We start from the raw sequence: 114,449 nt of genomic DNA, 5'->3' as shown, positions 1-114,449 counted from the left end.
AGCGCCAGGTCGTGCGAGACCAGGATCAGCGCGAACCCCAGCTCCTCGCGCAGCCGCAGCAGCAGCTCCATCACCTGGGCCTGCACGGTGACGTCCAGGGCGGTCGTCGGCTCGTCGGCGACGATCAGCCGCGGCTCACGGGAGAGCGCCATGGCGATGAGCACGCGCTGGCGCTGCCCGCCGGACAGCTCGTGCGGATAGCTGCGCAGGGTGCGCTCGGGGTCCAGGCCGACCAGCTCCATGAGCTCGCCCGGACTGCGCCGGCCCCCGCGCCGGACGAGCTGTTTCAGCTGCGCGCGGATGGTCATCGCCGGGTTCAGCGAGGACAGGGCGTCCTGGTAGACCATCGCCATCTCGTGGCCGAGCAGCCGCCGCCTGGACCGCATCGGCTCGGCGAGCAGGTCCCGCTGCCGGAACCGCACCTGGCCGCCGATGCGCGCGTCCCTCGGCTGCAGTCCCATGACGGTGAGCGCGGTCAGCGACTTCCCGCAGCCCGACTCGCCCACCAGGCCGAGCACTTCACCGGGGTACACCTCGAAGCCGACTCCGGCGACGATGTCCACGCCCCGGTGCCGCTCCGGGAAGCCGATGGTGAGGTTCTCCACGGCGAGCACCGGCTGCCCGCTCCGGTCGGGCAGCGGCCGGGCCCGGGACCGCAGCCGCCGCGCGGCCTCGGTCAGTCCGGGCAGCTGGAGCACCTCACCGGGCTCCGCCTTCTCCAACCGGTCCTGGGCGGCTTCCGTTTCGCGGGCGGCCGGTGCCGCCCACGCGTCGGACACGCCCTCGGAGAGGATGTTCAGCGACAGCACGGTCAGCAGGATCAGCAGCCCGGGGAAGACGGTCGCCCACCAGCCGCCGGTCAGCACCATGTTCTTGCCGTCGGCGATGACACTGCCCCAGGACGGGTCCGGGGGCCGCACCCCGGCGCCGATGAAGGACAGCGACGCCTCGAACACGATCGCCTCGGCGACCTGGACCGTGCAGAACACCAGCACCGGGGCGGCGCAGTTCACCGCCACGTGCCGGGCCACGATGTGGGGCGTACGGGCGCCGATCACCCGTTCCGCGGTGACGTAGTCCTCGCCGTACTGGTCGAGGACGTTGGCCCGCACCACCCGCGCCACCGGCGGTGTGAACAGGAAGGCGATGGCGCAGATCAGCACGCCGATCCCCCCGCCGAAGACCGCGACCAGCACGGCCGCGAGCGCGATCCCCGGGAACGCCATCACCACGTCCAGGCAGCGCATCAGCGTCTCGTCGACCGCCTTGCGGGAGGTGGCGGCCACCGCCCCGGCGACGGCCCCCACGACCAGCGCGAGCGCCGTCGCTCCCAGCCCGATCGCCAGCGACCACCGGGCGCCGTACATCAGCCGGCTCAGGATGTCCCGGCCGAGGCTGTCCTGCCCGAGCCAGTGCGCGGCGGACGGATGCCCGCTACCGCCGGCCGGGTCCTGCTGGTCCAGCGGATCGTCGGGGGCGAGCAGCGGGGCGAGTACGGCGACGAGGACGACGAGGACCAGGAAGCAGACGGCGGCCTTCGACAGCAGCGGCAGCCGGCGCCAGCCCCGCAGCCGCACGCCACCGGGCCGGGAGAGCCGCTCGGCAAGACTCGCACGCGTGACCATCAGCCCTCCCTCAGACGTGGGTTGACCAGCAGATACAGGATGTCGATGACGAGATTGACGACGACGAACCCGGTGGCGGTCGTCAGCACCACCCCCTGCACCACCGCCGGGTCGCCGTTCTGCACGGCGTCGATCATCAGCTTGCCCATGCCCGGCAGCGAGAAGATCGTCTCGATGACGACGGCTCCGCCGAGGAGGTAACCGACCCGCAGTCCGAGCACGGTCAGCGGATTGACCAGGGCGTTGCGCAGGACGTTGCGCCCGACGACGACCCGCGGTGGCAGCCCGCTCCCGATCGCGGTCCGCACGTAGTCCTTGTCCAGTTCCTCCACCACCGACGTCCGTACGATCCTCGTCAGCTGGGCGGCGACCGGCAGGGAGAGGGCGAAGGCGGGCAGCGCCATGGTCTTCAGCCAGCCGGTGACCGAGTCGGCCGGGTTGATGTAGCCGCCGGTCGGGAACCAGCCCCGGTCCACCGCCAGGTACTGGATCATCAGCAGCGCCAGCCAGAAGCCGGGCGCGGCCACCCCGACCAGCGAGACCACCCGGATGACCTGGTCCGGGATCCGGTCCCGGTACACGGCCGCGGTGACGCCACCCGCCAGCGCCAGCACCACCGCGAGGCCGAGGCCGAGGAAGGTCAGCTGGAGGGTGAGCGGCAGCGCGGTGGTGACCTGGTCGACCACCGGTGCCCGGGTCAGGGCACTGGTGCCGAGGTCGCCGTGGAGCAGATCGCCGACGAAGTGGACGTACCGGACGGGGAGCGGATCGAGCAGGCCGTTTCGTTCGCGGAAGTCGTGCAGCTGCTGCGGGGTCGGGTTGGCGCCCTGGAAGAACGCGGACGCGGGATCGACGTCCGAGAACCGCATCACCAGGAACACGAACAGCACGATCCCCAGCATCAGCGGCACGAGCAGCGCGATACGGCGGAGCAGGATCCGTACGACGGCCGTCATACCGTCAGACCCACTTGGCCTGGAGGAGATTGATGCCGGGGTAGGGCTGCGCCCTTATGCCCGTGAGCTTCCGGGGATCCCAGGCGGTCATCAGCTCGTTGTGGACGACCGGGTACAGCACGGCCTGCTCGGCGACGACGTCGATGTAGTCCTGGATGATCGCCTTCTTCTTCTCCGGATCCGGCTCCCGGGTCGCCCGGTCCATGTCCTTGAAGAGCTGCTTGGCGACGGGGTCGCCGGCCCACCGGGTGTACCCCATCCACAGGTTCTGCGGCCCGTAGTTGTAGTGCATGATCAGGTCGGCGTCGAGCCCGAACTGATTGGGATTGGAAGCAGCGGCGACGACCTGGTAGTCCTGCTTCTGGTCCATCTTGGTGAACACGGCCGTGGTCTCCTGCGGCGCCAGCGTCGTCTCCACGCCGATCGCGTCCCAGGAGGACTTGACGGTCGGCAGACAGTCCACGATCCAACTGACGTTCACGGCAAGGATGTTCACTTTGAGGTTGCCGACCCCGGCGGCTCGCAGCAGGGCCTTCGCCTTCTCGGGGTCGTAGTCGTAGACGGTCCTGGCCCGCCGGTAGGAGGGGTTGCCCTCGTTCAGGAACGAGGAGGCGGGCTTCCCGTGCCCCCTGAGGGCGACCTGCACCATCTTCTCGGTGTCGATGGCGTAGTGCAGCGCCTGCCGCACCCGCACGTCGTCGAAGGGCTTGTGCTGGGTGTTGAACATCAGGAACAGGTTGTTCATCCCGGCGCCGCCGGCGACCTTGAGCCCGCCCTGCTCCAGCCGCGCGATGTTGGCGTACGGGATGTTGTCGGCGATCTGCGCCCCGGCGTCGGCGCCGGAGATCTTCGCGACGCGGGGAGCGGCATCGACGATGGTCAGCCAGTTCATCCGTTTGAAGGCGGGCGGGCGCGGCCCGTTGTAGCCGGCGTACGCCTCGAACGTGGTGTTGGACTTCGGATGGTGCGCGGTCTGCCGGTACGGCCCCGAGCCGACGGCCAGCCCCTTGACGGCGTCGTCCCAGGCGCGGGGCCTGGAGAAGACGTGCTTCGGCATGATCTTGGCGAGGGTGAGCCGGGAAAGACCGTCGGGGAAGGGGAACTTGAGCACGAGCTCGACGGTGCGCGAGTCGACTTTGCGGGCGCGGCCCAGCCAGCTTGCGAAGAAGCCCTTGGCGAGGGTCGGGGTCTTCGGGTCGAGGATCCGGTCGAAGACGAACACGACGTCGTCGGCGGTGACGGGCTTGCCGTCGTGGAAGGTCGCGCCGGAGCGGAGGGTGAACCGCCAGGTGGTGGCGTTGGCGTCTCCGGGTACCTCGGTGGCGAGTGCCGGATACGGCACCCGGGTGATCGGATCGGTGTCCAGCAGCCCCTCGTAGACATGGTTGTTGGCGGCCATGCAGAACGCCGACGCCGTCTGCGTCGGATCCCAGCTGCCGTCGTTGCCGTAGCCGATCACGGCGGTGAGCGTCCGGTCCTTGCCGCTGCCGCCGCTCCCGGTGTCGTTGGTGGACTCCGGTCCGGCGGAGCAGCCCGCCAGCACGGGCGGCAGAACGGCGGCCGCGCCCAGCGCGCCGGTGTACTTGAGGAACGACCGGCGGCGCGGTGCCGGTACGTCGGGGTTCACGTCGTCGCGCACGGGTCCTCCAGCAAGTCGTCGGGGGAGGGAGGGGAGGAGGGGTGGGAGATACGACGTCCTACGTCCTACGTCCGGTCGGTAGCGCGACCATAGGAGGGGGCGTGGGGGCGGTCAAGACGGCGCACACGAATGGGCTAGCTGCCAGAGGTCGGCACCAGTGGCGACGCGGCGGGCGGTTTGTCCGCTGCCTTGCGAGAGCCGTCGGCCATGGCCAACACCCCTGAGCCGGCCCGCAGTTGCAGGGCGCGGACGCCGGCCGAGTGGAGTGGCAGAGAGTCACCTGTGGTGTGCGAAGAGTGAAAACTGGCAAGAGAGGGGAGCGGATGGCCGGAACCGAAGAGGCGGAGGAGACCTTGAAGGAATTGCGGTCGGCTCTCGAACGGCGGCTTGCGAGGGCCATGGCGGCGGGGTTCTCGCGGTGAGGCCCCCCGCGCTCCCGGCCGGCAGTCATGCCGTGGACACCCGTACCGGGCGGGTCGGGATCGTCATGGGGCACGTGGGCCCGTACCTTCAGCTCAGACCTTACGGCGGAGGCAGGGAGTGGGACGCCGACCCCTCGGCCGTGCGGCCCGCCACCGCCGCCGAGCGGCTGAGCGCGGCGACCGCCTGTGCCGACGCCCGCAGCCGTGGGGAGGTCCCCTAGCCGGCCACGACCAGGTTGCCCTCGGGGGTCAGACGGGCCAGGTCTCCGGTGCGGTGGAAGCCGTCGGCGGTGAACGCGCGGGCGTCGAGGTCGGGGGAGCGGTAGTAGCCGCGCACGGTGTACGGGCCCCGGACGAGGAGTTCGCCGGTCTCGCCCTCGGGGGCGTCGATGCGGATCTCGTCGGCAGGGGAGAGCGGACGGCCCTGGGTGGTGAGGACCACCTCCCGTGGGTCGTCCGGGCGGGTGGCGGTGAGCGGCCCCTCCGCCCTGCCGTACACCCGCTGGAGCCGGCAGCCGAAACCGGGCTCGATCCGGGCGGCGAGGGTCTGGTCGAGGTGGGCACCGCCGATCTGCGTCACCCGCAGCGAGTCCAGGTCGGCCTTGGTGTCGTCCAGGGCGTCCAGCCAGAGGGCGGCGGCGCCGGGCGACAGCGAGGTGACCGTCACCCGTTCCTGTGCGATCGCGCGGAAGGCCGCGGCCGGCGCCGGGTCGTCGAGCAGGACCACGGTGCCGCCCACCGCCAGCGTGCCGAGGACGCCGGGGCAGCCGAGGGTGAGGGCGAAGTCCGCGGGCGGCACCGCCAGATAGACGTCCTCGGGCCCTAGGGCGAGTGGTTCGGCGGCGGCGCGGAGCTGGCAGGCGTAGTCGTCGTGGGTGCGGGCGACGAGCTTCGGCGGTGTCGTCGTATCGCCCGACGGCAGGAGGAACGCCACGTGGGAGGCGTCCAGGCGGCGGTCCGGCAGGGGGGCCTCGTCCACCGTGTGCAGCGGGAAGGCGAGGGCCCCGCCCGGCAGCATCGAGAAGCCGCCCGTCTGCTCGCCGGGCGGGGCGAGGCTGAAGATGCGGCGCAGCGATGTCGAGCGGGCGGAGATCCGGGCGGCCATCGCCGCGTGGCCGACGCCGTGGTGCACGGTCGGACCGGCGTAACCGACGGCCTCGGTCGCGGCGACCAGGTGGGCGATCTCCGTCTCCCGGTGGGCCGGCGGCGAGAGCACGGGGATCGCCCCGGCCCGCATCAGCGCGAACACCGTGACGACGAACTCCGGGGTGTGCGGCAGCTGCACCACGACCCGCTTGCCGGGCTCGACACCGCGCAGCCGCAGACCGGCTGCCATCCGGCTCACCCGGCGGTCCAGCTGGAAGTACGTCAGCCGGGTCGTGCCGTGCACGAGCGCGGTGCGCGGGCCGTGCTCGCGCGCCCGGTCGTGCAGCAGCTCGGGCAGGGGGCGGCCCTGCCAGTGGCCGGCGCGGCGGTAGGCGAGGGCGGTGTCCTCGGGCCAGGGAGTGAAGCCGTCGAGCGGCACGGGCTGCACCTTCTTCCACATTTCGCGTCGCGTTCACTGCCTGCCTTCAACATATTGTTTAAGGTGCTCTGCGGGGGAGCGCTTGGGCGAGAATGGTGCGCATGAGTCTGTTCCGCGACGACGGCATCGTGCTGCGCACCCAGAAGCTGGGCGAGGCGGACCGGATCATCACGCTGCTCACGCGCGGTCACGGGCGGGTGCGGGCCGTGGCCCGGGGAGTGCGGCGGACCAAGTCGAAGTTCGGGGCCCGGCTGGAGCCCTTCTCCCACGTCGACGTGCAGTTCTTCGCGCGCGGGAGCGAACTGGTCGGGCGGGGGCTGCCCCTGTGCACGCAGAGTGAGACCATCGCGCCGTACGGTGGCGGGATCGTCACCGACTACGCGCGGTACACCGCCGGGACGGCGATGCTGGAGACCGCCGAGCGGTTCACCGACCACGAGGGGGAGCCCGCGGTGCAGCAGTATCTGCTGCTCGTCGGTGCCCTGCGGACGCTGGCCCGGGGCGAGCACGCACCCCACCTCGTCCTCGACGCCTTCCTGCTCCGCTCCCTCGCCGTCAACGGCTACGCCCCGAGTTTCAGTGACTGCGCGAAGTGCGGGATGCCCGGTCCGAACCGGTTCTTCTCCGTGGCCTCCGGTGGTTCCGTCTGCGCCGACTGCCGGGTGCCCGGCAGCGTCGTACCGTCGCCGCAGACCCTGCTGCTCCTCGGGGCGCTGCTTACGGGAGACTGGGAGACGGCGGACGCGTGCGAGGCGCGGTACGTCCGGGAGGGCAGCGGGCTGGTGTCCGCCTACCTGCACTGGCATCTGGAGCGCGGGCTGCGTTCGCTCAGGTACGTCGAGAAGTAACGCTCGGATACGTCGAGAAGCAAGAGGGAGACGAGAAGCACATGGTCGTACGCGGGATCCTGGGGCGCCAGCGGCGCGAGTACAAGGCGCCGGAGCCGCACCCGTCCGGCGCCCGCGCGCCCAAGCTCCCCGGCGAGCTGGTCCCGAACCACGTGGCCATCGTCATGGACGGCAACGGGCGGTGGGCCAAGGAGCGCGGGCTGCCCCGGACGGAGGGGCACAAGGTCGGGGCCGAGCGGGTGCTGGACGTGCTCCAGGGCTCGATCGAGATCGGTGTGCGCAACATCTCCCTCTACGCCTTCTCCACCGAGAACTGGAAGCGTTCCCCCGACGAGGTCCGCTTCCTGATGAACTTCAACCGCGACTTCATCCGCAAGACGCGGGACCAGCTCGACGATCTCGGGATCCGGGTGCGCTGGGTGGGCCGTATGCCCAGGCTGTGGAAGTCGGTCGCCAAGGAACTGCAGGTCGCCCAGGAGCAGACCAAGGGCAACGATCTCCTCACCCTGTACTTCTGCATGAACTACGGCGGGCGCGCCGAACTCGCCGACGCGGCGAAGGCGCTGGCCGAGGACGTCGCGGCGGGGCGGCTCGACCCGTCGAAGGTCAGCGAGAAGACCATCCAGAAGTACCTGTACTACCCCGACATGCCGGACGTGGACCTCTTCCTGCGGCCCAGCGGGGAGCAGCGCACCTCCAACTACCTGCTCTGGCAGAGCGCGTACGCCGAGATGGTCTTCCAGGACGTGCTGTGGCCCGACTTCGACCGCCGTGACCTGTGGCGGGCCTGCGTCGAATTCGCCTCCCGCGACCGGCGGTTCGGCGGCGCCGTCCCGAACGAGGAACTCCTCGCCATGGAGGCCGCGATGAAGGGCGAGTCCACTTCGTAGCCACCGGCGGTTCACGCGGGCCGCCGAGGATGGAGGACTTATGAGACGTCTCACGCCCGTTCTCGCCCTCGGCGCCCTGCTGCTCACCGCGCTGCCCGCGCACGCCGCCGACGACCCCCCGCACCGCGAGAGTTACGGCACCAAGGCGCCGTACGAGCCCGGGCAGAACCCGCGCGCCTACCAGCAGCCCCCGGCCGGATACACCGCAGTCTTCACCGAGAACGCCTCCCGGCACGGCTCCCGTGCGGCGACCGGCAGCGAGGACGGCGACCTGGTCCTCGGACTGTGGGACAGGGCGCAGGCCGAGGACCAGCTCACCGGCCGGGGAGAGGAGTTCGGGCCGACGGTGCGGGCACTGACGGCCGCCATGGAGAAGGTCGGCTACGGCAACCTCAGCGAGCGCGGCCGGCAGGAGATGCGGGACACCGCGACGCGGACGGAGCAACGGCTGCCCACGCTGTTCGCGAAGATCGCCGACGAGGGCGAGAAGATCGACGTGGTCAGCTCCGGGCAGGGGCGGGCCGTGGACAGCGCGGGCGAGTACACCGGCGCCCTCGCCGCCGCCGACCCCGCGCTGAAGCCGCTGATCGCTCCCACCCGCACCGACAAGGACCTGCTGTACTTCCACAAGGCGGCGGGCGGTGCCGCGTACCGCGACTACATCGCGAACGACCAGCGCCTCAAGGACACGCTGAACGCGATCACCGACCAGCCCAGGACGCAGGAGGCCGCGCACAGTGTGCTGCGCAGGATCTTCAAGCAACCCTTCGTCGACGGGATCAGCGACCAGGTGGGCGCCGCGCAGGCGATCTACAACCTGTACGCAATTGCACCGGCCATGACCGAGGAGAGCCCCGACCCCGACGGCAGTGGCTGGGGCATGGACCGCTACATCTCGCGCTCGGACGCGGCCTGGTTCGGCTACCTCTCCGACGCCGAGGACTTCTACGAGAAGGGCCCCGGCTTCTCCGGCAGCGACATCACCTACAAGATGGCCGGCGTCCTCCTGGACGACTTCTTCCGGCAGGTCGAGGCCAAGCGCGCCGGCACCAGCGACCTCGGCGCCGAGCTGCGCTTCACCCACGCCGAGGAGATCATCCCCCTCGCCGCGCTGATGGGCCTGCCGGGCAGCACCAGGCCGGCGACGCCGGGGGAGCCGTACACCTACGCCGACAACCCCTGGCGGGGCGCGTCGGTGGCGCCTCTGGGTGCCAACGTCCAGTGGGACGTGTACGAGAAGGACGGCCGTTACCTCGTCCGCATGCTGTACAACGAGCGGGAGACGCCGTTCAAGGCGGGCTGCCGTCCGATCACCGAGCACAGTGCCTTCTACGACCTGGACGAACTCGAGCGGTGCTTCGGGCGGGCATGAGCGCGGGCGCCGCATGATCGGCTTCTGTACGATCCCGCTTCATGGTCATGGACATGGGGCGGGATGCGGTGCAGGACGTCGTGGAACTGACATACCGGCCGGAGGTGGCGGACTTCACCTCGGCGCTGCGGGCGCGGCTGCGGGTGAGCCGGCAGGGGTGGATCTACCGGTGGATGCCCTTCGTGATGGGGTGCGGCGCCCTCGTGGAGATCGTGTCGCTCGTGCGCGGGGACAAGCACTTCTCGCCCGGCATGCTGGCGTCCATGGTCGTGGCCACCACTGCGCTGGCCTTGTCTCCGTGGTTGCAGGCCCGCGCCTTCCAGCGGCTGGCCGAACAGCGGGGCGTGTTCCGGGCGATGGTCACCGAGAGCGGCGTGTCCGTGGCGACCGACCACACCACGGGGTCGGTCGCCTGGGCCGCACAGCCCCGATACCGGGAGACAGCGCGCGTGTTCGTCCTGTTCAGCGCCGACAAGAACGCCACCACGTTCACGACGCTGCCCAAGAGAGGCTTGGCCGACCCGGCGGACGCAGACCGGCTGAGGGCGATCCTGGACCGCCACCTCAGCCGCGTGTAGCAACGTCAGCCGCTCTGCGCCGCGCAGTCCGCACACGTACCGAAGATCTCCACCGTGTGAGCCACGTTCACATACCCGTGCTCCGCCGCGATCGCCTCGGCCCACTTCTCCACCGCCGGGCCCTCCACCTCCACCGCCTTGCCGCAGGTACGGCACACGAGGTGGTGATGGTGTTCGCCGGTGCTGCAGCGGCGGTAGACGGACTCGCCGTCGGACGTGCGCAGGACGTCGACCTCGCCGGCGTCGGCGAGGGACTGGAGGGTGCGATAGACCGTGGTCAGGCCGACCGAGTCGCCCTTGTGCTTGAGCATGTCGTGCAGGTCCTGAGCACTGCGGAACTCGTCGACCTCGTTCAGGGCCGCCGCCACGGCTGCCCGCTGTCGGGTCGCGCGGCCCTTCACGGGCGGTCCAGCGGTCGTCACCGTTGTCTCCTCACGTCTCGCTTCTGCCCGGGCGGCCATTGTGCCAGCCCGGGCTGTCGGCGGTCAGACGATGATCTCGTCCCCGGCCTCTCTCGTGGCCGGAAGCGTGCACTCCGCCGGATCCCCGGCGGGCTGTGCGGCGGCCGCCGCGCGGGCGCGTCGGCGGGCCAGTGGCGCGGCCAGGACCGTCAGCGCGACGAACGCGGCGATGGTCAGCAGGACGATCGTCGCGCCGGGCGGCACGTCCTGGTAGTAGGAGGTGATCGTGCCGCTGACGGTCACGGCCACCCCGATCGCGACGGCGATCACGAACGTGGCGCTGAAGCTGCGGCTGAGCTGCTGCGCCGCCGCCACCGGCACCACCATCAGCGCGGACACCAGCAGCAGCCCCACCACGCGCATGGCGACCGTGACCGTGACCGCGGCCGTGACGGCCGTGAGGAGGTTCAGCGCGCGCACCGGCAGGCCCGTGACCCGCGCGAACTCCTCGTCCTGGCTGACCGCGAACAACTGGCGGCGCAGGCCGAGGGTGACCAGCACGACGAACGCGGCCAGCAGACAGATCGACAGGACGTCCGACTGCGACACCGTGGACAGCGAGCCGAACAGGTACGTCGTCAGGTTCGCGTTGGATCCCGTCGGCGCGAGGTTGATCAACATCACGCCGCCGGCCATACCGCCGTAGAAGAGCATGGCGAGGGCGATGTCGCCGCGCGTCCTGCCGTACCAGCGGATGAGCTCCATGAGGACCGCGCCGAGCACCGAGACGGCGGTCGCCATCCACACCGGGGAGGTGGACAGGAGGAAGCCGAGGCCGACGCCCGTCATCGCCACGTGTCCGATGCCGTCGCCCATCAGGGCCTGGCGGCGCTGGACCAGGTAGATGCCGACCGCGGGCGCGGTGATGCCGACCAGGACGGCGGCGAGCAGCGCGCGTTGCATGAAGGCGTAGTTCAGGAGGTCCATCAGCTCAGCAGTCCCGTCCGCAGAGGTTCGGTGCCCGCCGGCGCGTGCGGGTGTACGTGGTCGTGGCCGGGCAGCGCGTGCTGGCCCACGGCCTGCGGGGGCGGGCCGTCGTGGAGGACACAGCCGTCCCTGAGTACGACCGCCCGGTCGATCAGCGGCTCCAGGGGGCCCAGTTCGTGCAGGACGAGCAGGACCGTCGTACCGGAGTCGACCTGCTGCTTCAGCGTGCGGGCGAGCACCTCCTGGCTGGCCAGGTCGACGCCGGCCATCGGCTCGTCCATGATCAGCAGTTCGGGCTCGGCGACGAGGGCGCGGGCGATCAGGACGCGCTGGTGCTGGCCGCCGGACAGGGCGTTCACCGAGTCCTTGGCGCGGTCGGCCATCCCGACCAGCTCCAGGGCCCGGTGCACGGCTTCCCGGTCGGCCCTGCGGAAGACGCCGAAGCGGGTGCGGGAGAGCCGGCCGGACGACACGATCTCGGTCACCGTCGCGGGCACGCCGCCGACGGCGGTCGTCCGCTGCGGTACGTAACCCACGCGCGCCCAGTCGCGGAAGGCGCGGCGCGGGGTGCCGAACAGCTCGATCGCGCCGCCGCTGACCGGGACCTGGCCGATGATCGTGCGGATGGCCGTGGACTTGCCGGAGCCGTTGGCGCCGAGCAGCGCGACGACCTCGCCGCGGTGGACGGTGAGGTCGATGCCCCGGAGCACGGGGCGCGCGCCGAGTTCGGCGGTGACCGCGCGCAGGGATATGACGGGGTGGCTGGTCATCTCGTGTCCCCTCACTTCGAGCCGAGGGCCTGCTGGAGCGCCTTGAGGTTGGCTTCCTGGACGGAGAAGTAGTCCCGGCCGCGGGACTTGGCGGTGATGCCCTCGATCGGGTCGAGGACGTCCGTCCTCAGGCCGGCGTCGCTCGCGATGGTCTTCGCGGTCCGGTCGCTGACGAGCGTCTCGTAGAAGACGGTGGTGACGCCGTCGGCCCCGGCCATCGTCTCCAGGTCCTTCACGCGTGCGGCGCTGGGCTCGGACTCGGGGTCGAGGCCGTTGATGGCCTCCTCGGTCAGGCCGTAGCGCTCGGCGAGGTAGCCGAAGGCGGCGTGGGTGGTGATGAAGACCTTGGTCTTCGTGTGCGCGAGGCCGTGCTTGAACTGCTGGTCCAGGTCGGTCAGCTGCCTGACCAGGGCCGTGGTGTTCTTCCGGTAGTCGGCGGCGTGCCTGGGGTCGGCCTTCTCGAAGGCCTTGCCGACGCCCTGGGCGACCTGGGCGTAGCGCACCGGGTCGAGCCAGATGTGCGGGTCCTTGGCCGAGGACTCCTCGTTCTCGTGGGTGTCGTGCGCGGCCGCGTGGCCGCCGACCTCGTTGCCGTGCTGTTCCAGCGTGGTCAGGGAGGCCGCGTCGATCTTCGTGCCGACCGGGGACTGGGCCACCGCGTCGTCGACGGAGGGCTGGAGGTTCTTCAGGTACAGGACGGCGTCGGAGTCCTGGAGGGAGGCGATCTGCCGGGGGCTGAGCTCCAGGTCGTGCGGCTCCTGGCCGGGGGAGGTGAGACTGGTGACGTGGACGTGGCTCCCGCCGATCCGCTCGGCGAGGAAGGCCATGGGGTAGAAGGACGCGACGACGTCGAATCTGCCGGTGTTCGCCGCCTCCGCCTTGTCGCCGGAGCAGGCCGTGAGGGTGCCGAGGCCGAGGGCGGTCGCGGCGGTGATCGCGGCGGCGGGTATGAGGCGTCGTCGTACGTTCATGACAGTCATTTTCAACAAACATGGAAACCGTTGTCAACAAACGCCGGTAAGGGCCCGGTGAGAGGCCGGGGGACGGGCTTGGGGAGGGGGCCGATTTGGTCCGGGGGGAGCCTGCGCCGGTAACCTGAATCATTCGCTGGAAGCATCTCGCTTCAACGCCCGTCGTCGTAATGAAGAGAGCACCGTGGCCGCCGACAAGATCGACACCATCGTCAGCCTGAGCAAGCGCCGTGGCTTCGTTTTCCCGTGCAGTGAGATCTACGGCGGACAGCGTGCCGCCTGGGACTACGGACCGCTGGGTGTCGAGCTCAAGGAGAACATCAAGCGCCAGTGGTGGCGCTACATGGTGACGTCGCGCGAGGACGTGGTCGGTATCGACTCGTCCGTCATCCTGGCCTCCGAGGTCTGGGTCGCCTCCGGCCACGTCGCCACCTTCACGGATCCGCTGACCGAGTGCACCGCGTGTCACAAGCGGTTCCGCGCCGACCACCTGGAAGAGGCGTACGAGGAGAAGAAGGGCCACGCCCCGGCGAACGGCCTGGCCGACATCAACTGCCCGAACTGCGGCAACAAGGGCCAGTTCACCGAGCCCAAGCAGTTCTCGGGTCTGCTGTCGACGCACCTCGGCCCGACGCAGGACTCCGGCTCCGTCGCCTACCTGCGCCCCGAGACGGCCCAGGGCATCTTCACCAACTTCGCCCAGGTGCAGACCACCTCGCGCCGCAAGCCGCCGTTCGGCATCGCCCAGATGGGCAAGTCCTTCCGCAACGAGATCACGCCCGGCAACTTCATCTTCCGCACCCGCGAGTTCGAGCAGATGGAGATGGAGTTCTTCGTCAAGCCGGGCGAGGACGAGAAGTGGCAGGAGTACTGGATGGAGCAGCGCTGGAACTGGTACACCGGCCTGGGCCTGCGTGAGGAGAACATGCGCTGGTACGAGCACCCGAAGGAGAAGCTCTCCCACTACTCCAAGCGCACCGCCGACATCGAGTACCGCTTCCAGTTCGGCGGCAGCGAGTGGGGCGAGCTGGAGGGTGTCGCCAACCGGACCGACTACGACCTCGGCGCCCACTCCAAGGCCTCCGGCCAGGACCTCTCCTACTTCGACCAGGAGGCCGGCGAGCGCTGGACGCCGTACGTCATCGAGCCCGCGGCGGGTGTCGGCCGGACCATGCTGGCCTTCCTGCTCGACGCCTACGTCGAGGACGAGGCACCGAACGCCAAGGGCAAGATGGAGAAGCGGACCGTGCTGCGCCTCGACCACCGGCTCGCCCCGGTGAAGGTGGCGGTGCTGCCGCTGTCCCGCAACCCCGAGCTGTCGCCGAAGGCCAAGGGTCTCGCCCAGGCGCTGCGGCAGAACTGGAACATCGAGTTCGACGACGCCGGCGCGATCGGCCGCCGGTACCGCCGCCAGGACGAGATCGGTACGCCGTACTGCGTGACCGTCGACTTCGACACGCTCGAGGACAACGCGGTGACGGTCCGGGAGCGCGACTCGATGAAGCAGGAGCGGGTGTCTCTCGACCAGATCGAGGGGTACCTGGCCGGCCGCCTGCTGGGCTGCTGACGCAACTCCGGCCTTTTCCGCCCGCCCACCCGCCGGACTCGTCCGGCGGGTGGGCGGGCGTCTTTCGGCTACAGGTCCAGGTCCACGTACAGCGCCGCGTGATCGGATGCCTCGTCGGTCTTCGCCGTCACGCTGCCGAAGTGGTTCGGGTGCGCGAAGATGCCCCGGGTCTCCAGGCCCACCTTCTGCACCTTCGACCACAGAGCCGGCGGAAGCAGGATGTAGTCGAGCTTGTCCCGCTTGTCGTGGCAGGTGCCATGTGTGCCGGGATCACCCTGGTAGGAGGGATGGCTCATCACATCGCGCAGTTCGGGTGTGCTGCCCAGCAGCACCCCGACGGGCTTGCTGTCCGGGGAGTCGTTGAGGTCTCCGGCGACCACGACGTTCGGGGTGCGCTTCTGGGCGGCCCGGTAGATCTCCGCGACCCGTTCCGCCTGGGCCAGGCGCAGCTCGGGATCGTCGTTGAACTTGCTCTTGAGGTGGTTGCCGAGGATCACCAGCGTCTCCCCGTTGCCGAGCTGGATCTCGTACTCGGGGCAGTCGCGGCTGAACAGATGCTTCGTCGGGTCCGCCGGGTCGGGGTCGAAGAGGTGCGGCCGGACGGAAACGATCGGGAAGCGACTGAGGATCCCGATGTCGATGCCCCGCGGGTCGTTGCCGTCGATCAGCATGTTGAAGGGGTACGGCTGTCCGCCCAGCCCCAGGACGTGCGCGTTGAAGCGCTCCAGGGTGAGCCGGTCCTCGACCTCGGGCACCAGCAGGACGTCGGCGTCGACCTCTCTGATCACTCGCCCGGTGTTGCTGACCGCGGTCATGTCCAGGTCGGCCTGGCCGAGCTCGGCCCAGCCGGCCCACGCGCCGCGGCCGGCGGCGCGGATGATGAGCTGGGTCGGCTGTGACCCCGGCGGAGGCGTGTCGAAGAGCCCGCTGTTCTTCCCGGGGCGGTTCTGGTTGACGTAGATCGGCGGGGGGTTGTCCGGGTCGCTGCTGTACGCCCGGTGCTTCAGGACGAGCGCCGAGATCTCCTGCTTGTCCGCCTCGGTGTACGTCTCCTTGTCCAGGAGAGTGACCAGCCGGTCGAAGTCGTCGAGGACCTGCTTGCGCTCGGCCGCGTCCGAGAGGCGGAAGACGGATGGGCGGCGGAAGAGGTTCTCGGTGTTGAAGGTGGCGATACGGACGGCCATGGCGAGCCTCCCTCGGGCGGCGCTGGAGCACCGCACGGCCGGCGGCAGGCGCCGCCGAAGTGACTGCTCGCCGACAATCTCCATTCTCCGAGGGGCGGCGAACCGTGTCCACCGGAGCCGATGCTGCCACCGTGCCGCACGTGCCGGCCACCGCCATCGGACTCGCCGCCCTGCTCAACGGCCCTGCAGCGCCTTGACGTTGTCGCCGAAGGTCCAGTTCTTCGATCCGTCCCAGTTGATCGACCAGGTCATCAGGCCCTTGAGGGAGGTGCCGTAGTGGTTCCAGGCCTGGGCGACGAGGGACGGTGACATGTAGCCGCCGCCCGCGCCGGGCTGGGCGGGCAGACCCGGGACCTGCTTGTCGTACGGCACCTTGATCGTGGTGCCCTGGACCACCAGTCCCCTGTTCAGGCAGTCGGTCTGGGCGGTGAAGCCCGCGACCGTGCCGGCCTCGTAGGAGTCGCCGGAGCAGCCGTACATGCTGCCGTTGTAGTACTGCATGTTCAGCCACCACAGCCGGCCGTTGTCGGCGTACTTCTTGATGATCGGCAGGTAGGCGCCCCAGATGGAGCCGTAGGCGATGCTGCCGCCGGTGACGTACGCGGTCTCGGGGGCCATCGTCAGGCCGAAGTTCGACGGCATCTGCGCGAGGACGCCGTCGATGATGCGGATCAAGTTGGCCTGGGACGTGGACAGTTGGCTGATGTTGCCGCTGTTCGTCAGGCCGGTCTCGATGTCGATGTCGATGCCGTCGAAGTCGTACTTCTTCAGGATCGGGACGATCGTCGCGACGAAACGGTCGGCCACGGCGGTCGAGTTCAGGTCGATGCCGGCCGCCGCGCCGCCGATGGACAGCAGGATCGTCTGGCCCGACGCCTTCGCCGCGCACATCTGCGCGGGCGTCGCCACCTTCACGCCGGTGTCCATGCCGTCCTCCCACAGGGCCGTGCCGTCGGAGCGGATGACCGGGAAGGCCGCGTCGATCACGTTGTAACCGTGCGCGGGGATGCGGGAGTCGGTGACCGGGGTCCAGCCGAAGGGCGGGTGGACGCCGTTGGCGGAGCCGTCCCAGTTCTCCCAGTACCCCTGGAGCACCTTCCCGGCCGGCCGGGACCTCACCGCGCAGGTGTCGGCGGCGGAGGCGGTGGGGGCGGTGGCGATTCCCAGAGGGATGAGGACGGCCGTGGTGAGCGCGGTGGCGAGCAGACGTCTGATCATGCGAGGCCTCCCGGTGGGGGTGCGGTGAGGTGTCGTAGACATGACAGTGCTCTGGTCCAGACCTCTCGTCAATAGGTCTGGACCAATCGGCGCCGCCGGATCGCCTCGAATGACAAAGTTGGAATGACAGATATTGAAATCTGTCAGCTGTCATGCCACAGTGGAGCCATGACGAAGCGAACCCGAACCCTCGGAACCACCGGCCCCCTGACCTCCCCCCTCGGCCTCGGCTGCATGGGCATGTCCGCGCTCTACGGCGACGCCGACCGCGCGGAGTCCGTCGCGACCGTCCATGCCGCCCTGGAAGCGGGCGTCACCCTGCTGGACACCGGCGACTTCTACGCCATGGGGCACAACGAGATGCTGATCGGCGAGGCCCTGCGCACCGCCCCGGCCGCCCTCCGCGAGCAGGCGCTGACCAGCGTGAAGTTCGGCGCCCTGCGCGACCCGGACGGCAATTGGAGCGGCTACGACGGCCGCCCCGCCGCCGTGAAGAACTTCGCCGCCTACTCCCTGCAGCGCCTCGGCGTCGACCACATCGACGTCTACCGGATCGCCCGCCTCGACCCGGACGTGCCGATCGAGGAGACCGTCGGCGCCATCGCCGAACTGATCGAGAAGGGGTACGTCCGGCACGTCGGCCTGAGCGAGGTCGGCGCCGAGACCGTCCGCCGGGCCGCCGCCACCGCCCCCATCGCCGACCTGCAGATCGAGTACTCGCTGATCAGCCGGGGCATCGAGCAGGAGATTCTGCCCACCACCCGCGAACTGGGCATCGGCATCACGGCGTACGGCGTGCTCTCCCGCGGCCTGATCTCCGGCCACTTCTCCCGCGACCGGCAACTGGCCGCGAACGACTTCCGTGCCCACTCGCCCCGCTTCCAGGGCGAGAACCTCCAGCACAACCTGAACCTGGTCGAGGCCCTGCGCAAGATCGCCGAGCACAAGGGCGTCACGGTCGCGCAGATCGCCATCGCCTGGGTGCTCTCGCGCGGGGAGGACATCGTGCCGCTGGTCGGCGCCCGCACCCGTGAGCGGCTCGGCGAGTCGCTGGGCGCGCTGGACGTCACCCTGGAGGCGGCCGACCTGGCGGCGATCGAGGAGGCCGTACCGGCGGACGCGGCGGCCGGCGACCGTTACCCGACCGCGCAGATGGCACACCTCGACAGCGAGCGCTGACCGTGGCTCCGGGTACGGTCTAGGGCATGGCACCGCCCACCGAGACCCTGACCGCCGAGCGCATCCTCGAAGCGACCGAGGAGGTGCTGCGCCGCCACGGCCCGGCCAAGGCCACCGTGGTCGACGTGGCGCGCGCGCTCGGCGTCAGCCACGGCAGTGTCTACCGGCACTTCCGCACCAAGGCGGCACTGCGCGAGGCCGTCACCAAGCGCTGGCTGGACCGGACGTCGGAGAAACTGGCCGTCATCGTCACGGCGGACGGCACTCCCGGCGAGCGGCTGCGGGCCTGGCTCGCGGCGCTGTTCGAGACCAAGCGGCACAAGGCGGGCGACGACCCCGAACTCTTCGCCACCTACACGGTGCTGACCGAAGAGAACGGCACGGCGGTCGGCGAGCACATCGCCGACCTGACCGCACAGCTGACCCGGATCATCGCGGACGGGGCCGGGTCGGGCACCTTCCCGGTGCCCGACCCGGCCGCCGCGGCCCGAGCCGTCTTCCAGGCCACCGGCCGCTTCCACGACCCCTGCTACGCCCGGGAGTGGAAGGCTCCCGGAGTCGACGAGGAGTTCACGGCCGTCGTGGACCTGCTGGTACGGGGTCTCAGCTCACCGTCACGGTGACCGGCGCGGAGTGGAGGGTGCCGGACCTGGTCGCCACCCGCACCTGCTCGGTGCCCTTGTTGGTGAAGGTGCGCTTGATCGCGTAGGTGCCGTTCCTGTTGACGACCCCCGTGGTCTGGAGCGTGGTCCAGGCGCCGTTGTGCATGTGCTGCAGCACCAGCAGGGTGCCGGCCTTGGCGCCTCTGATCCGACCGGTGAACACCACGGTGTTCCCGACCTTGACGACCCGGCGGCTGGCCGCGACGGTGATCGCGCCCATCGCGTTCGGCGTGCGCGACGGCCTCATGCTCGGCCTGGTGGTCGGCATGCCGGTGCGGGTCATGGAGGGCCTCGTGCTCGGCATACCGGTGCGGGTCATGCTCGGCCTGGTGGTCGGCATGCCACTACGGGTCATCGAGGGGGAGGTGGTCGGCATGCCGGTGCCGGGCGTCGACGGCGTGGTGGTCGGCATGCCGGTGCGGGGCGTCGAGGGCGTGGGAGTGGGAGTCGGCGTGCTGGTCGCGGCGAGTGCTCCGGTCGTACCGCCGGAGAACAGCGCCACGGAGAGAACCCCGGCGCCCAGCGCGCGGCCGTAGCGGTGATGGCGGAGTACGGAGGTCATGTTCATCTCCTGTCGCTCGATCGGACGTCTCCCAGGCTGACCCGACTTCGCTGCGTCGGCCACTCGGGACGCTGTGTAACTGTCCATCCGATCGGATGAGAGCGCAGGTCAGTGCGGATGTCCGGGTCCTTTTCGGACCCGCGCGCTCAACGGGAGGGCTGCCGGTCCGCCGCCGGATCGACCGTCGCCTGATGGGCCTCGGCCAGATGCTCCTCCGCCTTCAGCCACGGCAGGAACTGGGCGCCTCTGCGCCAGCCGCACGTGTCGCATCTGATCGTGCGCTGCACCCCCGTGCGCTGCACGCGCACGACGTGCTCCCGGCCGTGCTGGTCCCAGCGGCTGACCTTGCTCGTGCTGTTGCCCTGCGGCATGACGCCTCACGTCTCCTCGACTCCTGTGGCACACCCCGGCCGGGACAGGAGTGTGCAGCAAGACGAACATCAACAGGGGGAGCTTCACATGGAGTTGTCCAAGCCGTGGCCGGAGCCGCCCCGGCTCAGCCGACCTCGCGCGGCAGCCGCAGGCTGAGCAACCCGGTCAGCACGACCCCTGCCAACTGCACCAGCAGCGTGGTGACCAGCGCGTCCCGCATGCCCAGGCGCGGCACGAGGGTGAGGAACAGGGTGCCGAGCGTGGCCACGCCGAGGGCGAGCGCGGACTGCTGGGTGGTGACCATCACACCGCTGCCGACACCGGCCCGGGCGGGCGGCACCTCGGACATCACGATCCGGAAGACGTTGGGCAGTTGGAGCGCCTGCCCGGCACCGGCCACGGCGGCGCCCGGCAGCAGCGAACCGAAGTCCAGGTGCGGCCAGTCCCGCCAGGCGGCCAGCACGAGCAGCAGCACGCCCACGCCCTGGACCAGCGAGCCCGCGGTGACGACCCGGGTGCCGTGACGGGCCGTCAGCCTGGGCCCGGCGAGGGAGACGAACAGGAACACCACGGCCATCGGCGCGAGCGCGAGCCCGGCCGAGACCGGACCGAGCCCGGCGCCCTGCTGCAGCGCCAGCGCGATGACGAACATGAACCCGCTGAAGCCGACGGAGAACGGCAGGATCAGGATCAGACCGCGCCGCAGCGAGGCCAGCGCCAGCAGACTCGGCGGCACCAGCGGGGTCCGCCCCGACCGGTCGGCCCGCCGCTCCACGGCCCAGAAGGCGCCGGTGGCGAACGGGAACGCGGCCAGCGACAGCCACGTCCACAGCGGCCAGCCCGCTGCCCGGCCCTCGGTGAGCGGGGCGAGCAGCGTCAGCAGGGACACCGCGAGCAGGACCGTGCCGGGCCCGTCGACGGGCTCGGGGTGCTGCGACCGGGTCTCGGGCACGACCCGCACGGCGAGCAGCAGGCCGAGGGCGACCACGGGCACGTTGACGAGGAACACCGCGCGCCAGCCGGTCCCGGCGACATCGGCGGCGACGAGCACCCCGCCGAGTATCTGCCCGGCGACCATGGACAGTCCGGCGGTCGCGCCGTACAGGCTCATGGCCCTGGCGCGGCGCGCGCCGCGGGTGGTGGCCTGGATGGTGGCGAGCACCTGCGGCAGCATCGCGGCGGCCGAGGCGCCCTGCGCGATCCGCGCCGCGACCAGGCTCCAGGCGTCCGGCGCCAGTCCGCAGGCCAGCGAGGTCAGGCCGAACGCGGCCATGCCGCCGAGGAACAGCCGGCGCCGGCCGAACAGGTCTCCGAGCCGCCCGCCGAGCACCAGCAGCACGGCGTACGCGACGCCGTACCCGGCCACCACCAGCTCCAGCACGGCCTCGCTCGCGGCGAGGTCGGTGCCGATGGTGGGCAGGGCGACGTTGACGATGAAGAAATCGACGAGCGGCAGCGCCGCGGCCAGCAGTACGGTGAACAGCCCCGGCCCGCCGAGTGCGGGTGGTGCGGCCGTCGTTCGGACAGCCGGGGTGATGACGGTTTCACTCATGACCCCGAGCCTGCGCCACCGCGCAGACTGGTACCAGAGTGTCCTGATCCTGGTAGAACGAGTACCTGGCAACAGGATGACGATCGGGGCACCCTGGAACCATGACGACCATGGCCTCGGACCGGCAGACCGCCCCGCAACCGACCGCGCGGGGCTCGGAGATCCGGCGGCACGAGCTGGCCGCGTTCCTGCGCAGCCGCCGTGAGCGCATCAGCCCCGAGCAGGTGGGCCTGCCCCGCGGGGCCCGGCGCCGTACGCCCGGACTGCGCCGGGAGGAGGTCGCCCAGCTCTCCGCGGTCGGCGTCACCTGGTACACCTGGTTGGAACAGGCCCGCGACATCCAGGTCTCCGTGCAGGTCCTGGACGCCCTGGCCCGCACCCTGATGCTGGACGCCAGTGAACGCGCCCACCTCTTCCAGCTGGCCGGCGCCACCGATCCGACCCCCGCCGCGAGCTGCCCGAGCGTGACCCCGGCCCTGCGTCAGATGCTGCGCCAGCTGGAGCCGATCCCGGCCTGCATCCAGAACAGCCGGTACGACATCCTCGCCTACAACCGCACCTACAGCCGCCTGCTCTGCGACCTGGACGCGATCCCGGCGGAGGACCGCAACTGCATGCTCCTCGTGTACACGAACAAGGACTGGCAGGCGGCGGTCGTCCACCTTCAGGAGACCCAGCGGCTGATGGCCGCCCGGCTGCGCGCGTCCCTGGCCGGCCATCTCGGCGAGCCGGCCTGGAAGATGCTCCTGAAGCGCCTGGAGGCGCAGTCCCCGGAGTTCCGCGAGAACTGGCGGCGTTACGAGGTCGTCGGCACCCGCTCCAAGACCAAGGAGTTCCTCAACGCCCACGTGGGCCGGCTCAAGCTGGAGCACACGGACCTGTGGCTGGGCCCGGAGCAGGGCGCCCGCATGGTGACGTACGCCCCGGCCGACGACGAGAGCCGCGAGCGTCTGGAGAGGCTGTACGACCTCGCCCGCGCCGCCACCGCGAGCGCCTGAGAAGGCCGGGGGAGGGGGACCTCCGCCTGGGCGAGGGCGGACGCTAGCCGCGCCCCGACGCTCCCACGGTCTGGCGGATCTCCCCGGACTCCAGGGTCTCGGCGGCGCGCTCCGCGGTGCGGTGGGCCCAGCGGCCGCTGGTGAGGAGGCCCAGGAGGAGGACGGCCAGGCCGCAGGCGGTGAGGATCCCCCAGCCGGGCCGGGCCGCGTGGACGAAGGCCTGCTTCATGGGTGACGACCCGATCCCGGAGGCCAGGACCGCGCCGACCACCGCGACGCCGAGCGTCTGGCCCAGCTGCCGGCTCGTGGAGGCGACCGCGGCGGCGACCCCGGCCTGGGCGCGCGGCATGCCGGAGACGGCCGTGTTGGTGATCGGCGCGTTCACGAAGCCGAAGCCGATGCCGAACAGGATGTAGCCGGCGAGCAGGGTGGCGTTCGACGTCTCCGCCTCGAAGGCCGCGAAGAGGACGCCGCTCGCCGTCATCGCCGTACCGGCGATCAGCAGGGGCAGACGGGGACCGCGGCTGCCCACCAGGCGGCCGGACAGCGGCGCGCACAGGAAGGTCGGCGCGGCCATCGGGAGCATCCACAGGCCCGCGTGCAGGGCGTCGAGACCGCGGACGTTCTGCAGGTAGAGCGTGGAGAGGAACAGGAAGCCGCCGAGCGCCGCGAACGCGCTGATCGCGATCACCGTGGCGCCGCTGAACGGAGCCGAGCGGAAGAAGCGCAGGTCGATGAGGGGTTCGGCGCGCCGGGGCTCGAACCGGAGGAGGCCCAGCAGGGCCGCGAGGGCGATCGCCATGAACGGGGCCACCGCGGCCGCGCCCGAGTCCGGCGCCTCGATGATGCCGTACGTCAGCGAGCCGAACAGGGCGATGACCAGGAGCTGCCCGACCGGGTCGGGGCGGCGGGCCTTCGGTGCGCGGGACTCGGGGACGAAACGGAGGGTGAGCAGGAGGGCCGCGAGGCCGACCGGCAGGTTGATCCAGAAGATCGAGCGCCAGCTCACCGACTGGACCAGCAGGCCGCCGACCAGCGGACCCGCCGCCATGGATATGCCGACCACCGCGCCCCAGACGCCGATCGCGCGGGCCCGTTCACGGGCGTCGGTGAAGGTGTTGGTGATGATCGACATGGCGACCGGGTTGAGCATCGAGCCGCCGACCGCCTGCACCATCCGGAAGACCACCAGCAGGGACAGGTTCGGGGCGAGCGAGCACAGCAGCGAGCCGACGGAGAAGACCACCAGGCCCGCCATGAAGACCCGCTTGCGGCCGATCCGGTCGGCCGTCGAGCCCGCGAGCATCAGCAGCGAGGCGAGCACCAGCGTGTAGGCGTCGATCGTCCACTGCAGTCCGGAGGTGGTGGCGTGCAGATCGCGCTGCATGGACGGCAGCGCCACGTTCAGCACGGTGTTGTCCAGGCTCACGATCAGCAGGCTCATACAGCAGATCGCGAGCACGAGGAGACGGCGGCGAGGGCTCAACTCGGGCATGGAAGGAATCGTACGCCCATTTCGATAGTGCGTCTAACTAATAGTGTGCCTAATTGATGTGCGCTACACGATCATTGTGGTCCGGTTGCCCGAGCTGTCGGCCGAGTGAGGGACAATGGGTGCTTGCCCTGTGCTGTACGTCCGTACCGGAGTCGTCTGATGCCCCACCCGCTCTCCATTGGCCCGCACGCCGTGACCCCGCCCGTCGTGCTCGCACCCATGGCGGGCATCACCAACGCGCCGTTCCGCACCCTGTGCAGGGAGTTCAGCGGCGGCAAGGGGCTGTTCGTCAGCGAGATGATCACGACCCGGGCGCTGGTCGAGCGCAACGAGAAGACCATGCAGCTGATCAGGTTCGACGCGAGCGAGCAGCCGCGTTCGATCCAGCTGTACGGCGTCGACCCGGCCACCGTCGGCAAGGCCGTCCGCATGATCGCGGAGGAGGACCTGGCCGACCACATCGACCTGAACTTCGGCTGCCCGGTCCCCAAGGTGACCCGCAAGGGCGGCGGCTCGGCCCTGCCGTACAAGCGGAACCTGCTGCGGGCGATCCTCCGGGAGGCCGTGAGCGGTGCCGGCGACCTCCCGGTCACCATGAAGATGCGCAAGGGCATCGACGACGACCACATCACCTTCCTCGACGCCGGCCGCATCGCCGTCGAGGAGGGCGTCACGGCGATCGCCCTGCACGGCCGTACGGCCGCCCAGCACTACGGCGGCACCGCCGACTGGGACGCCATCGCCCGGCTGAAGGAGCACGTCCCGGAGATCCCCGTGCTCGGCAACGGCGACATCTGGTCGGCCGAGGACGCGCTGCGGATGGTGCGGGAGACCGGCTGCGACGGGGTCGTCGTCGGGCGCGGGTGCCTGGGGCGGCCGTGGCTGTTCGCGGACCTGGTGGCCGCGTTCGAGGGGCGCCTGGACGCCCGTGCCGGAGGCACTGATGGATGCGGTGCCCGGCCGTCGCTGCGTGAGGTGGCCGATGTCATGGTCCGGCACGCGACCCTGCTCGGGGAGTGGGCCGGCGACGAGTCCAAGGGCGTGGTCGACTTCCGCAAGCACGTCGCCTGGTACCTGAAGGGCTTCGCGGTCGGCTCCGAGATGCGGGGGCGGCTCGCGATCACCTCCTCGCTGGCCGAGCTGCGCAGCGGGCTGGACGAGCTCGACCTCGACCAGCCGTGGCCGGCCGGCGCGGACGGACCGCGCGGCCGTACGTCCGGCAACAACCGGGTGGTGCTGCCGGACGGCTGGCTGAAGGACCCGTACGACTGCGCGGGGGTCAGCGAGGACGCGGAGCTGGACACCTCCGGCGGCTGAGCGGCCTCCAGGGTCTCGTCAGCCCTTCTTCGGATGCGGCGTCGAACCGTACGCCGCCAGGAAGCGGTCGCGGAACGCGCTCATCTTCCACACCGGGGCGTTGTGCGCGGGACGCAGGCCGTCCGTCCAGCCCCAGCCGGCGATCTTGTCCAGCACCTTCGGGTCCTTGGCGACGATCGAGACCGGCACGTCACGGCTGGCGTGGTTGCCGCTGACCCGGGCGATGGGCTGGTGGTCGCCGAGGAAGACCAGCACGGTGTCCTTGCTGCCGTAGCGCTCAAGCCACTCGGTCAGCGCCGTCACCGAGTACTGGATCGTCTTGCCGTACTCCTGGCGGGACTTGGTGGTGTCGGCGATGACGTCGGCCGGGTTGTTTCCCGCCGCCTGGATCCCCTTGAAGACCGAGCCGTCGCCCAGCTGGTCCCAGCCGACCATCCTCGGGATCGGCGCCCACGGCTGATGGCTGGAGGTGAGGATCAGCAGCGACATCCGCGCCTTGCCGTCGGCGGGCTTCTTGCTGTGCACCCGGTCCTGGTACTGCTGCAGCGCGTACTGGTCGGGCATGGTCGACCAGCTGAACTTCGGGCCCTTGTAGCCGAGTTCGAAGGCGTTGTAGACCTTGTCGAGGCCGTACCACTTCTGCTCCGGCCACGCCTTCTGCACGCCCGGCATCACGCCGACCGTGTCGAACGCGCCGGTCTTCCTGAACGCCTCGGTCAGGCTGAGGTGGTCGCTGGCCATGACCGTGCGGTACCGCTGCTGGTTGCTGATCCACAGGCCCGACATGGTGGTGGAGTGGCCGAGCCAGCTGCTGCCGCCGTAGGTCGCCGAGGTCAGCCAGCCGCTCTTGGCGTGGAAACCGGCCTTGGCCAGCGCCTTGGTACGGGCGTCGAGCGTCGCGTCCACGCCGGGCGCCATGATCGGGTCCTCGACCGCGCTGCGGCCGTAGCTCTCGATGAACGTGAAGATCATGTCCTTGCCGCGCAGGTCCGGGACCAGCTGGCTGCCCGGGGTGTTCCCGAACGCGTCCACCTTGGCGACCTTCCGGAACTCCGCCTCGTCCTTGAGCGTGGCCGAGATCATGTGGACCTGGTTCTTCAGCGCGGTGGCGGTGTTGTCGGAGGCGAGCGGCACGCCGGACATCTGCAGGCCCAGGGAGGAGCAGGTGATCCAGGCGACCCCGGCGACCAGCGTGCCCCGGGTCGCGATGCCGGTGTGCCGGGCGAGCAGATTGCTCAGCCGGACCATGGACAGCGCCAGCAGCACGAAGAGGAGCAGGACGGCGGCGATCACCCCGGCCACGGCCACGAGGGTCTCCGTGCGGCCGAGGGAGTCCTCCAGGTACGACTCCGCGTCGCCGAACAGGCTCCAGTCGAGGACCACGTTGAAGGGCCGGCCCAGGTACTGGTTGAAGCCCATGTCGAGCATGTTCACCACGGTCATCGCGGCCAGCGCGACCCCGGACACGGCGGCCAGCACCACGCGCGGCCGGCGCGGCAGCGCGATCATCACCGCCGCGCCGATCACGGCCTCCGCCGGTATCCGCAGGAACTTGGAAGGCCCCAGCCGCACCACGGAGTTCGGCATCACCAGTGCGGCGACGACGATCGCGGCGGCGAGCACGGTGACGGTGACGGACAGCGCCCGAGCGCCGGCCGGATGCTCCGCCCGCCACCTTCCCGCCCACGCGGACCAAGCGGTCCGGGGACGCCGCAGCCAGCCGGTCCACGGCCGCCGTGAGGGCTGCGGGCCGGGTATGGGCTCCGGCGACTCCTCCGGCTCGGCCGCTTCGGCTTCTGCTGCGGCTGATTCGCGCGTGCTCATGTCCTGGGACAACCCGGCGTCCTTCCGTACGAGACCCGATCTGCCGTCCCGTACGGTCATCGGCCGACCCCTGTTCAGGGGCACTGAGCAAACACCGGGCAAATACAGCGCCCCGAAGACAACGGCGACGGGCCCCTATGCACCCCCGACCGCTGTCAACAGTGCGAGCGGCACCGCGGCCGACCTGGACTCCCGCACACAGGCATGCGGATACGGCACCGGCTCCGGATGCGTGTCCCTCCCGTACCCGGCCAGGACCTCCGGCAGCCGGTGCCCGGCGACGGTCGCCGCGTCCACCAGCGCATGCGCCACCGCACGCGCCTCGTCATGCAGCCCGTACCGCGCAAGACCCAACGTGATCAGCGCGTTGTCGTGCGGCCACACGGAACCCCGGTGATAGGACAGCGGATGGTACGCCGACTGCCCGGAGGCCAGCGTCCGCACACCCCACCCGGAGAAGAAGTCCGGCTCCAGCAGCCGCCGGCCCACCACCTCGCCGTACTCCTTGTCCAGCAGCCCGGACCACAGCAGATGCCCGGCGTCGGACGCGAGCGCGTCGACCTGGCGGCCCTCGCCGTCCAGCGCGAGCGCCGGGAAGGACTGATCCCGCATCCAGAAGTCCCGCTGGAACCGGTCCCGCAGGTCGGCGGCGGCCTGTTCCAGCAGGGCGGCGTACGTCTCGTCGCCCCACGCCGTCCGCGCCAGCCATGCCGTGCGGCGCAGCGCGTCGTACGCGTAGCCCTGCGCGCCCGCCGCCATCACCGCGCCGGTGGGCCGGGTGCCGTCGGCACAGCAGATCGCGCCGGGGGAGTCCTTCCAGTTCTGGTTGGCGAGGCCGCCCTCGTCGGCGCGGTAGACGAGGTAGCCGCGCGAGGTCAGGCCGCCGTGGTCCAGCATCCAGCCGACGGCGGCACGTGCGTGCGGTTCCAGGCGCCGGGCCGGGCCGGTGTCCCCGGTCTGCTCGACGTACGCGCCGAGCAGGATCAGGAACAGCGGGGTCGCGTCGACCGAGCCGTAGTACCGCCCGAACGGCACCTGCCCGAAGTGGGCCAGCTCGCCGTGCCGTACCTCGTGCACGATCTTGCCGGGCTGGGCGAGCGGGGACGGGCCGCTGCCGGTGGCCTGGGTCGCGGCGAGTGCGGGCAGCGTGGCGGCGGCCAGCTCCGGGCGGTACGGCAGCGCGAACAGGGAGGTGAGCAGGGCGTCCCGGGCGAGGAGGGTGAGGAACCAGGGGGCGCCGCCGGCCGGGACGCGCGCTTCCTCGCCGTCGGGCCCGCGCGCCGGCACCTGGAGCGCGGCCAGGTCGGCGAGGCCCCGCGCGCAGGCCGCCGCCAGTTCCGGCCAGCCGGTCGGGAAGGCCACGCCCTCCACGAAATCCGCTTCCAGCGCGCGGAGTTGTTCGCGCACGGACGCCGGGTCGCGGGGCACGCGCAGGGCACGCTTCTCGCCGTGCGGGCGGGCCATCACCCGGAGCACCAGCTCGGTCGTGCCGTGCGGCGCCAGGTCCAGGGTCCACACCAGACGGCGGGCGCCCGTGCCGGTCTCCTCCACGGCGTCGGGGACCGGGTCGGCGGTGATGGTCGTACGGGACTGCCACTCGGCGCGCCGGTAGGTGAACTCGATGCCGTCGTCGAGGACCTCGCGGGAGCGTACGGCGCCGGGCTTGGCGTAGGTGCGGTGGTCGGAGCGGAGTTCGAACTGGTCGGTGAAGTCGGCGTCGGCGGTGATGGCGAGCCGGACGGTGGTCGGCACCGGGCGGTTGCTGGTCACCCGCAGCGATTCGACGAACGAACTGTCGCCGACGGCCTGTTGGCGGAAGAGGGTGTGCGCCGGAGGCTCCTGCCGGCCGCCGCGCGGGACCAGCACACAGCGGGTCGCGTCACCGTCGGTGACCGGGGTGAGCACCTCGGGCACGGCGCCGTCGACGGTGAGCTGCCAGCGGCTGAGGTGCCGGGCGTCCCGTACGAACAAACCGTCCGGGGAGCCGCTGCCCCTGACCCCGCTGATGTCGCCCCGGTCGCCCACGGCGGCGAACGTCGCCCCGTGCACGAGCAGATGATGCCGGTCCGTCATCGCCGGTCCCCTCCTTCGTCACTTCTGTCGAACGTGTCGGTGGCCGCCTCGGACACGCCCTCGCGGGCGCCCTTGAGAAGGTCTTTGTGCAGCTCGTGGTGCAGGTCCAGGGCGAGGGCGGCGGTCCAGCCGAAGCCGGTCGCGCCGCAGGCCTCGCCGGTGCGGGGGTCGACGTACTCCGCGAAACCGGTGGCTTCGGCGAGCTGCAGCACGGCCGCGCGCAGCGCGTCGGCCCGCTCCCGCTCGCCGTGCACCCGCAGCCCCCGCTCCAGCAGCCAGCCGATGTTGAACCAGGCCGGGCCGCGCCAGTACCGGTGCGGATCGAAGGCCTCGCCGAGCAGGTCGTAACTGGGCACGAGCCGGCTTTGCCCACCGAGCCCGAAGTGCGGCCCGCACATCGTGCGCACGAGCGCGGCGACGACGTGCCGGGGCAGCCCGGGCAACACAAGCGGCACCAGCCCGGACACACTCCGCTCCCGGATCAACCCGGAACGCTCCTGCCGGCGAACCGGGGCGGGAGCGCCTTGTTGGTGAGCTGCGCCGGGGGCGCCCTGCGCGGGGGCCGGGCCGGGGCCGCCCTGTTGGTGGTCCGGGCCAGAGATGCGCTGTCCGTCGGTCGGGCCGGTGGCGCCCTGTTCGTGGGGCGGTCCGCAGGGGGCTGCCGCAGTGGCGGTGCCTTGGTCGTGGGCGGGGCTGGACACACCCGGCGTGGGGCTCTGGCCGGCGGGGATCGGTTGCAGGACCGGGCTGGAGGCGTCCGGCGCGGGGGTTCGCCCGGTATCGCGCGGTGCGGGGCTTTGGCGGGCGGGGACCGGCTCGTTGGCCGGGCTGGAGGGGTGAGGTTCGCGGATCTGGCCGGGGGTGCCTCGGTGGTGGACCGGGCTGGAGGCGTCCGGCGCGGGGATTCGCCCGGAGGCGCCCGGTGCCGGGGGCCGGTCGGTCGGGGCCGGTGCTGGGGTCCCGTCGGGTGGGGCCGGTGCCGAGGTCGGGTCGGGCGGGCCCGGTGCCATGGTTCGCCCGGAGGCGCCCGGTGCCGGGGGCCGGTCGGTCGGGGCCGGTGCTGGGGTTCGGGCGGTGGTGTCCCGGGTGCGGATCGGTTCGTCGGCGTGCAGGTCCCGGCACAGGAACATCCCCGATGCCGGGTCCCAGAGCCGCTCGACCAGTACCTGGGTCAGCCGTTCGGCGCGTGCGTGCCGGGCGGTGCCGGGCGCGCCCAGCTCCTCGGCAATCCGGGCCAGCGCGTGTTCGGAGGCGATGAGCAGGGCGTTGAACGCCGGGTCCTCCACGGCGAATCCGCCGCCGCCGTTCCTCCCGACCGTCCCGTCCCTGTACCCGGCGTCCCGGTAGTCGGCGGCCAGCCGTACGTACCGTCCGTAGTCCAGATCCGTCGGCCGGTCCTCGGGCGCCCCGTGGGCGAGGTCGGCGCGGCGGAAGGAGCGGGTCGGCGCGGGGGTGATCCGGGCGAGCGGGACGTCCCAGCAGGGGCTGTTGTCCATACCCTGCTCCCAGGGGTGGACCACGGACACCAGCCCCGCGCCGCCCAGGTCCCGGCGGTGCAGCAGATAGCGGTGCCAGGCGGCCAGCCGCGGGTACATCCGGGCCAGGAAGCCGCGGGCGCGCGACAGTGCGGGGTCGGCGCGGTGCACCAGCCAGGCCGCGAGCGCGTGTACCGGTGGCTGCACGATCCCCGACGTCTGTACGGTGCGCGGGGCGCCCGCCGCGCGACCGGCGGTGGAGGAGCGCCAGAAGTCGGGGCTGGGGAAGTAGGCGTCGAGGGGTACGGAGGGGTTGAAGACGATGTGCGGGACACGCCCGTCGGTCCACTGCGCGGCCAGCAGTGTCTCCAGCTCGGTCTGGGCCCGCAGTGGCGACACGTGCCGCAGACCGATCGCGATGAACGCCGAGTCCCAGGACCACTGGTGCGGATACAGGCTCCGGGAGGGGACCGTCGAGGCGCCCGTCCAGTTCGCGTCGAGCACCTCGGCCGCTCTGCCCCGCAGCGACGTGCCCGGGGCCGGCGGATCGCACGCCGTCTCGTACGCCGCGGGCTCCGCGGGACGGACGGTGAGCTGCGTGCTGCTGCGATCCACTCGGGGCTCCCCGAAGACGAAGACGCCCGGTCGGTCCGACCGGGTTTGGCGTTGACCGTCGTAGAGTTACGTCTATTTAACACGCAAAACTCAATATGTAATGCAGGCTTGGGAAACACAAGGGGGTGCGCATGACCGAACATCCGGGAAGAATCGGGAAGGCCGGCAGTCCGGCGGGCGCCGGAGAACTGCTCGAACTCGTCCGCAGCGGACGGGCGGTGACACGTGGTGCGCTCCAGCAGGCGACCGGACTGTCCCGCGCGACCGTCGGCCAGCGCCTGGAGCGCCTCTTCCGCGCCGGCTGGCTGCGCGAGGGCGCGGGCGGCCCGGTCGGCTCGCCGCTCGGCGGACGCCCCTCCATCACCCTGGAGTTCGACGACTCCCACGCCGTCGTCCTCGCCGCCGACCTGGACACCCGGCACGCCCGCGCGGCCGTCCTGTCGCTGACCGGCGAGATCCTCGCGGAGCACTCGGGAACGCTCGTGATCGGCGACGGCCCGGAGGCCGTACTGCCCGAACTGGCCCGCTGGTTCGGCGAGTTGCTGGAGAAGACCGGGCGCCGGACGGCGGAGGTCTGCGGCATCGGTGTCGCCGTGCCCGGCCCGGTGGACCCCGGGACCGGCCGCGTGGTGCAGCCGCCGATGATGCCGGGCTGGGACGGCTACGACACAACGGGCCGCCTCTCCCGCGCCTTCACCGAGCACACCGGCGTGGGAGCGGTCCCGGTCCTCGTGGACAACGATGCCAACCTCATGGCGTACGGCGAACAGCGCGCCGGACACCCCGACTGCGCGGCCTTCGTACTGGTCAAGGTGTCCACGGGCATCGGCGCCGGGGTGGTCGTGGACGGCTCGATCTACCGGGGGATCGACGGCGGCGCCGGCGACATCGGGCACATCCGGGTCGGCGCGGACGCGCTGTGCCGCTGCGGTTCGCACGGCTGTCTCGCGGCCGTCGCGAGCGGGGGCGCCGTGGCCCGGCGGCTGGCCGAGAGCGGGGTGCCTGCCGCCTCCGGCGCGGACGTGCGGGATCTGCTGGCCGCCGGGCATCCCCAGGCGGCGGCGCTGGCCCGGGAGGCCGGGCGGCGGGTCGGCGACGTACTGGCGACGGTGGTGACCCTGTTGAACCCCGGGGTGCTGATGATCGCGGGCGATCTGGCCGGGACCCCCTTCCTCACCGGCGTCCGGGAACTCCTCTACCAGCGGGCGCTGCCGCGCTCCACGGCCCACCTCGAGGTCGTGACCTCCCGGCTGGGGGAGCGGGCCGCGCTCATAGGAGCGGGAGCGCTGGTCGTGGAACACCTCTACGCGCCGGAGCGGGCCGAGGAGCGACTGCGGGCGCTGGGCGTCTGACCTGGGCGTGTGACGTGGGTGTTTCCGGGTACCGGGAAGCGGTCCGCATGGTGAAATCCGGCGGGCTGTGGCAGCGTGATTCTCGCCACCCTTGATAAGGGTTGCGCTCAGATGAGCGGATCATGAGCGACTGCACTTCTCCAAAGGGTGGCACTGGGTGCCACCCTTTGATCGTTCACGGACCGAAATCAGACGTGCGGGATACCCGCTCATGTGAGCGAAAAACCCGCTCTCCGGAGGTGTATGTGTTCAAGAAGTGAAGGCATTTGCCGGTGCTGGCTTGCCAAGCCTTGACTTTCGATCCGCTGGCGGACGGGTGGTTACGGGCTCATGACGCACAAGTAGACGTACCCATGCGCCTTCGATCTGGGTATGTTCCTCGCCGTCAGGGCAGCCACCGTGGCCTCAAGGAGTCGAGACCCGTGTCGGAAAACACAGAACCCCACGTAGTGAAGTTCGTTTACGACTTCACCGAGGGCAACAAGGACCTCAAGGACCTCCTCGGCGGCAAGGGTGCCAACCTCGCCGAGATGACCAACCTCGGCCTGCCGGTCCCTCCCGGCTTCACCATCACCACCGAGGCCTGCAAGGTCTACCTGGAGAGCGGCGAGGAGCCCGCGGCACTGCGTGACGAGGTGAGTGCGCACCTCGACGCCCTCGAGTCCCGCATGGGCAAGAAGCTCGGCCAGCCCGACAACCCCCTCCTCGTGTCCGTCCGCTCCGGCGCCAAGTTCTCCATGCCCGGCATGATGGACACGGTCCTCAACATCGGCCTCTCCGACAAGTCGGTGCAGGGCCTGGCCAAGCAGGCCGGCGACGACCGGTTCGCCTGGGACTCCTACCGCCGCCTGATCCAGATGTTCGGCAAGACCGTCCTCGGCGTCGACGGCGACCTCTTCGAGGAGGCCCTCGAGGCGGCCAAGGAGGCCAAGAAGGTCACGGTCGACACCGACCTGGAGGCCGCCGACCTGAAGAAGCTGGTCACCAAGTTCAAGAAGATCGTCAAGGCGGAGGCCGGCCGGGACTTCCCGCAGGACCCGCGCGAGCAGATGGACCTCGCCATCAAGGCGGTCTTCGACTCGTGGAACGGCGACCGGGCCAAGCTGTACCGCCGCCAGGAGCGCATCCCGCACGACCTCGGCACGGCCGTCAACGTCTGCTCGATGGTCTTCGGCAACCTGGGCCCCGACTCCGGCACGGGCGTCGCCTTCACCCGTGACCCCGCCTCCGGCCACCAGGGCGTCTACGGCGACTACCTGCAGAACGCCCAGGGCGAGGACGTCGTCGCCGGCATCCGCAACACGGTCCCGCTCGCCGAGCTGGAGTCGATCGACAAGAAGTCGTACGACCAGCTCATGCAGATCATGGAGACGCTGGAGAACCACTACAAGGACCTGTGCGACATCGAGTTCACGATCGAGCGCGGTCAGCTGTGGATGCTCCAGACCCGCGTGGGCAAGCGCACCGCGGGCGCCGCCTTCCGCATCGCGACCCAGCTGGTCGACCAGGGCCTGATCGACGAGACGGAGGCGCTGCAGCGCGTCACCGGCGCCCAGCTGGCCCAGCTGATGTTCCCGCGCTTCGACGAGCAGGCGAAGGTCGACAAGGTGGCGCGCGGCATCGCCGCATCTCCTGGCGCCGCCGTGGGCCGGGCGGTCTTCGACTCCTACACGGCCGTCAAGTGGTCCCGCTCGGGCGAGAAGGTCATCCTGGTCCGCCGCGAGACGAACCCGGACGACCTGGACGGCATGATCGCGGCCGAGGGCATCCTGACGTCGCGCGGCGGCAAGACGTCCCACGCGGCCGTGGTCGCCCGGGGCATGGGCAAGACCTGTGTGTGCGGCGCGGAGGAGCTGGAGGTCGACACCAAGCGCCGCAGGATGACGGTCCCCGGCGGCCACGTCGTCGAGGAAGGCGACGTGATCTCCATCGACGGCTCGTCGGGCAAGGTCTACCTGGGTGAGGTCCCGGTGGTCCCGTCCCCCGTGGTGGAGTACTTCGAGGGCCGGATGCACCCGGGTGCGGACGACGCGGACGAGCTGGTCGAGGCGGTCCACCGCATGATGGCGTTCGCCGACCGCAAGCGCCGCCTGCGCGTGCGCGCCAACGCCGACAACGCCGAGGACGCGCTGCGCGCCCGTCGCTTCGGCGCCCAGGGCATCGGTCTGTGCCGCACGGAGCACATGTTCCTCGGCGAGCGCCGCGAGATGGTCGAGAAGCTGATCCTCGCGGACACCGAGAGCGAGCGCGAGGCGGCCCTGACGGAGCTGCTCCCCCTCCAGAAGAAGGACTTCGTCGAGCTCTTCGAGGCGATGGACGGCCTCCCCGTGACGATCCGTCTCCTGGACCCGCCGCTGCACGAGTTCCTCCCCGACATCACCGAGTTGTCGGTCCGCGTGGCCCTGGCCGAGTCCCGCCAGGAGCCGCACGAGAACGAGCTCCGCCTGCTCCAGGCGGTGCACCGCCTGCACGAGCAGAACCCGATGCTGGGCCTGCGCGGCGTGCGCCTGGGCCTCGTCATCCCGGGCCTGTTCACCATGCAGGTCCGCGCGATCGCCGAGGCGGCCGCGTCCCGCAAGTCGGCGAAGGGCGACCCGCGCGCGGAGATCATGATCCCGCTCGTCGGCACGGTGCAGGAGCTGGAGATCGTCCGCGAGGAGGCCGACAAGGTCATCGCGGAGGTCGAGGCGGCGACGGGTACGCAGCTGAAGCTGGCGATCGGCACGATGATCGAACTTCCCCGAGCCGCCCTCACGGCGGGCCAGATCGCCGAGGCGGCGGAGTTCTTCTCCTTCGGCACGAACGACCTGACGCAGACGGTGTGGGGCTTCAGCCGTGACGACGTCGAGGCCTCCTTCTTCACGGCGTACCTGGAGAAGGGCATCTTCGGCGTCAGCCCGTTCGAGACGATCGACAAGGACGGCGTCGGCTCCCTGGTGAAGTCGGCGGCGGAGGCGGGCCGGCGTACCCGCCCCGACCTCAAGCTGGGCGTCTGCGGCGAGCACGGCGGCGACCCCGAGTCCGTCCACTTCTTCCACGAGGTCGGCCTGGACTACGTCTCCTGCTCCCCCTTCCGCATCCCGGTGGCCCGCCTCGAGGCAGGCCGCGCGGCAACCCAGTCGGAGGGCAGCGACCACCGCTAGGCCCACAAACCCCGGAGCCGCCACCGGTCCCCGACCCTCACCGATCGGCGGCGGCTCCGGCGCACGAAGAGACGGCGGCACCCTGTGCGGGGGTGCCGCCTCTCTGCGCATCACCGGACCACCTGCAGGGCGCTGCGTGGGTGCGACCGGGAGCCGGCTGTCTGCGCCCACTCGCACAGGGGATCAGACCGGTGGCCGAGGACCTGCGTTCCGGCATCCGCCCCACGCACACGCCGGCGGTGATGCTCACGAAGTGGCGCTTCGGAAGAGAAGTACTTCCGGCCTGTGAACTCACGCCACGGTGCTCCTGTCTCCCGGCCCCGGTCGCCTGTCAGCTGCCGCCTGGGTTGCCCCTCGGGGAAGGGCCCTCCCTCTGGTTGTTGTCAGTGGACATTCCACTCTTGACTGCCATGTACTTTGCATCGCAAAGTTAGTCTCCAGCGGGCGGCCTTCTGGCGGTCCGCTCAGGAGCGCTGCCAAAGCGCCGGCCACAGGGGGACAGATGGGAACATCCGCACCGAGCAGCGCGGAATCGGAGTCGAAGGCGGCCGCGGCCGCCTTGTTGGCTGCCACGGAAGGCCTCCGGGCGAGGACCCGCACGCTGACCAACGGGGCATGGACTCCCCTCCTTGGCTTCGGGCTCCTTGCCCTGGCGGCCGTTCCGGTAGCCCGGTACGCCTTCAACTTCGGAGCCCACGGGCGCGACATCGGGTCCTATCCGGCCTTTGCCTACGCCGAGCTGACCGGCCTGTGCGTCGTCCACGAACCGGGAACCCCCTGTCTGAAGGGAGAGTTCGACGGAGCCGTCCTGCGCTTCGCCGCATGGGGCGTGTGGTTCGCGCTCCTCCCGCTTGCATGGTTCGTCTTCGCCCGCTGGTACCGCCTGCGTGGCGAGGCGCGGGGCGTCGTCCCCCGGCGCGGCATGTGGGTCCGCGTGACCGCCGCAGCCACCACTGTGATCACGACAGCTCTGGTGGCGTTGCTGTTCGGCAAGGACCAGCCGTGGGAGGCTGTGCTGCTGGAGAACAGCTACGCCTCCCCGTGGTACCTGGTCGGCATCGGACTCCTCGCCCTCGGCATTGCGGAACGCAGTTGGATCGCCGCGGCGGCCGGCACCGCTCACGCCCTGCTGCTCACGGGGTACCTGGGAGCCTCCTGGGGCAGTGGATGGCTTCCCTGGCAGCACCCCGCCCACCCTGGCTGGGCCGACGGACCGCAGGTCAAGGCCCTTCTGCTCGCTGCCGTCCTGCTCCTCGCCGGTCTGTGCGAGTGGACAGCGGTGCGCCGCCGGGGCGCGCCCGGTGTGGCAGTTGCGGGTACGGTCCTCTCATGAGCGTCGAAGACTCGACCGCTACGCAGGACGACCAAGAGGAACTGCATCCCACCCAGGCGCTGGACGACACCGTCCACCAGCGCGTGCGGCTCGGCGTCCTCACCGTTGCCCGCGAAGCCGACCGGGTCGAGTTCAGCTTCCTGAAGAAGCAATTGGCCGTCACCGACGGAAATCTCTCCCGGCACCTGAAGGTGCTGGAGGAGTCCGGAATGATCATCGTGGAGAAGGGTTACGCCGGTCGGCGCCCCCGAACGTGGGTAACCCTCACCCGTGAGGGTGCACAGGCCCTGGACGCCGAACTCCGGGCCCTACGTGCACTCGTGCTACGCCTTGAGGCTCCCCGTCCCGTGCCCACCACACCCGACACGTGATCACCGCTTCAGGAGATCTTGGCCCGCCGCTGCCTCCCGTGCCACTCGACTTCGCGGCGAATCGTGGTCATGCAGGTCAACGCCTTGCGTGATCCGACACGGCGAGCAGGTGGGGCGGTACCCGGTGTGGGTGCCGCCCCTTCGGCACTGCTGGCCCCTTTCGGAAGGCGCCCCGCCCCCTCTCAGAACGCGCCCTGGACGTTCACCGGCCCGACCTGGAAGAGGCCGGAGCAGGTCGTCCAGGGGGCCGGGACCAGGGTCGCCGTGCGGGAGGCCGGGGCGTAGACCCGCAGGTAGGTGCCGGTGCGCAGGCAGGGGCCGCCGATCGGGCCGTTGGTGGTGCGGACGACCGCCGAGGCCGTGTGGGCGGGGGCGAGCGTGACCGTGCCGTACGAGCGGCCGCTGTGGGTGGCGGCCGGGCCGATCTGGTGGTGGGCGGTGTCCAGCACGCTGACGCCCGGGTAGCCGCGCAGGGCGCAACTGGTCGCGCCGGTGTTGGTGAACCGGAGCGGCCAGTACAGCGACCCCGCCGCGCCTTCCTTGCTGCCCATGGCGAGGTACAGGTCGCTCACGGCACAGGTCCGGACCGTGGTCGAGGCCCGTGCCGCCGCCGGGGTCGCGCTCCACGCGGCCCCCGCGGCCGTGAGGCCCAGGAGGGCGGCGGTCAGTGCGGCGGCCGGGCCGCGCCTCGGGAGTGTCCGGAGGAGTCTCAGGGGGTACGGAATCTGGATCATGACAGATCCGCCTCCATCGGGCGAATGGGTGGATGAAGGTCAGTCACTGTGTTGGATGCACCGCGGGACGGAAAAGTTGTGCATCCTGCCCGGCGTCCCGCCCGGTGTTCCGTACGGCGTCCCGTCCGGGACGTTCCTTCCGGGTGCCCGCCGCTCCCTCCTGACACACGGCCGCAATGACCCTTTCGTAATCCACCCGCATGGTTGATCGTTGGGCCGTGCATCGATGACGAAGAGAACCGACGTCAGGGGGCACCGACGATGACGATGAGCCGTAGGGGAGTGCTGGTCGCGGGGGCCGGGGCGGCAGGCGCCGGATTACTCGCCGGCTGCGGGTCCAACACCGGGCGTGGGGGCGGCGACGCCCACGGGACGCAGCTGTCGCAGTGGTACCACCAGTACGGTGAGGCCGGGACCGAGCAGGCCGTGGAGCGGTATGCCGGCGCCTACCGCAAGGCCCGCGTCAGGGTGCAGTGGCGGCCGGGGAACTACGACCAGCAGACCGCCGCCGCCCTGCTCACCGACTCCGGACCGGACGTCTTCGAGGTCAACGGGCCGACGCTGGATCAGATCCAGGGCGGTCAGGTCGTCGACCTCACCGAGCTCGTCAAGGACGTCGAGGACGACTTCAACCCGGCCGTGCTCGCGCCCAAGACGTACGACGGCCGGGTCTGGGGCATTCCGCAGGTCGTCGACATGCAGATGCTCTACTACCGGAAGAGCCTGCTGCGGGACGCCGGGGTCGAGCCGCCGGACACGCTCGACGCCCTCGTGGACGCGGCGGGGAAGCTCACCAGCAGCAAGGTCAAGGGCCTGTTCCTGGGGAACGACGGGGGAGCCGGTGTGCTCGGCGGCACGCCCCTGTATGCCGCCGGGCTGCGGCTCGTCACCGAGGACGGCAAGGTCGGCTTCGACGATCCCGCCGCCGCCCGTACCCTCGGCAAGCTGCACCGGCTGTACGCCGACAAGTCCCTCCTCCTCGGCGCGCCCGCCGACTGGTCCGACCCGTCCGCCTTCACCCAGGGGCTGACCGCGATGCAGTGGTCGGGGTTGTGGGCGCTGCCGCAGATCCGGAAGGAGCTGGGGGACGACTTCGGAGTCCTGCCCTTTCCCGGGGACGGCGGCGACGGCCGGCCCTGTGTCCCCGTCGGAGCCTACGGCGCCGCCGTCAGCGGCCGCAGCAGGCACAAGGAGGCCGCCAAGGAGTTCGTGCGCTGGCTGTGGGTGCAACGCACCGACTACCAGGAGGACTTCGCGCTGTCGTACGGCTTTCACATCCCGGCCCGGATCTCCCTGGCCAGGAAGGCCGCCCAGTTGCGGTCGGGGGCCGCCGCCGATGCCGTGCGCTACACCACCGACCACGGCTACGCCCAGCCGCTGCTGTGGACCCCGGCCGCCCAGACCGCCTACCAGGACGCGCTCAGCCGGATCATCAGCGGCGGGGCGAGTCCGGAGGGCGAACTGCGGGCCGTCGTACGGAAGGCCGGCGCCGAGCTCGACCGCGTGAAGAGCACGAAGAAGGTGAAGAAGGCGTCGTGAGGCGGCGCAGGGCACTCTGGTTCTGGGTGTTCGTCGGGCCGTTCGCGCTCGGGCTCGCGCTGTTCACCTACGTTCCGCTGCTGTGGAGCGTGGGCCTGAGCTTCTTCGACGCGCACAACACCGTCACGCCCACGCACTTCGTCGGGCTGGACAACTACACGGCGATGCTGCAGGACGACGCGTTCGTCGGCAGCCTGCGGACCTTTCTCGTCTTCACCGCCTTCATCGTGCCGGTCACGTACCTTCTTTCCCTCTCCCTCGCCCTGATGGTCAACCGCCTGAGACGCGCCCGCGCGTTCTTCCGCTCGGTCTTCTTCCTCCCGGCCGCGTGCAGTTACGTCGTCGCCGCGCTGGTGTGGAAGATGTCGGTCTTCAACGGGGTGCGGTTCGGGCTCGCCAACACCGTCCTCGGGTGGATCGGCCAAGGCCCCGTCGCCTGGCTGGCCGGCACCGATCCGCCCTGGTACTGGCTGGTCATCGTGACCGTACGGCTGTGGCTGCAGGCCGGTTTCTACATGGTTCTCTTCCTGGCCGGGCTGCAGCGGATCGACCCGGTGCTGTACGAGGCGGCCGCCGTGGACGGAGCCCGGCCGGGCTGGACGGTGCTGCGCCACATCACCCTGCCGCAGCTGCGGGCCACCTCGGTCGGGGTGGTGCTGCTGCTCGTCGTCAACGCCTTCCAGGCCTTCGACGAGTTCTACAACCTGCTGTCGGACGCGCGGGGTTATCCGCCGTACGCCCGGCCGCCGCTGGTCTACCTCTACTACACCGCCCTCGGGCAGGGGCAGAACCTCGGGCTGGGCAGCGCGGGTGCGGTGATCCTCGCGCTGGTCATCGCGGTCGTCACGGTGGGGCAGGCGCGGTGGCTGCGGCTGGGAAGGACGGACGCCGATGGATGACGCCCTGGTTCGGGTGGGGCGGGCGCTGCGGGTGGTGCTGCTCGTGGTGCTGGCCCTGCTGTTCCTGATCCCCTTCTATCTGCTGGTGCGCAACGGCCTGTCCGGGGAGCGGGACATCACCTCGCCCGAATGGACCTTCTTCCCGGGCGAGTTGAGGTGGGGGAACGTCCGGGAGCTGTTCGAGGACCCGTCCGTACCGTTCGCCCGCTCGCTGCTGAACTCCGCGCTGATCGCCGTCGCGACCACGCTGGGCACCCTGCTCCTGGCGTCCCTGGCCGGTTACGGCCTCGCCCGCATCCCCTACCGGCACGCGAACAAGGTCCTCTACGGCATCCTCGGCACCCTGCTGGTACCGGCCGCCGTCACCTTCGTGCCCAGCTTCGTGCTGGTGTCGACGCTGGGCTGGATCTCCACGCTCCGGGGGCTGATCGTGCCGACCTTGTTCTCCGCCTTCGCCTGCTTCGTGTTCCGGCAGTACTTCCTCGGCTTTCCCAGGGAACTGGAGGACGCGGCGCAGGTCGACGGGCTCGGGTACTGGCGCACGTACTGGCTGGTCGTCGTGCCGAACGCGCGGCCGGTGTTCGCCGCCGTCGGGACCATCGTGTTCCTCGGTGCCTGGAACTCCTTCCTGTGGCCGCTGGTCATCGGGCAGGACCGGAACGCCTGGACGGTGCAGGTGGCACTGTCGTCGTTCACCACGTCCCAGGTGATCCGGCTGCACGAACTGTTCGTCGCGGCCGTCGTGTCGGTCCTGCCCCTGCTGCTGGTGTTCCTGTGCTTCCAGCGGTGGATCGTGGCGGGGGCGGAGCGCTCGGGGATCGACTGACCCCGAGCGTTCACAGCGTGGCGCCGCTGTCCACCACCAGATCGGTGCCGACGACCGAGGCCGCGTCGTCCGAGGCCAGGTAGAGGACGGCGGCGGCGACCTCCCGGGTGGTGGCGACGCGGCCGAGCGGGAGGGTGGCCCGCGCACGTTCGGCCCGGTCCGCCTCGGTCTCGCCGGAACGCAGGGACATGGAGGTCTCGGTGGCGCCGGGGCTGACCACGTTGATCCGGACGCCGTCCCGGATGTGGTCCAGTGCGGCGCCCCGGCTGAGTGCGGTCACGGCGGCCTTGGTCGCGGAGTAGGCGGCGGCTCCGGGGGAGGAGGTGTGCAGGCCGAAGGTGGAGGAGACGGTCACGATCGCGCCGCCCGCCGGCTGGGTGCGCATCCGGCGGATCTGCGCCCGGAGGGCCAGGAAGACGCCGGTGACGTTGGTCGCGAGCTGGGTGTGCCACTCCTCCTCCGGGAGGTCCGTGATCGGCTGCCCGCCGCGGAAGACACCCGCGTTGTTGACCGCCACGTCGAGCGAGCCGAAGGCCTCGACCGCGGCCCGGACCAACGCCTCCGCGTCCTCGGCGCGAGAGACGTCGGCGCTCACCGCGAGGGCCTTGCCGCCCTGCTCCTCGATCAGCCGGACGGTCTCCGCCAGGGGATCGGGCCGCCGGCCGGCGACGACCACCTGGGCCCCTTCGGCGGCGAAGGCGCGGGCGACGGCCCGGCCGATGCCGGACCCGGCGCCGGTGACGAGGGCCGTCCGGCCGGTGAAGCGAGCCATGGGGATCTCCTTTACTTGAACGATCGGTTCAGTATGGGGGCATGAAAAACGCCCTCCGGACGGAGGGCGTTCGTCAGTCGAGCAGCGCCAGCGCCTGCTCCGCCGCGTCCCGTACCCGGGCCGGGTCCGCCGACGCCTTGCCGACGACCCGCAGGCCCTGCATCAGCACCAGCAGCGTGCGGGCCAGGGCGAGCGGATCGCGGTCGGCCGGCAGTTCGCCCTGGTTCTGGGCGCGGACCAGAGTGGAGTGCAGCAGCGTCTCCAGGTGGTCCCAGTTGCGCTCGACGCGCCGGGCGGCGGCCGGGTCGTGCGGGGCCAGTTCGGCGGCCGTGTTGGTGATCAGGCAGCCGTTCAGCCGCAGCCGCTCGTCGGCCGCCTCCGCCGCGTACCGCCGTACGACCGCCCGCACGGCCGGCAGGGCGGCGCCCGGCCGGGACAGCTCCCGCACGATCCGGCCGAGCCCCGACTCCTCGTAGCGCTCCAGCGCCTTGAGGTACAGCTCGTGCTTGTTGCCGAAGGTCGCGTACAGGCTCGCCCTGCCGATGCCGAGGCGCTCGACCAGGTCGGCCATCGACGTCGCCTCGTAGCCGCGGCGCCAGAACAGCTCCAGGGCTGACTGCAGCGCGGCGTCCGGATCGAACTCCTTGGTCCTGGCCACGCGCCGCAGCCTAGGCTTTTCTGGAACGATCGGTCAAGCAAACCGGGGCAGAGGTCAGGCCGCCCGCACCTCGTAGGCGGCCACCCGCACCTCCTCGTCGTCCAGGCACTCCCCGCTGACCAGGTCGAAGCGCTGCTTGAGCAGGGGCGAGGCGACGAAGGGGCGGTTCCGGTGGGTGCCGGTCAGGCCGCGGGAGAGGACGGCCGCGCCGGTGAAGGGGTCGCGGTTGTCGACGGCGTACAGGCGGTCGGCGCGGTCCCGGAAGAGGGCCACCTGGCGGCCGTCCGGCAGCAGGGCGGCCACCCCGCGGCCCGGGGTGAGCGCGCTCAGGTCGCAGGCCGTGAACCAGTCGTCGTCGGCGAGCCGGAGCTGGACCTTCAGGTCGGTGGTCTCGACAGCCAGGGTCATCGGGCGCTTCCTTCCAGGACGTCGTCGGCGGGCCGCAGGCCGATGTTCAGCAGCGGCAGGTCGGGCTTGATCTGGTCGCGCTCGGGGACGAAGGCGACGACCGGGTCCGGGGTGTCCGGGGCGTTCACGAAGGACACGAACCGGGCGAGCCTTTCGGGGTCGTTGATGGTCTCCGCCCACTCGTCGCGGTAGTGGGAGACATGCGCCCGCATCAGCTGCTCCAGGTCGTCGCAGATGCCGAGCGAGTCGTGCACCACCACGTCCCGTACGTGGTCCAGGCCGCCCGGGATCCGCTCCAGCCACACGCTGGTGCGCTCCAGGCGGTCGGCGGTGCGGATGTAGAACATCAGGAACCGGTCGATCAGGCGGACCAGTTCGGCGTCGGACAGGTCCTGGGCCAGCAGGTCCGCGTGGCGCGGGGTGGCGCCGCCGTTGCCGCCGACGTACAGGTTCCAGCCGCCCACGGTGGCGATCACCCCGAAATCCTTCGACTGGGCCTCGGCGCACTCGCGCTGGCAGCCGGAGACCGCCGACTTCAGCTTGTGCGGGGAGCGCAGTCCCCGGTAGCGCAGCTCCAGGTCGATGGCCATCCTGACGGAGTCCTGCACGCCGTAGCGGCACCAGGTGGAGCCCACGCAGGACTTCACCGTGCGCAGCGCCTTGCCGTAGGCGTGCCCGGACTCGAAGCCGGCGTCCACCAACCGGGCCCAGATCAGCGGAAGTTGCTCGACCCGCGCGCCGAACATGTCGATGCGCTGACCACCGGTGATCTTCGTGTAGAGGCCGAAGTCCCGGGCGATCTCGCCGATCACGATCAGCTTCTCGGGCGCGATCTCGCCGCCGGGGATGCGCGGCACGACCGAGTACGAGCCGTTCTTCTGCAGGTTGGCCAGGAAGTGGTCGTTGGTGTCCTGCAGGGCCGCCTGCTCGCCGTCCAGGACATAGCCGCTCGCGCCGATCGCCGGGGCGAGGGAGGCGATGATCGAGCCGACCGCCGGCTTGCAGGTCTCGCAGCCGTCGCCGCCCCGGGCGCCCTCGCGGCCGTAGCGGTCCAGCAGCTCCTGGTACGACGTGATGCGCAGCGCGAGGACGATCTCGTACAGCTCCTCGCGGGTCTGGGCGAAGCAGCCGCACAGGCCCTTGTCGACCTCGACGCCGGACGCCTCCAGCTCGGCGTTGACGAGCTGGCCGAGCACCTTGACGCAACTGCCGCAGCCGGTACCGGCCTTGGTGCACTTCTTCACCTCGGGCACGGTGGTGCACTCGTGCTCCGTCACCGCGCCCCGGACGGCGCCCTTGCTGACGTTGTGGCAGGAGCAGATGATCGCCTCGTCCGGGAGCGCGGACGGGCCGAGCTGGGCCCCCGAGTCGGCTCCGGCGGGCAGGACGAGCGACTCGGGGGAGATGGGGGGCACCGAGCCGGTCAGGGCGCGCAGGGTGCCGTACGCGTCCGCGTCGCCGACCAGGATGCCGCCGAGCAGCGTGCCGTCCGGGCCGATGACCAGCTTCTTGTACAGGCCGGCGCGGGAGTCGGAGTAGACGACGTCCAGGCAGTCCGCGGTGGTGCCGTGGGCGTCGCCGAAGGACGCCACGTCCACGCCGAGCAGCTTCAGCTTGGTGGACAGGTCGGCGCCGACGAAGGCGGCTTCGTCGGAGGCGATCGTCGCCGCGGCCGTCTGCGCCTGCTCGTAGCCGGGGGCCACCAGGCCGTACACCCGGCCGTCCGCCGCCAGCGCGCACTCGCCGATCGCGAAGACGTGCGGGTCGGTCACGGTACGGCACTGCTCGTCCACCGTGATGCCGCCGCGCTCGCCGACCGTCAGGCCGCAGTCCCGGGCCAGCTGGTCGCGGGGGCGGACCCCGGCGCTGAACACGACCATGTCGGTGGGCAGTTCGGAACCGTCGGACAGCTTCATGCCGGTGACCGTGCCGGAGGCGTCCGTGACGATCTCCTGCGTGCCCACGCCCGTGTGCACGCTCAGGCCCATGCCCGCGATGGTCCGCAGCAGCGCCGCGCCACCGCCCTCGTCGACCTGCACCGGCATCAGACGCGGCGCGAACTCCACGATGTGGGTGGCCAGTCCGAGTCCCTTCAGCGCACCGGCCGCCTCCAGGCCGAGCAGGCCGCCGCCGACCACGGCGCCGGTCGTCGCCCTCGTCCTCGCGTACTCCTCGATGGCGAGGAGGTCCTCGATGGTCCGGTAGACGAAACAGCCGGTGGCGTCCTTGTTCGGCACCGGCGGCACGAACGGGTAGGACCCGGTGGCCAGCACGAGGGTGTCGTACGCGAAGACCCGGCCGGACCGGGCGGTGACCGTCCTCGCCTCGCGGTCGATCGTCTCCGCCGGGTCGCCGACGTACAGCTCGATGCCGTGGTCCTCGATGAACCCCATGTCGGTCATGGAGAGGTCCTCGGCGGTCCTGCCCGAGAAGTACGAGGTGAGGGCGACGCGGTCGTACGCGGGACGCGGCTCCTCGCACAGCACGACCACGCGGTGCGTGGCGGTCAGGCCGCGCTCGGCCAGCGCTTCGAGGAAGCGCTGGCCGACCATGCCGTGGCCGACGAGCACGATCGTGGGGGTCGCCCCCGGGGCGGTGGTCATCAGGAGCCTCCGTCATTGGTGAGCAGGTGGAGCAGGGGGCCGCCGTCGGAGGGGAGCGGCTCTGCTCCCTCCCAGGCGCGGGCGAGCGCGCCGACGGTGCCGAGTTCGCCGACGAGGACCCCGCCGACCAGGCGGTCCTCGCGGACGACGACCTTGCGGTAGGTGCCGCGGGTGGCGTCGGCGAGGCGTACGACGTCGTCGCCGGGGCGCGCCTCGGTCTCGCCGAACGCGGCCAGGTCGAAGGGGGAGCCCGGGCCGGTGAGGGTCAGCCGGGTCAGGGAACGGGTGCCGCAGTAGCGGGCACCGGGGTTGCCCGCGAGCAGCTCGGCGAGGGCGTCGGCCTGTTCCACGGCGGGTGCGGCCAGGCCGTAGACCGTGCCGTCGTGCTGGACGCAGTCGCCGACGGCGTGGATGTGCGGGTCGGAGGTGCGCAGTTCGTCGTCGACGAGGATGCCGTGGTGCACGGCGAGACCGGCCTGTTCGGCGAGTCCGGTGCGCGGGCGCACCCCGCAGGCGAGGACGACGAGGTCGGCGTCGAGGGCGTATCCGTCGGAGAGTTCCACCGAGCGGACGGCGCCCGCGACGCAGCGCACGTCCCGTACCCGGCACTCGGTGTGCACCTCGACGCCCAGGCCGGTCAGGTGCCGCAGCACCAGCCGGGAGGCGTCCGGGTCGAGCTGGCGTTCCATGATCCGCTCGGCCTGCTGGGCGAGGACCACCTGGGCGCCGCGCACGGCGAGCGCGCGGGCGGCGGACACGCCGAGCAGCCCGCCCCCGATGACGACGGCGCGCACACCCGGCCGGACCGCCTTGGCCAGCCCCAGGCAGTCGTCCATCGTGCGGAAGGCGTGGACGCCCTCGGGGAGTTGGTGGTCCGGGGTGAACAGACCGCGCAGGGGCGGCAGCACGGGGTTGGAGCCGGTGGCGAGCACCAGTGTGTCGTATGCGATCGAGGCGCCGTCGGCGCACTCGACGGTCCGGGCCCCCCGGTCGATACGGGTGACCCGGGCGCGCAGCAGGCCCTCGGGCGCCGGCAGGCCGATCACCTCGGGGGCGTACCGTCCGGCCAGCACCTCGGCGAGCAGCATCCGGTTGTACGGCAGGTGCTCCTCCTCGCCGACGAGCAGCGCGGGCGTGCCCAGCTCGCCGAGCCGCCGGGCGAGCCGTGCGCCCGCGAGGCCGGCGCCGATCACCACCACACGCGTATTCGAGGTCATGCACTTGAGCGTGCGGTCCCGACGTTACCCGGCCGCATCACGCCTGTTTCCCGTGAGGAACGCTGCCCTCAGCGGGGCCGTGCAGGGGGTGTGAGGGGTCCGTGCGGGCGCCGGGGCGGGCTGTGAGGCCGTGAGTCGTCAGCGGCTCCCGGTCAGGTGGGCGAACACCACCACGTTGCCCTGGTAGCCGGTGGCCTTCGAATAGCCGCCGCCGCAGGTGATCACGCGGAGTTCGGGGCGGGGCGCCGCGCCGTAGACCTTCTCGTCGGGGAAGTTGTTCGCCGCGTACACCTTCACCGCGTCGACGGTGAACACGGCCACGGAGCCGTCGCGGCGGTCCACCTCGATGCGGGCGCCGCGTTTCAGCGCGCCCAGGTCGTAGAAGACGGCGGGGCCCTCGGCGTTGTCGACATGGCCGGCGACGATCGCGGTGCCTGTCTCGCCGGGTACGGTGCCGGCCTCGTACCAGCCGGCCAGGTTCTTGTTCTGGGCCGGGGGTGCGGCCAGGCTGCCGGAGCGGGTCAGGGCCAGGCCCGTCAGCGGGGCGTTCACGCGGATCGCTGGGATGCGGATGCGGGTGGGCATGGAGGGGGCGAGGGCGGGGGCCGCGAGCGGCTCGCGCCCCGGTTCCGGGCGCCCCTCGGCCATGGCGGGCTGTGGCGGCGTGTGCGTCCCCGCGCTGCCGCCCAGCAGCCACACCCCGGAGCCGAGGGCCACGACGGTGACCGCGGCTATCGCGGTGTCGCCGAGCCTGTCGCGGTTGGTTCTGCTGCGCATACGAACCCTTCTCCCGGGGGTGGACCCCGAATGCCCGGGGGCCGGACCCCGAAGACCGGGGGGAGGCCCCGAATACGCCGGGGGCGGACCCCGAATGCCCGGGGGCAGGCCCCGAATGCCCGGGGGCAGGCCCCGAATGCCCGGGGGCAGGCCCCGAATACCGGGGGCGGACCCGAAAGACCCCGGGGTGGACCCCCAGGGCCCTGGGGCTGGACCCCGAACGCCCGGGGCAGGCCCCGAGTGCCCGGGGCGGACCTCGAGTGCCCGGGGGCCGGGCCTCGAACGCCGGGGCTGGTCCCCGAATGTCCGGGGCTGGACCCCGAACGCCCTGAGGCGGACCTCGAGTGCCCGGGGGCCGGACCTCGAACGCTCGGGGTGGACCCCGAGTGCCCGGGGGCGGACCCCGAAGGCCCGGGGGCCGGACCCCGGATGGCCGGGGATGGGGCGCCCTTGGCCCCCTCCCCCTCCGGGTCGCGAGGGGCATCGGACCCGGAGGGGGCGGGATGTGCGGTACCGGACGACGGACAGCGGAGGGTGTCCGTCAGATCCCGTCGCCTCTCGCCCGGCGATGCAGGAGCCAGGTACCGCCCGCGGCGGCGACGGCCAGCGCCGCCACACCCGCCGCGGTTTTCACGGGGTCGGTGCCGAGTGCGCCGCCGCCGACCCCCGTCTTCACGCTTCCTCGCGGCTGCACCTGCTCGTGCGCCGCGCTCAAGGCCACCACCAGGTCGCCGGTCACCTGCCGCTTGCCCACGGCACACTTGGCGACGATCTCGTACGTCCCCGGCTGCGCGCTCTCCGGGACCTGGAACTGCCCGATCGCCTCGCCGTTGTGCGAGCTGGGCGCCAGCGTGAAGGTGCCGGCGCCGACCGCGCTCGCGTCCCCGACCGCCGAGCCCCTGTCGCCGCACGCGGCGGTGTTCGCCGAGACCTGGGCGCCGGGCACCACGCTGGAGGGGTACAGGTCCAGGCTGCCGGTGCCGGCCCTGGCGGGTGCCGCGGCCGCCACGACGAGCGCGGTACCGGCCAGCAGACGGGCGATGCGTCGCATGGTGCTCCCCAGGTCTCGCGTCTCGGTCTGTCCCTTACCGAGGTAAGTCGCAGTCCGGCAGTCGCGCTCCCTGATGGCCCGTCAGAATTGCGGTGAACGGGTGTCCCGCCGACCCCCCACACGGCCTAGCCGCCGCCGGATTCCGTCAGGTCACAGGCGTACGAGGGCCCCAGAGGAATGACCGGTATGAAGAAAACACGAATGGAGCGACGCCGTCCGTTGCACGGGTGACGGCAGGGGCGGCGCAGCAGACCGCGGCCGCCCCGGAACCATCGCCGGGGCGGCCGCGGCCCGTCGTACCCGATGCGGGCTCAGTTCACGTTGACGGCGCTCCAGGCCGCCGCCACCGCGTTGTACTCCGTGCTGCCCGCGCCGTACAGGTCCTTCGCGGCGTTCAGCGTCGCCGTCCTCGCGCCCGCGTAGTTCGTGGAGGAGGTCATGTAGACCGTCAGCGCCCGGTACCAGATCTTGCCGACCTTGTCCCGGCCGATGCCGGTGACCGTGGAGCCGTTGGAGGTGGGGGAGTCGTAGCTGACGCCGTTGATGGTCTTCGGGCCGCTGCCCTCCGCCAGCAGGTAGGCGAAGTGGTTGGCGACGCCGGAGGAGTAGTGGACGTCGAGGTTCCCGACCGACGAGCTCCAGTAGTCCGCCGAGTTGCCGTCCTTGGACGGCTTGTCCATGTAGCGCAGGGCGGTGTGGCCGAAGCCGGACTTCACGATCTTCTCGCCGATGAGGTAGTCACCGGGGTCGGACGGGTTGTTCGCGTACCACTCCACCATCGTGCCGAGGATGTCCGAGGTGGCCTCGTTGAGGCCGCCGGACTCGCCGGAGTAGGTCAGCGCGGCCGTCTTGGAGGTGACCCCGTGGGTCATCTCGTGCCCGGCGACGTCGAGGGCGACCAGCGGCCCGAAGGTGGTGCCGTCCCCGTCGCCGTACGTCATGCAGAAGCAACTGTCGTCCCAGAAGGCGTTGTTGTAGTTGCTGCCGTAGTGGACACGGTTGTACGAGCCCTTGCCGTCGCCCCCGATGCCGTTGCGCCCCTGGACGTTCTTGTAGTAGTCCCAGGTCGTGTTGGTGCCGTACTGGGCGTCGACGGCGGCCGAGGCGCGGTCGGAGGTGGTGCCGGTGCCCCAGTGGTTGTCGGCGTCCGTGAACAGGTCCGCGGGCGCCCGGCTGAAGCAGATGCCGAAGAAGCACAGGTCCGTCTTGCCCTCGGCGTCACCGGTGTAGGTGTTGCCGCGCGTCGGGTCCTTGAGCTGGTACGACGATCCCGACTGGGTCGTCTCCAGCGGCACCGTCCCGCTGTACAGCGACTTTCCGTCGCCGGCGGCGGTCTCGATGCTGTCCCAGGCGTCGATCTGGCGGCCGGTGCGGGCGTCGGTCAGCACGGTACGGGCGACCGGGTTGCCGAGCGAGTCCAGGCCGACCGCGTTGGTGCGCCAGGCGAGCCTCGGGGTGCCGTGCAGGGCGTCGACGATCAGCTCGGGCTTGGCCTTGACCTGCTTGAGCGCGTCCCCGAGGTTGGCGGCGCGCAGGGCGTTCACGGCGAGGTCGGCTGCCTTGGGGGCCGAGATCTCCGGGAGGATCGAGCCGAGGGATATCGGGCTGCGGGTGGCCCGGTTCGCGCTGCGGTAGGTGCCGTTCGGAGCCAGGTGGACCACGAAGTCGCCGCCCAGCACGGGCAGTCCGTGGTAGGTGCGGTCGTAGCGGACGTGCTGGGTGCCGTTCCTGTCCACGATCACGTCGCGGACGCTGGTGTCCTCGGCGGGGGTCAGGCCCAGGCTCGCGGCGTGGGCCAGGAGTGCCGACGCCGCGTTCTGGATCGCGGTGGCCCTGGTCGGTCTGGCGTCGGCGTGGGCGGCGGGGGAGAGGGTCACTGACAGCAGGGTCGCGGTGGTGACGGCGACACCGGCGGTGGTGGCGAGACGACGGGATCCTCGGACGTGCTGGCGTATCCGGCTCATGGATCTCCTCGGGGAAGCGCCCGTCAAGGCGTGGGGGCGGCGCTGATGTCCCCAGTGATTTAAGGGGCCCTGACATGTCATGTCCATAGCCCCTTCATGGAGATGTGTGTGGAGCCGAAGGGGGTAGAGAATCGTTTCCGTGATCAGCGAGGAGAACGAGAACCACCCTGAGGAGCCCGGAACGCCGCTGCCGTTCTTCGTCTACGGCACCCTCCGCCCCGGCGAGGCCAACCACGACCTGTTCCTGCGGGGCCGCACCACGTCGGAGGAACCGGCCCGCCTGCGGGACGCCGCGCTGTACGACGGCCCCGGCTACCCCTACGCCGTGGACCGGCCGGGCGGTGAGATCCGGGGCGAACTGGTCACCGCCCGGCGGGAGTCGTACGCCGGCCTGCTCGCCGCCCTGGACCGCCTGGAGGAGTACACGCCGGGCGACCCCCGCAACCTCTACGTACGCGCGGCCCGCAACGTCCTGCGCACCGCCGACGGCACGACCGCCCTCGCCTGGGTCTACCTGGCCGCCCCGCCCGTCGCCGCCCGCCTCCGTGCCACCGGCACCCCCATCGAGGGCGGCGACTGGCTGTCCCGGCGCTGAGTCAGGCGAGCAGCCTCAGGCCCTCCGGCACCACGATCCCGAACTCCTCCTCCGCCACGCGCCGCGCCTCCGTCTCGTCCGTGATTCTGCGCTCGGTGACCGTGCCGCCGGCGCCGGTCTCGGTCAACCGGTCGCCGTCCAGGGCGAGATGGCGCTCGGCGGTGGTCCGCTGGAGGTACGGGCGCCTGGTGAAGGGGGAGCGGGGGTTGGTGCCGACGTGCCAGTTGAACACCTCGTAGTCCGGGGCGGCGAACGGCTCCAGGGTGAACGCGTACTGACCCACCCAGCCCTGCTCCTGGCGGTCGTACACCTGCAACTCCAGCAGTTCCAGCGGCCCTTCGAGCGGTCCCTCGGACGGCCGCGCGATCAGCCGGTGCCGGCGTCCGGCTCCTTCGGACTCGGTGCCGGTGGTCAGCGGGATCGGGGTCAGGAGGGATCCGGACGCGCCGAAACCCACGTCCGCCAGATACGGCTCGGCTTCGCCCGGGACCTCGACCCGCAGCATCATGTGCGTGCGCGGCCGGCTCCAGGGCGTCGGGGCGCCCAGGACCACCCGCCCGGCCAGCCCGCAGACCGGGAAGCCGAGCGCCTCCAGGGCGAGCCACAGGAGGGTGTTGTGCTCGTAGCAGTAGCCGCCGCGCCGCCCGTGGACCATCTTGGCCGTGAGGTCACCGGGCGCCAGCGAGGGCGCCCGGCCGCTCAGCGGGTCCAGGTTCTCGAACGGCAGGGACAGGGCGTGGGCCAGGTGGATGCCCCGCAGCGTCCCCAGGCCGGGCCGCCGGCCGCCCTGCCAGCCGATACGCTCCAGGTAGGCGCTCAGGTCGAACCCGTCCATGTCAGCCATACCGGCAATCTACGTCGGCCGGGCACCCTGACGCGCAGCCGCCGGCGTTCGGGACGAGGTGCCCGGGGACGCCGCCGTCTCCACCCGCACCGCGCACGACTTGAACTCCGGCATCCGGGACGTGGGGTCGAGTGCCGGGTTGGTCAGGGTGTTGGCGCGGCCCTCGCCGGGCCAGTGGAAGGGCATGAAGACGGTGTCCGGGCGGATGGCGGAGGTGATCCGGGCGGGGGCGGTCGCCCGGCCCCGGCGGGAGGTCACGGTCACCGGATCCCCGTCTGCGGCACCGATCCGGGCCGCGAGCCGGGGGTGCAGTTCCACGAAGGGGCCGGGAGCGGCGGCGTTCAGCTCGGTCACCCGCCGGGTCTGGGCGCCCGACTGGTACTGCGCGACCACCCGGCCGGTGGTCAGCAGCAGCGGGTACTCGGCGTCCGGTTCCTCCGCCGTCGCCCGGTGCGCCACGGCGACGAACCGGGCGCGGCCGTCGTCGGTGGCGAACCGGTCGAGGAAGAGGCGGGGGGTGCCCGGGTGGGCCTCGTCCGTGGCGTCCTCCGCCGGCTCCGGGCACGGCCAGAACACCCCGTTCTCCCTGGCCAGCCTCCCGTAGGTGATCCCCGAGTAGTCCGCCGGGCCGCCCGCGCTCGCCCGGCGGAGTTCGTCGAAGGCCTCCTCCGGTTCGGTCGGGAAGCCCTTCTCCACGCCGAGGCGCGCGGCCAGCTCGTGCAGGACGTACAGGTCGCTGTGGACGCCGGGCGGCGGGGTGACCGCCCGGCGGCGCAGCAGGACCCTGCCCTCCAGGCTGGTCGTCGTGCCCGACTCCTCCGCCCACTGCGTCACCGGCAGGACCACGTCCGCCAGCTCTGCCGTCTCCGACAGTACGACGTCACAAACGGCCAGGAAGTCGAGGGACTTGATGCGCTCCTCCACGTGAGCCGCGCGCGGCGCCGACACCACCGGGTTGGAGCCCATCAGCAGCAGCGCCCTGATGTCCGTGCCGAGGGCGTCGAGGAGTTCGTACGCGCTGCGTCCGGGGCCGGGGAGCGTATCCGGGTCGACGCCCCACACTCCGGCCACGTGCGCCCGTGCCGCCGGGTCGTCCAGCTTGCGGTAGCCGGGCAACTGGTCGGCCTTCTGGCCGTGTTCGCGGCCGCCCTGCCCGTTGCCCTGCCCGGTCAGACAGCCGTACCCGGACAGCGGGCGGCCCGCCCGGCCGGTCGCCAGGCACAGGTTGATCCACGCGCCCACCGTGTCCGTCCCCTTGGACTGCTGCTCCGGCCCGCGTGCGGTGAGCACCATCGCCGACTCCGGCTCGCAGAACAGCCGTACGGCCTCGCGCAGTTGCGGGACGGACACCCCCGTGATCCGCTCCACGTGCTCCGGCCAGTGCGCCATCGCCGCCGCGCGCGCCTGCTCCCAGCCCGTCGTCCGCTCCCGGATGTACTCCTCGTCCGTCCGCCCCTCCGCCACCACCAGGTGCAGCAGGCCGAGGGCCAGGGCGAGGTCGGTGCCGGGGCGGGGAGCCAGGTGCAGGTCCGCCTGCTCGGCCGTCCTCGTCCGGCGCGGGTCGACGACGATCAACGTGCCGCCGTTCTCCCGCAGTTCGGTGAAGAAGCGCAGGGACGGCGGCATGGTCTCCGCGAGGTTCGAACCGACGAGGATCACGCAGCCGGTCTTCGGGATGTCCTCCAGGGGGAAGGGCAGACCCCGGTCGAGACCGAACGCCCTGGTGCCCGCCGCCGCGGCCGAGGACATGCAGAACCGGCCGTTGTAGTCGATCTGCGAGGTGCCGAGCACCACCCGGGCGAACTTCCCGAGCGTGTACGCCTTCTCGTTCGTCAGCCCGCCCCCGCCGAACACGCCCACCGCGTCCGCGCCGTGCTCCTGCCGTATGGTCCCGAGCCGCTCGGCGATCCGGTCCAGCGCCTCGGGCCAGCCCGCCTCGGCCAGCCGGCCCCCGGAGCGCACCAGCGGCGAGGTCAGCCGTACCGCCGGCGACAGCACCTCGGCCGCCGTACGGCCCTTGCCGCACAGCGCGCCCCGGTTCACCGGGAAGTCCGTCCGCTCGGTCACCTCGACGCCCCCCTGCGGCAGGGGCATGATGTTCATCCCGCACTGCAAGGCGCAGTACGGGCAGTGGGTGGGCGTCGAGGCGATCGGTTCCATGCCGCCAGCGTGCGTCGGGCGTGTTACGGCCCCGACCGCTTCCGGTTACACGCCCGGCACGGCGGCCTCCCCGCCGGGCCGGTGACGCCGTGAGGTCCCTACTGCCGGCTCAGTGAGCGGCTGACGCCCGCCGCGATCGTCGTCGCCAGCACCCAGCCGGTGACGATCAGCAGATACGACAGCCACTGGTACCACCCGCGCGGCGCGTACGCCCCCTCCTGGCCGAAGTCGATGATCGGCAGCAGCAGGTCGAGCGTGTAGAAGAGCGGGTTGAACGCGGGCGCCTCGGCGGGCTTGAGCGCGGGCGGATGGTGCAGGGCGAAGGCGAGCGTGCCGGTGCACAGCAGGAGCAGCAGCCAGCCCGCGGCCCGCATCGGGCGGAAGCCGTAGCCGACGGCCGCGTCCTGGAGAAAGCCCCACAGCCGGGCGTACGGCGGCAGGGTACGGCGGTGCCGGCGGAGCTTGGCCAGCTGGACGGTGCGTGCGGCGGCTTCGTCGCCCACCGTGCGGTAGGCCGTGGTGAGCTGCTCGTAGGGCTGCGGAAGGTAGCCGTCCGGCTCGCGTTCCAGCAGCGGAAGACGCTGCTCGGCGGTCAGGTGCGGGGTCAGGACGCGGTAGCCGAGCCCGTCGAGCTGGACCTGCCGGGGCCACACCCCGGGCGGCACGTGCAGCAGGTCGAGCTGGGCCCGGCGCAGATTGACCGCTCCCACGATGGGCGCGGCCTCGCGCAGCCACAGCTCCCCGATGACACTGCTGCTGGCGCGCAGGGCCTGGCCGCCCGGGTTGGACAGGCGGGCGTGGGCGAGGTTGAGCTGACGGGGAATCCTGGCACCGGCCAGATTGACCCGGCCGTGGGTCCGCAGCCGCATGGCGTGCAGGTCGGTGCCGACCGTCAGGACCTCGGCGTGCAGGGCGGAGCCGCCGGGGGCGTTCAGCTCGGCGTCGTTGAGATTTACCTGTCCGCCGACGACCGCCCCGTTCAGGTGCACCTTTCCGTGCGCGACCAGTCCCGGGGCCCACACGTCGGTGGCCACCTCGGCGTGGTTGAGCTGGAGCACGGGCTCCTCGGGGACCTCGCCGGGACTGCCGAGCCGCGCACCGCCCGCGAAGAACGCCCCGGCCAGCTTCGCCCCCTGGAGCCGTACCGGCCCCGTGATCCGGCAGCAGCTGATCCGCACGACCCCTTCGGCGCGCAGGTTCCCGGCCGTCAGCCCCGGCAGCACCGAGTCGCTCAGGACCAGCGCGACGACCCGCGCCCCGTACAGTTCGGGCGCCTCCTCGAAGTGGCAGAAACGCAGCCGGACCGGATGGCTGACCGTGCCGTACTTGAGGTCCAGCCGCCCGGTGACGCGCGCGCCCCACACCTTCAGCCCGGCGATCCGCCCCTCCCGCACCGGCCCGTCCAGCAGCAGCTCGCGCAGCACCTCCGCCCGCAGTGTTCGCTCCGGGCCCCATGAGGCGCCCTGCGCGGGGTCCTCGTCGTCGCCCTCCCGGAAGTCGACCCCTTCGCCGAACGGGAAGGCGTCCCGGACGCGGCGCTCGGCGGGTGTCAGGTCCGTGATCTCCATGTTCAGTCCCGCGCCGCCGTCAGCGCCTCGGTGACGCCGTGCTCCCGCGGCCCGAGGAAGGTCGGATCCGGACGGAACACCGCGTCCAGCACCGCCTTGCCCGCCGCGAACACCTCGCGTGTCCCGCCGTAGTACCAGGTCACGTCGTGCTTGGCGTCGACCCCGACCCCGTACGAGTCCACGCCCGCCGCCTCGCACAGCGCCACCGCACGCCGGATGTGAAAACCCTGGCTGATCAGCACAGCCCGGTCCACACCGAAGATCTTCTTGGCCCGCACACAGGAGTCCCAGGTGTCGAACCCGGCGTAGTCACTGACGATCCGCCGGTCCGGCACCCCGTGCTTCTTCAGGTAGGCACGCATGGCGTCGGGCTCGTCGTAGTCCTTGCGGCTGTTGTCCCCGGTGACGAGCACGACCTTGATCCGCCCCGCCCGGTACAGCCGCGCCGCAGCGTCCAGCCGGTGCGCCAGATACGGCGACGGCTCCCCGTTCCACAGCCCCGCGCCGAAGACGACCGCGACGGGTGCCGGCGGGGCGTCCGCCGTCGTGCGCAGCCGGTCCGCCGTGGACACGAACAGCCAGGTCGCCGGCAGCAGCGCCAGCACACACCCGGCCATCACGGCCTGCACCAGCCGCCGCTGCCCGGTGCGGGTGCGCGGCAGCCGCGGTCGACGGATCTTCATACGGCCCCCCAGGGATCGGTTCCGACCGGTTCCGACCATGGAGGACGCCACCGGCGGCCGTCCGGTTCGCCTCACATCGAGCATCCGTACGACGTGAAGCAGCGGAAAACGCCCGTGACGGCCCGGCAACGGCCACGCAACCTGGCGCCGTCAGGATCCTTGCATGACGGCGTCGCAACCTCCCCGCTCCGAGTCCCGCGTCCATCTCGACAGCACGGCGCACCTCATGGACAGCATCAGCCACCAGCTCGTCGGCCGGCTCCGTCTGGTCTCGCCGCTCGGCCACCGCCGCACGGCCCCGCCCGCCCTCGTCCTGGTCGCCCACGGCAGCCGCGACCCGCGCGCCCTGGAGACCGTACGGACGCTGGCGGACCGGGTGCGCGAACTGCGCCCCGCCCTCCCGGTCCGCCTGGGCCACATCGAGCTGAACGCCCCCCTGCTCCCGGACACCCTCGCCGCTCTCGGCGACACCCCCGCCGTCCTGGTCCCCCTGCTCCTCTCCCGCGGCTACCACGTCAAGCAGGACATCCCCGAGATGGCCGCCGCCGCACCGGCACCCACCCGCCTGGCCGCCCCGCTCGGCCCGCACCCGCTCCTGGTGGAGACCCTCTACGACCGTCTCCTGGAGGCCGGCTGGCCCCCGGCCCCGGACTCGGTCACCCGCCGCGCGAGCGCGGTCGTCCTGGCCGCGGCCGGCTCCCGCGACCCCGACTCGGCCACCGACACCCGCCGCACGGCCCGCCTCCTGGCGGAACGGCTGGGCGTGCCGGTCGTCCCCGCCTACGCCTCGGCGGCGACCCCGGCCGTCCCGACGGCGCTACGGGCCCTGGCGGCACGCGGCCGGCACCGGGTGGCGATCGCCTCCTGCTTCACGGCTCCCGGGCGTTTCGCGACGCAGTGCGCCGAGGCGGCGCCGTGGGTGGCCGCAGCTCCGCTGGGCGCGCACCCGGCGATGGCACGCCTGATCCTGCACCGGTACGACCAGGCACGGGTGACGAGGCAGACGGAACTGGCTTCGGCCTGAAAGAAACGGCGGGGCACGCACCCGTACCCGCGGAACGACACACCCCGGCAGACGATTGGGCGCACCGCCAACGCCCTTTTGTCACTGCCGACGCTTACTGTCGAATCATGGAAGGCACACCCAACGGAACCTACGACCCCACTTCAGCAGAGCGTTGGGCCCCCGAGCCGGACAAACGCCCCGGCCGCACCGCCTTCCAACGCGACCGCGCCCGCATCCTGCACTCCGCCGCGCTCAGAAGACTCGCCGGCAAGACACAGGTCGTCACGCCGGGCGAGCGCAGCGCCAGCGCCTGGGACGCCAGCCCCAGAACGAGGCTCACCCACTCGCTCGAATGCGCCCAGGTAGGCCGGGAGCTGGGCGCGGCCCTCGGCTGTGACCCCGACCTGGTGGAGGCCGCCTGCCTCGCCCACGACCTCGGCCACCCGCCCTTCGGTCACAACGGCGAACAGGCCCTGAACGCCTTCGCGGACGACTGCGGCGGCTTCGAGGGCAACGCCCAGTCCCTCCGGCTCCTCACCCGCATCGAGCCCAAACGGTTCACCGAGGACCGCTCGGTCGGCCTCAACCTCACCCGCGCCACCCTCGACGCCGCCACCAAGTACCCCTGGCCGCGCGGCGCCCACCCCACCGACCCGGCGTCGCGGAAGTTCGGCGTCTACGGGGACGACCGCCCGGTGTTCGACTGGGTCCGAGCGCACGCGCCCGGCACCCGCACCTGCTTCGAGGCGCAGGTCATGGACTGGTCGGACGACGTGGCGTACTCGGTGCACGACGTCGAGGACGGCCTGCACGCCGGTCACATCGACCCCAACTGTCTGCACGCCGAGCCCGAGCGGCAGGCGGTGTTCGAGGTCGCCGTCGGCCGGTACGTACCCGCCGGCACCGACCCGGCCGAACTCTCCGCCGCCCTCGACCGCCTCCAGGACGAGGAGTGGTGGCCACACGGCTACGACGGCACCGCGGTCGCCCAGGCCCGCCTGAAGGACGCCACCAGCCAGCTCATCGGCCGGTTCTGCCTGGCCGCCGAGGGCGCCACCCGCGCCGCGTACGGCACCGGCCGGCTCACCCGCTACGACGCCGAACTCGTCGTACCCCGCGAGGCCCGCATGGAGTGCGCGGTGCTCAAGGCCGTCGCGGACCGGTACGTGATGCAGCGCGCCGAGCAGGAGAGGCTGCGCGCGGACCAGCGGGTCGTCGTGGCGGAGCTGGCGGAGGCGCTGACCGCCCGCGCGCCGGACGGGCTGGATCCGCAGTTTCGGGCCCTGTTCGACGGGGCAGGCGACGACCACGCACGCAAGCGGGTGATCGTCGACCAGATCGCCTCGCTCACCGACGCCTCCGCGCGCTCGCTGCACGCGAGACTTACGGGGCATATGTGAGAGGAACATGACCCTCCGTGGCCTGATCGGGTCACTCCCTCTTCCCGCAGCACGCCCGGTGCGGGACGCTCGCATGTGGCGGCACCCTTACGAGGAGGCATCAAGTGGTCGACGCGGATCAGACATTCGTCATCGTCGGGGGCGGTCTCGCCGGCGCGAAGGCGGCCGAGACGCTCCGGGCGGAGGGCTTCACCGGCCGGGTGATACTGATCAGTGACGAGCGTGACCACCCCTACGAGCGACCGCCGCTGTCCAAGGGCTATCTGCTCGGCAAGGAGGAGCGCGACAGCGTCTTCGTGCACCAACCGGCCTGGTACGCGCAGAACGACATCGAGCTGCACCTCGGCCAGTTCGTGGACCGCATCGACCGCGGCGCGAAGACGGTCCGCTTCGGCGACGACGGCACCCTCGTCCGCTACGACAAGCTGCTGCTCGTCACCGGCGCCGAGCCCCGCCGCCTGGACATCCCGGGCACCGACCTGGCGGGCGTGCACCATCTGCGCCGGCTCGCGCACGCCGAGCGCCTCAAGGGCGTCCTTGCGGCCCTCGGCCGGGACAACGGGCACATCGTGATCGCGGGCGCCGGCTGGATCGGCCTGGAGGTCGCGGCGGCGGCCCGCGAGTACGGCGCGGAGGTGACCGTGATCGAACACGGTCCGACCCCGCTGCACGGCGTCCTCGGCCCCGAGCTCGGCGGCGTCTTCGCGGAACTGCACCGCGAGCACGGTGTCCGCTTCCACTTCGGGCGGGAGCTCACCGAGATCGTCGGCCAGGACGGCATGGTCCTCGCGGTGCGCACCGACGACGGCGAGGAACACCCGGCGCACGACGTCCTCGCCGCGATCGGCGCGGCCCCGCGCGTCGGCCTCGCCGAGGCGGCGGGCCTGGAGATCGCCGACCGGGCGAACGGCGGCGGCATCGCCGTCGACGAACGGCTGCGCACGTCCGACCCGGACATCTACGCGGCCGGCGACGTGGCGAACTTCCCCCTCCCCCTGTTCGACACCCGGCTGCGGGTCGAGCACTGGGCGAACGCGCTGAACGGCGGCCCGGCGGCGGCCCGCGCGATGCTGGGCCAGGACGTGACGTACGACCGCGTGCCGTACTTCTTCACCGACCAGTACGACCTGGGCATGGAGTACAGCGGCTGGGCGCCGGCCGGGTCGTACGACGAGGTGGTGATCCGGGGCGACGCCGGGAAGCGGGAGTTCATCGCGTTCTGGGTGAAGGAGGGACGCGTGCTGGCCGGGATGAACGTGAACGTGTGGGATGTCACAGAGCAGATCCAGAAACTGATCCGTTCCAAGGCCCGCGTGAACACGGAGGCCCTGGCCGACCCGCACGTCCCCCTGGACGGCCTCGTTTCCTGACCACCGGGAACAACGGGAACACCGGGGCTGTCGGTGCACCCCCGTAGAATTCACGCGTGGCAGGACGGATCAACGACGAGGACGTGAAGGCGGTACGGGACGCGGTCCCGATCGACGCCGTGGTCTCCGAGTACCTCCAGCTGCGCAACGCGGGCGGCGGCAACCTCAAGGGGCTGTGCCCGTTCCACGACGAGAAGTCGCCGTCCTTCCAGGTCAGCCCGGGCAAGGGACTCTTCCACTGCTTCGGCTGCCAGGAGGGCGGCGACACCATCACCTTCGTGATGAAGGTGGACCACCTCTCCTTCTCGGAGGCGGTGGAGCGGCTCGCCGCCCAGGCCGGCATCACGCTGCGTTACGAGGAGGGCGGGTACAACCCGGCCCACCAGCGCGGCGAGCGCATCCGCCTGGTCGAGGCGCACAAGATCGCCGCGCAGTGGTACGCCGAGCAGCTCGCCACCAGCCCCGAGGCCGAGACCGGCCGGGTCTTCCTCGCCGAGCGCGGCTTCGACCAGTCCGCCGCCGTCCACTTCGGCGTCGGCTACAGCCCCCAGGGCTGGGACCACCTCACCCGCTACCTGCGCGGCAAGGGATTCTCCGACAAGGAGCTGCTCCTGTCCGGCCTCTCCCAGGAGGGCCGGCGCGGACCCATCGACCGCTTCCGGGGCCGCCTGATGTGGCCGATCCGGGACATCGGCGGCGAGGTCGTCGGCTTCGGCGCCCGCAAGCTGTACGAGGCGGACAACGGCCCGAAGTACCTGAACACGCCCGACACGGCGATCTACAGGAAGAGCCAGGTGCTGTACGGCATCGACCTGGCGAAGAAGGAGATCGCGAAGAGCAGCCGCGCGGTCGTCGTCGAGGGCTACACCGACGTCATGGCCTGCCACCTGGCCGGAGTGACCACGGCCATCGCGACCTGCGGTACCGCCTTCGGCGGCGACCACATCAAGATCCTCCGCCGGCTGCTGATGGACAACGGCAGCGCACGCGTCATCTTCACCTTCGACGGCGACGCGGCCGGCCAGAAGGCGGCCCTGCGCGCCTTCGAGGACGACCAGAAGTTCGCCGCCGAGACCTACATCGCGATCGCGCCCGACGGCATGGACCCGTGCGAGCTGCGCCTGGCCAAGGGCGACGAGGCGGTGGCGGACCTGGCCGAACCGCGCACCCCCCTCTTCGAGTTCGCGCTCCGCCAGATCCTGAGCCGGTACGACCTGGACACCCCGGCAGGCCGGGCGGCGGCGCTGGACGAGGCCGCGCCGATCGTCGCCCGCATCAAGAACAGCGGCGCCCAGCACGAGGTCGCCGTCGAACTGGCCGGCATGCTCGGCATCCTCGACACCCAGTTCGTGGTCCGGCGCGTGGCCCAGCTGGCCCGCTGGGCGCGGGAGGGGGGCAAGGGCCCGCAGCAGCAGAGCCGGTCGCGCGGCGCGGAGCAGCAGTGGGCGGCGGCGCCGCGCCCGGCCGGCAGCGGCCCGGCACTGACCCTGCGCAATCCGGTCTACGCCGCCGAACGCGAACTGCTCAAGCTCGCCCTGCAGCGCCCCGAGCTGGTCTCCCCGGCCTTCGACGCGTACGGCACGGACGAGTTCACCGCGCCGCCGTACGCGGCCGTGCGCCAGACGATCGCGGAGGCGGGCGGCGCGGAGTACGGTGTCCAGGACCCGCAGGAGTACCTGGTCCGGGTCCGCGAGGCCGCGTCCGACGACACCGTCCGCGCGATGGTCACCGAGCTGGCCGTGGAGCCGATCCTGCGCCGCACGGTGGACGAGACCTACGCCGGCACGGTCCTGGTCCAGATCCGCCGCCGCGCCGTCGAACGCCGCATCCACGACATCCAGTCCCAGCTGACCCGCCTCGCCACCGGCGGCGACCCGGCCCAGCTGGCCGCCGTACAGAACGAGATGTGGGTGCTGCAGCAGTACGACCAGGCCCTGCGGGAGCGGGGCGCGGAGGCGCTCTAACGGCCCGCGAAGGTCGGTGTCACCGCCTGTACCAGCCGCTTCGCGAACTCGCGCCCGCGGTGGGCGAAGCGCGGGTACTCGGTGACGAAGTGGTCCCACTCGGCGTACCCCGCGGCCTGTGCCACCTCCCGCAGGGTGACCAGGTCGCGGTCCCGGCCGGACGAGTCGGCGCTGCCCGAGAGCTGGAAGACCCGCAGCAGCAGGTCGTAGGGAAGCGGGTGGGATTCGGCCAGCAGCACGGCGTCGTACAGGTCCTTGCCCTGCGGATGCATGTCGTCGATCAGCCACATCAGCTTCCAGGCCAGCGACAGCGCGGGGGACGCGGCCAACAGCACGGCCGGGCCGGGCAGTTCGACCGGCGCGGGCTGCTCGGGCAGCTCCTCGTTGAAGACGAAGTCCAGCTGCACGTGCCCGCCGGGCAGGCCGGGTGCCGACCAGGGCAGGAGCATGCGGCGGCCGGGTACACGGTCGTAGGTCCAGATGTCCTCCACGAGGGTGCTCCGGGCCGCGAACCTCACTCCTGCCGCGTCCGCCGCCCGCGCCTGCGCCGCCTCCGCGATGCCGTCGAGCATCCGGGTCGTGCGCGCCTCCTCGATCCCCCAGTCCGCCGGTACGACGACGAAGTCCAGGTCACCGGGCTCGCGGGCCGCCTCCCCGAACCACAGCGACATCAGCACACTGCCGCGCAGCACCAGGGACTCGGCCCACTCGGAGTCCCCGATCGCGGCCAGGACCAGGTGCAGCGCCTGCCGCCGGGCCGTACGCCACGCCTCGCCGCGCTCCGGGTCGGCGAAAGCGGGGTCGGTGGCCCGGTAGGCGTTCTGGTGCTGCTTCAGGGCCGGTTCGAAGACGGGGCGCTGGGTCACGTCGTCGCCCGGTATCCAGGTCAGTGTCCGAGGCACATCCCCGGTGGGCCGTTCCCGATCCGTCCCGCTCATCCCCGCACCCCCTGAACCACCGGCTCCTCGATCCATCCGTCGTCCACCGACTCGTCGCTGTCGTACAGCACGAACTCCCGCTCCACGGACAGGACCTCGAACCCGTCGAGCTCCGAGAGCAGCAGACGCAGAGCTGCTTCGGCCTCCGCGTCGCGGACACCCCGGCAGCGCTGCGTCACGAACCGCTCGTGCCGTCCGCCCCCGCCCACCCGGCGTGCGTTCCACGACAGGTGCGCGCCGTGCGGGACGACCCGTGCGGCCAACGAGGCCAGGTCGGTCTCCGCGTCCAGGAGCAGCTTCACGTGGTGCTCGAAGTACCGCCCGCCCCCGCACGGCCCGTCCGGCACCTCCGGTGCCCACGGCGCCGACTCCGCCTTCACCCGGACCGGCGTGAAACCGGCCGACCGCAGCGCCGCCACCGTCCCCTCCGCGCGCGCCGACTGTTCGGCGTACGTGGCCGAACCGGCCAGGGTCAGCATCGGCTGGTCCCGCATCCGGCCGCGGGCCAGCACGACGTGCGTCAGCTTCAGCCCGGCCGTGTCCGCCCAGCCGCGCAGCCGCTCCGTCTCGGCGGGATCGGCGCAGTGGACGGTGACATGGGTTTCGTACAGGAGTCCGGACACCCGGGGATCCTCCCAGATGAAGGCCGGATACGGCGCCCGGATTTCCGCCGCGGATCACCAACCGGTCACGAACCGGACGCAAAAAGTCACCGCAAGCCCCTCGTGGCGGGGATGTGTCGTACTCCACACTGGGTCCGGTGCCCGAGTCCCTGGGGCCTGTCCGACGATTCCCGCCTGCCCCGCGACGCCTGGCATCGTCGGACAGGCCCCAGGAGCGCAGGCCGTCGACTCTCCGCTCCCGAAGTACCGCTGCCGCACAACCTTCAGCAGCGATCATCCTGGAGGTCGCCCCCGTGCAGACCCAGACCCTCACCCAGACCGACAGCGCGACCAGTGCCACCAGCACCACCGCCATGACCGCTGACGAGCCGGACGCGGAGACGGACGTACTCGTGGCCGTGCCCCCGCAGAGCCGCGCCGCCCTTCACCCGGAGGCGGTGCCCGCCGAACCCACGGAACCACCGGCGGAAGCGCTCGCCGAGGAGCCCGAGGAGGCCGCCGAGCCCGTCGAGACACCGGTGTCGGCGCGGGCCGACACCGGCGGGCCCTCCGCCGACCTGTTCCGCCAGTACCTGCGCGAGATCGGCCGTATCCCGCTGCTCACCGCCGCCGAGGAGGTCGAGCTGGCCCGCAGGGTCGAGGCCGGACTGTTCGCGGAGGAGAAGCTCGGCAGCACGCCCGATCTGGACAGCCAGTTGGCGCTCGACCTGGACCGGCTCGTGGTCATGGGGCGGATGGCCAAGCGGCGGCTCATCGAGGCCAACCTGCGGCTCGTCGTGTCCGTCGCCAAGCGGTACATCGGCCGCGGCCTGACCATGCTCGACCTGGTGCAGGAGGGCAACCTCGGGCTGATCCGGGCGGTGGAGAAGTTCGACTACGCCCGCGGCTACAAGTTCTCGACGTACGCCACCTGGTGGATCCGCCAGGCCATGTCCCGGGCCCTGGCCGACCAGGCCCGCACCATACGGGTCCCGGTGCACGTGGTCGAGCTGATCAACCGGGTCGTGCGCGTCCAGCGGCGCATGCTCCAGGAGCGGGGGTACGAGCCGACGCCCGACGAGGTCGCCGCGCACCTCGACCTGCCGCCCGAGCGGGTCTCCGAGGTGCTGCGCCTCGCCCAGGAACCGGTCTCGCTGCACGCCCCGGTCGGCGAGGAGGACGACGTCGCCCTCGGCGACCTGATCGAGGACGGGGATGCCGCGAGCCCCGTGGAGTCGGCGGCGTTCCTGCTGCTGAGGGAGCACCTGGAGGCCGTCCTCTCCACCCTCGGCGAGCGGGAGCGGAAGGTCGTACAGCTCCGCTACGGGCTCATCGACGGCCGGCCCCGCACGCTGGAGGAGATAGGCCGGCTGTTCGGGGTGACCCGGGAGCGGATACGGCAGATCGAGTCCAAGACCCTCAACAAGCTCCGGGACCATGCCTTCGCGGACCAGTTGAGGGGTTACCTGGACTGAACGGGGGCCGCCCGCCCGCCGGCGGCCCCCGCTCGGCTAGTCCACCTCGGCCACAGCCTGCGCGAACTGGGCCTTGTACAGCCGGGCGTACGCACCGTCGGCCGCCAACAGCTCGGCGTGCGCACCCTGTTCCACGATCGATCCGTTCTCCATGACGAGAATCGTGTCCGCGTCCCGGATCGTCGACAGCCGGTGCGCGATCACGAACGACGTCCGCCCCGCCGCCAGCTTCGCCATCGCCTTCTGGATCAGCACCTCGGTGCGGGTGTCGACCGAACTCGTCGCCTCGTCCAGCACCAGGATCGTCGGGTCGGACAGGAACGCCCGCGCGATGGTGATGAGCTGCTTCTCACCCGCGCTGACACCCGTGCCCTCGTCGTCGATCACGGTGTCGTACCCGTCGGGCAGGGTGCGGATGAAACGGTCGGCGTGGGCCGCCCGTGCCGCTTCCTCGATCTCCCCGCGGGTGACCTCCCTGGACGCCCCGTACGCGATGTTCTCCGCGATCGTGCCGCCGAACAGCCAGGTGTCCTGCAGCACCATGCCGATACCGGAACGGAGTTCGTCCCGGGACATCCTCCGGATGTCGACCCCGTCGAGGGCGATCCGGCCGCCGGAGACGTCGTAGAACCGCATCAGCAGGTTGACCAGCGTGGTCTTGCCCGCACCCGTCGGGCCGACGATCGCCACCGTGTGACCGGGCTCCACCGTGAGCGAGAGGTCCTCGATCAGCGGCTTCTCCGGGTCGTACCGGAAGGACACGTGCTCCAGCCGCACCCGCCCGCGCAGCTCCGCGGGCCGCTCGCCCGGCACCGGATCCGCCTCCTGCTCCTCCGCGTCCAGGAGTTCGAAGATCCGCTCGGCCGAGGCGACACCGGACTGCACCAGGTTCGCCATCGACGCGACCTGCGTCAGCGGCATCGAGAACTGCCGCGAGTACTGGATGAAGGCCTGGACGTCGCCGATGGACAGGGCACCGGATGCGACCCGCAGACCGCCGACCACCGCCACCAGGACGTAGTTCAGGTTCGACACGAACATCATCAGCGGCTGCATGACGCCGCTGTTGAACTGCGCCCTGAACGCGGCCTGGTACAGCGCCTCGTTCTGCTCGGCGAACTGCTGCGCCGACTCCTGCTGCCGGCCGAACACCTTCACCAGGGTGTGCCCGGTGTACATCTCCTCGACGTGCGCGTTCAGCTTGCCGGTGGAGCGCCACTGCTGCACGAAGTGCGGCTGCGAGCGCTTGCCGACCCGGGTGGCCACCAGGAACGACAGCGGCACGGTGACCAGGGCGACCAGCGCCAGGATCCAGGAGACGTAGAACATCATCACCAGCACGCCGATGATGGTCAGCAGCGAGTTGATCAGCTGGCCCATCGACTGCTGGAGCGTCTGCCCGATGTTGTCGATGTCGTTGGTGGCGCGGGAGAGCACCTCGCCGCGCTGGCGCTTGTCGAAGTACGACAGCGGCAGCCGCGACAGCTTCGCCTGCACCGACTCGCGCATCCGGTACATCGTGCGGTTCACGGCCCGGTTGACCAGCCGGGTGGCCACCGCCATCAGCAGGCCGGCGACCAGGAACGTACAGAGCGCGAGCAGCAGGATGTTGCCGACGGCACCGAAGTCGATGCCCTTGCCGGGCGTGAAGTCGGTGCTCTTCAGCATGTCCGCGACGGAGCCCCTGCCATGGGCCCGCATCTGGTCGAGGACCTGCTGCTTGGTGGCCCCGGCCGGCATCTGCCGGCCGATGATGCCGGCGAAGACCAGGTCGGTGGCCCTGCCGAGGATCTTCGGGCCGATCACGCTGAGGGTCACGCTGACGACCACGCACAGCAGCAGGCCGTAGATCGTGAGCCGTTCGGGTTTGAAGAGGGAGACGAGCCGTTTGCCCGACCCCTTGAAGTCCATCGAGCGCTGGTCGGGGCCGCCCCCGGCCATCATGCGTCCCATGGGCCCGGCCATCAGGCAGCCTCCGCTTCCGTCAGCTGGGAGAGCACGATCTCCCGGTAGGTCTCGTTGTCCGCCATCAGCTCCCGGTGCCGGCCGGAGCCGACCACCCGGCCCTCGTCCAGCACGATGATCCGGTCCGCGTCCCGGATGGTCGCCACCCGCTGGGCGACGATGACGACGGTCGCCTCGGCGGTCTCGCGGGCGAGCGCGGTGCGCAGGGCCGCGTCGGTGGCGTAGTCGAGCGCGGAGAAGGAGTCGTCGAAGAGGTAGATCTCCGGCCGCTGGACCAGGGTGCGCGCGATGGCGAGGCGCTGGCGCTGACCGCCGGAGACGTTCGTACCGCCCTGCGCGATCGGCGCGTCGAGGCCGCCCTCCAGCTTGCTCACGAAGTCCTTGGCCTGTGCCACCTCCAGCGCCTGCCACAGTTCCTCGTCGGTGGCGTCCGGGTTGCCGTAGCGCAGGTTGGTGGCGACCGTCCCCGCGAACAGGTACGGCTTCTGCGGCACCAGTCCGACCGTCCGCGCGAGCAACTGGGGCTCGACCTCCTGGACGTCCACGCCGTCGACCAGGACTTCGCCCTCGGTGGCGTCGAAGAGCCGCGGGACCAGCCCGAGCAGGGTGGACTTGCCGCTGCCGGTGGAGCCGATCACGGCGGTCACCTCACCGGGCCGGGCCACCAGGTCGATGGACTTCAGCACCGGCTCCTCGGCACCCGGATAGCGGAAGCCCGCGCCCCGGATCTCCAGATGCCCGTGCCGGCGCAGCTCGCTGACCGGCGCGGCCGGCGGCACCACGCTGGAGTCGGTCCCGAGGACCTCCTCGATACGCTCGGCACACACCTCGGCCCGCGGCACCATCATGAACATGAAGGTGGCCATCATCACGGACATGACGATCTGCATCAGATAGGCGAGGAACGCGGTCAGGTCGCCGATCTGCATACCGCCGCTGTCGATGCGGTGGGCGCCGAACCACACCACCGCGATCGACGACAGATTCACCACGGTCATGACGATCGGGAACATCAGCGCGAGCATCCGACCGGTGGCCAGCTGCATCTCGGTCAGGTCGCCGTTCGCCTTGCCGAAACGGCCCATCTCGTACTCGTCGCGGACGAAGGCGCGGATCACCCGGTTGCCGGTGATCTGCTCGCGCAGCACCCGGTTCACCGTGTCCAGGCGGACCTGCATCGACCGGAACAGCGGCCGCAGCCGGCGCACGATCAGCGTCACGGAGATGCCGAGCACCGGGACCACCGCCACCAGCACCCCGGACAGCGGCACGTCCAGGCCGAGCGCCAGCACGATGCCGCCGACACACATGATGGGCGCCGACACCATCAGGGTGAACGTCATCAGGGCCAGCATCTGGACCTGCTGTACGTCGTTCGTCGTACGGGTGATGAGCGAGGGCGCCCCGAAGTGACCCACCTCACGCGCGGAGAAGGACTGCACCCGGTCGAAGACGGCACCGCGTACGTCCCGGCCGAGCGCGGAGGCGGTCCGCGCGCCGTAGTACACGGCGCCGATGTTGCACACGACCTGTGCGAGCGAGATGGCGATCATCAGGGCGCCGAAGGACAGGATGTAATCCGTGTCCCCCTTCACGACACCGTTGTCGATGATGTGCGCGTTCAGCGTGGGCAGGTAGAGGGTGGCGCAGGTCTGCAGGAACTGCAGCAGCACCAGGAGGGCTAGGGGCTTCTTGTAGGGCCTGAGATAGGTCCGCAGGAGTCGTATGAGCACGCTGGGTCTCTCGGAGTCGGCGGGTGGGGGCTGGTCGGTTGCCCCTGGCCCCTATCGTCGGACACTCCACCCGCGTTACCTCAACCGATTAATCCGGCGGACCGGCCGCTTGGGCTAAGAGCGGAACGCCCCCGGGTGGGTCTGCTCCCGCACCGCCGTGAACTGCTGGCGCACCGCCTGCCCCACGGCCAGCTCGTCGCCCGGCTCCAGCAGCTGCGCCGCCGCACCCTGCCAGGCCGGCGGGGTGCGCGGATCGAGGGTGCCCTGTGACACCCCGAGCGCCCAGGCCGCCTGCCGGGCCGCGCCGATCGCCGCGTAGTCCGCGGGCTGCGGTACGACGACCTGCGCGCCGAACAGCGAGGGCGCCGAGGCCTGTACGGCGGGCAGCTCGGCGGCCGGGCCGAGCAGGAAGATGCGCCGCACGTCCACGCCCCGCCCGCGCAGCACGTCCAGCGCGTCGCCGAGCCCGCACAGCATGCCCTCGAACGCCGCCCGCGCCAGATGCTCGGGCTTCATCGACTCGCGCCTGAGGCCCGCGAGGGTCCCGGCGGTGTGCGGCAGATTCGGCGTCCGCTCACCCTCCAGATAGGGGAGCAGGACCAGCCCGTGCGCGCCCGGTGTGGACTTCATCGCCAGCTCCGACAGGCTCTCCAGGTCCGGCAGCCCGAGGAGTTCGGCGGTCCCGCGCAGGGCCCGTACGGCGTTCAGGGTGGTCACGACCGGCAGGTGCATGCCGGTGGCGTCGGCGAGCGAGGTGATCATCCCGGACTGGTCGGCGAGCGCCTCGGGGTGCACGGCCATCACGGACCCGGAGGCACCGAGGGACACCACCGCGTCCCCGAGCCCGATCCCGAGCCCGAACGCGGCGGCCATGGTCTCCCCGGTCCCGGCGGAGATCAGCAGCCCCTCCGGGGTCGTACCGGCCGCGTCCGACGGGCCGATCACCTCCGGCAGCATCGCCTGATGGCCGAGCGCCAGCTCGACCAGGTCGGGGCGGTAGGCGCCGGTGGCCGCCGACCAGTACCCGGTGCCGGAGGCGCCACCGCGGTCGGTGGTCCTGCGCACCGGCCGCCCGAGCAGCTGCCAGACCAGCCAGTCGTGCGCCTGGAGCAGTACGGCCGTCCTGCGGGCGTTCTCGGGTTCGGTCCTGGCGAGCCAGCGCAGCTTGGTGACCGGCTGGGCGGCCTGCGGCACACTGCCGACGGCCTGCGCCCAGGCCTCCCGGCCGCCGAGCGCGTCGATCAGGTCCGCCGCCGCGACCTGCGCCCGCTTGTCGCCGCCGACCAGTGCCGGGCGCACGGTGTTGCCCTGGGCGTCCAGCGGGACCAGCGCGTTCTGCTGGGCCGACACGCCGATGGCCTGCACGCCCTCGAGGAGGCCGCCGCCGGCCGCCTCACCGAGGGAGAGCAGCCAGGCCTGCGGGTCCACGTCGCTGGGGCGGCCCTCCGTCGGATGCGGGGCGTACCCCTGCCTTAGTACGGCACCGGTGTCCGTGTCGCAGACCACGATGCGTGTGAAGTCCGGTGAGCTGTCCAAGCCGGCGACTATCCCCATGCCCTGAATTTTGCAGCATTCCTGCGGATGCGGTGGCCGAGGGCGTCCAAGGGAGTGGGGATGCGTGTGCCGCTACGTGTTGCTGGTGCCCCAGTCATCCTCCGGCGTGCCGTTCAGGTTCCGCTCGCGGAGGGAACGCACGCGCTGGGCGACGGTCTCGGGAACGCGGTCGCCGACCTTGTGGCTGACCGTGTGGAAGGCCTTGCCGGCGTACCGGCGGCCCTGCTGGGCGGCGGTCTCGGCCGTGTTGCGGACGGCCGGGTTCTGCGCGATCCGCCGAGCGGACTTCTTCAGCTGCTCGTAGCGCTCGCGACCGGCCCTGGTGCCGAGTACGTAACCGAGGGCCAGTCCGGCGACGAACGTGAGCCGGTAGCGCATGACTGCCACCCTTCCCTTGCCTGGGTCTGCTGGTGCGACGTGGGCGCCGGGGGAACCGATTGGCGGAGCACCCCCCTGCTTGCGCTAATGTATGTGTCGCAGCGAGCGCCCGCCCCCTGGCGAATACCCAGGTAGGTACGTTCGATGCAATCGAGGCGATCCTCCGTAGCTCAATTGGCAGAGCAGCCGGCTGTTAACCGGCAGGTTACTGGTTCGAGTCCAGTCGGGGGAGCTTCGGTCCTCCGTAGCTCAATTGGCAGAGCAGCCGGCTGTTAACCGGCAGGTTACTGGTTCGAGTCCAGTCGGGGGAGCGCTTGAACGAGGACCCCTTGGGGGTCCTTTTTCATGCCCGCGGGAACCGCCGTGCCTGCGTCGATGTCCTCAAGGTCATGAGCAGCGCAGAAGCCGACCATCCTGAAGCAGGAGATCGTATGAGCGGCTATGCTGCGGCAGCAGGCGCGCACACTTGTACGCGACACGCCGCTATGGGGCGGTAGCTCAGCCGGTTAGAGCAGCGGACTCATAATCCGTCGGCCGTGGGTTCGAGTCCCACCCGCCCCACCAGGAACCGCAGATGCAGAAGCGTTTCTACCTGCGGCAACGGAGAAGGAGGGTCACCACGCCCGGCGTGGCGGCCCTCCTTCACCCCCTCAGACCAAGATCCAGGGGACACGCCGGGGACACCGGACAGACCCGTCGGCAGCGCCCAGCCGTCCAGGGCGGGGGCCTCGGACCGGCGATCGTGAAGCGTGTGAGCGAGAAGTCGGCTTGCTGCTTCTCGCGGTACCGGTCGCAGACGTTCTCGGCCCGGACCAGTGCCAGGTCCTCGGCGGCGCGGTGATCGCCTATCCACCTCACGGCCGCGTCGGCGGCGTCGTCCTGGCCTCGGCGGGCGAGGGTGATCATGCCGAGGAGATCGGCGTCGGGTTCGGTCCGTGCTCCAACGGCCCAGATGGCCCCTGAGCGCCGCACGCGGTGGGCGAAGAAGACGGCGATGTAGCCCTGCCGGGCCGTCTCGGGGATCTCCAGCGGGGTGCGTACCTGGAACGCCTCCACCGTGCCCACCGGCCAGCGGGTCGGTCCAGGTGCCGTCCCGGCGCACGCGCAGGGAGGGACGCGGCGTGCGCTGCTCCGCGTCCCTCCCTGCGCGTCAGCCGTGGACCAGGGGCGAACCCTTGAGTTCCTTGGTGACCGGCCCCTTGCCATCACCCGCGACGTCGTAAACGACGGTCGAGTCCGACGACCACCACACGTCACCGTCGTAAAGCTCCGACGGTACGGTGCACGTGCTGACCGGCTCGTCGAGGAACCACGTGTAGTGGTCGTTGACCAGCTTGGTCAGGTCACACGTCTTGGTCGCATCGATCGCATCCGGGCTGTCTTTGCCAGGACGGCCCTCGAGTCTCGTGATGATCACGAAGCTGGTGAACCGCTTACTGAGGTCCACCACCTGATCGTCGAGAATCTGCCAGCTCACATGTGACGTCGCGGAGATGCGCCCGTTGACCAGCTTGGCCTCGTTCGCCACGTAGTACGTCGTCTCCGGCCTCTTGTCCGGGAAGGTGACGGTGAAGTCGCTGGTGTTCGTCACAGCCGAAGCCGGCCCCGCCAGCGCGAGTGTGCCGGCCGCGGCCAGGCACACCGCAGCGATGAGCGTCTTGCGCATAGAACGTCCCTTTCTCAGGTGCGATTGATCTGGAAGATGCCGGCCTTGTCGGTCCAGCCCCCGCCGCCCGGGTACGGCAGGTCTTGGAGGCCGGGCCTTCCCTCGGGCACGGCGAGCCGGCGCTGACGGTCCTTCAGCGGCCAGGAGTGGAAGTCCAGGACGGTGCCGACCCGTAGTGGGGTCCCATGGGCCGAGTCAGTGGAAGACCGAGCTGAGCCGGCCGCGGAACCCGCCGTCGCCCAGGTTCTTCTCGCCGTCGCTGGAGAACTGCAGCCGCCTGCCTTTGTGGCGCGGCGCCCGATGCTCGGGCCTGTGTGGTCGGCCGCCTTCAGCTGTGGCGTGAACGCGTTGGTCAGCCGCGTTCGAGAGCGAGCGGGGTCACTGTAAGCAGGCGAGGGATGGGAGACGCAAGAGACAATCCGCGGACCGGGACTCCCGGTTGGCGTGAAAGCGATACCTCAGTCAGGCGAGCCGACGCCCTGGTTCTGTGCAGTTGTGGCGAAGCTTTCGCGAAAACCCATGGTGCACGGAAGTGTTGGTGCAATCTAAGTAGGCTGAAAGTAGGCCCCGTGAAGCCGTCTCTCGAGCAGCTGGGCCCAGTCTCACTCATGGGCGGCCCACCCGGGGTGCTCCCGGTTTCCTCCGCCGGCCACAGATGAATTTCCGCCATTGGTTGGCGTGGGCCCCGGGCTCCGTTTCTCGCAGCAGACGGATGGGGCACCTGCGTGCTCCCTGATTCCGCTTACCTGTCGGCGGGCATCATCCCGTGGTCATATCGAGTCTTATGGCCTTGCGCCTGCTGGTGACTGTGTGCTTAGAGTGACGCCCTGCTCCCGATCAGTTGGGGAACTGCCTGCCCGCATCGTTCGGGCGGGACGGGGGCGGACGACCAACACACGCTCAGCGCAACGGGGACCACACACGCGCGTGCCGCAACGGGCTGGTCCCCTTGTGCCTTCAACACGGGGGAACTTCGCCATGCGTAAATGGCTGCCTGCTCTTGCCCTGTCCGCAGCTTTCGCCACTTCGGTTCTGGCAGCTCCACAAGCCCTGGCCGAGGGCTCGAAGCCGGTTACCGAGAAGGTGCCCGGCACCAGCGTCGCGTTTTCACCGAGTGCGGCGCACAATCCGCAGACGCGTGCCCTCGCGGCGGCCAACCCCGCAGCGGTACAAGCCGGCGGCTTGTTGTGCGGAAGCGGATACAAGCTGGCATTGGTAGAGCCCCTTCCGGATTCACGCCGGTTCGGAACCCTGTTCACGTACATCAAGGAAGTCACGCGGCCGGCGAAGTCGGGGGCATGTGCCGTGTTCGACAACAACCTCGGGGCCAAGAAGCACATGAAGCTGAAACTGTGCTGGACCACGTGCAAGGTTGATGAAGGCTCGTTCTCCGACTACGCGGGTCCCGTCAAGTACGAGAGCAACGATTCGGACTTCCAACCCCGCTGTGCCGTGGTGAACGCCCTGATGTGGTCGGGCGACGTCGCGATCATCGACCGTCAGACCCACGTCGACGCCTGCGACTGACCATCACCCGCTCCTCTCTTGCTCCGAGGCAGACATCCATGTCCGTGCGCACGCCGGTGTCCCGTCGGCTCCTCGTCCTGCTCGTCGCGGCCGGGGCGATGACCGCCGCGTGCGGGCGTGATCAGGAAAGCCATCAGCCGGCCACCGCAGCAGTCCAGGACTCATCACCGGCTTCCGTCACGCCGTCGGCTGCTGCGAACCCGTCAACCGGCACTCCGGGGCCTGACAGCACAGAGGCGGCCAGACAGAAGGCGGAAAGGGAGCGCAGGCAGGCTGCACCGCCTGGAGTGACCATCACGCCGTCCCCGGTGACCGGCATCGCCAAGGGCAGCGAGCACTTCGGAACTCCGCTCATCCGCCAAGGAGACGTGACCGTCTACACGGCCAAGCGGGCCAAGGATGGGCTGACGGTGCCCGTGGAGGTGGTCAACAGCGGGACCAGGCGTGCTTTCTACCGATTCCGTATTCGGGTAACGGGGTCGGGCGGTTTCGATGCCACGGTCAGCGCCTCGATGGACGTCGTCGGCCTGTATCCGGGCACTTCGTGGCCGACTGAGCTGACGGTGAGCGACCCCGGTCACACGCCTCCCGCGCATCCGCACATCACCATCGAGAGCGTCGAGCGGAACGAATACAAGTCCTAGAGAACGGCGCCCTCGGCTCTCTTCCCAGCCACCACCCGGAACGGCCTCTTCGCGCCGGCTGTTCGGTGAGTGGGTCCGGGGCGCGACTGGCCCCATACAGGACGTCACACGCTGATGCGTGCCTCCGTCCATGGAGGCCGGCACCGACGGCGCCTCTCGGGACGCCGCCCACCCCCGCCACTCTTCCGGGGCAAGCGGACCCGGCTGTAGAAAGCCGGGTCCGCCGTCCGCCATTGCCGCCTCCACCGCCGGCCAACCCACTTCGCACTCGCGTCCGTCCTGTGGCCCTCTCGCCGGGGGTGGGCGGCCGAGCCCTGCCCCGACCAGGCAGGGGGCACCTCTCAACCAGAAACGGGGAAGCTCTCTCTTGAGACGCAGAAAAAGAGCCCACGTGCCCATGGCTGCCCTGGCGGCCTGCGCCGCCTTGACCGGCGGCCTGCTGCAGGCAGCGCCTGCCGCTGCCGCGCCGCGCCCCGGCCACGGGCAGGAACACGGCACACCGGTACCACCGGCACCGCCCACCGGCATCGCGCATCCGGACGGCAAGCTTGGCAAGGGCTGGAAGAGCAGCGGGGACCGCGCCGTGACCGCCGCCGCCGACACGGGCGGGCTGAAGATCCTCGTGGCGGACAGCGGCAAGGCGTATGCGTGGAAGACGGCCGCCGAACTGTCCGAGCCGGGTATGACGGCGGACTCGTGGATCGGTAACCAGTGCGTGATGGACCGCGACCACGTCGCGGCCGTGTACGCGCCGCGCACCTTTACGAACAAGCCGGACCTGATGCAGGGCGGCGCGTTCGCCGCCATCGTCGACACAGCCACCGGGCATGTGACGAAGCTGCCGTTCACGGTGTCGCTGGCGTACTTCGACCCGTCCTGCAACACCCGGACGCGCACAGCCGCGTTCACCGCCTTCCGTGACGTCAACGACCCGGCCCTGACGAAGACGCGTGTGGTGACCGTCGACACGGTCGGAAAGTCCCTGGGCAGGGCGGCCCTCAAGGGTGAGATCACCGGCGCCGTACCGGTCGAGGACGGGACGGTGGCGGCGCGCGGCCACAACCTGGTGCACATCGACCGTGCCGGCACGGTGAAGGACCTCGCCACCGGGGACAGCGTTCCGTTCGACATCCGTCCCGCACAGGACGGCAAGATCGCCTTCGTCGACCGCAAGGACACGAAGACCGCGCAGGCGAAGGTGTGGTCCGGGCACGGCAGGCCGGCCCTCGTCGCCACCGGGAAGCTGGGCGACCTCGATCTGATGCCGGGTGAGGCGGGCCGGGTCTTCCTCACCGGTCACCCCCAGGGATCCGCCAAGGTGCGGGACACCGGCATCACCCGCCTCAACGCCCCCGCCGACACGGACATCTCCACGCGAGGACGCCTCGCCGTCGAACCGGTCCTCACACCGGGCATCCGCGCGGGTCTGGCACACATCAAGAGCGCGGGCAAGGGGTTCACCAGGAACGAGCCCACCCCGCACGACACCAGGCCGACCCCTGAGACCGTGGCCGGGGACCAGCCCGTGACCGTCACCAGCACGGCCACCGCCACCGGTGAGAAGGTCACCCAGTCGGTCGCGGACACGACAGCACCGAGCGGGAAGAACCCCAGCCCCGCTCTCCCCATCACGGGCGGCAGGGGCAAGGGGTCCTCGGTTGCGCGGGTCAACGACCCCACCACGGCAGTGGACCCGCGGGACACCGACCGCATCTGCGCCATCTCCCGCAACGACGTCAACGCGCAGGCGCTGCAGCCGACGCCGAACCAGGTCGAGTGGGCCGTCGACATGGCGGTACGCGGCCAGCTGCGCTCCCAGTACCTGCGGCAGGGCGGCTACCGCAGCCAGAGCGGCCTGGGCACGATCGACCCCCAGGGCCTGTTCTCGGTGCCGAAACTGGCGGGTGGTGACGGCAAGGGACGCATCCCCGCGAACGTGCTGCTCGGCATCATGGCGCAGGAGTCCAACCTGTGGCAGGCCGAAGGCGGTTCGGTCCCCGGCCAGATGGGCAACCCGCTCGCCGCGATGGACGGCTACTACGGCCGCAAGGCCGTGGAGAACGACCCGGACGCCTACTGGAAGATCCACTGGGACAAGTCCGACTGCGGGTACGGCGTCGGACAGGTCACCGACGGCATGCGCCTGGCCGGCCACGAGAAGACGGACGCCAACGGGCACAAGGAGAAGGCGCTGGACCCGGGCCTGCAGAAGGCCATCGCCGTCGACTACGCCACGAACATCGCCGCCGCGATGCAGATCCTGGCCGACAAGTGGAACGAGGTCCATTCCGCCGGGCAGACGGTCACCGTCAACAACGACGACCCGGCCATGGTGGAAAACTGGTTCACCGCCGTGTGGAACTACAACCTCGGCTTCAACCCGGCCGCGGATGCGGGCAAGAACGCCGGCCACTGGGGTCTGGGCTGGTACAACAACCCGGCCAACCCGCTCTACAAGAAGAGCTGGGGCCACCCGTTCATGGACACCGACGTCGACGGCCCCACCGCGAACAAGGACGCCGCACATCCGCAGGACTGGCCCTACGAGGAGAAGGTGATGGGCTGGGCCGCCTGGTCCATGGACACCGGCTTCTCCTACGGCACCGACGGCAAGCAGGACTGGCCCGGCGACTCCGGGTACAACACGGCGGGTTTCCAGCCCGCCTGGTGGACCAGCAAGGACTACCGCAGCCATGTCTCCCCGCCGCTGGACACGTTCTGCAACACCAAGAACAACTGCGACCCGAACGTTCCGCCGAACTGCCCGAACATCGACTGCTACAAGCAGTACTGGTGGAACCAGCCCAACGTGACGTGGAAGGACGACTGCAAGCTCACCTGCGGGCACGAGAACATCAAGTACCAGACGCTGATCTCGGAGCCGGGACAGGGGCATCGTCTGCAGGACGGCACCCCAATCTGCACCGGCGCCCCCTCCGGGGCGAAGGTCGTGGCCTCCGTACCGGACGGCACACCGACATGGTCCGACTGCGGCAACACCAGATCGGCGGGAACCTTCGGCTTCCGCTTCTTCCCTGACTCCGACGGCCACTACGAGGGCAAGGAGGACCTGCACCAGGTCGGCGGCGGATACGGCGGCCACTACTGGTACGCCCACACCCGCAACGCGGACCACCTCGGCGGCGACGGCGGCCCCATGGCCATCAACGGCGTCTGGACCCTCGGGCAGAATCTCGGCTGGGCACGGATCCTGGTGCATCTGCCCGACACCGGCGCGCAGACCAGGCAGGCCAAGTACCACGTCATCAACACGGACAGCACGAGCCCCGAACGGTCCGTGCAGCAGCGCGCGGGACGCTGGGTGAGCCTGGGCGCGTTCCACTTCACGGGGCGGCCCGCGGTCATGCTGTCGAACGTCACCGACGACGGTACGGCCGACGAGGACATCGCCTGGGGCTCGGTCGCCTTCCAGCCGTTGCCGGGCAAGCCGAAGAACGTGGTCGTCGCCATGGGTGACTCGTACTCCTCCGGCGAGGGCGCCTCCGAGGGCGACCGGGACTACTACCCGGAGACCAACTACCGCAGCAAGCTCGACGACAACGCCCGCAACGCCTGCCACCGCTCCACCCAGGCGTGGTCGCGCCAGGCCACGATGCCCGGTGCGTCGCAGTCGATCGGCCGGCTGGACGACTCACTGGACCCGAGCATGGACTACCACCTGATCGCCTGCTCGGGCGCGCGCACCTACAACGTGCTGCCCAAGAAGGTGGACGACAGCGCACTTTCGAAGGGTGAGAGCCAGAACGGCGAGGAGCCCCAGCTCGACAAGGGCTATCTGGACCAGAACACAACCCTCGTCACGATCTCCATCGGCGGCAACGACTCCCGGTTCTCCCAGATCATCCAGAAGTGCCTTCTGTCCGTCGGCAACGGCAGTTGCAAGGGCGAGACGTTCGACAAGACGGACGACAGCGTCAACGGACGGGACGAGCAGTTCCGCGGACAGCCGCTGGAGACGGCCGTGCCGGGCCTCATGAACCAGGTCGTCCGGCCGGACATCACACGGGTCCTGAGAGAGATCCACAAGAGGGCGCAGAACGCGAAGATCGTCCTGATGGGGTACCCGCCTCTGATCTCCGACAAGGGATCGTGCCTGAACATCGGCTTCAGCGGCATGGCCATCGGCCTGTCCGAGGCATCCGCGGCCTGGCTCGACGACACCGCCGACACGCTGGCGGCGGCGATGCAGGGCGCGGCCGACGACGCCAAGGCCTCGGGCATCAATGTGTGGTTCTCCAACCCCAAGAGCGACTTCGCGGGCAAGGGCGTGTGCGGTGATCCGGAACAGGTGCACGGCATCGTCAAGACGCTGGTGAAGTCCGACGAGCCGATCAAGGACTGGCCGCTCATCAACCAGTACGGCCTGTCGGCCCAGTCGTTCCACCCGAAGATCGGGGGCGCGCGCCTGTACGCGAACGCTCTCGAGCGCACGATGGCAGGCATGAGCCTGTAGCCGTCTGAGTACGGGTACTCATGCCCGGCCCGGCCGTCCTGGTGCACAGTGACGGCCGGGCCGGGCGTACAACGACGGAGAGGCGACTGTCGATGAGAGGCGGACAAGCATGAGGGCCTTCGCGCGGCGTGCCGCCGGCTCGAAGAGCGTATGGGGATCGCTGGCGGTGGCCGTCCTGCTCGCCGTCTCGGCCTGTTCCACCACCCCGGACCGTGCCGTCAGCGACAAGCAGCTGCGCAAGCTCGGGGAAAGCGGCCAGGCCGTGCAGGCCCGGCAGCGGGCGGAGCAACAACTCCGGGACGTGGCACGGGCGTACGCGGACCGCACGCCCCTGTCGCTCGGCCTGATCGTGGTACACGACGTGTGCGTGCCCGGATCAGGACCGGGCTGGTTCTTCCAGCAGAAGACCGACAACTACAAGATCGCCTGCTCGATGAACGTCACCGCCTACTACGGCGCCGACCCCAGGCACATGGGCGACACCCTCGACGCGATCCTGACCGCCGGCGACCACGCCCGTTCCGAGCCGGCCGGATCCAAGAGACCCATACCGTTCACGCACGACGACCACGGCAAGCGGCTCGTCGCCTACTACCGGGGGCACGGCCCGAACCCCCAGGGCCCCAAGGCCCCGGAACCGGCCATGATGGCCGTATCCGGACAGATACTGACCTGGGACACGACACGTGGCGGCGCCCCGGCCCGGCTGGTCGAGGAGCCCTACGCCGGCCTCATCGACGATCCGCCGGCGTCCCGCGTGGTACGCGACCCGAAGACCGCCACGGTCGCCGCCATCCGGAAACGGTACGGCCTGGTATTCAAGCTGGAACTCCGCTACAGCCACTACTACGGGGTGCTCAAGAACGGCCGGACACGCACGGAGTGAGTTCCTTCCTTCTTCGAGAAAGGCGTGGCCCCACTGGGCCACGCCTTTTCGCAGCACCCGGAGCACGGTGGATGGGCTGCTCGCCCGGGTCGTGGAGTCCACCCGGCTCACCGCCACCGGCACCGCCTGGGGCGAGGGCACGCCGATGGGGCTGCTGTACCGGTCCGTGCACGAACCGCCGGACCTGGCCGACCGCCGCCGAACGGTGGTCGTACGGCTGTGGGACGGCGGCGTGCACGACTGCGCGCTGAACGCCCGGCGGTCCGCCCGGCTCGGCGAGTGGCCGGCCCGGCTCGACCACGTCCTCGGCCGATACGCCCCTCGGTGGCCACCCGGCCACCCTGTTCGCCGACAGCGGTATCCGGCCCACTGCTTGACCCGTACATGCTTGAACGGCGCGTGTCCTGGGCACCCACCTCCTACCGGCGTCGATCGCCGGGCCGCTTCGGCAGAGGGAGGGCGTCATGGACCGTCGCATCCGGGTACGCGTCATCCGACGCCCCGCCCCGCGCGACCGGGAGATCGACCGCAGGACGCCGTCAGGGCGGGTCCTGCCGTACTGAGGGCGCGGGGCGCTACCGGGCCGTGAGGGCGGCTGGGGGGATGCGCTCGGTCAGGGGCGCTTCGACCAACTCACCGTCCGTCAGGTCCCGAGCTCCGCTCAGGCAGCCAGTGGGTTCAGCACCAAGGGCTCGATCCGGCCCTCCAGCATCGCGCCGAGGCCCTGGGCCGCGCAGATGTCGGGCCGGTCGGCGATGTGCACTGGCATCCCGGTGGCCTGCCGCACCATCTGGTCGAAGCCGGGCAGCAGCGCCGAGCCGCCGACCATGATGATCCCGCGGTCGGCGAGGTCGGCGACGAGGTCGGGCGGGCAGTCGCGCAGCACCTTGCCGATGCCGTCGAGGACGGCGGTCAGCGGGGTCTGGATCGCGTCCCGCACGGTGGCGGTGTCGACGTGCACGCTGCGGGCGAGTCCGGTGGCCACGTCCCGGCCGTGGATCTCCGTGGTCTCCGGGCCCTGCGGGGTCAGCCCGTTGCCCGACAGGGCCAGTTGCAGCGGCCGTACCGACTGGCTGGGCAGCATCAGCTCGTGCTCGTGCCGCAGGAGCTGCACGATGGCGTGGTCCACGGCCTCCCCGCCCACCGGGATCCGCTCGGCCGTGACGATGGACCCGAGCGAGAGGACGGCCACCTGGGTGGCGGCGGCCCCGCACACCATGATCATCGTGGCCTCGGGGAGTTCCACCGGCAGCCCGCACCCCACCGCGGCGGCGATGAGCGTGTCCACCAGCTCGACCCTGCGCGCCCCCAGCCCGACCAGGGTCTCGATGGTCGCCCGCTGGGCCAGCGGATCGGCGTCGTGCGGGGTGCAGGCCGCCGCGCGCAGCCGGAGATTGCGGCGCAGGGCACGGCGCGTCTTGTCGCCGAGCAACTGCCGCAGCATGCGCTGGGCCATCTCGATGTCGACCACCGTGCCGCCGGAGATCGGCCGGACCACCCGGATGTACGCCGGCGTCCGTCCCGTCATCTTCTCCGCGAACTCGCCCACCGCTATGAGCGCCCCGGTACGCGTGTTCACGGCGGCGACCGAGGGCTGGTCGACGATGAGCCCGGCGCCCTTCACGTACACCCGGGTGCGGGCCGCGCCCAGGTCGACGGCGAAGTGGCAGCGGCGCAACTGCTCCAGACTGACGGTCACGGCGGATCCTTCCGAGTGCGCGGGCCTTGGGCGCCCGCCGCTCGGCGGGTGTCCTCCTCTCAGTGCATCCTGCGCGGTGCCAGGGGGCGTGCGCCTTCTGGAGGGGGCCGGGCGGGGTGCGGCCGAACGGGGGGTTTCCGGTTTCGGCGCGGTGTGTCGCCTGGTCAGGCCCGGGTCCGCGTGATGCGCAGCTCGCAGCGGACCGTGCAACCGGGTACGTCCTCGGGCCGGACCGGTGGGAGTGACACGCGAGATCCTGCCGTGGCGTCCGGGTGGGTGCTCGCCAGGTGCCGCAGCCGCCCGCGCACGGCCTCCCTGATGAGCTCGGGGAACGACGGGGCGTCCGTGCGAACGGCCTGGAGCGGGTCGCTGACGTGCCAGATCGCCGTGCCGGTGGCCCGGAAGGAGGACTGCGTCTCATCCAGCTCCAGGCGGCGCCCGGTGAGGTCGACCTCGAAGTACTGCGTTGCTCCCGGGCGCCGGGTGCGGCTGAGTTCGCCCGCGTCGGTCCGGTAGACGACGGTCCTGGTCTCGCCGGTCCCCTCGGGGAAGACGGCGCCGGGCGGCAGCGGGTGAGGGCCGGTGACGGGCGGAAGTGCGTGCGTGCCGTCGAAGAGCAGGCGGGCCAGGCGGCACAGCCGGTACCAGCCCGCGTCGGTCCCCGGCCGCAGGGACTGCAGCCAGGGAGCCAGGCCGGAGTCGTCGTCGAGTTCGTCCCGGAGCGTCCGCGGCACCGCCACGATGCCCCGCCGGTCCTCGGCGGCGTCCAGCGTCCGGCGGACGGCCACCGTGTCCGGCCTCTCCACATGGCCCTCGGACACCAGACACTCGAAGGTCACCAGCCAGCGGAGACCGCCCAGACCCACCACCTCGTCCTCGAAGTGCCGCATCGTGGCGTGCAGCAGCGGCAGGCCCGGCACGTCCCGCTCCGTCACCACCGTCCAGCCGTTGTCCCGCGCGGTGGGTCCCAGAAAGTAGCCGGTCCACCCGCTTGCCGTCAGCAGCCGGGTCACCGCCCGGCCGAGCGCGGCCACGGTGTCCGGGTGCTGGGCGCCGTCGGCGAACTCGTACGTGGCCACGGTGCGGTAGGTGGGCGGGGGCGGCCCGCCGCCCAGGGCGTCGTACAGATCGTCGTAGCCGTCCTCGTCCTCGTCGGGCCGCTCGTCGTACGGCCCGTCGGGCTCCTCGGCGAGCGGGTCGTCAACGGCGAACAGGCTCTCGGGCACCACGTTCTGCGGCAGCGGCGCCTCCACGGCCGACTCCCGCTCCTGCATCTCGAAGATCGACGGCAGCGACTCCTCGGTGGGGAAGCTGCCCTCCGGCAGCCCGTCGGGCTCCGGGACCGGGTTCTGCGAGAGCGGAGTGGTGTCGTGGCCGTCGAGGGCGGCACCGGTGTCGTCGGAGGGGTCGTCGTACTCCCCGCGCAGTTCGTGCCCCAGGGCGAGCAGCTCCGGGTTCCGGCCGCCGGAGAGCTCGTAGTCCTCGTACACCTCCAGCGCTTCCTCGGTACGGCCCAGGCGGCGCAGGGTGATCAGCAGCAGGAGGCGGAAGTCCTCCCGGGACGGGTACTGCCGGACCAGATCGGTGAGTTGTGCACCGGCACGGTGGTACTCGCCGAGATCCAGGTGCAGTTCGGCGATCTTGCGATGCAGCACGAGGCGGAGCTCGAGGAGCCGACTGCGCGCCTTGCGGGCCGCGGGGCCGGGGACACCGGCGAGCGGCCCCTGACCGCGCCACAGGACCAGCGCCATGTCGAGGAGCGCGACCGCCTCCTGGTGGTGGCCCGCCCTGGTCCGCTCCGTGGCCGTCCGCTCGAAGTGCTCGTGCCGGGCCAGGTCCACGAAGTCGGCGCTGGTGTGCAGGGCGTACCCCGTGGGGAGCACTGCCAGCACGCCGGGACCCAGCCGGGCGCGCAGCCGGGACGCGATCCCGTCCAAGGCCGCCGCGGCGTCCTCCGGCTCCTCGTGCCGGGCCCACAGACCGGCCCGCAGATCGGCGTGGGTCACCTCGCGGCCGGCCCGCAGCACCAGCATGGCGAGCACCGCGGCCTCCTCGGGGGCCAGGTCCACGGTGCGGCCGCCCACCCGCACGGTCACCGGGCCCAGGATGCGGTAGGAACGCTGCTGGTCGTACCCCTCCTGGGCGAGCCGCAGCAGCTCCCCGTCCATGAGCAGGTCCCTGCCCCGCAGCTGATCCTGGGGCGGTCCGGAGATCAGCAGGCCGAGGGCGCGCGCATACGGCTCCCGCAGGCTCTGCGGAAGGTGCCGGAGCCGGTCCGGCGGGAAGGGCGGCGCCGCCCGCGCGCTCCCCGAGGCCAGGCGCTGCATCAGCCTGCCCAGCTTCGCCAGGTCCTGTGCCCGCCCCTCGGCCCCGGAGGTGCGGCCCGGCGCGAAGCCGCTGAGCTGGACCCGGCCGTCGGGTGTGAGCATCACCCGGGACAGGCCGAGGTCGCCGTGCGTGAGACCCGCCTCGTGGACCGCCGCGATCGCCTGCGCCACCTGCGCACCGACCGACACCAGCAGCGGGGCGGGGATGTGGTATCCGCCGGGGCGCGCGAGCGCGTTGAGGTTGACGCCCGGGACGTACGCCATGACGAGGTACGGTCTGCCGTTCTCGATGCCGAAGTCGCTGACGTGCGCGAGGTTCCGGTCCGCGAGGGCCCGCAGACGCTCGGCGTCCCGCAGGAACGCCTCGCGCCGCGCGCCGTCGGGAAACGGCCGGTACAACCGCACCGCCACTTGACGGTCCGACTCCGGATCCCTGGCCAGCCACACGGCCCGCCCGGACGGGGTGAACCGCCGCAGCAACTCGTAGCGGCCGACCCGGTCGGGCGGCGCCTCGGGCTCCGACCCGCCGCCCGTCAGCCGCCGCACACTCTCCGGCCGCACCGTCGCGAACGCCTCCCCGTCCGCGGCCGCCCCCGCACCGTCGGCCGCGGGCGTCACCGCGCGGAACTCACCGGGCGCCGCCCCGGCCCGCTCCTCGATCAACCCGCCCACACGGGCGAGCAGTTCGACCGTGGCGCTGCGCGCGGAGCGGGGCAGGCCGCGCAGCAGCAGTGCGCGCACCCCCGGGCGGAAGGCGTACGACCCCGGCGGCCCCGGGACCGTCGTCAGGACGCCGCTGAGGATCACCTCGGCCAGATGCTGCGGGCGCGGGACCGGTTCGATCACCCGCTGCACCAGGCGCATCACGGGCAGGTCGGGCCGGCCGAGGGCGAGGTGGCCGGCCAGCCGGAAGGCCTCCGGGGAGGCTGTCGCCCGGAAGCGCAGCACCAGTTCCTCGGCGGTGAGCCCGGCGAGGTCGGTGCGCTCCGCGGACTCCTCCTGCCCCGGCGGCGGGCCCAGCAGGGCGGCCGAGCCCGGAAACGCGGATCCGCCCATGGACGCCACCAGCCCCGCCCAGTGCGCGAGCCAGCGCGGACCCGCTTCGAGGACGGGCAGCGCCACCGTCCCCTGCTGCGTCTTGGTCTGCCATTCCTCGTACGGCGTGAACCCGAGCGCGGCCGTCGGCGCGGCCGGGAACGGGGCCGAGAACACCCCCGGCGCGGCGGGCAGCGCGGTGCCGCGCCACAGGTGTTCGGGCAGCGGCTGGACCACCGCCAGCGGCATCCGGTGCGCCCAGCGGCGCAGGGAGCCGTACCAGCGACCGCCCGCCTCGCCCTGCCACCACTGGGGGCCCATGCAGTCGCTGATCAGCAGCGTGACCGTACGGCCGTCGCCGGGACCGTACGGTCCGTCGCCGCCCACCGTGCCGTCGGGGTCGGCGCGGTGCACGCTCACCGTGCGGAACACGCCCGACTGGGCCAGCGCCTGGTGCAGTTCGCGGATCAGGGGACGCCAGACGGGCATCGTGGGGCCGGCGTCGTACACCAGGTGCAGCCGCAGCCAGCGTTCCCGGGCCGGGCGCAGCACCGGCAGCCACCACTGCGGTTCCGCGCCGAGCCGGGCGATGCGGTCGGCGGTGGCCTGCTCGTCGAGGCGGTGGCCGACCGGGGCGTCCGTGTGCCGCTTGAGCGGGCGCAGGGCGCGCTGGAGGCCCAGGGGGTGCCGCAGCATCGGAGGTGCGGGGGCGTGCAGGGCGGTGTACGGCCCCGCCGCGGAGGTGGGTGAGGGCAGGTGGAGCGGGGCACGCGGGGAGGCCCGGCCGGGGGATTCGACACCTTCGGCGCGGTCCGGGGCGGGAGCGGGGCCGGCGGGCTCCTGCCCGGGCTGCTGCGGCGGGGCGCCCGGGTCCCCCGTCGGCGCAGGAGGCCCGGAGTGCTCGCCGGTGCCGTCCGCCGGCCCCAGCTGCCGGGCCAGCCACAGGAGTTCGGCCAGCTCCAGCGGGGTCGGGCGGGCGCCGTCCGTCGCCTTTGCCAGGACGTCGGCGAGGCGGGCATAGGGGGCGGGGGCCGCCGCGGCGGGGTGGTCAGAAGGCATCTGCCTGGGGGGCCTCGCCGAGGTACGGCATGAGCTGTTCGGCCAGCTCGTCCAGGGACTCGGCGCCCAGGTCGGCGGAGCGGGACAGGTAGATCGCGTTGAGGAGCTGATCGGTGGCCAGGTCGCCGTGACCGGCCCGGGACAGGAAACGGGTGATCAACGACTGGGCGTAGGCGTCCGGTTCACCCAGGTGAGCGCGGACGATCCCGGCGAGGTGACGGTCGTCGGGCTGCCGCAGCCGCAGGGTCACGCAGCGGCGCAGGAACGCCGGCGGGAACTCGCGTTCGCCGTTGCTGGTCAGCACCACGAACGGGAAGGCCCGGCAGCGGACCCGGCCGCGGGTCACGGGGACGCGGTCGTGGGTGCCGTCGACCATCACCTCGGCGACCGGGGTGTGACGGGCGGCGCGGACCAGCTCCGGGATCTCGTACTGGCCCTCCTCCAGCACGTTGAGCAGATCGTTCGGCAGGTCCAGGTCGCTCTTGTCGATCTCGTCGATCAGCAGGGCGCGGGGGCGGCCGTACGGCAGCAGGGCGGTGCCCAGGGGGCCGAGGCGCAGATGGTCCTCGATGCCGGACGCCGGGGCGGGCGCGGCAGGCGCGGCGGGCGCGTCCGGGTCCCGCGTCGCCGCCTCCTGGCGGGCCGCGTAGAGACGGGAGAGGGGGTCGTACTGGTAGAGGCCGTCGTGGAGGGTGCTGCGGCTGGTGATGTTCCAGCGCAGCACCGGGCCCAGCCTCAGCTCCCGGGCCACCGCGTAGGCGAGCGACGACTTGCCGGTGCCGGGCGGACCCGTCACGAGCAGCGGGCGGCGCAAGTAGAGCGCCGCGTTGACCAGTTGGACGGTCCGGTCGGTCGCCTGGTAGGTGGCGGCGCGATGGGTGCGGTCGGGGGAGGTGGCCGAGGCGTCGTCGGTGTCGGCGGGCGTCGGCAGCTCCGGGCCGCCGTCGAAGGCCCGCCAGGGCGGGGGCGGGGGCAGCAGTCCGATGCCGTCGTGCGGCTCCTTCGTACCGGTGTAGACGGGCCACAGGGGCATGGGGTCCTTCTTCTCCATCGGGTGCGGTGCCGGGTTCAGGCGACGGGGGAGCGGAGGCCGGCCGCCGGCTCGGGGAAGCAGTGGGGGGCGTCCCACAGGATCTGGATGTCCTTCGCCCAGTGCCGGTCGGGGTCGTCGTCCGCGGCTGCCTCCTCGCGCAGGGACCGGATCCGGCGCGGGAGCTCGGTGGCCGGGACGCCGCCCAGGGCCGGGCCCAGCGCCTGCAGGAAGGCCGCCCCGGCACAGGGGTCGGCAGGGTCGTGGCCCGAGCCGGCGCAGCCGCTGCGCGGCCACAGCAGCACCGGCACCGGGACGTTGAGGCCGGCCTCGAAGTGGCCGGGCAGGGCGGTGGGCGGGGCGGCGAAGCCCACCAGGTCGGCGTGCTCGTCCCGGAGGCGTTTGCGCAGGCTGGGCGGGCGCTCCGGACTCGCGCAGTCGACCCGGTGCAGCGTCGTCGGCCCCGGCCCGGTCTCCAGCCTCCGCCACTTCTTGGCCAGGTGGTGGCGCAGTCGGGGGCTGCGGTGCCGGGAGCGGTCGGTGACGACGAGCGGGTGGGCGCAGCCGAGCGGGGTGGAGTCCTCCGGGCCGCACTCCCACTGCGCGACCGGCTCGTTGAGCCACTCACGGGGCAGCACGAACGCGAGCAACGCCTCGGCGCCCTCGGCCAGGTGGACGAAGGCACGGTCGACGCGCTGCTGCACATGGGCCCGTACCTCACCACGCGGCAGCCGGCTCGTGTCCACCGGGCGCCGCTGCCCGTCGCGGTAGGCCGACACCCGCACGGTGACCTGGTCCTGATCCTCGCCGCTGCGCTCCAGCTCCACGACGATGGGGGACCAGGCGGCGGCCGCGGGCGCGGGCGGACCCGCGAGCAGCTCCGCCAGCCGGTCGGCGAACCGGGGCACCGCCTCGGGATCGTCGACCTGCCACTGCACATAGGCCGCTGCCGCCGGCAGCGAGGCGAACCCGCCCGGGGGCAGGTCCGGGCCGAAGGGGCCCACGGCATGCCCGTACAGCCGGTTCGGATCGCAGTCCAGGCCGGTGGCCTCCGCGCGCCGCACCAGCGCGTGCAGCCGCCCGGTCGCCTCGGGGGTGCCGGCGCCGGGGCCGGGGACCAGGGCGCCCAGGCCGTACCAGTAGCGGGCCATGACCTCCGTGGGTAGCATCCGCCCGACCCGCACGTCCGGCTCCCCGGCGACCTGCGCCACCATGCCGACCACCCGGTCGTCGGGCAGGGTCACCGCCGCCCCGCTGAACCCGCCCGCGAGCGGCTGCCCGTGTCCTGAGGTCGCCTCCAGCTGCACCCACTGGTCGGCGATGAGTGTCCGGGACACGGCACGGTAGCGGGCCAGCACCCCCTCGTCGTAGCCCTCGGGGAAGCCGTACGCGAGCAGGGACGGGCTGCCCTGCTCCGCGCCGGGCGGCGCGAACCTGGCGGGCGCCACGGGTACGTCGCGGTCCAGTTCCAGTACGGCGAGGTCCCCGGGGTCGGTGGCGCCGCCCGCCCAGCCGCCGGGCACGGTCACGGTCGCGGGCAGCCCGGCCAGTTCCGGCCGGTTCGGGAAGCTCACCGTCACCGCCGGATCGCCCTGTACGACGTGGGCACAGGTCAGCACCGTGCGGGGGGTGACGAGGAACCCCGCCCCCACCACCATGCCCCCGCACTCGATCCGGGCGTGCCAGGAAGCGCCTCTCATGACCGGGACGTCGGCTCCGGGATGCTCGCCGCCGACGGGGGCGCCGCCTCGGCCGGCCCGGCACCCGGACGCTGCGACGACCATCCCAGGCGCACCACCAGCTGCCCCTCGGCCGCTCCCTTGGCGATGACCGCACCGGCCTCCGCGGTCAGCTTCACGCCGAACTCCAGCTCCACCGAGTCGGGCGACAGGCTGCCGTCGCGGAACACGCGCAGCGCGGACTGGGCCGCCGAGCGCACCCCGTCCAGGGCGCCCTCGAAGGTTCTGGACGCCTGGGCCGCCGGACCACCGTCGCCGCGGCCGACCAGGCGGGTCCCGGCCCCGGGCTCCACGCTCTCCACGACGACCACGGCACCGTCGTCCGTGGTGAACTCCAGCAGTCTGCCCATGCTGTCCATCGCCCCCGTGCTCTCGGTCTGCGGCCAAGTCCATTGTGACGGAAGGTCCCTGACGGTGTCTCGGGATGCGCCGGACCAGGTCATCGGCCCTGGCGGAAAGCCGCCAGGGCGCGTTTCCGCCGCCGACGGTCAACAGCCGGGCGACAAGCGGCACATGACACTCGTCCCAGCACACGAGCCACTCGGACCGACACCCCCCGACGAGAAGAGGCGTGGATGACCAGAGGACCAGTCAGACGCGGAGCGGCACTGCTGGCGGCGGGGCTGGTGGGCGCGCTGCTCCCGGCGGGACCCGCGGCGGCGGGGGGACACACCGCCCCGCACTCCCCGGGCCCCGCGACCACGGCCGCCACGGCCACCAAGGCCACGACGGCGGCCACGGCCACCACGGTCACCCTCGTCACCGGCGACAAGGTGACCGTCACCGACCTCGGGCACGGGAAGAAGACGCTCACCGTGCAGCGGCCCGAGGGGGCCACCGGAGCCGTGCGGACGCAGGAGAGCGGCGGCGGGATCAGCGTCGTACCGGACGAGGCGCTGCCGTATCTGCGGGCCGGGACGCTGGACCGGCGGCTGTTCGACGTGAGCGGACTGATCCGGCAGGGGCTGACCGACGCCGAGGCCGCCGCAACCCCTCTGATCGTGACCTACGCCAAGGGCACGCGGGCCGCCGCCCCGGCCGGCACCGAACCCACCCGCAGCCTGCCCAGTCTTCGCGGGGCCGCCGTCGAGGCCGGCAAGGGACTGGGCCGTACCTTCTGGCGGTCGTTCACACACCGCGGCGGCGTCGCCAAGGTGTGGCTGGACGGCAGGGTGAAGGCGGACATGGCCGAGAGCAACGCACAGATCGGCACGCAGGCGGCCTGGGACGCGGGGCTGACGGGCAAGGGGGTCACCGTCGCCGTCCTCGACACGGGAGCCGACCTCGGCCACCCCGACCTCGAGGGCCGGGTCACCACGATCAAGAGCTTCGTCGACGGGGAGGGGGTCGCCGACCGCAACGGGCACGGCACGCACGTCACCTCCACCGTCGGCGGCAGCGGCGCCGCCTCCGACGGCAAGGAGAAGGGGGTCGCACCCGACGCCACCCTCGCCGTCGGCAAGGTGCTCAGCGACCAGGGCTCGGGCAGCGAGTCGCAGATCATCGCCGGGATGGAGTGGGCGGCACGGGACGTGCACGCCCGGATCGTGTCCATGAGCCTGGGCTCCACCGAGCCCAGCGACGGCACCGACCCGATGGCCGAGGCGGTCAACACCCTCTCCAGGGAGACCGGCGCGCTCTTCGTCGTCGCCGCGGGCAACACCGGCGCCCCGTCCTCGATCGGCTCGCCCGGCGCCGCCGACGCGGCCCTCACCGTCGGCGCGGTCGACTCCGCCGACCAGGCGGCCTACTTCACCAGCGCCGGACCCCGTTACGGCGACAACGCCCTCAAGCCCGACATATCGGCCCCCGGCGTCGACATCCTCGCCGCCCGCTCCCAACTCACCGGCGGCAGCGGCTACTACACCTCCATGAGCGGTACGTCCATGGCGACCCCGCACGTCGCCGGGGCCGCCGCCCTGCTCGCCCAGGAGCATCCCGACTGGACCGGCGCGCAGCTGAAGGACACGCTGATGTCCAGCTCGCGGCAACTCGACGCTCCCGCCTACCTGTTGGGCGCCGGGCGGGTCAGCGTGCCGGACGCCGTCGAGGCACAGGTCACCGCCACCGGCAGCACCGACCTCGGCTTCTACGGCTGGCCGTACGACCAGGACAAGCCGGTCACCCGGACCGTGACCTACACCAACTCCTCCGACCGGGCAGTCGAGTTGAAGCTGTCCGTGACCGGCTCCCCGGACGGCGTCGCCACCCTCGCCGGCACCACCCTCACCGTCCCGGCCCACGGCACCGCCTCCACCACGGTCACCGGCGACGGCTCCAAGGCGCCGGTCGGCGAGACCAGCGGGCAGATCGTGGCCACGGGCCCCTCCGGCGACGTCGTCGCGCACACCGCGTTCGGGCTGGTCAAGGAGGAGGAGCGGTACACGCTCACCGTCCACGTCAGGGACCGCTCCGGCGCGTCCACCGCCGCCGACCTCACCCTGCAGCGGCTCGCGGCGGGTGAGGACGCCCAGCCGGCCCACGTCGGCGACTCCGGAACGCTCCGGCTGCGCCTGAGGCCCGGCACCTACTCCCTCGCCGGCTTCCTCGACGTGCGCGGCAGCCACGGCGCCGACTCCCTCGGCCTCGGCCTGCTCGCGGCACCCGAGATCACCCTCGACCACGACCAGGACGTCACCCTGGACGGACGCCGGCTGCGGGAGATCGAGGCCCGGGTGGACCGGCGCACCGAGACCCACCAGCTCCTCATGGAGTACGACCGGCAGGCGAACGGCGCCGACCTCTTCGACGCCGTCCAGGTGCCCCTCACCTACGACAGCGTCTTCGCCGCGCCCACGGCCAAGGTCACCCAGGGCGGCTTCGAGTACCGGACCGTGTGGCGGCTGGCCGAGCCGCAGCTGGAGGTCAAGGGCGTCGGCGAGGCGACCGTACAGCCGGGCGGCACGCTGATCGCGGGCCGGACCAGGCTGCCGCTCGTCGACGCCGGCGACGGACCCTTCACCGGTGTCTCGGGCAAGGCGGTGCTCGCGCACCTCGCCGACGGCGCCGACCCGGCCGCGCTCGCCCGGGCCGCCCAGGACGCCGGTGCCAGGGCGCTGTTCGTGACGGACGACGCGCCCGGCCGGCTGATGGCCTGGTGGGGCACCGACGACAACGCCGACCGGCCGCTGCAGATCGCCACGGTGAACACGGCGAACGCGGCCCGGCTGCGCGCCCTGCGCTCGGTCGACATGACCGGCACGGCCGACTCCCCGTACGTGTACGACCTGTCCGAGGGGCACCGGGGCGCGATCCCGGACCGGGACCTCACCTACCGGCCGGACGACCGGCAACTGGCCGACGTCCACGTGAAGTTCCACGCGGCCCGGCCGACGGACGGCGGCGAGTTCCGGTACTCCGTCACCGACGCCTTCCCGATCGGCCTGGGCTTCCAGGAGCGGGTCCACCTGCCCGCCGAGCGCACCGACCACGTCTCCACCGGCCCCGGCCAGCTGTGGCACGAGTCCGTCGTGATCGGCGACGGCACCCTGGAGGAGCGCAGCGGACTGGTGCGGTACGAGGGTGGCTCGCGCCCGGTGCTGAACTGGTTCCGGCCGGTGTGGCACCCGTGGCTCGGCACCGGTCTCGGCTGGGGCCAGCAACGCGCCGGGAACGAGATCCAGCTGAACACCCCCGGCTGGGGCGACTCCGGGCCCGACCACACCGGGTTCGGCGACGTGTGGAGCACGGACAGCGGCATGAGCCAGACCACCGCCGTGTACCTCGACGGCACGCTCGTCGACCAGGGCAGGAGTTCCGCCGCGTACGTCTGGGACGCGCCCGCCGACGAGCACGGCTACAAGGTCGTCACCGACACCGCGCTCGACGCGGACCGCTGGCCGCTCGCCACCGAGGGGCACAGCGAGTGGACCTTCCGCTCGGCGGCGACACCGGAGGACCACTGGACCTACCTGCCGCTGATCAACCTCGCGTACGACGTCGACACCGATCTCGCGGGGACTGTGCGGGGCGGGCAGCGGATCCCGGTCGGGCTCGGCGCGCAGTACATCGCTGGCGCCGCCGGTACCGGGACCCCGACCGGGGGCCGGCTGGAAGTGTCGTACGACGACGGCAGCACCTGGACGTCCGTCCCGCTCAAGGGCGCGGACGCCTCCTGGCGCGGCACGCTGACCGTGCCGCGCGGTGCGCACTCCGTCTCGCTGCGGGCCTCGGCGCACGACGACGAGGGCGGGTCGGTGTCGCAGGAGATCATCCGGGCGGTGGGGGTGAGGTGACCTGTGAATGGGGGTGGACGATGCCTCTGAGCACCCCCAGCTCCGCCAGGTCCTGCGGCCGGATCCGCAGCTGCTCGGCGGTCGCCTCCACGTCCTCCGACGGCCGTTTGAGTATGGCGGCCGCCAGTTCCGGGGCGATCACCGAGAAGTAACTGTCCGGCGTGGCCCAGGTGTTGCCCGGGGCGGCCAGCGCCAGGGCCCCGCCGGAGCCGCCCTCGCCGATGACGAGGGTGGTGATCGGGACCCGGGCGGACGCCACCGCCCCGAAGACCTCCGCGATCGCCGCGCCGGCCCCCTGCCGCTCCGCCTCCGCGTCGTTGGCGGCGCCCGGGGTGTCCACCAGCGTCAGCACCGGGATGCCGAGCCGGTCAGCGAGCCGGATCAGCCGGGCGGCGGTGCGGTACCCGGCGGGCCGGGTGCCGGTTCCGGTCTGCGCGGCGAACGCGACGGTACGGCCGTTGCGTTCACCGAACCCGCACAGCATGCCGCCGGGATCCGTACCCCCGCACCGGTCCCCGCAGATCTCGCGGCGGTGGGTGAAGTAGGCGTCCAAGTAGGCCCGGGCGCGCGGGCGTTCGGGGGAGCGTGCCCGGCGGACGGCCTCCCAGCCGGTGGCGGGCAGGCCGGGGATGCCGAGGGCCGGTGGCACGGGGGCCTCCTGCGCGGGGGTGGTGAGCAGCCGGAGCCACTGTCCCAGCGTCTCCCGCAGCTCCTCGGGCCGTACCACCGCGTCCGCCGAGCCCGCTGCCACCTGCCCCTCGGCGGTGTAGGCCGCCGGGTCGGCGTCCGCGGGCCGGACCCGGGAACCCGCGAAGCCCACCTGGGCGCCCGGCAGGGCCAGGACGACATCCGCTCCGGCGCCGAGCGTGGCCCAGCCGCCGCCGGTCGTCGGGTCCCGCACCACCGCGACCTGCGGCAGCCCGGCCTCCCGGGTGAGCGCCGACTGCCGGGCCACGCGCTGGAGCTGGCTCAGCGCGAGCATGCCCTCCTGCATCCGGCTGCCACCGGTCGCGATCAACGGCACGACCGGCAACCGGTGCGCGCGGGCGTGGCCGTACGCCGCCTCCAGCCGGTCTCCGGTGCGCTCGCCCAGGGAGCCGCCCAGGAAACCAAACTCGAAGGCGATCAGTACGGCCCGGGCGCCCTCGACGCTCGCGGTGCCGCAGACGACCGACTCCTGCTCGCCGGTGCGTTCGGCGGCACGGGCGCGCGAGGCGTCGTAGCCCTGCCAGCCGAGGGGGCCGTCGGGCGTCGAATCCCTTGCCGGACAGGGGAGTTCGCCGAAGCTGTCCGGGTCCGCGACCAGGGACAGGACCTCCCGGGCCGAGCGGCGCTCAGACATCGGCCAGTGCCCGCTTCATGATCTTCCCCATGTCGTTGCGGGGGAGCGCGTCCAGGTAGCGCACGACGCGGGGGCGCTTGTGCGGGGCGAGACGACGGGCCACATGGTCCGCCAGCTCCTCGGCGGCGGGCGGCGTCCGCGGGTCCGCCGGGACGATCCAGGCGACGATCTGCTCGCCCAGGTCCGCGTCCGGCTCCCCGGTGACGGCCGCCTCCCGCACCCCCGGATGCTCCAGCAGCGCGTTCTCGATCTCACCGGCCCCGATCTTGTACCCGCCGCTCTTGATCAGGTCCGTGGCCTTGCGCCCGACGATCCGCACATAGCCGTCGGGCTCGCGGACGGCCATGTCACCGGTGCGGAAGAACCCGTCGGCGGTGAACGCGGCGGCCGTGGCGTCGGGCCGGTTCAGATACTCGGTGAACAGATTCGGCCCGCGCACCTGGATCTCGCCGACGCTCTCCCCGTCGTACGCGGCGATCGGCGTCCCGTCCTCCTCCACGAGCCGCAGCTCGACACCGGGCAGGGGCACGCCCACGGTGCCCGCGCGCGGCTCGCCGTCGGCCCGCACGCTGGTGTTCATCAGCGTCTCCGTCATGCCGTAGCGCTCGATCACCCGCCGCCCGGTCGCCGCCGCGATCCGCTCGTGGTCGTGCACGGGCAGCGCGGCCGAGCCGGAGACCAGCAGCCGGGCCCGCCCGAGGGCGGCGGCCAGCTCCGGGTCGGCCGGCAGGGTCTCGGCGATGCGGTGGTACATCGTCGGCACCCCGAACAGCATGGTCGCGCCGGCGTTCAGCTCCCGTGCCACGCCCTCGGTGGAGAACCGGCCCAGGTGGCGGACGCTGCCGCCCCGGCGCAGCGGGCCGAGGACGCCCAGCACGAGCCCGTGCACATGGAACAGCGGCAGCCCCTGTACGAGCACATCGTCCGCCGTCCACTGCCAGGCGTCGGCGAGCGCGTCCAGGGTGGTGGCGAGGGCCCGGCGGGGCAGGACGGCACCCTTGGGCGGGCCGGTGGTGCCGGAGGTGTAGACGATCAGCGCCGGGTCCTCGCCGGTGGCCGTCTCCTGCGGTACGGCGCCGGGCCGGGCGGACGCGTCGACGTCGATCCGCTCCAACCCGCCCAGTGGAGGCGGGAGTCGGGCGCCCGGCGCGGCCAGCACCAGCTTCGGCGCGCTGTCGGAGAGGATGTGCGCGAGTTCCTTCTCACCCGACTTCGGGTTCAGCGGCACCGCGGCCGCTCCGGCGAGCAGCACGCCCGTCACGGCGACGGCGGTCTCCAGTTCCGGCGTGGCCCACACGGCCACCCGGCCGGCACCGCGCAGCCGGGCGGCGAGCGCACCGGCGGCCCCGGCCAGCTCGCCGTACGTCAACGACCGTTCGCCGAACCGCAGGGCGATCCTCCCCCGGACTTCGTCCGGGGGGACCCCCATCTCGCTGCGCTCGCCCGGACCGCCCGTCAGAGCGGGGAAGAGGGAGGACACGCGGCGCACTCCTAACTGTCGGTTGACCGTCGCCACCCTTCCTACACCACAAGCCTGGTCCCGACGACCGTGCTCAAGTCCGCCGCGAGCCGCAGCTCGGTCGCGCGCAGCGCGGGATGCTCCAGCCAGTGCAGCCGGGCCCGGTCCACCGCGCCGTCATGCAGCGGCGGCCATCCGGTCGCCGGGGTGAAGTCGTCGACGACGACCGTCCCACCGGGCGCGAGCAGCCGCTCGACGTCGGCCGGGCGATCGCCGGGCGCCTTGCCCTGCCCGCCCCCGTCGAGGACGAGCAGATCGAAGGGCCCGTACTCCTCGATCCGCCGCCAGTCGCCGTCGAGGACCGAGACCTCGGGCCGGTCCGCGAACACCCGCGCGGCGGCCCGGGCCCGCTCCGGATCCCGCTCCACGCTGTACAGCCGCACCCCGGGCGCCGCACCCGAGGCCAGCCAGGCCAGCCCCACCCCGAGCCCGGTCCCGGTCTCGCCGATCCGGAGCCGGGCCCCGCCCGCCAGCGCGTGCAGCAGGCGGCCTTGTTCCGGGCGGCAGGAGTGGGGGAAACGGTGGACGCGGGCGGCGGACAGCGCGGCCGAGACGAGGGGCGGGAGTCCGGTGGCGCCGGTGTGCGCGTCGGTGCCGGTCTGTGCCATGGCACCGCATCCTGCCCCGTCTCAGGCGGCCGCCTCCACGATGTCGGCCACCACGCAGCTGACGTTGTCGGGGCCGCCCGCCTCGTTGGCCGCCGTGATGAGCGCCTGTACGACGTCGCCCGGTGCGGAGGGTGCGCCCAGGGCCTCCCGTATCCGGGTGTCCGGCACCACCTCGGTGAGCCCGTCGGAGCACAGCAGATAGCGGTCCCCCGCCCGGACCTCCTGCAAGCGCACGTCCGGCACCGGGTCCATCCCGCCGGCCAGGGCCTTGAGCAGCAGCAAGGACTCCGCCTGCACCCGGTGATCCTGGGTGATCCGGCTCAGGTTCCCCTCCCGCAGCAGATACGCCCGGGAGTCCCCGATGTGCACGAGCGCCAGCCGCGATCCCGTCCACAGAAGTGCGGTCAGCGTGGTGCCGACCTCCTGACTGCCGCCCGCCACATCGTGCACGGCCTCACCCGCGGAGCGCACCGCGTCCTCCAGCACGGTCAGCACCTCGTCCGCGGGCAGTTCCCCGGCCTCGTCCAGGAACCGCAGAGCCTCCACCGCCGCGCTGCTCGCGGGCGTCCCCGCCGGGCCGAAACCGTCGGCCACGGCGAGCAGCCTGCGGCCCGCGTACACGGTGTCCTGGTTGGCGGGGCGGACGAGCCCGCGGTCGGAGTGGGCGGAATAGCGCAGTTCCAGCACGATGGTGTGGTCCCTTCTCGACTGGTCGGTCAGCTGGTCCACGAGGAACGCGGCGAGATCCCGCCGCACGGCCGTCTCCGCCTCGACCCGCGCCCAGTACGCCCGGATCGCCCGCGCGGCATCCCCCGGGTCCAGGGCGCACACCGCGCGGATCTCGGCCAGCGGCATGTCCAGCCGCCGTAGCCAGGCCACGAGCCGGGCCTGCCGCATCTGCTCGACGGCGTAGTAGCGGTAGCCGGTGTCCGGGTCGACCCGGGCGGGCCGCAGCAACTCCAGCTCGTCGTACAGCCGCAACGCCTTCGGGGAGAGCCGGCTCGCCCTGGCGAAGGCACCGATCGTCAGCAGCTCCATGAGCACCTCGCGTTCCTCGTCCTCCGCCACCGATGCTGGGGCTTCACCAAAGGTGAAGGTCAACCGCGGTGCTCCGGTTCCCCGGCGGTTGTTAGCCTCGCTGCCGACCGAACCGTCGTACGACAGGGAGTCCGCCGTGCCCCGCATCGCCCTCGCCACCTACGACCCCGGCGCCGAGCCCGGCAAGGACACCGACCTGCCGGAGCTGGTGCGGGCGCTCACGGACGCGGGGGCCGAGGCGGAGGCCCGGTACTGGGACGACCCCGCAGCCGACTGGGGCGGCTACGACCTCGTCGTCATCCGCTCCACCTGGGACTACAGCTGGCGGGCCGCGGAGTTCGGGGCCTGGGTGGACCGGGTCGGGGCGCTGACCCGGCTCGCCAATCCGGCGCCCGTGGTGCGCTGGAACACCGACAAGCGCTACCTCGGCGAGCTGGCGGCGGCCGGCGTGCCCACCGTCCCCACGCGCTACCTCGCGCCGGGCGAGCCGGCCGATCTGCCCGACGGCCACGAGTACGTGATCAAGCCGACCTCGGGCGCCGGCGCCCGGTTCGCCGCCCGCTACACCCCCGACCAGCACGAGACGGCGGTACGGCAGCTCGCCCGGATGCACGCCGAGGGCTTCACCGCGATGGTCCAGCCGTACATGCGCGGCATCGACGCCGGCGGGGAACGGGCGCTGCAGTTCTTCGGCGGCCGGCTGCTGCACGCCAGCCGCAAGGGCGCCGTCCTCGCGCCCGGCACGCCGTACGACGCGGAGAAGGTGGCGCACCCGGGCCTGGAGCGGTGGGCGCCGACGGAGGCGGAAGTGGCGGTCGCCGAGAAGGCGTTGGGTGCGGTGCCCGGTGGTTCCGGGTTGCTGTATGCGCGGGTGGATCTCGTGGACGGCGAGGATGGGGAACCCCGGCTGATGGAGCTGGAGTTGGTGGAGCCGAATCTGTTTCTGTGGCTGCATCCGGGGTCGCTGGAGCGGGTTGTGCGGGCGGTGCTGGCGGCTGCGGACTAGCGCCCGGTCTCAGGTCGTCCGTCTGGTCCCACTCCGGCTCCGCTCGTGATCCGCGACCGGCTGGTCGTCCGCCCCCGCGGCCGACGGCGGTACCTCGACGACGAAGAACAGGAAGTTGGGTGTGGTCGAAAGGTCTTGGAAGCCGTCGGGGAACAGCTCGCGGGCGGCCGGGTCGGGCTGCGGCTCGCCGATGACGGACAGCCGGAAGCCGGCGGTGGTGAAGGCATCGGTCATCGCGTGCAACGGCCTGCGCCAGAACCTCATCGGGACGGACTGCCCGTTGAACGTCCAGTCGAAGGTATAGCTGGTGGTCGCGAAGTAGTCGGGGCGGGGCTCCTGGATCGTGTAGGCCACGACAGGGTGGTCCACCGACGCGATCAGCCGGCCGCCGGGCCTGAGCACTCGCCGTATCTCGGCCAGCGTCGGCCCCCAGTCCTCCAGGTAGTGCAGCACCAGCGACGCGACCACGTCGTCGAACGCGCCGTCGTCGAACGGCAGGGGGTCGCTCAGGTCGGCCAGGTGCAGGGCCGCGTCGTCACCGAGCCGCCGCCTGGCCAGCGCCAGCATCCCGGCGCTGGCGTCGACGCCGGTGACGATGGCACCGCGGTCGCGCAGTGCGGCGGACAGGGGGCCCGAGCCGCAGCCGGCGTCCAGGATCCGACGCCCGGCCACGTCTCCGGCGAGGGCCAGCATCGCGGGCCGCGCGTAGTACGCGTTCACGAGGCTGTTCTCGTTTTCCGCCGAGTACGCCTCGGCGAAGCTGTCGTAGTCGTTGACCCGGGTCGGATCCGCAGGCCGGGCGGGACTCTCGGGCACGTCGGTCACGCGTTCCATCGTCGCAGCCTAGTGGTCACACGATGATCGGCCGGGCAGAACTCATACCGTCTCCCGGCATGCCTGCGCGTACGCCCGTACCAGCGGCCGGTGTCCGTCCTCGCTCCGCCACGCCAGCGCATAGCGGCTCGGGCCGATGCCCCGGACCCGGCGGGTGGTGACGCCGCCCCGGGTGATCAGGGGGGCGTTGCCCTCCGCCACCAGGCAGACGCCCAGGCCCGCGACCAGGGCCTCGTACGTCTCCTCCGCCCCGGAGATCTCCGCGCCGATCCGGGGCGGCCGGCCCGGGCGGGCGTCCAGGGCGAGCCAGTGGTCCCGCAGCCGGCCCGCGCTCTTGGGCAGGGCCAGGAACGGCTCGTCCAGCAGGTCGGCGAAGTCGATCTCGGGACGGGCGGCGAGGGGATGCGCCTCGGGCAGGGCCAGCAGCCGGGGTTCCTCGGCGACCACCGTCCAGGCGTAGCGCTCCTCGTCGGGCAGCGGCAGCCAGACGAAGGCGACGTCCACGGTGCCGTCCGCCAGGCCCGCCGTCGGATCGTCCCAGCTCATCTGGCGCAGCCGGACCGTCGTCTCCGGGTGCGCGGCGGTGAAGCGGGAGCGGATGGCCGGCAGCAGCCCGCCCCGGCCCGGACTGGTGCTCATGCCCACGACCAGCGTGCTGCGCTCGGCCGCCTTGGCCGCCTCCACGGCCGCCGCGCCCGCCTCCCATGCGGCCAGCACCCTGCGCGCGTGCGGCAGCAGCGCCTCGCCCGCGCCCGTCAACGCCACCCCGTGCCGGTCGCGCCGGAACAGCTCCGCCCCCAACTGCCGCTCCAGCGCCCGGATCTGTTTGCTCAGGGCGGGCTGTGAGACGTACAGCCGCTCGGCGGCGCGCGTGAAGTGCAGTTCCTCGGCGACCGCGACGAAGTAGCGCAGATCGCGGGCGTGGACGTCCATGGTCATAGCCGTTGGTTATCACCGAGGGTCTTGGACGGGCAACGGGATGCGGCCGCAGTGTTGTTCGTGTCGAACCCGACGAGATCAACGGAGAGTCGTGATGAACAAGGTCTGGCTGGTGACCGGCGCGAGCAGCGGTTTCGGGCGGGCGATCACCGAGGCGGCCGTAGCCGCCGGTGACGTGGTGGTCGGCGCGGTCCGGCGTCCCGAGGCCCTGGACGACCTGGTGGCCGCCCATCCCGACCAGGTGGAGGCGCTGCGGCTGGACGTCACCGACGTGAGCGCGGTCGAGGCGGCGGTCCGCGATGTCGTGGCCCGGCACGGGCGGATCGACGTGCTGGTCAACAATGCGGGCCGCACCCATGTCGGCGCCGTCGAGGAGACCACCGACGCCGAGCTGCGCGACCTGTTCGACCTGCACTTCTTCGGCCCGGCGGCGCTGGTCCGGGCCGTGCTGCCCTACCTGCGGGAGCGGCGCTCGGGCGCGATCGTGCAGATGAGCAGCATGGGCGGCCAGATGTCCTTCGCGGGCTTCGGGGCGTACAGCGCGACGAAGTTCGCCCTGGAGGGCCTGTCCGAGGCGCTCGCCGACGAGGTGCGCGAGTACGGCGTCAAGGTGCTGATCGTCGAGCCGGGCGCGTTCCGGACCTCGCTGTTCGAGGCCGACCGGGCCGGGACCAGCTCCGACACCGGGGTGTACGGCAGGGTCGGCGAGACCCGCGCCGTCGTCGCCGGCGGACACGGCAGCCAGCCCGGCGACCCGGCCAAGGCGGCCGCCCTGATCCTGGCCGCGCTGGAGGCCGAGGACACCCCGCTGCGGCTGCCGCTCGGCGACGACGGCGTGAGCGCGGTCCTGGGCCACCTCGAGCAGGTCCGCGAGGAGGTCACCGCCTGGGAGAAGCGCACGCGGGCGACGGCCTTCGACGCCTGAGCTAGGTGATGACGGCCGTCCGCTGGAGCAGCCCCCAGGTGAACTCGGCGACCACCTCGTGCCGTACGCCGTCCGGGCCGGGCGCGGTGAAGGCGAGCCCCCACCGGGTCGGCGCGGTGCCCTCCAGCGGGCGGGCCGGGGCGAAGGCGCGGGCGGCCTCGTCCACCGTGCAGGACCAGGGGACCAGGTCGTCCAGGGTCTCGAGCCGGGGCGCCGGGGCGCCGGGCGCGCGCACCAGCCACTCGTTCCACACCGCCCCGTCCGGCCCTACCAGCACCTCGAAGCGCAGGCCGGGCCAGAGCGGCAGGGCCCAGCGCCGGGCCTCGCAGTCGACGTCGCCGAGGCGCCGGGGGAGGACGGATTCCGGCTCGCCCAGAACCGAGCGGTAGCGGGCGGCGGCGGACCGGGCCCTTTGCGAGCGGACCATCGCCTGCCAGCGCTTGTTGGTCTCCCGCATCTCGGCGATGGACACCCCGAGCCGGTGCCGGGCATCCTCGACCAGATCCGGGTTGTGGTCGGCCATGCGGCGCAGCAGCACCAGCTGGAAGTCGAGATCCATGGCACCCATGGTGCCCGGCGCCCGCCGGTGTCCGCTTCGACCCATTGCCCGCGCAACGCGGCATGACTAGCCTGTGTTCGTCATGCCGATCGCCTGTTGATATCTCGAACATCTCGGTGTCGATGTGTCGGACGGGCGCTTAGACCCAAGGGAGGGGGCCGGACGTGGGACGCCTCGTGCCTGCCGTGACCCGGGCTCTGGACATTCTCGAGCTGTTCCTCGACGGGGACGGGACGCTCTCCGCCCCCGACGTCGTGCGCAGGCTCCAGCTGCCGCGCACCACCGTGCACGAGCTGGTCACCACGCTCGCCGCACGGTCGTACATCGTGCAAGTGCCGGGACAGCCGGGACGCTACCGGCTCGGGGTACGCCCGTACCAGCTCGGCAGCCGCTACGCCGAGCAGCTCGACCTCGCCGCCGAGGGCCAGCAGGTGGCCCGCTCGGTCGCCGAGACCTGCGACGAGACGGTCCACGTGGCGATCCTCGAGGGCACCGACGTCATCTACATCGCCAAGGTCGACTCCACGCACGCCGTCCGCATGGTCTCGGCCGCCGGCCGCCGGCTCCCCGCCCACTGCACCTCCGTCGGCAAGATGCTGCTGGCCTCGCTGCCCGAGCAGGAGCTCACGGCACGCATCCCGGACGACGCGGAGCTGGCCGCGATGACCCCGAACAGCATCACCGACCCCGCCGCGCTGCGCGGGGCGCTGGCGGAGATCCGGCAGCGGGGCATCGCGGTGGAGAGCCGCGAGTCCAACCCGGACGTGAGCTGTGTGGCCGCTCCCGTGCGCGACCGCACGGGCCAGGTGGTCGCGGCCCTGTCCATCTCGGTGCCCATGATCCGCTGGAGCGACGAGCGCCGGACCGAGCTGGAGCAGCTGGCGGCGAAGGGCGCGGCCGAGCTGTCGGAGCGGCTGGGCCACCGGAGCGCGGTGTGAGCGCCGGGTACGAGGTCGCCGTACGGGCGGAGGCGGAGCTGGGGGAGGGGCCGACCTGGGACCCGGCGACGGGCCGGCTGACGTGGCTCGACATCCTGGGCATGCGCGTCAACACCTACGACCCGGCCACGGGCCGGCGCACGGTGCGGACGACGGAGCAGCACGTGGGCGCGGTCAAGCCCCGCGCGGGCGGCGGCCTGGTCCTCAACCTGCGGGACGGGGTGGGCCTGCTGGACCCGGACGACACGTTCCGCTGGCTGCACCACGAGCCGGTCGCGGGCCGCCGCGCGAACGAGGCCGCGGTGGCCCCCGACGGCTCGTTGTGGGCGGGCACCATGCGGTACGACGAGGCGCCGGGCGGCGGCACGCTGACCCGGCTGACCGGCGACGGCACCGCGGAGACGGTCCTGTCCGACGTCACGGTCAGCAACGGCACGGGCTGGAGCCCCGACGGCCGCCTCATGTACTACGTCGACAGCCCCACCCGCCGGGTGGACGTCTTCGACCACGACGGCGAGCGCGTCCACGACCGCCGCCCGCTCGTGGAGATCGAGGAGGGCGCGGGCTTCCCGGACGGCCTGACGGTCGACGCGGAGGGCTGCGTGTGGGTGGCGTTGTGGGACGGGGGCGCGGTGCGCCGCTATACGCCGGGCGGTGCGCTGGACCGGGTGATCAGCCTGCCCACCCCGCGTACGACGGCCTGCGCCTTCGGCGGCGCCGACCTGACCGACCTGTACATCACGACAGCCCGCGTCGGCCTGCCGGCCCCGCATCCGCTGTCGGGCTCGGTGCTGGTGGTTCCGGGGGCGGGCAAGGGTCTGCCCCAACCGGCGTTCAGGGGCTGAGCGGGCCGCAAAGCGGCCTACACCACCCCCGCCGCCTTCAGCTCCTCAGCGGTCAACGGCGGCCCGGCCAACGGGGGTTGCAGCGGTCCCACCGCCGCAGCGAGCAGCACGCCCGGGGTCAGCAGTACCTGCGCCCCGCGTTCCAGGGACGTCACGTCCGTCACCCGGCGCGCTATGCGTCCGTTGCCCGTCGCGGTGTACATCAGGCGGTCGACGTAGGCGGACAGCAGACGGTCCCGCAGAGTGGGGCCGTGCTCCGTCGCGCCGGGGTGGAACACGTCCTGGCCGAGGGCGAGGTCCCAGGCCGCGCGGACCGGGGCGGCGACCGCCCGCTGCACGCGGCGCGCCAGCCCCGGCGCGCCCCAGCCGTGCCGTCGTATCACCTGGCGGAGCCGCACCGCGCTCTGGGCGGCGACGGACAGCCCGTGGCCGTAGACCGGGTTGAACACGGCCAGCGCGTCGCCGAGGACGGCGAAGTTCTCGGGCCAGGCCGGCATGCGCTCGTAGAAGTGGCGGCGGTTGAGCGTGGCGCGGGTGACCGACACGTCGGACAGCGGCTCGGCCCGCTCCAGCAGCTCGCCGAGCACCGGATGCCGCAGCTTCTCCCGGGCGAAGGGCACGAACTCCTCGTTCGCGGCGGTGGGTTCGCCGCCCCGGGTGCCCTGCAGGGTGACGATCCAGCGGCCGTTCTCGATGGGCAGGAGGAAGCCGGAGCGGCCGGGACCGTCGCCTCGCGGATCGAGCTGCAGGTTGACCACCGGGAAGCCCTCCCGGGCCGCCTCGGGGGCGAGGAAGAGCCGGCTCGCGTAGACCAGGCCCGGGTCGACCTCGCGGATCCGCGGAGCGGGCAGCCCCAGGTCCGCGAGCCAGCGCGCGGCCCGCGAGCCGCGCCCGGTGGCGTCGACCACGAGGCCGGCCGCAAGGGTGCGCTCGGCGCCGTCCCGGGCCCGGACCCGTACGCCGGTGACGGCGGCGTCGGTGCCGGTGAGGCCGAGCGCCTCGGTGCCGTCGAGGAGTTCGATCCGCTCGTCGGCGAGAACCTGTGCCCGGATCGTCGCGTCCAGCAGGTCCCGGCCGGCCAGGATCACATGGTGGGACTCGGGCCAGCGCCGGAACCAGCCCTGCGCGGAGAGCGCCACCACGCCGGTGGTGAACGGATGCCGGCGGCCCCCGGCGGCCTTCAGCGCGTCGGTGATGCCCGGCAGCAGCTCCTCCACGGCCCGTACCCCGCCCGACCACAGCATGTGGGCGTGCCGGGCCTGCGGCAGCCCCTTGCGAGGTTCGGGGCCCTCGGGCAGGACGTCCCGCTCGACGACGACGACCCGGTCGGCGGAGTCGGCGAGCGCGCGCGCCGCGAGCATGCCGCTGTGGGATCCCCCCAGCACGACGGCGGTTCTTGCGGGGGAGGAGGGTTCACTCATGCGCGGACACGCTCTCTGCCGGGGCGGCCGCGCGGGCGCGTACCGCCGTGATCTCGTCGGGGTGGCGGAGGGCTTGGGACACGGCGTGGATCTCCTGGAGCAGGTAGGCCGTGTCGGGGCCGGACGGGGAGCCGGTGCCGTCGGCGCGCGGCGGCCGCTCGCCGCCGGCCGCGTCCAGCAGCGCCACGGCGGCGGCGAGGGCCCTGGCGCGGGCGGGCTCGTGGCCGAGGGCGAGGGCGGCCTTGTACGACCGCTCGCGCAGGTCCTCGTCCAGGTGCCGGGAGAGTTGCAGCAGGGCGTCGCGGATGAAGGTCTCGCGGCGGATCAGGCGCAGTTCGGCGGGGGCCTGCGGGGCGAAGGGCTCGCGTTCGCCGGTGACGGTCCGCGTCAGCTGGTAGAGGGGGCCGAGGGCGCGGTGGCGCAGCCGGACGTGCCAGCGCTCGTGCAGGTACTGGCCGACGTGCGGGACGATGAAGCCCACCGCGACCAGGGTGGCGGAGACGCACGCGCCCGCCGGCGCCACGTTGGTGCTCAGCCAGTCCAGGTCGTGACCGGTCCACCGGGCCACGACGGCGGTGAGCTTGGCCGCGTCGAAGAACAGGTTCGTGGCGTAGCCGACGCCCAGCAGCCTGAGCCCCCAGCGCAGCCAGGCGTCGAGGCCGTCGGTGCGGATCCAGTTCCAGATCAGCCGGGCCGTGATCGAGCAGGCCACGGTGTGCGCGAGGAGGTAGAGCAGGATCTCCTCGCGCATGAAGGGGGTGGTGGCGTAGTAGGTGTCCAGGTCCCGCACCCGCTCCACCGGCACGTCGGCGAGGGCGAAGAGCACCCACAGGGCGACGACCACGCCCGCGTAGACGGCCACGACCCAGCGGGTCACCCGGCGGGTCTGGGCCGAGTCGGAGCGGCCGTTGCGCCAGGCGGTGATCAGCAGCAGCCAGGACGCGCACAGCGCGGTGAGCAGGGAGTACACCCAGGGCGCGGAGATGTTCGGCACGCCGGTGACCCGGTTGGTCCAGGCGATGGTCCGCGGGGCCGCGAAGACGAACACCGCGCAGGCGAACAGCAGCAGTCCGCCGACGGCACGCAGCATCGGGTCCCGCCACATCTTGATGATGCTGGGGAGCTTGATCGCCAGGGCGGCGGTCAGGACGGCCGTGGGGATCCAGAAGGAGACGGACACCTCGTCGAGGTGTCCGGGGAAGTCGAGCGCCGAGTTCACCGCGCGGTTCCCCCCTTCTTCGACGCTCGGTTCGCCTCGAGGGCGCTGGATGGCGGTGCGCTCGCCTGCTCGCGTCCGCGATAGCCGAGGGTCCGCTGTACGGGGCCGAGGGACCGTTGCGCCGGGCCGAGGGGGGCGCCGGCGCCGGAGCCGGTGAGGTGGGGCCGGAACAGGGCGGCCAGGCGGTGCCCGAAGTCGTCCGCCTCGGCCTCGTCGGCCTCCCTCGAGCCGTTGCGGGCGGCCACCGTCAGGGGCATGCCCCGCCAGCCGGGTGCGTCGGCGAGCGCGCGGGCCGCCGCGTCGCCGGCCAGGTGGGAGTGCCGGTGCCCGGTGTGCAGATGCCACAACTCATGGCCCAGGATCACCAGTTGCTGCACGGCCTCGGCCCGCTCCTCCACGATCACCAGGTCGAAGTCGGCGAACTCCAGCCACAGCCCGGTGACCTCGATCTCGTCCGGGAAGCGCTCGAAGCGCACCTCGACCGGCCGTCCGCCGCGCAGTGCGGACATCTCCTCGCACAGCGCCCGGCACAACTCCCTTACGTCGTCCGGTGTTCCGGGCCGGGCGTGGACGGCGGCGGCGAGGTCGCCGGCCAGCGCGCGCATCGCCGAGCCCGGGCGGGTCCGCCGCAGCCGTGCGGCCAGGCGTGTCATCCGCTCACACGCGCCCGCGATGCCCATCGCCTCCCCCTTCCGCTGGGCAGAGCCTACGCGGCTGGGCGTGTCCTCGTCATGAGGAGCGGTGACCGTGGTCGAAGAGAAAACCATCTACGGGCTTGTGTCCCACCCATTGACGCGGAAGCGCTTCGAATCTACGGTCCCGTTCGAAGTAACGAGCGCTATTCGACATACCGAACAACTGGAGGCGGTGGGGGGCGAGGTGGAACCTCTTCAGCCACCTGTTCGCCTCGTACGACGCCTGCTGCCAGGGCGTGAACTCCACGTACAAGATCCGGGTGGGCCACGCGAAGACCGGCGGAGACCTCCCGAAGCTGGGTCCGAACCAGTTGGGCCGGCGTGCTGATCGGCCGGTTCTGAAGTGACTCGAAAGGATCCCATGAGCAGGAGCACCGCCCGCTTCACCCTCGACCCCGCTTTCACCATCGGCCCGGTCAACCCCCGTGTCTTCGGCTCCTTCGTCGAACACCTCGGCCGCTGCGTCTACACCGGCATCCACGAACCCGACCACCCCTGCGCCGACGAGGCAGGACTGCGGACCGACGTCCTCGACCTGGTCCGCGAACTCGGCGTCACCGCCATCCGCTACCCCGGCGGCAACTTCGTCTCCGGCTACAGGTGGGAGGACTCGGTCGGCCCCCGAGCGGAGCGTCCCCGTCGGCTCGACCTCGCCTGGCACTCCACCGAGACCAACCGGTTCGGCCTGTCGGAATACATCGGCTTCCTCAAGAAGGCCGGGCCCCACGTCGAGCCCATGATGGCCGTCAACCTCGGCACGAGAGGCGTGGGCGAGGCCCTCGAACTGCAGGAGTACGCCAACCACCCCTCCGGCACCGCCCTCTCCGACCTCCGTGTCGCCCACGGTGACAAGGAGCCCTTCGGCATCCGCCTGTGGTGCCTGGGCAACGAGATGGACGGCCCCTGGCAGACCGGGCACAAGACGGCACAGGAGTACGGCCGGCTCGCCGCCGAGACCGCGCGGGCCATGCGCCAGGCGGACCCTGAAGTCGAACTGGTCGCCTGCGGTTCCTCCAGCCAGGCCATGCCCACCTTCGCCGAGTGGGAGGCGACCGTCCTGCAGGAGACGTACGACCTGGTCGACCACATCTCGCTGCACGCCTACTACGAGCCCACGGACGGCGATGTGGACTCCTTCCTCGCCTCGGCCGTCGACATGGAGTCCTTCATCGAGAACGTGGTCGCCACCGCCGACCACATCGGCGCGAAGCTCAAGTCCGAGAAGAGGATCAACCTCTCCTTCGACGAGTGGAACGTCTGGTACCTCTCCCGCTGGGAGGAGCACGCCAAGGGCCTCGACCGGTCCGACTGGCCCGAGGCGCCCCGGCTGCTGGAGGACAACTACAGCGTCACGGACGCCGTCGTCCTCGGCTCGCTGCTGATCGCGCTGCTCCGGCACGCCGACCGCGTCACCGTCGCCTGCCTCGCCCAGCTGGTCAACGTGATCGCCCCGATCATGACCGAGCCGGGCGGCCCGGCCTGGCGGCAGACGACGTTCTTCCCGTTCGCGCAGGCGTCCAGGTACGGCCGGGGCGAGGTGCTCGACGTGCGGGTGGACTCGCCGACGTACCAGACCAAGAAGTACGGCGCGACGGACCTGCTGCACGCCACGGCCGTCCGCGCGGCCGACGGCACGGTCACCGTGTTCGCCGTCAACCGCAGCCGCACGGACGCCCTGCCGCTCCAAGTCACCCTCATCGGCCTGGAGTTGACGACCGTCACCGAGCACAGCGCGCTCGCGGACGCCGACCCCGACGCCCGCAACACCCTCGACGAGCCCGAGCGGGTCGTCCCGCACCCGGTCGAGGGCACCAGCCTGGCGGACGGCACCCTCACCGCCGTACTGGAACCGCTGTCCTGGAACGTGATCAGACTGGCGTGACCGGTAGCCCGCCCGTCGCCCTGCCGAGCAGCGTCAGGCGTACGGACCCCGGCCCCGACAGCGTGGTGAACTCCGAAAGGACCGCCAGCGCGAGCGTGTTGGTGCCGCGGGTGCGCAGGACGCCGTTCGGCAGGACGAAGGTGTGCTGCGGGCCCACGTTGTTGATGTACTGGCCCATGTTCCAGCCGTTGAGGAAGATCTGCGCACGGTAGGCCCGGTACGGGTCGTCCTGAAGGGTCAGCCCGATCGAGGCGTCGAGGTCGGCCGGGACCGAGAGGCGGAAGGTGGTCCGGTACCAGGTCACGCCCTGGTACCGGGCGCTGCGCGGGAAGGTCACCTGCTCCCAGTCGTGGTCCTTCAGGCCGGGCAGGTGCCAGCCCTCGCGTTCGCCGTACAGGCCGCCGTTGTTCATCGGGCCGCGCACCGGGTCGGCGGCCGCCGCACCCTGGATCCGCCAACTCAGCTGCGGCGAGGCGCCCTTGAAGGCCGCCGCCGTCAGACCGCGCGCCACCTTCTGCGTGTCGAGCCCCTTGCCGTCCTGGTCGCGCTGCATGCGCCGCACGAGCACGGACAGCACGTGCCGGCCGGGCGAGCGCAGGGAGTCGCGGACCGGGAAGGCGGCGGTCGCCGCCCAACTGCCCTGCCGGACGGTCGTGTCCTTGTCCGGCACCGGCATCCGGTGGGTGCCCAGCGGCTCGCCGTCCAGCCAGGCCATCAACAGGCCCTGCGTGCCGGTGCTGTAGGCGAGCGAGACCTCCTCCAGGCCGGTGGAGTCGGTGAAGGAGCCGCGGTACCAGACGTCCCCGTAGTGGAAGCCGTAGTCGTCGGCGAAGAGGACCGGCTGACCGTCGGGGACCGGTGTGGTGCTGAACGTCGTCCTCTTGTCCGCGACCGTCCAGTCCGAGTCGTCGAAGCCGGGACCGGCCTCCGGGTTCTCCCTGCGCATCCGCCAGCCGCCCAGCTCGGGCAGCCGCACCTCGGGGACGGCGGGCAGCAGGCCGGCGGTCATCAGGCTGCCGGACAGGGTGGTGCGGGTGGGCAGGGTGCGGCCGTTCCACACCAGGGTGTCGATCCCGCGCGGCCCCCACACCTCCATGCTCGTCGTCTCGGTGACGTCACCCGTCAGGTGGACCTCGGAACCGCGCACTTCGGCGTGGCGCAGCAGCGCCGGGCCGTACACCAGCAGGGTCCCGGACGGGGTGTCGTACGGAAAGAGGCGCACGGCGGTGGCGTCGTCGGCGAAGAGCAGCACCAGCGGGGTCTCGGTCTCGCCCTTCTGCACCAGCACCCGGGTCAGCCCGTCCTCGCCGAGCGGGCTGCTCACATGCAGCTCGTCGCCGTTCAGGACCCAGGCGGCCTCGGGGTCCAGCCGCATGACGCTCGGTTCGACCGGGCAATTCAGCACCAGTTCGGCCATGTCGCCGCGGCGCCCCGAGAACAGCGCGATGTCCTGCCGGCCCGCGGTCACGGCCAGCACGGGCTCGGCGGTGGAGTACTTCAGCGTCCGCTTGCCCAGCCTCAGCCCCGTCGTCAGCAGCCGGGCGTCCTTGCCGGGCACGGTGATCCGCAACCGGCCCGCGTCGGTCGGCAGGTCGCTGGTGACCGCGTCCGTGCCGTCGTTGCGCGCGACGTAGACGTGGGCGCCGGTGTCCGGGTTGGTCAGGTGGTAGACCTTCAGGCCCTCGGCGTGCACGTCCGCCGCCCGGTCCAGCTTGGCGAAGTCGGGCACCCGCTGGAGCAGGTGGCCCAGTTGGTGCATCGGCGCGATCTTGTCGGTGACGTTCCGGCCCTCGTCGATGGCGGCGCCGTAGTCGTACGACGTGTAGACGACCGGCGCGGGCAGCCAGCCCCAGGAGGTGCCGCCGAAGGTCATGTAGACGTTGTGCAGGGTGAGCCCGTTGGCCAGGTTGGTCAGATAGAACCGGCGCTCGTAGGCGGCGTCCCGGGTGCGCCGCGACTCGGCGTACCCCTTGCCGTCGAAGAAGGCCCCGCCCCAGGGGTCGAACCAGCCGCCGCCGAACTCGGGCACGAACCCGGGCGTGGACGGCGAGGCACTGGCCCCGCCCTTCGCCCCGCCGGGACCGTAGTGCCCCCAGTCGGGCGGGGTCCGGTCCGGCGACGGATACCCGTCGAAGCCGTACAGCCAGCCACCCTTCTCGCCGCCCGTGTCGAACGAACCGGGTACCCAGTAGCCGTTCCTGCCCTTGTCGTTGTGGAACAGCGGCACGTCGATGCCGTCCGCCCGCACCTTCTTGTACAGGTGGGACATGTAGGACCGGCCGACGGCGTCGCCGGCGTGGGCGTCGTACTCGTTCTCGATCTGGTAGAGCAGGATCGTGCCGGTGCCCTGGGTGAACAGGTGACGGCGGGCGATCCGGTTCACCTGAGTCAGCCACTCGTCGACATGCCCCAGATACGTCGGGTCGTCGGTCCGGGCCGTGCCCCTGGTCGCCGTCAGCCAGCCGGGGAAGCCGCCGCCGTCCACCTCGGCGTTGATGTACGGGCCGGGCCGCAGGATGACGTACAGGCCGGTCTCGGCGGCCGTGCGCAGGAACAGGTCCAGGTCCCGGACGCCGGTGAAGTCGTACGCGCCCGGCGCGGGGGAGTGGTAGTTCCAGGCCACGTAGATGCTCACGGCGTTGTACCCGTGCGCCCGCATCTTCTGCAGCACGTCCCGCCACAGGGACGGGCTCGGCAGCCGGAAGGGGTGCAGTTCGCCGGACCACACCACCAGCCGCCTGCCGTCCACGAGCAGCGAGTACTGGTCGTAGCCGATGGTGTGCCGGCAGCCGTCGGCGCTCGGCGGGGCGGGCGCCGGGCCGGTCGGCACACTGCGCGCCGCGTACGCCGAGGGCGCCCCGGGCCCGCCGCTGCCGCCCAGGGCGAGCCCGAGCGCGGTCGAGCCGGCCAGGGTGGTGAAGGTACGTCTGCTGAGCGCCAAGGTGGATCCTCCCGGGCGATCTTACGGGGCGCGGGTGAAGGCCATTCTCCATGCGGCGACGCCCCACAATGGACCCATGAGGATCTCGGCACGGGCGGACTACGCGGTACGGGCGGTACTGGAGCTGGCCGTACGGCAGGGTAACGGCCCGGTGAAGGCGGAGGAAATCGCCGCCGCCCAGGGCATCCCGCACAAGTTCCTGGAAGGGATCCTGGGCGATCTCAGGCGTGCCGGGATCGTCGACAGCAGGCGTGGCGGAGGCGGCGGGTACCGGCTGGCGCGGGACGCGGCCGAGGTCACGGTCGCCGATGTGATCCGCGCTGTGGACGGCCCGATCGTCTCGGTCCGCGGTGAACGCCCGACGGGCCTCGCCTACACCGGCAGCGCACAGCCCCTGCTGCCCCTGTGGATCGCGCTGCGCGCGAACGTCCGCCGGATCCTGGAGGGCGTCACCCTCGCCGACCTCGCGGCGGACGCGCTGCCCGAGCCCGTCCGGGCGCTCGCGGCGGAACCGGCGGCCTGGGAGAACCCGTAGGCGCCCGGGTGTGAACGACCGGTTGTGAATGGCCGGAGTTGAACCTCCCGGTGGTGAGCGGTGGTTCCTACGATGCGGAGCGCTTCACAGGTTCCACACAGACCCCCCACACCCTCGACCCCGGGAGAAACCATGGCTGGTGGACTACTCCTGAGCGGTGCCGTGGCGGCACTGCTCACCACCGCACTACCCGTTCAGTCCTCGTCGCCGGTGTTCGACGACCCGCCCCCGGACAAGATCGTCATCGACGTCGCCACGGTGAACGGCTCCGGCTGCCCGGCGGGTACGGCCGCCGTCGCGGTCTCCCCGGACAACACGGCCTTCACGGTGACCTACAGCAGCTATCTCGCCCAGGCGGGCGGCACCTCCGACCCGACCGCCTTCCGCAAGAACTGCCAGCTCAACCTGGTGGTTCACGTCCCCCAGGGCTTCACCTACGCGATAGCCAGCGCCGACTACCGCGGCTTCCTCTCGCTCCAGCCCGGCGCGAGCGCCACCCAGAAGGCCTCGTACTACTTCCAGGGCTCCTCGCAGACCGTGCCCAGGATCCACCCCTTCAACGGCGCCTACAACGACGACTGGCAGGCCACCGACAGCACCGACTGGGCCCAACTGGTCTGGGCGCCCTGCGGGGTGCTGCGCAACTTCAACATCAACACCGAACTGCGGGTGAGCGCAGGCACCGCCAACCCCGACAAGGTCAGCTTCATGACCATGGACTCCACGGACGGGAACATCAGCACGGTGTACCACATGGCGTGGAAGCAGTGCCCGAGCGCGTAGCCGTACGGGCGCCACGCCGGTCACTCTGAGTATGTGATGGCCGTTGACGGTCCTCCCCGCTGAGCGGTCATCCATCGGTTGACCCGCAGAATCGTTCGACAAGGAGTGATACTCCCAAGGGGCGCGCGAGGGGCGCGGGGCACGCCTGCCGACTACCCTCGCGCGCCGCCTGAGCGATTACTCAACGTGAGTGCGGCTCTGCTACTCCTGTTCACGCAGCGTGACGAAACGGCATCAGGTCGTCGCGCCCCACGTGCCATGGAGACGAGGAAGACGAGGTAGAGCCATGCCCCTCGACACAGTGACAGCACAGGCGGGGACCCCGGAGTCGGAGCAGCAGCAGCGCGAACAGCAGAGCCTCAGCACCGCGGCGGCACGCAATCTCGCCACCACCACCAAGTCCGAACCCCAGATGCAGGGCATCAGCTCCCGTTGGGCCACCCGCATCCTGCCCTGGGTGAACGTGCCCGGCGCGACCTACCGGGTCAACCGCCGCATGTCCTGCACCGTCGGCGACGGCCGCGTGACCTTCGTGAAGACCGGCTCCAAGGTCCAGGTGGTCCCCGCCGAGCTGGGCGAACTGCCCTTGCTGCGCGGCTTCTCCGACGCCGACGTGCTCGGCGCGCTCGCCGACAGGTTCGTGCAGAAGGAGTTCACCCCCGGCCAGGTCATCGTGCAGGAGGGCCGCAAGGCCGACCACGTCTACCTGATCGCGCACGGCAAGGTGGAGAAGCTCGGCCAGGGCCCGTACGGCGACGAGTCCATGATCGGGCTGATGGCCGACGGCGACACCTTCGGCGGCCAGGTGCTCGCCGACGGCGCCAGGAAGTGGGAGTTCACGGCCCGGGCCACGACGCCCACGACCGTGCTCGCGCTGCCGCTGACCGCGTACAAGGCGGTCGCCGACCGCCACGAGGCGCTGCGCCGGCACGTGCAGCGGATCAGCGCCGACGGGCACCGCAGACTGAACCGGTCCGGCGAGGCCGACATCCTCCTGAAGTCGGGGCACATCGGTGAGGAGACGCTGCACCAGACCTTCGTCGACTACGAACTCTCCCCGCGCGAGTACGAGTTGAGCGTGGCGCAGACGGTGCTGCGGGTGCACAGCCGGGTCGCCGACCTCTTCAACGAGCCGATGAA

The 114,449-nt window shown here is 71.7% G+C and carries 91 protein-coding genes and 3 tRNA genes (2 of these 94 running past the window's edge); 40 read left to right on the top strand and 54 right to left on the bottom strand.

Annotated elements, in window-relative coordinates:
• The 3 genes in view from LMU33_RS13390 to LMU33_RS13380 are tightly spaced (at most 4 nt apart) and all read right to left on the bottom strand, a layout consistent with a single transcriptional unit that may run on beyond the window.
• Positions 1-1,625, bottom strand: the 5' portion of a protein-coding gene (locus LMU33_RS13390; RefSeq protein ID WP_228620351.1) for a dipeptide/oligopeptide/nickel ABC transporter permease/ATP-binding protein. The gene continues 334 nt to the left of window position 1, outside the view; only the first 1,625 of its 1,959 coding nucleotides appear in the window; its start codon is at positions 1,623-1,625; its stop codon lies off the left edge, out of view.
• Complete coding sequence (locus tag LMU33_RS13385; RefSeq protein ID WP_228620350.1) at positions 1,625-2,581, bottom strand: ABC transporter permease; 957 nt, start codon at positions 2,579-2,581, stop codon at positions 1,625-1,627. The genes LMU33_RS13390 and LMU33_RS13385 overlap by 1 nt, the downstream gene beginning before the upstream one ends.
• 4 nt (positions 2,582-2,585) lie before the next feature.
• On the bottom strand, positions 2,586-4,220 hold the full coding sequence (locus tag LMU33_RS13380) for an ABC transporter substrate-binding protein (RefSeq protein WP_228620348.1): 1,635 nt from the start codon (positions 4,218-4,220) through the stop codon (positions 2,586-2,588).
• A gap of 454 nt (positions 4,221-4,674) precedes the next feature.
• Between LMU33_RS13380 and LMU33_RS13375 the strand changes: the two genes are divergently transcribed.
• Positions 4,675-4,863 (top strand): hypothetical protein, encoded by a 189-nt coding sequence (locus tag LMU33_RS13375; protein ID WP_249813774.1) that lies wholly within the window; start codon positions 4,675-4,677, stop codon positions 4,861-4,863.
• Here the strand turns inward: LMU33_RS13375 and LMU33_RS13370 are convergent.
• Positions 4,860-6,167 carry an AMP-binding protein gene (locus LMU33_RS13370; RefSeq protein WP_228620343.1) on the bottom strand — a complete coding sequence of 436 codons (1,308 nt, stop codon included), beginning with the start codon at positions 6,165-6,167 and terminating at the stop codon, positions 4,860-4,862. The two genes, LMU33_RS13375 and LMU33_RS13370, sit on opposite strands and share 4 nt — an antisense overlap.
• Before the next feature lie 101 nt (positions 6,168-6,268).
• Here LMU33_RS13370 and recO point away from each other — a divergent pair, with 101 nt between their 5' ends.
• The 4 genes from recO to LMU33_RS13350 are packed head-to-tail and all read left to right on the top strand — an operon-like array spanning position 6,269 to position 9,855.
• A complete protein-coding gene (recO, locus tag LMU33_RS13365; RefSeq protein ID WP_228620341.1) occupies positions 6,269-7,015 on the top strand; it encodes a DNA repair protein RecO in 747 nt (248 codons plus the stop codon).
• Positions 7,016-7,056: 41 nt separating this feature from the next.
• The gene (locus LMU33_RS13360) at positions 7,057-7,905 is read left to right on the top strand and encodes an isoprenyl transferase (protein ID WP_228620339.1); all 849 of its coding nucleotides are present in this window, start codon (positions 7,057-7,059) and stop codon (positions 7,903-7,905) included.
• 40 nt (positions 7,906-7,945) lie between these two features.
• The gene (locus tag LMU33_RS13355; protein ID WP_228620337.1) at positions 7,946-9,277 is read left to right on the top strand and encodes a histidine-type phosphatase; all 1,332 of its coding nucleotides are present in this window, start codon (positions 7,946-7,948) and stop codon (positions 9,275-9,277) included.
• 41 nt (positions 9,278-9,318) lie between these two features.
• A complete protein-coding gene (locus LMU33_RS13350; RefSeq protein WP_228620335.1) occupies positions 9,319-9,855 on the top strand; it encodes a YcxB family protein in 537 nt (178 codons plus the stop codon).
• Positions 9,856-9,860: 5 nt separating this feature from the next.
• Here LMU33_RS13350 and LMU33_RS13345 read toward each other — a convergent pair whose 3' ends face one another.
• From LMU33_RS13345 to LMU33_RS13330, 4 genes are all read right to left on the bottom strand, one after another.
• Positions 9,861-10,277 carry a Fur family transcriptional regulator gene (locus LMU33_RS13345; protein WP_228620333.1) on the bottom strand — a complete coding sequence of 139 codons (417 nt, stop codon included), beginning with the start codon at positions 10,275-10,277 and terminating at the stop codon, positions 9,861-9,863.
• A 63-nt stretch (positions 10,278-10,340) separates the two neighbouring features.
• A complete protein-coding gene (locus LMU33_RS13340) occupies positions 10,341-11,243 on the bottom strand; it encodes a metal ABC transporter permease (RefSeq protein ID WP_228620331.1) in 903 nt (300 codons plus the stop codon).
• Positions 11,243-12,013, bottom strand: a complete 771-nt coding sequence (locus LMU33_RS13335) for a metal ABC transporter ATP-binding protein (protein ID WP_228620329.1) — start codon at positions 12,011-12,013, stop codon at positions 11,243-11,245. Before LMU33_RS13335 ends, LMU33_RS13340 begins: the two co-directional genes overlap by 1 nt.
• A gap of 11 nt (positions 12,014-12,024) precedes the next feature.
• Positions 12,025-12,984: a metal ABC transporter substrate-binding protein gene (locus tag LMU33_RS13330; RefSeq protein WP_228620328.1), complete on the bottom strand. Its 960-nt coding sequence runs from the start codon at positions 12,982-12,984 to the stop codon at positions 12,025-12,027.
• Between the two features lie 184 nt (positions 12,985-13,168).
• Between LMU33_RS13330 and LMU33_RS13325 the strand changes: the two genes are divergently transcribed.
• Positions 13,169-14,551: a glycine--tRNA ligase gene (locus tag LMU33_RS13325; protein ID WP_228620326.1), complete on the top strand. Its 1,383-nt coding sequence runs from the start codon at positions 13,169-13,171 to the stop codon at positions 14,549-14,551.
• A 68-nt stretch (positions 14,552-14,619) separates the two neighbouring features.
• Here LMU33_RS13325 and LMU33_RS13320 read toward each other — a convergent pair whose 3' ends face one another.
• Both LMU33_RS13320 and LMU33_RS13315 read right to left on the bottom strand, forming a co-directional pair.
• Entirely contained in the window at positions 14,620-15,735 is a 1,116-nt protein-coding gene (locus LMU33_RS13320) for an endonuclease/exonuclease/phosphatase family protein (protein WP_228620324.1), read from the bottom strand.
• 174 nt (positions 15,736-15,909) lie between these two features.
• Positions 15,910-16,953 (bottom strand): chitinase, encoded by a 1,044-nt coding sequence (locus LMU33_RS13315; protein WP_228620322.1) that lies wholly within the window; start codon positions 16,951-16,953, stop codon positions 15,910-15,912.
• 168 nt (positions 16,954-17,121) lie between these two features.
• Here LMU33_RS13315 and LMU33_RS13310 point away from each other — a divergent pair, with 168 nt between their 5' ends.
• Positions 17,122-18,132: an aldo/keto reductase gene (locus LMU33_RS13310; RefSeq protein WP_228620320.1), complete on the top strand. Its 1,011-nt coding sequence runs from the start codon at positions 17,122-17,124 to the stop codon at positions 18,130-18,132.
• Positions 18,133-18,158: 26 nt separating this feature from the next.
• On the top strand, positions 18,159-18,755 hold the full coding sequence (locus LMU33_RS13305) for a TetR family transcriptional regulator (RefSeq protein ID WP_228620318.1): 597 nt from the start codon (positions 18,159-18,161) through the stop codon (positions 18,753-18,755).
• On the opposite strand, the gene LMU33_RS13300 is transcribed toward LMU33_RS13305, so the two are convergent.
• On the bottom strand, positions 18,736-18,960 hold the full coding sequence (locus tag LMU33_RS13300; protein ID WP_228620316.1) for a hypothetical protein: 225 nt from the start codon (positions 18,958-18,960) through the stop codon (positions 18,736-18,738). The two genes, LMU33_RS13305 and LMU33_RS13300, sit on opposite strands and share 20 nt — an antisense overlap.
• Here LMU33_RS13300 and LMU33_RS13295 point away from each other — a divergent pair.
• Positions 18,950-19,330, top strand: a complete 381-nt coding sequence (locus LMU33_RS13295) for a hypothetical protein (RefSeq protein WP_228620314.1) — start codon at positions 18,950-18,952, stop codon at positions 19,328-19,330. The genes LMU33_RS13300 and LMU33_RS13295 overlap by 11 nt on opposite strands.
• Before the next feature lie 172 nt (positions 19,331-19,502).
• Here the strand turns inward: LMU33_RS13295 and LMU33_RS13290 are convergent, their stop codons facing one another.
• Both LMU33_RS13290 and LMU33_RS13285 read right to left on the bottom strand, forming a co-directional pair.
• A complete protein-coding gene (locus LMU33_RS13290) occupies positions 19,503-19,727 on the bottom strand; it encodes a hypothetical protein (RefSeq protein WP_228620312.1) in 225 nt (74 codons plus the stop codon).
• A 125-nt stretch (positions 19,728-19,852) separates the two neighbouring features.
• Complete coding sequence (locus LMU33_RS13285) at positions 19,853-21,280, bottom strand: MFS transporter (RefSeq protein WP_228620310.1); 1,428 nt, start codon at positions 21,278-21,280, stop codon at positions 19,853-19,855.
• A 101-nt stretch (positions 21,281-21,381) separates the two neighbouring features.
• On the opposite strand from LMU33_RS13285, the gene LMU33_RS13280 reads away from it, so the two are divergent.
• Positions 21,382-22,278: a helix-turn-helix transcriptional regulator gene (locus LMU33_RS13280; RefSeq protein ID WP_228620308.1), complete on the top strand. Its 897-nt coding sequence runs from the start codon at positions 21,382-21,384 to the stop codon at positions 22,276-22,278.
• A gap of 43 nt (positions 22,279-22,321) precedes the next feature.
• Here the strand turns inward: LMU33_RS13280 and LMU33_RS13275 are convergent, their stop codons facing one another.
• Positions 22,322-23,773 carry an MFS transporter gene (locus LMU33_RS13275; protein ID WP_228620306.1) on the bottom strand — a complete coding sequence of 484 codons (1,452 nt, stop codon included), beginning with the start codon at positions 23,771-23,773 and terminating at the stop codon, positions 22,322-22,324.
• Positions 23,774-23,932: 159 nt separating this feature from the next.
• On the opposite strand from LMU33_RS13275, the gene dusB reads away from it, so the two are divergent.
• On the top strand, positions 23,933-25,090 hold the full coding sequence (gene dusB, locus LMU33_RS13270) for a tRNA dihydrouridine synthase DusB (RefSeq protein WP_228620304.1): 1,158 nt from the start codon (positions 23,933-23,935) through the stop codon (positions 25,088-25,090).
• An 18-nt stretch (positions 25,091-25,108) separates the two neighbouring features.
• Here dusB and LMU33_RS13265 read toward each other — a convergent pair whose 3' ends face one another.
• The 3 genes from LMU33_RS13265 to LMU33_RS13255 form a co-directional block, all read right to left on the bottom strand.
• Positions 25,109-26,974 carry an alkaline phosphatase family protein gene (locus LMU33_RS13265; protein ID WP_372477946.1) on the bottom strand — a complete coding sequence of 622 codons (1,866 nt, stop codon included), beginning with the start codon at positions 26,972-26,974 and terminating at the stop codon, positions 25,109-25,111.
• Between the two features lie 75 nt (positions 26,975-27,049).
• Positions 27,050-28,987, bottom strand: coding sequence for an amylo-alpha-1,6-glucosidase (locus LMU33_RS13260; RefSeq protein WP_228620302.1), 1,938 nt, complete (start codon positions 28,985-28,987; stop codon positions 27,050-27,052).
• Positions 28,984-31,077 (bottom strand): MGH1-like glycoside hydrolase domain-containing protein, encoded by a 2,094-nt coding sequence (locus LMU33_RS13255; RefSeq protein ID WP_228620300.1) that lies wholly within the window; start codon positions 31,075-31,077, stop codon positions 28,984-28,986. The genes LMU33_RS13260 and LMU33_RS13255 overlap by 4 nt, the downstream gene beginning before the upstream one ends.
• Before the next feature lie 131 nt (positions 31,078-31,208).
• Here LMU33_RS13255 and LMU33_RS13250 point away from each other — a divergent pair, with 131 nt between their 5' ends.
• The 4 genes from LMU33_RS13250 (at position 31,209) to LMU33_RS13235 (ending at position 37,276) form a co-directional block, all read left to right on the top strand.
• Complete coding sequence (locus LMU33_RS13250) at positions 31,209-32,429, top strand: ROK family protein (RefSeq protein WP_228620298.1); 1,221 nt, start codon at positions 31,209-31,211, stop codon at positions 32,427-32,429.
• Between the two features lie 449 nt (positions 32,430-32,878).
• Positions 32,879-35,572, top strand: a complete 2,694-nt coding sequence (ppdK, locus tag LMU33_RS13245) for a pyruvate, phosphate dikinase (protein WP_372477945.1) — start codon at positions 32,879-32,881, stop codon at positions 35,570-35,572.
• Positions 35,573-36,074: 502 nt separating this feature from the next.
• Positions 36,075-36,905: a hypothetical protein gene (locus tag LMU33_RS13240; RefSeq protein ID WP_228620295.1), complete on the top strand. Its 831-nt coding sequence runs from the start codon at positions 36,075-36,077 to the stop codon at positions 36,903-36,905.
• A complete protein-coding gene (locus LMU33_RS13235) occupies positions 36,902-37,276 on the top strand; it encodes a winged helix-turn-helix domain-containing protein (RefSeq protein WP_228620293.1) in 375 nt (124 codons plus the stop codon). The genes LMU33_RS13240 and LMU33_RS13235 overlap by 4 nt, the downstream gene beginning before the upstream one ends.
• 182 nt (positions 37,277-37,458) lie before the next feature.
• On the opposite strand, the gene LMU33_RS13230 is transcribed toward LMU33_RS13235, so the two are convergent.
• Positions 37,459-38,010 carry a DUF4232 domain-containing protein gene (locus LMU33_RS13230; protein ID WP_228620291.1) on the bottom strand — a complete coding sequence of 184 codons (552 nt, stop codon included), beginning with the start codon at positions 38,008-38,010 and terminating at the stop codon, positions 37,459-37,461.
• A 261-nt stretch (positions 38,011-38,271) separates the two neighbouring features.
• Here LMU33_RS13230 and LMU33_RS13225 point away from each other — a divergent pair, with 261 nt between their 5' ends.
• From LMU33_RS13225 to LMU33_RS13215, 3 genes are read left to right on the top strand one after another with little or no spacing between them, the layout of a single operon-like run.
• Complete coding sequence (locus LMU33_RS13225; RefSeq protein WP_228620289.1) at positions 38,272-39,549, top strand: ABC transporter substrate-binding protein; 1,278 nt, start codon at positions 38,272-38,274, stop codon at positions 39,547-39,549.
• Entirely contained in the window at positions 39,546-40,448 is a 903-nt protein-coding gene (locus LMU33_RS13220; protein WP_228620287.1) for a carbohydrate ABC transporter permease, read from the top strand. The genes LMU33_RS13225 and LMU33_RS13220 overlap by 4 nt, the downstream gene beginning before the upstream one ends.
• Entirely contained in the window at positions 40,441-41,274 is an 834-nt protein-coding gene (locus LMU33_RS13215) for a carbohydrate ABC transporter permease (RefSeq protein ID WP_228620285.1), read from the top strand. The genes LMU33_RS13220 and LMU33_RS13215 overlap by 8 nt, the downstream gene beginning before the upstream one ends.
• A 10-nt stretch (positions 41,275-41,284) precedes the next feature.
• Here the strand turns inward: LMU33_RS13215 and LMU33_RS13210 are convergent, their stop codons facing one another.
• The 8 genes from LMU33_RS13210 to LMU33_RS13175 all read right to left on the bottom strand — a co-directional run bounded on the left by LMU33_RS13210 (position 41,285) and on the right by LMU33_RS13175 (position 50,724).
• Entirely contained in the window at positions 41,285-42,046 is a 762-nt protein-coding gene (locus LMU33_RS13210) for an SDR family NAD(P)-dependent oxidoreductase (protein ID WP_228620283.1), read from the bottom strand.
• Between the two features lie 73 nt (positions 42,047-42,119).
• Positions 42,120-42,704: a TetR/AcrR family transcriptional regulator gene (locus tag LMU33_RS13205; protein WP_228620281.1), complete on the bottom strand. Its 585-nt coding sequence runs from the start codon at positions 42,702-42,704 to the stop codon at positions 42,120-42,122.
• A gap of 54 nt (positions 42,705-42,758) precedes the next feature.
• A complete protein-coding gene (nirD, locus tag LMU33_RS13200; protein ID WP_228620279.1) occupies positions 42,759-43,112 on the bottom strand; it encodes a nitrite reductase small subunit NirD in 354 nt (117 codons plus the stop codon).
• Positions 43,109-45,715: a nitrite reductase large subunit NirB gene (gene nirB / locus LMU33_RS13195; RefSeq protein WP_228620278.1), complete on the bottom strand. Its 2,607-nt coding sequence runs from the start codon at positions 45,713-45,715 to the stop codon at positions 43,109-43,111. Before nirB ends, nirD begins: the two co-directional genes overlap by 4 nt.
• A complete protein-coding gene (locus LMU33_RS13190; protein WP_228620276.1) occupies positions 45,715-46,932 on the bottom strand; it encodes an NAD(P)/FAD-dependent oxidoreductase in 1,218 nt (405 codons plus the stop codon). The genes nirB and LMU33_RS13190 overlap by 1 nt, the downstream gene beginning before the upstream one ends.
• Positions 46,933-47,070: 138 nt before the next feature.
• Positions 47,071-47,709 (bottom strand): class F sortase, encoded by a 639-nt coding sequence (locus tag LMU33_RS13185; protein ID WP_228620274.1) that lies wholly within the window; start codon positions 47,707-47,709, stop codon positions 47,071-47,073.
• 541 nt (positions 47,710-48,250) lie between these two features.
• Entirely contained in the window at positions 48,251-48,760 is a 510-nt protein-coding gene (locus LMU33_RS13180) for a GVDTG sorting domain-containing protein (RefSeq protein WP_228620272.1), read from the bottom strand.
• Positions 48,761-49,071: 311 nt separating this feature from the next.
• A complete protein-coding gene (locus LMU33_RS13175) occupies positions 49,072-50,724 on the bottom strand; it encodes a M4 family metallopeptidase (protein WP_228620270.1) in 1,653 nt (550 codons plus the stop codon).
• A 139-nt stretch (positions 50,725-50,863) separates the two neighbouring features.
• On the opposite strand from LMU33_RS13175, the gene LMU33_RS13170 reads away from it, so the two are divergent.
• Positions 50,864-51,319, top strand: a complete 456-nt coding sequence (locus tag LMU33_RS13170; RefSeq protein WP_228620268.1) for a gamma-glutamylcyclotransferase family protein — start codon at positions 50,864-50,866, stop codon at positions 51,317-51,319.
• A 1-nt stretch (position 51,320) separates the two neighbouring features.
• Here LMU33_RS13170 and LMU33_RS13165 read toward each other — a convergent pair whose 3' ends face one another.
• From LMU33_RS13165 to LMU33_RS13150, 4 genes are all read right to left on the bottom strand, one after another.
• Positions 51,321-52,163, bottom strand: a complete 843-nt coding sequence (locus LMU33_RS13165; protein ID WP_228620266.1) for an arylamine N-acetyltransferase family protein — start codon at positions 52,161-52,163, stop codon at positions 51,321-51,323.
• A 9-nt stretch (positions 52,164-52,172) separates the two neighbouring features.
• Positions 52,173-54,323 (bottom strand): molybdopterin oxidoreductase family protein, encoded by a 2,151-nt coding sequence (locus LMU33_RS13160; protein ID WP_228620264.1) that lies wholly within the window; start codon positions 54,321-54,323, stop codon positions 52,173-52,175.
• Positions 54,324-54,421: 98 nt separating this feature from the next.
• The gene (locus LMU33_RS13155) at positions 54,422-55,891 is read right to left on the bottom strand and encodes a membrane-associated oxidoreductase (protein WP_228620262.1); all 1,470 of its coding nucleotides are present in this window, start codon (positions 55,889-55,891) and stop codon (positions 54,422-54,424) included.
• A 2-nt stretch (positions 55,892-55,893) separates the two neighbouring features.
• Positions 55,894-56,574, bottom strand: a complete 681-nt coding sequence (locus LMU33_RS13150; protein WP_228620260.1) for a SanA/YdcF family protein — start codon at positions 56,572-56,574, stop codon at positions 55,894-55,896.
• Positions 56,575-56,737: 163 nt separating this feature from the next.
• Here LMU33_RS13150 and LMU33_RS13145 point away from each other — a divergent pair, with 163 nt between their 5' ends.
• The 4 genes from LMU33_RS13145 (at position 56,738) to dnaG (ending at position 62,314) form a co-directional block, all read left to right on the top strand.
• Entirely contained in the window at positions 56,738-57,598 is an 861-nt protein-coding gene (locus tag LMU33_RS13145) for a sirohydrochlorin chelatase (RefSeq protein WP_228620258.1), read from the top strand.
• 107 nt (positions 57,599-57,705) lie between these two features.
• Positions 57,706-58,980: a deoxyguanosinetriphosphate triphosphohydrolase gene (locus tag LMU33_RS13140; protein WP_228620257.1), complete on the top strand. Its 1,275-nt coding sequence runs from the start codon at positions 57,706-57,708 to the stop codon at positions 58,978-58,980.
• A gap of 104 nt (positions 58,981-59,084) precedes the next feature.
• Positions 59,085-60,350 (top strand): NAD(P)/FAD-dependent oxidoreductase, encoded by a 1,266-nt coding sequence (locus LMU33_RS13135; protein WP_228620255.1) that lies wholly within the window; start codon positions 59,085-59,087, stop codon positions 60,348-60,350.
• 56 nt (positions 60,351-60,406) lie between these two features.
• Complete coding sequence (dnaG, locus tag LMU33_RS13130) at positions 60,407-62,314, top strand: DNA primase (RefSeq protein ID WP_228620253.1); 1,908 nt, start codon at positions 60,407-60,409, stop codon at positions 62,312-62,314.
• Here the strand turns inward: dnaG and LMU33_RS13125 are convergent.
• Positions 62,311-63,288, bottom strand: coding sequence for a nucleotidyl transferase AbiEii/AbiGii toxin family protein (locus LMU33_RS13125; protein ID WP_443728965.1), 978 nt, complete (start codon positions 63,286-63,288; stop codon positions 62,311-62,313). The two genes, dnaG and LMU33_RS13125, sit on opposite strands and share 4 nt — an antisense overlap.
• Positions 63,249-63,875 carry a hypothetical protein gene (locus tag LMU33_RS13120; protein WP_228620249.1) on the bottom strand — a complete coding sequence of 209 codons (627 nt, stop codon included), beginning with the start codon at positions 63,873-63,875 and terminating at the stop codon, positions 63,249-63,251. The genes LMU33_RS13125 and LMU33_RS13120 overlap by 40 nt, the downstream gene beginning before the upstream one ends.
• Before the next feature lie 293 nt (positions 63,876-64,168).
• On the opposite strand from LMU33_RS13120, the gene LMU33_RS13115 reads away from it, so the two are divergent.
• Complete coding sequence (locus tag LMU33_RS13115; protein ID WP_372477941.1) at positions 64,169-65,329, top strand: RNA polymerase sigma factor; 1,161 nt, start codon at positions 64,169-64,171, stop codon at positions 65,327-65,329.
• A 36-nt stretch (positions 65,330-65,365) separates the two neighbouring features.
• Here the strand turns inward: LMU33_RS13115 and LMU33_RS13110 are convergent, their stop codons facing one another.
• The 4 genes from LMU33_RS13110 to LMU33_RS13095 all read right to left on the bottom strand — a co-directional run bounded on the left by LMU33_RS13110 (position 65,366) and on the right by LMU33_RS13095 (position 70,959).
• Positions 65,366-67,294, bottom strand: a complete 1,929-nt coding sequence (locus LMU33_RS13110; protein ID WP_228620247.1) for an ABC transporter ATP-binding protein — start codon at positions 67,292-67,294, stop codon at positions 65,366-65,368.
• Positions 67,294-69,027: an ABC transporter ATP-binding protein gene (locus LMU33_RS13105; protein WP_228620245.1), complete on the bottom strand. Its 1,734-nt coding sequence runs from the start codon at positions 69,025-69,027 to the stop codon at positions 67,294-67,296. Before LMU33_RS13105 ends, LMU33_RS13110 begins: the two co-directional genes overlap by 1 nt.
• Before the next feature lie 114 nt (positions 69,028-69,141).
• Positions 69,142-70,581, bottom strand: coding sequence for an FGGY family carbohydrate kinase (locus tag LMU33_RS13100; protein ID WP_228620243.1), 1,440 nt, complete (start codon positions 70,579-70,581; stop codon positions 69,142-69,144).
• Between the two features lie 72 nt (positions 70,582-70,653).
• Entirely contained in the window at positions 70,654-70,959 is a 306-nt protein-coding gene (locus LMU33_RS13095; RefSeq protein WP_228620241.1) for a YtxH domain-containing protein, read from the bottom strand.
• A gap of 159 nt (positions 70,960-71,118) precedes the next feature.
• Between LMU33_RS13095 and LMU33_RS13090 the strand changes: the two genes are divergently transcribed.
• The 3 genes from LMU33_RS13090 (at position 71,119) to LMU33_RS13080 (ending at position 71,523) form a co-directional block, all read left to right on the top strand.
• Positions 71,119-71,191: transfer RNA gene (locus tag LMU33_RS13090), tRNA-Asn, on the top strand.
• Positions 71,192-71,197: 6 nt separating this feature from the next.
• Positions 71,198-71,270, top strand: a tRNA-Asn gene (locus tag LMU33_RS13085).
• 176 nt (positions 71,271-71,446) lie between these two features.
• Positions 71,447-71,523 (top strand) — tRNA-Ile (locus LMU33_RS13080).
• A 78-nt stretch (positions 71,524-71,601) separates the two neighbouring features.
• Here LMU33_RS13080 and LMU33_RS13075 read toward each other — a convergent pair.
• Together LMU33_RS13075 and LMU33_RS13070 are read right to left on the bottom strand one after the other, a co-directional pair.
• Positions 71,602-72,024, bottom strand: coding sequence for a hypothetical protein (locus tag LMU33_RS13075; protein WP_228620239.1), 423 nt, complete (start codon positions 72,022-72,024; stop codon positions 71,602-71,604).
• 85 nt (positions 72,025-72,109) lie between these two features.
• Positions 72,110-72,625: a hypothetical protein gene (locus LMU33_RS13070; protein WP_228620238.1), complete on the bottom strand. Its 516-nt coding sequence runs from the start codon at positions 72,623-72,625 to the stop codon at positions 72,110-72,112.
• 978 nt (positions 72,626-73,603) lie between these two features.
• Between LMU33_RS13070 and LMU33_RS13065 the strand changes: the two genes are divergently transcribed.
• From LMU33_RS13065 to LMU33_RS13050, 4 genes are all read left to right on the top strand, one after another.
• Positions 73,604-74,152 carry a hypothetical protein gene (locus LMU33_RS13065; RefSeq protein ID WP_228620236.1) on the top strand — a complete coding sequence of 183 codons (549 nt, stop codon included), beginning with the start codon at positions 73,604-73,606 and terminating at the stop codon, positions 74,150-74,152.
• A gap of 38 nt (positions 74,153-74,190) precedes the next feature.
• Positions 74,191-74,796, top strand: coding sequence for a hypothetical protein (locus LMU33_RS13060; RefSeq protein ID WP_228620234.1), 606 nt, complete (start codon positions 74,191-74,193; stop codon positions 74,794-74,796).
• A 397-nt stretch (positions 74,797-75,193) separates the two neighbouring features.
• Positions 75,194-79,270, top strand: a complete 4,077-nt coding sequence (locus tag LMU33_RS13055; RefSeq protein WP_228620504.1) for an SGNH/GDSL hydrolase family protein — start codon at positions 75,194-75,196, stop codon at positions 79,268-79,270.
• Between the two features lie 109 nt (positions 79,271-79,379).
• On the top strand, positions 79,380-80,156 hold the full coding sequence (locus tag LMU33_RS13050; RefSeq protein ID WP_228620232.1) for a hypothetical protein: 777 nt from the start codon (positions 79,380-79,382) through the stop codon (positions 80,154-80,156).
• Positions 80,157-80,817: 661 nt separating this feature from the next.
• Here the strand turns inward: LMU33_RS13050 and LMU33_RS13045 are convergent.
• The 5 genes from LMU33_RS13045 to LMU33_RS13025 all read right to left on the bottom strand — a co-directional run bounded on the left by LMU33_RS13045 (position 80,818) and on the right by LMU33_RS13025 (position 89,395).
• Complete coding sequence (locus tag LMU33_RS13045) at positions 80,818-81,855, bottom strand: rod shape-determining protein (RefSeq protein ID WP_228620230.1); 1,038 nt, start codon at positions 81,853-81,855, stop codon at positions 80,818-80,820.
• Between the two features lie 164 nt (positions 81,856-82,019).
• A complete protein-coding gene (locus tag LMU33_RS13040; protein ID WP_228620228.1) occupies positions 82,020-86,276 on the bottom strand; it encodes an SAV_2336 N-terminal domain-related protein in 4,257 nt (1,418 codons plus the stop codon).
• On the bottom strand, positions 86,266-87,309 hold the full coding sequence (locus LMU33_RS13035; protein WP_228620226.1) for an AAA family ATPase: 1,044 nt from the start codon (positions 87,307-87,309) through the stop codon (positions 86,266-86,268). The genes LMU33_RS13040 and LMU33_RS13035 overlap by 11 nt, the downstream gene beginning before the upstream one ends.
• 35 nt (positions 87,310-87,344) lie before the next feature.
• Complete coding sequence (locus LMU33_RS13030) at positions 87,345-89,006, bottom strand: VMAP-C domain-containing protein (RefSeq protein ID WP_228620224.1); 1,662 nt, start codon at positions 89,004-89,006, stop codon at positions 87,345-87,347.
• Positions 89,003-89,395, bottom strand: coding sequence for a CU044_2847 family protein (locus tag LMU33_RS13025; protein ID WP_228620502.1), 393 nt, complete (start codon positions 89,393-89,395; stop codon positions 89,003-89,005). Before LMU33_RS13025 ends, LMU33_RS13030 begins: the two co-directional genes overlap by 4 nt.
• A 225-nt stretch (positions 89,396-89,620) precedes the next feature.
• Between LMU33_RS13025 and LMU33_RS13020 the strand changes: the two genes are divergently transcribed.
• Complete coding sequence (locus LMU33_RS13020) at positions 89,621-93,280, top strand: S8 family serine peptidase (protein ID WP_228620223.1); 3,660 nt, start codon at positions 89,621-89,623, stop codon at positions 93,278-93,280.
• Here LMU33_RS13020 and LMU33_RS13015 read toward each other — a convergent pair.
• From LMU33_RS13015 to LMU33_RS13000, 4 genes are read right to left on the bottom strand one after another with little or no spacing between them, the layout of a single operon-like run.
• A complete protein-coding gene (locus tag LMU33_RS13015; protein WP_228620221.1) occupies positions 93,255-94,622 on the bottom strand; it encodes a carboxyl transferase domain-containing protein in 1,368 nt (455 codons plus the stop codon). The two genes, LMU33_RS13020 and LMU33_RS13015, sit on opposite strands and share 26 nt — an antisense overlap.
• Positions 94,615-96,102 (bottom strand): acyl-CoA synthetase, encoded by a 1,488-nt coding sequence (locus LMU33_RS13010; protein ID WP_228620219.1) that lies wholly within the window; start codon positions 96,100-96,102, stop codon positions 94,615-94,617. Before LMU33_RS13010 ends, LMU33_RS13015 begins: the two co-directional genes overlap by 8 nt.
• 41 nt (positions 96,103-96,143) lie before the next feature.
• Positions 96,144-96,749 carry an O-methyltransferase gene (locus LMU33_RS13005; RefSeq protein ID WP_228620217.1) on the bottom strand — a complete coding sequence of 202 codons (606 nt, stop codon included), beginning with the start codon at positions 96,747-96,749 and terminating at the stop codon, positions 96,144-96,146.
• A gap of 21 nt (positions 96,750-96,770) precedes the next feature.
• Positions 96,771-97,787, bottom strand: coding sequence for a MerR family transcriptional regulator (locus LMU33_RS13000; RefSeq protein WP_228620500.1), 1,017 nt, complete (start codon positions 97,785-97,787; stop codon positions 96,771-96,773).
• A gap of 136 nt (positions 97,788-97,923) precedes the next feature.
• On the opposite strand from LMU33_RS13000, the gene LMU33_RS12995 reads away from it, so the two are divergent.
• Positions 97,924-98,793, top strand: coding sequence for an ATP-grasp domain-containing protein (locus LMU33_RS12995; RefSeq protein ID WP_228620215.1), 870 nt, complete (start codon positions 97,924-97,926; stop codon positions 98,791-98,793).
• A gap of 9 nt (positions 98,794-98,802) precedes the next feature.
• Here the strand turns inward: LMU33_RS12995 and LMU33_RS12990 are convergent, their stop codons facing one another.
• Positions 98,803-99,627 carry a class I SAM-dependent methyltransferase gene (locus LMU33_RS12990; protein ID WP_228620213.1) on the bottom strand — a complete coding sequence of 275 codons (825 nt, stop codon included), beginning with the start codon at positions 99,625-99,627 and terminating at the stop codon, positions 98,803-98,805.
• A gap of 42 nt (positions 99,628-99,669) precedes the next feature.
• Positions 99,670-100,566 (bottom strand): LysR family transcriptional regulator, encoded by an 897-nt coding sequence (locus LMU33_RS12985; RefSeq protein WP_228620212.1) that lies wholly within the window; start codon positions 100,564-100,566, stop codon positions 99,670-99,672.
• Between the two features lie 94 nt (positions 100,567-100,660).
• On the opposite strand from LMU33_RS12985, the gene LMU33_RS12980 reads away from it, so the two are divergent.
• Entirely contained in the window at positions 100,661-101,491 is an 831-nt protein-coding gene (locus LMU33_RS12980) for an oxidoreductase (RefSeq protein ID WP_228620210.1), read from the top strand.
• A gap of 1 nt (position 101,492) precedes the next feature.
• Here the strand turns inward: LMU33_RS12980 and LMU33_RS12975 are convergent, their stop codons facing one another.
• The gene (locus LMU33_RS12975) at positions 101,493-102,050 is read right to left on the bottom strand and encodes a hypothetical protein (protein WP_228620208.1); all 558 of its coding nucleotides are present in this window, start codon (positions 102,048-102,050) and stop codon (positions 101,493-101,495) included.
• 164 nt (positions 102,051-102,214) lie between these two features.
• Here LMU33_RS12975 and LMU33_RS12970 point away from each other — a divergent pair, with 164 nt between their 5' ends.
• Both LMU33_RS12970 and LMU33_RS12965 read left to right on the top strand, forming a co-directional pair.
• Positions 102,215-102,988 carry an IclR family transcriptional regulator gene (locus LMU33_RS12970; RefSeq protein WP_228620206.1) on the top strand — a complete coding sequence of 258 codons (774 nt, stop codon included), beginning with the start codon at positions 102,215-102,217 and terminating at the stop codon, positions 102,986-102,988.
• The gene (locus LMU33_RS12965; RefSeq protein ID WP_228620204.1) at positions 102,985-103,833 is read left to right on the top strand and encodes an SMP-30/gluconolactonase/LRE family protein; all 849 of its coding nucleotides are present in this window, start codon (positions 102,985-102,987) and stop codon (positions 103,831-103,833) included. Before LMU33_RS12970 ends, LMU33_RS12965 begins: the two co-directional genes overlap by 4 nt.
• Positions 103,834-103,850: 17 nt before the next feature.
• On the opposite strand, the gene LMU33_RS12960 is transcribed toward LMU33_RS12965, so the two are convergent.
• From LMU33_RS12960 to LMU33_RS12950, 3 genes are read right to left on the bottom strand one after another with little or no spacing between them, the layout of a single operon-like run.
• The gene (locus LMU33_RS12960) at positions 103,851-105,254 is read right to left on the bottom strand and encodes an FAD-dependent oxidoreductase (RefSeq protein WP_228620202.1); all 1,404 of its coding nucleotides are present in this window, start codon (positions 105,252-105,254) and stop codon (positions 103,851-103,853) included.
• A complete protein-coding gene (locus LMU33_RS12955) occupies positions 105,247-106,473 on the bottom strand; it encodes an MAB_1171c family putative transporter (RefSeq protein WP_228620200.1) in 1,227 nt (408 codons plus the stop codon). The genes LMU33_RS12960 and LMU33_RS12955 overlap by 8 nt, the downstream gene beginning before the upstream one ends.
• Positions 106,470-107,153, bottom strand: coding sequence for a toxin-antitoxin system, toxin component family protein (locus LMU33_RS12950; RefSeq protein WP_228620198.1), 684 nt, complete (start codon positions 107,151-107,153; stop codon positions 106,470-106,472). Before LMU33_RS12950 ends, LMU33_RS12955 begins: the two co-directional genes overlap by 4 nt.
• 376 nt (positions 107,154-107,529) lie before the next feature.
• On the opposite strand from LMU33_RS12950, the gene arfA reads away from it, so the two are divergent.
• A complete protein-coding gene (gene arfA / locus LMU33_RS12945; protein ID WP_228620196.1) occupies positions 107,530-109,050 on the top strand; it encodes an arabinosylfuranosidase ArfA in 1,521 nt (506 codons plus the stop codon).
• Here arfA and LMU33_RS12940 read toward each other — a convergent pair.
• Positions 109,037-111,991, bottom strand: a complete 2,955-nt coding sequence (locus tag LMU33_RS12940; RefSeq protein WP_228620194.1) for a glycoside hydrolase family 35 protein — start codon at positions 111,989-111,991, stop codon at positions 109,037-109,039. The two genes, arfA and LMU33_RS12940, sit on opposite strands and share 14 nt — an antisense overlap.
• Before the next feature lie 76 nt (positions 111,992-112,067).
• On the opposite strand from LMU33_RS12940, the gene LMU33_RS12935 reads away from it, so the two are divergent.
• The 3 genes from LMU33_RS12935 to LMU33_RS12925 all read left to right on the top strand — a co-directional run.
• Positions 112,068-112,526, top strand: coding sequence for an RrF2 family transcriptional regulator (locus LMU33_RS12935; RefSeq protein WP_228620192.1), 459 nt, complete (start codon positions 112,068-112,070; stop codon positions 112,524-112,526).
• A gap of 132 nt (positions 112,527-112,658) precedes the next feature.
• Positions 112,659-113,309 carry a DUF4360 domain-containing protein gene (locus LMU33_RS12930; protein ID WP_228620190.1) on the top strand — a complete coding sequence of 217 codons (651 nt, stop codon included), beginning with the start codon at positions 112,659-112,661 and terminating at the stop codon, positions 113,307-113,309.
• A 286-nt stretch (positions 113,310-113,595) separates the two neighbouring features.
• On the top strand, positions 113,596-114,449 hold the 5' portion of the coding sequence (locus LMU33_RS12925; RefSeq protein WP_228620188.1) for a family 2B encapsulin nanocompartment shell protein. It continues 580 nt past the right edge of the window; only the first 854 of its 1,434 coding nucleotides appear in the window; the start codon lies at positions 113,596-113,598; the stop codon falls past the right edge of the window.

Source organism: Streptomyces barringtoniae (assembly GCF_020819595.1).
In the GTDB taxonomy this organism is placed as follows: domain Bacteria; phylum Actinomycetota; class Actinomycetes; order Streptomycetales; family Streptomycetaceae; genus Streptomyces; species Streptomyces barringtoniae.
The sequence above is the reverse complement of the archived record's forward strand: the minus strand, read 5'-3'. Positions and strand labels throughout refer to the sequence as shown.

Excerpts from the sequence above, each read along its gene's own strand:
- LMU33_RS13385 (WP_228620350.1), bottom strand. The coding sequence starts at position 2,581 with ATGACGGCCGTCGTACGGATCCTGCTCCGCCGTATCGCGCTGCTCGTG.
- recO (WP_228620341.1), top strand. The coding sequence starts at position 6,269 with ATGAGTCTGTTCCGCGACGACGGCATCGTGCTGCGCACCCAGAAGCTG.
- LMU33_RS13360 (WP_228620339.1), top strand. The coding sequence starts at position 7,057 with ATGGTCGTACGCGGGATCCTGGGGCGCCAGCGGCGCGAGTACAAGGCG.
- LMU33_RS13355 (WP_228620337.1), top strand. The coding sequence starts at position 7,946 with ATGAGACGTCTCACGCCCGTTCTCGCCCTCGGCGCCCTGCTGCTCACC.
- LMU33_RS13350 (WP_228620335.1), top strand. The coding sequence starts at position 9,319 with ATGGTCATGGACATGGGGCGGGATGCGGTGCAGGACGTCGTGGAACTG.
- LMU33_RS13340 (WP_228620331.1), bottom strand. The coding sequence starts at position 11,243 with ATGGACCTCCTGAACTACGCCTTCATGCAACGCGCGCTGCTCGCCGCC.
- LMU33_RS13335 (WP_228620329.1), bottom strand. The coding sequence starts at position 12,013 with ATGACCAGCCACCCCGTCATATCCCTGCGCGCGGTCACCGCCGAACTC.
- LMU33_RS13330 (WP_228620328.1), bottom strand. The coding sequence starts at position 12,984 with ATGAACGTACGACGACGCCTCATACCCGCCGCCGCGATCACCGCCGCG.
- LMU33_RS13320 (WP_228620324.1), bottom strand. The coding sequence starts at position 15,735 with ATGGCCGTCCGTATCGCCACCTTCAACACCGAGAACCTCTTCCGCCGC.
- LMU33_RS13315 (WP_228620322.1), bottom strand. The coding sequence starts at position 16,953 with ATGATCAGACGTCTGCTCGCCACCGCGCTCACCACGGCCGTCCTCATC.
- LMU33_RS13310 (WP_228620320.1), top strand. The coding sequence starts at position 17,122 with ATGACGAAGCGAACCCGAACCCTCGGAACCACCGGCCCCCTGACCTCC.
- LMU33_RS13305 (WP_228620318.1), top strand. The coding sequence starts at position 18,159 with ATGGCACCGCCCACCGAGACCCTGACCGCCGAGCGCATCCTCGAAGCG.
- LMU33_RS13290 (WP_228620312.1), bottom strand. The coding sequence starts at position 19,727 with ATGCCGCAGGGCAACAGCACGAGCAAGGTCAGCCGCTGGGACCAGCAC.
- LMU33_RS13285 (WP_228620310.1), bottom strand. The coding sequence starts at position 21,280 with ATGAGTGAAACCGTCATCACCCCGGCTGTCCGAACGACGGCCGCACCA.
- LMU33_RS13280 (WP_228620308.1), top strand. The coding sequence starts at position 21,382 with ATGACGACCATGGCCTCGGACCGGCAGACCGCCCCGCAACCGACCGCG.
- LMU33_RS13275 (WP_228620306.1), bottom strand. The coding sequence starts at position 23,773 with ATGCCCGAGTTGAGCCCTCGCCGCCGTCTCCTCGTGCTCGCGATCTGC.
- dusB (WP_228620304.1), top strand. The coding sequence starts at position 23,933 with ATGCCCCACCCGCTCTCCATTGGCCCGCACGCCGTGACCCCGCCCGTC.
- LMU33_RS13265 (WP_372477946.1), bottom strand. The coding sequence starts at position 26,974 with ATGACCGTACGGGACGGCAGATCGGGTCTCGTACGGAAGGACGCCGGG.
- LMU33_RS13260 (WP_228620302.1), bottom strand. The coding sequence starts at position 28,987 with ATGACGGACCGGCATCATCTGCTCGTGCACGGGGCGACGTTCGCCGCC.
- LMU33_RS13250 (WP_228620298.1), top strand. The coding sequence starts at position 31,209 with ATGACCGAACATCCGGGAAGAATCGGGAAGGCCGGCAGTCCGGCGGGC.
- LMU33_RS13240 (WP_228620295.1), top strand. The coding sequence starts at position 36,075 with ATGGGAACATCCGCACCGAGCAGCGCGGAATCGGAGTCGAAGGCGGCC.
- LMU33_RS13235 (WP_228620293.1), top strand. The coding sequence starts at position 36,902 with ATGAGCGTCGAAGACTCGACCGCTACGCAGGACGACCAAGAGGAACTG.
- LMU33_RS13230 (WP_228620291.1), bottom strand. The coding sequence starts at position 38,010 with ATGATCCAGATTCCGTACCCCCTGAGACTCCTCCGGACACTCCCGAGG.
- LMU33_RS13225 (WP_228620289.1), top strand. The coding sequence starts at position 38,272 with ATGACGATGAGCCGTAGGGGAGTGCTGGTCGCGGGGGCCGGGGCGGCA.
- LMU33_RS13215 (WP_228620285.1), top strand. The coding sequence starts at position 40,441 with ATGGATGACGCCCTGGTTCGGGTGGGGCGGGCGCTGCGGGTGGTGCTG.
- LMU33_RS13210 (WP_228620283.1), bottom strand. The coding sequence starts at position 42,046 with ATGGCTCGCTTCACCGGCCGGACGGCCCTCGTCACCGGCGCCGGGTCC.
- nirD (WP_228620279.1), bottom strand. The coding sequence starts at position 43,112 with ATGACCCTGGCTGTCGAGACCACCGACCTGAAGGTCCAGCTCCGGCTC.
- nirB (WP_228620278.1), bottom strand. The coding sequence starts at position 45,715 with ATGACCACCGCCCCGGGGGCGACCCCCACGATCGTGCTCGTCGGCCAC.
- LMU33_RS13190 (WP_228620276.1), bottom strand. The coding sequence starts at position 46,932 with ATGACCTCGAATACGCGTGTGGTGGTGATCGGCGCCGGCCTCGCGGGC.
- LMU33_RS13185 (WP_228620274.1), bottom strand. The coding sequence starts at position 47,709 with ATGCGCAGCAGAACCAACCGCGACAGGCTCGGCGACACCGCGATAGCC.
- LMU33_RS13180 (WP_228620272.1), bottom strand. The coding sequence starts at position 48,760 with ATGCGACGCATCGCCCGTCTGCTGGCCGGTACCGCGCTCGTCGTGGCG.
- LMU33_RS13175 (WP_228620270.1), bottom strand. The coding sequence starts at position 50,724 with ATGAGCCGGATACGCCAGCACGTCCGAGGATCCCGTCGTCTCGCCACC.
- LMU33_RS13165 (WP_228620266.1), bottom strand. The coding sequence starts at position 52,163 with ATGGCTGACATGGACGGGTTCGACCTGAGCGCCTACCTGGAGCGTATC.
- LMU33_RS13160 (WP_228620264.1), bottom strand. The coding sequence starts at position 54,323 with ATGGAACCGATCGCCTCGACGCCCACCCACTGCCCGTACTGCGCCTTG.
- LMU33_RS13155 (WP_228620262.1), bottom strand. The coding sequence starts at position 55,891 with ATGGAGATCACGGACCTGACACCCGCCGAGCGCCGCGTCCGGGACGCC.
- LMU33_RS13150 (WP_228620260.1), bottom strand. The coding sequence starts at position 56,574 with ATGAAGATCCGTCGACCGCGGCTGCCGCGCACCCGCACCGGGCAGCGG.
- LMU33_RS13145 (WP_228620258.1), top strand. The coding sequence starts at position 56,738 with ATGACGGCGTCGCAACCTCCCCGCTCCGAGTCCCGCGTCCATCTCGAC.
- LMU33_RS13140 (WP_228620257.1), top strand. The coding sequence starts at position 57,706 with ATGGAAGGCACACCCAACGGAACCTACGACCCCACTTCAGCAGAGCGT.
- LMU33_RS13125 (WP_443728965.1), bottom strand. The coding sequence starts at position 63,288 with ATGGATCGAGGAGCCGGTGGTTCAGGGGGTGCGGGGATGAGCGGGACG.
- LMU33_RS13110 (WP_228620247.1), bottom strand. The coding sequence starts at position 67,294 with ATGGCCGGGCCCATGGGACGCATGATGGCCGGGGGCGGCCCCGACCAG.
- LMU33_RS13100 (WP_228620243.1), bottom strand. The coding sequence starts at position 70,581 with ATGGGGATAGTCGCCGGCTTGGACAGCTCACCGGACTTCACACGCATC.
- LMU33_RS13095 (WP_228620241.1), bottom strand. The coding sequence starts at position 70,959 with ATGCGCTACCGGCTCACGTTCGTCGCCGGACTGGCCCTCGGTTACGTA.
- LMU33_RS13070 (WP_228620238.1), bottom strand. The coding sequence starts at position 72,625 with ATGCGCAAGACGCTCATCGCTGCGGTGTGCCTGGCCGCGGCCGGCACA.
- LMU33_RS13065 (WP_228620236.1), top strand. The coding sequence starts at position 73,604 with ATGCGTAAATGGCTGCCTGCTCTTGCCCTGTCCGCAGCTTTCGCCACT.
- LMU33_RS13060 (WP_228620234.1), top strand. The coding sequence starts at position 74,191 with ATGTCCGTGCGCACGCCGGTGTCCCGTCGGCTCCTCGTCCTGCTCGTC.
- LMU33_RS13055 (WP_228620504.1), top strand. The coding sequence starts at position 75,194 with ATGGCTGCCCTGGCGGCCTGCGCCGCCTTGACCGGCGGCCTGCTGCAG.
- LMU33_RS13050 (WP_228620232.1), top strand. The coding sequence starts at position 79,380 with ATGAGGGCCTTCGCGCGGCGTGCCGCCGGCTCGAAGAGCGTATGGGGA.
- LMU33_RS13040 (WP_228620228.1), bottom strand. The coding sequence starts at position 86,276 with ATGCCTTCTGACCACCCCGCCGCGGCGGCCCCCGCCCCCTATGCCCGC.
- LMU33_RS13035 (WP_228620226.1), bottom strand. The coding sequence starts at position 87,309 with ATGCCCCTGTGGCCCGTCTACACCGGTACGAAGGAGCCGCACGACGGC.
- LMU33_RS13030 (WP_228620224.1), bottom strand. The coding sequence starts at position 89,006 with ATGAGAGGCGCTTCCTGGCACGCCCGGATCGAGTGCGGGGGCATGGTG.
- LMU33_RS13025 (WP_228620502.1), bottom strand. The coding sequence starts at position 89,395 with ATGGGCAGACTGCTGGAGTTCACCACGGACGACGGTGCCGTGGTCGTC.
- LMU33_RS13020 (WP_228620223.1), top strand. The coding sequence starts at position 89,621 with ATGACCAGAGGACCAGTCAGACGCGGAGCGGCACTGCTGGCGGCGGGG.
- LMU33_RS13015 (WP_228620221.1), bottom strand. The coding sequence starts at position 94,622 with ATGTCTGAGCGCCGCTCGGCCCGGGAGGTCCTGTCCCTGGTCGCGGAC.
- LMU33_RS13005 (WP_228620217.1), bottom strand. The coding sequence starts at position 96,749 with ATGGCACAGACCGGCACCGACGCGCACACCGGCGCCACCGGACTCCCG.
- LMU33_RS13000 (WP_228620500.1), bottom strand. The coding sequence starts at position 97,787 with ATGGAGCTGCTGACGATCGGTGCCTTCGCCAGGGCGAGCCGGCTCTCC.
- LMU33_RS12990 (WP_228620213.1), bottom strand. The coding sequence starts at position 99,627 with ATGGAACGCGTGACCGACGTGCCCGAGAGTCCCGCCCGGCCTGCGGAT.
- LMU33_RS12985 (WP_228620212.1), bottom strand. The coding sequence starts at position 100,566 with ATGACCATGGACGTCCACGCCCGCGATCTGCGCTACTTCGTCGCGGTC.
- LMU33_RS12980 (WP_228620210.1), top strand. The coding sequence starts at position 100,661 with ATGAACAAGGTCTGGCTGGTGACCGGCGCGAGCAGCGGTTTCGGGCGG.
- LMU33_RS12975 (WP_228620208.1), bottom strand. The coding sequence starts at position 102,050 with ATGGATCTCGACTTCCAGCTGGTGCTGCTGCGCCGCATGGCCGACCAC.
- LMU33_RS12960 (WP_228620202.1), bottom strand. The coding sequence starts at position 105,254 with ATGAGTGAACCCTCCTCCCCCGCAAGAACCGCCGTCGTGCTGGGGGGA.
- LMU33_RS12950 (WP_228620198.1), bottom strand. The coding sequence starts at position 107,153 with ATGGGCATCGCGGGCGCGTGTGAGCGGATGACACGCCTGGCCGCACGG.
- arfA (WP_228620196.1), top strand. The coding sequence starts at position 107,530 with ATGAGCAGGAGCACCGCCCGCTTCACCCTCGACCCCGCTTTCACCATC.
- LMU33_RS12935 (WP_228620192.1), top strand. The coding sequence starts at position 112,068 with ATGAGGATCTCGGCACGGGCGGACTACGCGGTACGGGCGGTACTGGAG.
- LMU33_RS12930 (WP_228620190.1), top strand. The coding sequence starts at position 112,659 with ATGGCTGGTGGACTACTCCTGAGCGGTGCCGTGGCGGCACTGCTCACC.